Here is a 115,343-nt window from a genome sequence, read left to right on the forward strand (position 1 = left end):
GCATTGGCCTGGGTGATGCTTTCCCCCACCAGCTTGGGCGAGTGGGCCAGGCCGCACAGGTACAACCCTTCCGCCGCAAAGTCCACCGGCCGCAGCTTCATGTGCGCTTCCAAAAAGAACCCGTCGCTGTTCAAAGGCACCTTGAACAGCTGGCTCAGCCTGCCATTGTCCTCCCCGGGCACCACACCCGTGCTCAACACCAGCACGTCCGGGCTGATGGCCAGCTCCGCCCCCAGAATGTGGTCGGTTACCTTCACCACTAAACCTTCGCCCGCCGCTTCTACTTCCGGCTTTTTCCTCAGGTCATAGCGGATGAAGACGACCCCTTTTTGCCGCGCCTGCGTATAATATTGCTCGTTTAACCCGTATACCCGGATGTCCCGGTAGAGAATGTAGATGTTTGCTTTTGGGTTCAGCTCTTTCAGCTTCAGGGCGTTCTTGAGGGCATGGCTGCAGCAGATCCGGCTGCAGTAGGGGTGATCGTCGTCCCGGGAGCCCACGCACTGGACCATGACCACCGTGTTGAGGCCCTGCACTTCCCCCCGGTGGATGCGTTCTTCCAGGTCCCGCTGGGTCATCACCCGGGGATGCTGCCCTAAAAGGTATTCCTGCGGCCGGACTTCCCTGGCCCCCGTTGCCAGAACCACCGCCCCGTGGCTTATTTCCAGTTCCTTTTCCGGCGTTTTGATGCGGCTGTGGTAGTTCCCCGGGTAGCCCCCGGCTTCCACCACCTGGCTCCCGGTAAACACCTGGATCAACGGGTGGTTGAGTACTTTATCAATGAGTTCGTTCAAGTATTGCCGGGGATCCGAGCCCTGCAGGGTGTAGTAGAGGTGCCTGGCGTTCCCGCCCAGCTCAGCTTCCTTTTCCACCAGGCTCGGGGATCCGAGCCCTGCAGGGTGTAGTAGAGGTGCCTGGCGTTCCCGCCCAGCTCAGCTTCCTTTTCCACCAGGCTTACTTGAAAGCCCTGTTCTGCCAGGGAGAGGGCCGCCGTCATGCCCGCCACTCCCCCGCCCACCACCAGGGCACCCTTGTTGATCTCGGTGCAGGTCTGGGTGATGGGGGTGAGCAGGCGCACCTTTGCTACGGCCATGCGCACCAGGTCCCTGGCCTTTTCCGTGGCCTCCTGCGGCCGGTCCCGGTGCACCCAGGAGGAGTGCTCCCGGATGTTCACGTGTTCATACAGGTAGGGGTTCAGCCCCGCTTCCCTCAAAACGTTCTGGAACAGCGGCGCGTGGGTCCGCGGCGTGCACGACGCCACCACCACCCGGTTCAAACGGTGCTCATGAATGCACTTTTTAATTTCCTCTACGCTATCCTGGGAGCAGGTGAAGAGGAATTCCCTCGCGTAGACTACACCGGGCAGGCGTTTGGCGTACTCCACCACCTCGGGCACCCGTACCACGCTGCCGATGTTGATGCCGCAGTGGCAGACAAACACTCCCACCCGGGGCGGCTGTTTATGCACCGGCCTTTCCGGGGGGTACTCCTTGACCCGGGTCTCACTGCCCCGGGCGGCGCTCAACAACCGGGAAACGTAGCCCGCCGCAGCACTGGCCTCGGTCACCGTCTCCGGAATGTCCTTGGGGCCGGCAAAGACGCCGCCGGCAAAGATCCCCGGCACCGATGTTACCCCCGGGCTGAATTCATTAAAGCGGCAGAATCCCGCTGGATCAGTTTCCACACCCAGCCGGGAGGCCAGCTCCCTGGCCTTTTCCCCGGCCGTAAAGCCCACGGAAAGGACCACCAGGTCGAATTCTTCCTCCTGCACCTGGCCGCCGGGCAAAACGTAGCGGATGCGCAGATTTCCATTGTCCGCCTCTTCCACGTTATAGATGCGGCTGCGCACAAAACGCACGCCGTGTTCTTCTTCCGCCCGGCGGTAGTAGCGTTCAAAGTCCTTGCCGTAGGTACGCATATCCATGAAGAAGATGGTGGTCTCCAGGGGCCCGTGGCTGTGCTCCCTGGCAATTACCGCCTCCTTGATGGCGTACATGCAGCAGACCGAGGAACAGTAGTCGTGCCCCAGGCGCAGGTTCCGGGACCCCACGCACTGGATCCAGGCAATACGCCGGGGCTCTTTTCCGTCGGAGGGGCGCACTAGATGGCCCTGGTAGGGTCCGGAAGCGCTTAAAATGCGCTCGAACTGGATGCTGGTGACCACGTTGGGGTAGCGTCCATAGCCGTAGTAGGCCAGCCCTGCGGGGTTAAAAACCTCCCCGCCGGGGCTCAAGATCACCGCCCCTACATTTACTTCCAGCTCCTCATCCTGCATTTCGTGATCGATGGCTTTGGCCAGGCAAACCCGCACACACTCCTGGCACTCGGAACAGACGGCGCAGTTCAGGCAGCGCTCTGCCTCTTTTTTCGCTTCTTCGGCGGTATAGGTCTTTGCTTCCTCCACAAATCCCTTAACTCGCTCCCGCGGGTCCAGGTGAATCACGGGGCAGGGCTCACAACGGGGTATTTCATGGGGTGCCTGGCGCAAAGGGGCAATTTTTTCTTCCGCCACCCGGAACTGGCGCCCCTCTTTCAAATCCTGCCCGGAAAGATAGCGGTGGATGGATTCGGCGGCTACCTTGCCGGCGGCAATGGCATCGATCACCGTCTTCGGCCCGGTGACACAGTCTCCCCCGGCAAACACTCCGGGGATACCAGTGGCCAGGGTATCGGGATCGGCAGGAATGGTGTTGCCTGCCGGGATGCTACCATTTAAGCAGGAGAGATCCGGCTGTTGCCCTGTGGCCAGGATGACCATATCCACGTCCAGGGTAAACTCGCTGCCCTCCACGGGCACGGGGCGGGGGCGGCCGCCATGTGGGGACTCCAGCAGCCGGTTTTTCACGCATTCTATCTTGACCAACCTGCCCTCTTCGCCGATGAAACGCACGGGGCTGGTCAATATCATAAACTGGATGCCTTCTTCCTTAGCCGCGGCTATTTCCTCGGGGAGGGCGGTAATTTCCGCCTCGGAACGGCGGTAAACTATATAGACCTCCCCCGCACCAAGCCGCACGGCTGTACGGGCACAGTCCATGGCCGTGTTGCCCCCGCCGATTACGGCCACCCGCCGCCCCACAGTCACCGGCTCGCCCAGGGCCACCCGGCGCAGGAAAGATATCCCCTGTTCCACTCCCGGCAGTTCCTCCCCGGGCACTCCTGGTGTACTGCTCCTGTGGGCTCCCACGGCGATAAAAACGGCTTCATAATCCTGCCGCAGGCTTTCCAGGGTGATGTCCCTCCCCAGCCGGGTATTGAATTTAAATTCCACCCCCAGCCGGGAAAGCAGATCCACCTCCAGGTCGACCCACTTCTTCGGCAGGCGGTACTCGGGAATACCCACCCGCATCATACCCCCGGCCACGGGCAGCGCCTCAAAAACAGTCACCCCGTAACCTTTCTTGACCAGTTGATAGGCGGCTGAAAGACCGGCCGGACCGGCACCCACCACAGCCACCTTCTGACCGCGGTTTTTTTCGACTTCGGGCAGGGGGAGGTAATTGAGGTCCTGATAGGCCTGGTCGGCAGCAAAGCGCTTCAAGGCCCTGATATTTACCGCCCCGTCCACGCCTGCCCGGTGGCAGGCGGACTGGCAGGGATGGGTGCAAACCCGACCGCAAATGGCCGGGAAAGGATTGTCGCGGTAAATGGTCTGCCACGCCTCGGTATACTTCCCGGCTTTAATCAACTGCACGTACCCCTGCACGTTAACCCCGGCGGGGCAGGCCGCGCGGCAGGGAGAAATACCCCGTTTGTCGATGGTGTAGGCGCTGGGCGTAGCCTGGGGAAAAAGTTTATAAATGGCCTTGCGGCTGCCCAGGCCGGCGTCAAATTCATTGTCCACCTCCACCGGGCACACCCGGGCACATTCACCGCAGCCGGTGCATTTCGAAAGGTCCACGTAGCGGGCCTTTTGTTTTAATGTGGCACGAAAATTGCCTGCCTCTCCTTCGAGGGCCATCAAACTGGTATTGGTGAGGATTTCAATGTTCAGGTGCCTTCCCGTATCCACCAGCTTGGGGGAAACGATGCACATGGCGCAATCGTTGGTGGGAAAGGTTTTATCCAGCCTGACCATGGTACCGCCGATGGCCGACTTTTCATCCGCCAGATAAACCTTAAAGCCGCTTTCGGCCAGATCCAGGGCCGACTGCATGCCGCTGATCCCGGCACCAACCACCAGTACCGAACCGGAAACTCCGTTATTTTGCTTCACCGGACCACACCCGCCTTGACCTGGATTAGCTCTTTTAAGTGTTAGTGAAAAATTGATAATAAGATTTACTTATGCCTTCAAAAATCTTTGACAATGTTTTCGCCAGTACTAATTGGCAATCCCATTATAACAGAGGGATAAGGGGTTTTCAACTATATTCCGCTATTTTTTCGCTGATATTAATTATCATATGTACATTCTAGAAACTGGAAGCCTCCAGGGTCAGGCGGCGCGTCCCGCAATTCCCTTCTCATCACGGCGCTCAAATATCACCAAAAAGTAAACATTCAGTGAACCCGGTTGGGTGCGGCGCTGTCCCCGCTCACTCCAGTGCTCCGCGTAAGATGCGCACCACGGTTCGCTTCGGGCCGGCTCTGGCTCTCTGCGGATTACCATCGAAACTATTACCTCCCGACCATATTAAACTGCCCGATGTATCACCAGCAGGTCTTCTTCCATTTGCTTTCGTTTGGCGTCCTCGAGAGCCGAGCCGGCAGCCTCGCTTCACCGGGTGCTGTTACCGGCGTGTGCTGCGTCGTTCGCTCCGGACAGCGCCGCACCCCCCTAGCGGCTTTACTGAATACTTACACCAAAAAAACCGGCGTGCTGTAACCGCACACCGGTTCATAATTAGCAAAGGCCGGCGCACCAGCCGGCCTTAATCTGTCTATTGCCTGCCGTTTGCACGCGCTCGCTCCGTTCGCTTCCGTGCAAAACGGCAGTGACGATGAAAGCGTCATAGATGTCTACTTTACCGCTCCTGCCTTTAGCGCACCAGAGCGTTGGCCAGCAACTCGCTGACGCCGGCATAACGCATGGGCAGCTTGTGGTAATTGATAATCTCCCGGAACTGCGCCTTGCAGTTGGAACAGGCGCAGGCAACAATTTTGGCCCCCGTGGCCTTAAGCTGCTCGGCTTTAAGCCTGCCGTAGGTTTCCATACGGAACTTCAGGAAACCTCCCTTTTCCATGATGGCAAAGCCGCTGCCGCCACCGCAGCACAGGCTCATTTCCCGGTTGGGCGTCATCTCGCGAAAATCGGGGCAGCAGGCCTCCAGGATCCGGCGAGGCTCTTCAAACATGCCACCCAGGCGGCCCAGCTTGCACGAATCATGGAAGGTAACCGGCTCCAGGTTTTTCTGCGGGTCAACTTTAATGCGTCCTTCCCGGATCCACTGGTCCTCCAGTTCCAGGATGCTTATCACTTCAAAGGGCCTCTCCTCGGGCGGAATCAGCCTCAGGATCAAGTACTTCAGCGCCTCGAAGGCATGCCCGCACTCGCCGACCACCAGCTTTTTAATTCCCAACTTCCTGGCCGTTTCCACATGGGCCTTGATGACGGCCGAAAATTCCACGTCGCTGTAGAACACGCCGTAGTTGACGGCGTCGTTTATCCCCGTATTCGGCGAGTTCAGGGTCCAGTCAACGCCGGCCGCATGCATAACTTCAGCGGCGCCCATTACCGTCTCGGCAAAGGCCAGGTAATCGCCGGCATTGTGCATGAGCAAGTACTCGGCACCCTCTTTATCCACCGGTATTTTAATTCGATACCCCCTGGTCTCTTCGATTTCATCCTCGAGGAACTCCACCATGTCCAGGAAGGCCGCCGCAGGCATTCCGGTGGCGTTGCCGGCCTGCAGCTGCAGCCGGGTTCCCTTTTTCTTGAGCTCGTCCGGTGCAATGCCGATGGCATCAAAGATCTTCCTGGCCTCCCGCACAATCACCCCGTTGTCAATGGCCACCGGGCAGACGTAAGAGCAGCGGCGGCAGATGGTGCACCGGTAAACGTTTTCTGCCAGGGCGTTGAGTTTTTCTTCCGTAAGGTCTTCCGCCCCTACCAGCCAGGGGAAGAGTTTCCCCGGCAGGGTAAAGTACCGTTTATAGATCTTCCGCAGCATGTCGGTGCGGTAAACCGGGTGGTAGATCTCCTTGCGCCCTGTGGACTGGTAAACCGGGCAGACCTCGGCACAGGTGCCGCATTTCATGCAGGTATCCAGGGAAAGGATATAGGGCAACCAGAAGGTCCAGTTTTCCTTTTGCTGGAGCGACTTCCGCATGGCCTGCAGGAATTTTTCCACCCGGGGCTCACCCGGCTTTAACACTTCATCGGAAAGGACACGGTATTCGTCAAATACTTTTTGCGCTACCACGGCAGACATCAGTGAAGCTCACCCCATTTAATCTTGTGGTAGGTAAAGAACTTGGCCGCAAAGTGAGCCATGCGCGTAAAAGGAATATAGATCAGGAACAGCTCAAACAACAATAACGGTGTCAGGTAAGTAGCTGCAATGGATGCATCAGGTCTAAAGGCAAGCAAACTAAGGAAATAACTCCTCACTAACTGGATATCTCCTAAAAAGCCGCTGAACAGGCCACTAGAGGCCAGGAGGAAGACAAAAATCAGGTTGATATATTCAACCGGGGCCGATATTTTGCGCACTTCGGCGTCCAGAAGCCGCAGTAAAAACAGCGAGAAGGAGCCGGCAAGAACCAAAACACCCCCGGTTGTACCCACATAAGCAGCAAATGAAAAGCCCAAAAGCAAAACAACCAGCCAACCAACGAGCAAATAAAAGCCCCAGTGCATCATCAGGGAAGGCAGCCAGTGTTTGCGATTGAAACGGTACAGGCTGTGCAGGGTGAAAACTTCGGTAATCATTTCCTTAAGCTGTTCCGATATAGTATGAGGGTAAGGAAAGAGTTCCCAGTGCAGGTGCATGGGGGCTTTAAACCAGTAGACTATCTTATACCCCAATCCCAAAACAAAGAAAGCAACAGCGACATAGGGCATAACCCCGGCAATTAAATAATGCCCGAAATCCATAATTACCCTCCTTGGCTACGAAAATGGAATAAGCACAGGTAGTCTTTTTAGTACCGCACTTTAGACTGAATATTCTGCGCCTGAGCCTGCAAGCCACCTGCCTTTGGCCAATTTGTTGTTTTAAGCACAAGAAAATTGTACCTATAATATTTTCTAATCCCTTCAAAAATTATTTTACATATTTTCGCTGTAACTTATAGAGCAATGCCATTATAGCAAAGGAATGGACGGTTTGCAACACATTTTTGAATATAATTTACGTTACCTGCCAATATGAACACCTTTTCAATACATTTGGAAAAAACACGATATAACCAGCACCTTGCGTTATTTTTAAACATTATTTCATCATAACATGGAGTAAAAGCAAGACTTCAAGTATAAACCCTCAGAGGGGAGGGATTGTATAGTTAAAACCATAACTGCAACGGCGACGGCATGGAAAAAAGCAGCGCAAAAACCAGTTGGTGACCTCTAATAATGCAATCCCAGGCCGGCCCGGCGTTCATTGATGGCTTCCAGGAGCTTTTCGGTTGCGGATTCAGGGTCCGGCTCCAAAATGAAGTAACCTCCGGTCAGCCCTTTAACCTCTTCCGTAAGAATACGATGCACCAGAGGCCCCCCCGACACCGGGAGCATAACACCCACGTGGGTGGGCAACCCCAGGGCCACGGCCCAGGCGCCTATGGAAACGGCCTTTTCGTGCATTGCTTCAGCGGCCGAGGCCACCACCGGAAGCCTGTCCAGATCCACGCCCAGGCGTCCGGCCAGCGCCACGGCCAGGGCCGCCGCCCGGGAATTGTCCACGCAGGAACCCACGTGAAGCACCGGGGGCAGGGGACCACCCAGCCCGTTGGCCTCACCAATGGCAGTCAGGACAGCTTTCAGGCCGCCGCCGCATAGCTCCTCGACGCTGGCCGGATCCATAAACCCGTGGCGCATGAGGGCGCCTGCACTGCAACCGCTGGCCAGCACCAGAACGTCTTGCTCCAGAAGCTTGCGGGCTGTGGTAATGAAGTTGTAATCCTGGGGAACTTTCACATTGTTGCACCCGGCGAAAAGGCATACGCCCCGGATATTACCGGCGGTAAGATGATCAATCAGCGGCTTCAGCGGGTCGCCGGCATCAAGCCTTCCCAGGGCACTTAAAATGGCTTCGACGGAAAAACCGGCAAACACTTTCTTTTTCATTGCCGGGATTTCCACCGGTTTACCCCGGCGACGGGTAAAACTTTCAATGGCCAGGCGGAGAATCTGCCGGGCGTTTTCAACGGCAGTTTCTTCGGAGAAATCAACATGCGTGGTGCCCGTGATCTTCGCCATGTCCATGGTGGTGATCACCGTCGTCCCCAAGCATTCAGCCACCGTGGCCACGGCGGGCTGTATACACTGGTAGTCGACCACCAGGGCATCCAGCGCCCCGGTGATGATGGCCATCTCCTGGCTCACCGAGTGGGTGCAGGGGGAGATGCCGTGGCGCATCAATACTTCATTGCCGGTGCAGCAAATACCCACCACATTAATGCCCTGGGCGCCGGCTGCCCGGGCCTCAGCCTCCATCTCTTTGGCCACCAGCACTATTATGTCGGACAGTACGGGATTGTGCCCGTGAACGGCCACATTGACGGCACCGGCCTTAAGCACACCGAGATTGCACTCGGTAACCACGGGGGAAGGAGTGCCAAAAAGGATGTCAGACAGGTCGGTGGCCATGTAGCAACCGGCCAGATCCCCCAGGGCGCAGCGCAGGCCCCCCAGGAGCAGGTTGGACGCGTCGGCGTCGCAGCCCATGGAGGTACGGTGCATGACCTCCGCTATCTCATGGTCAATACCGGCGGGAACCAGCCCATGCCTGGAAAAAACCTCGAGACGGTCGGGTGGCAGAACACTGGTTACCCATGTTACCGGAGTGTCCTTCTCATGAAAATCCGCCAGGGCGGCCCGGGCCACATCCAGGGCGATTTCGTTCTCCGGACGGCCGTCTGTGACAATGCCCAGGCGCCTGGCTACGGAGTGCAGTTTTTCTTTGTCTTTAACCAGATAATCAGGGGCTCTTCCTTCAGCCGCCTTTTTCAGGGTATGGGCCAGGTGCTTGGCGTGGCCGGAGTGTCCCGCCGCCCCGGCGGCAATGGCCCGGTCCAGCCCCCGGATCACGATCACGTCGGCAGTGGCGCCGCAGATGCCCACCCTGGGCTCACGGCCCAAGGGGTTGATGCGGCATGGCCCCTGCAGGCAGTGGCGGCAGCACAGGCCGGTCTCACCAAACCTGCACAGGGGGCGCATGGCCTGATAACGGTCCCACACGGTCTGGATCCCTTCCCGTGCAGCCTTCTCCAGCATTTGCTGTACGGCGGGGTCTGTGGATTTTTTGCTGTGGTCGGTTTCGGTACTTCCACCCTTTAGAGAATTTGTCTTAGTGTTTCCTGTTAAATCAGACATTTTAAAACCCCCTTGCCCTTGATTAGAGTAGTTATTAGTATAGCTAAGGGGGGTCGTGAATTCCGTAAAACATTTGACGTTTTTCATTTAATTTTCAAAAATCATTCTCTTTAACTCCTCGAGGTCCGGTACGAAAATGCTCCTTTTATACACCTTGATGACCTGCCGGCCCTCGAAATCTTTGATTAAGGTAGCCAGCATCTGCCGGGTGGCCCCAATTAAGCTGGCCAGTTCGTCCCTGGTCAGGCCGGTGTTCACCAGAACGCCCCCATCCCGGGGAACACCCCGGCTGCACGCCCATTGATACAACAGTTTGGCCAAACGGTCCCTGGATTCCATAAAAACCAGCTGCTCGATCACATCCAGGGAATGCTTTAGGGCGTCTCCCAGCACCCGGACCAGGCCGGACGTCAGCTCGGGGTATTTGGCCAGCATCTTTTGGAATGCGTGCAGCGGCACCAGCAGCATGACCGAATCCTCAAGGGCCTGGCCGAATGCCCGGGTGTGCCCGCTGAAGATGTCCCCCGGCTCCAGCAAGGTCAGGATAAACTCCTTACCGTCGGGATAGGTGAGAAATACCTTGATGCGTCCCTCTGTGACCAGAAAAATGTCCCTGGAATAGCGTCCCGGGGAAAAGGCCATTTCCTTTTTCTTAAGGCTAACCTCCTTAAAACTGGCAGAAAACTCCTTGAGCTGCTCTTGAGACAGGCCGCTCAGCAATTTATTGTTTTTTATTAAGCCAAAACTGCGCAAAGTAAAAATCACCTCTAGGCTATTTTACACCCAGGCTCCGCGAATACCAAAACCCATTCCAGGCAAGCCGGCGAAAAATAAAACCCCTCCCCTGGATGGGAGGGGGCTTCTGCCAGGGCGGCCACCGTACGGTGGATTCTTCCGGAAACCGGGCATTCAACTTTGCAGCTCGGGGAGGTTTTTAAGGGCTTCAGGGTTGGCCAGGGCGTCCTTGTAGAGCACCGGCTGGTTGTGGATGACATTGCGCACCGCCATTTCCACCTTTTTGCCGTTCAAGGTGTAGGGAATGTCCTTGACGGCAATGATCCTGGCCGGAACGTGGCGGGGCGTCGTGTTATCCCGAATGGCGGTCTTGATTTTATTGATTAACTGGCCGGTTAGTTCCACGCCTCCGGCGAGCTTGACAAAAAGGATCACCCGCACGTCGTTTTCCCAGTCCTGACCCACCACAATGCTGTCCAGGATTTCGGGCAGGGATTCCACCACGCGGTAAATCTCCGCCGTGCCAATGCGCACCCCGCCGGGATTTAAAGTGGCGTCGGAGCGGCCGTAGATAATCACGCCGCCGGTACCGGTAATCTCCACGTAATCCCCGTGACGCCACACGTTGGGATAGACGTCAAAGTAGGTGCTCCTGTACTTCTTCTTGTCGGGATCGTTCCAGAAGTAGACGGGCATGGAGGGGAAAGGGGCGGTGCAGACCAGCTTTTTAAGATGCCGGCCACTCTTTCCAGGGAGTCGTAGGTTTTGCCGTTGTAGGAATATCCATTGGCGCAAAACAGCACTCTGGGCTGGATCTGCCCGAACCGGTCGTACACCCCTTTAACGCCAAAATCCGGCGAGCAGGAGGACCAGATGGCCCCGATGCTGGTGGCGGCCAGCATGGCCACCACGGTCTCGATCATGTTGGGCATGAAGCCCGCCACCCGGTCTCCCACCGTAACGCCCATCTCCCGCAGGGATTTGGCCAGCCGGGCCACCTGATCGTACAGCCGGGCGTAGGTCAGGCGCACCGGCTCTTCCATGGCCTCCCCTTTAAAAATGAGGGCCGTGTGATCATCCCGGTAACGCAGCAGGTTCTCCGCAAAGGTTCAACTCCGCCCCCACAAACCAGCGGGAACCCAGCATGTCTTCGAAGTTCTCCACCACCCGGTGGGTAGGGGCAGGAGGCGATGATACCCACGAATTCCGGTGAGTGCTGGGTCTTCTGCGGATTGCCTGTAACTAAGCCGCGTGCATTTTGTTTGCCTCATGGAGATCCCGCAGGAAGTTCTCCAGCCCGCCCAGGTAATTCAGGGGATCGTCCGGGGTATTCCGGGTCCGGAGGCGGATTTCAAATTCTTCGTTACTGCTGCTGAATTTTACCCGGTTGGCGTACTGTTTGCCTATCTCCACCAGGGCCTCGCCCCGGAGGTTGTGCTCAGGCGCAAACTGCAGGCGGAAACTCCCCGGCTGGGCCGTAATGGATTTAATCCCCAGGGAGCTGGCCAGGGCCCTCAAGCGGGCCACGGTAAGCAAAGTGCATACCGGCTGCGGGGGATCCCCGAAACGGTCCACCAGTTCATCCTCCAGCTCCACGACCTGCTCTTCCCGGCGCACCACGGCCAGGCGGCGGTAGAGATCCACCTTCTGGTCAGCGTCCCGGACATAGGTATCGGGTATATAGGCTTCCACCGGCAGTTCGATGGAGGTTTCCACCACCTTTTCCGGCGCCTCTCCCCTGGCCTCCCGCACTGCCTCCTCCAGCAGACGGCAGTAGAGGTCAAAACCCACCGCGGCAATATGGCCGTGCTGCTCGGCACCCAGCAAATTGCCCGCACCCCGTATTTCCAGGTCCCGCATGGCAATCTTGTACCCGGAACCAAACTCGGTAAACTCCCGGATGGCCGCCAGCCTTTTTTCCGCCAGTTCGTTCAGCACCCGGTCACGGCGGAAGGTAAAGTAGGCGTAAGCCAGGCGGTTGGAGCGGCCCACCCTGCCCCGCAGCTGGTAAAGCTGGGCCAGGCCGAAATTATTGGCATCCTTAACAATCAATGTATTTACATTTGGAATGTCCAGGCCGCTTTCAATAATGGTGGTGCAGACCAGCACATCGTAGGCCCCGTCCATGAAATCGAGCATGATTTGTTCCAGTTCCTCTTCCTTCATCTGCCCGTGAGCCACCGCGATGCGGGCCTCCGGCACCAGGCCCTGCAACCAGGCGGCTACCTGGTCCAGATCCATGACGCGGTTATGCACGAAATAAACCTGGCCACCCCGGCCTATCTCGCGCCGGATGGCTTCCCGGATGAGCACCGGATCCTCTTCCAGGACGTAGGTCTGCACCGGGAAGCGGTTTTCCGGAGGGGTTTCCAGAAGGCTCGTGTCCCGCACACCCACCAGCGACATGTGCAGGGTACGGGGGATGGGGGTGGCGGTCAGGGTGAGCACATCCACATCCTGCTTCAGCCTCTTCAGCTTTTCCTTGTGGGCCACCCCGAAGCGCTGTTCCTCATCCACCACCAGAAGACCCAGGTCCTTGAACACCACATCGTCCTGCACCAGGCGGTGGGTGCCGATGACAATGTCCACCTGGCCCGAGGCCAGGCCCGCCAGCACCCGGCGCTGCTCCTTCGGGGTGCGGAAGCGGCTTAAGACCTCGATGGTCACCGGAAAGCCGGCAAAACGTTCCCGGAAGGTGTTATAGTGCTGCTGGGCCAGGATGGTGGTAGGCACCAGCACGGCCACCTGCTTGCCGTCCATGACGGCCTTGAAGGCGGCCCTCAGGGCCACCTCGGTTTTGCCGTAACCCACGTCCCCGCAGAGCAGGCGGTCCATGGGACGGGGACGTTCCATATCCGCCTTGACTTCCTGGATGGCCCGGAGCTGGTCCGGGGTTTCCTGGTAGGGAAAGGCCGCTTCAAATTCCTGCTGCCACGGCGTATCAGGGCTGAAGGCATGGCCGGGCAGGGCCTGGCGGGCGGCGTAGAGGGCCAGCAGCTCCTGGGCCATCTCCCGCACCGCTTCTTTTACCCGCCCTTTCACCCGGGACCATTCCCCTCCCCCCAGGCGGGACAACCGGGGAGCTTCCGCTTCGGCCCCCAGATATTTCTGGATCAAACCTACCTGGTCGGTAGGTACATACAGTTTATCTTCCCCGGCATACTTGATCAGTAAATAATCCTTCTGCACGCCCCCGATATTCAGGGAAACGATGCCCATGTAACGGCCGATGCCGTGGTTTACATGCACCACGTAATCGCCTGCTTTTAAATCCGTGAGGGGTTCCGGGCGGCCGGCAGTCCGGGCACGCACCCGCTGGGTCCTTTTCCACCGCTGGCCGTAGATGTCCGCCTCGGTGATAACCACCAGCCGGCCGGAAACCAGCTCAAATCCTCCGGAAAGGCGACCTGCGGCAAGGGCAATGTTGCCGGGCGTAACGGGCCGGTCCAGGGAACCGGTCACGTAGGCGTCCAGCCCAGCATTGCGCAGCTCTTCCGCCAGGTGCCGGGCGCGCTCCTCGGTGGAGAGCAGCATGACCACGGCATAGCCGGATTTGCGCCAGTGACGTACTTCATCGGCCAGCACATCCAGGCGCCCCAGAAAAGAATGCATACCCCGGGTGGAAAAAGTAACCACATCGTGGACCATCAAATGCTGGGGTTGACGGGTTAAAAGGGAAAAATAAACCGTTTTACGCCTGTACAATTGCTGCTCGATTTGCTGCCACTGTACATAGCCATGGATCTGTCCGGGCAAAACGCGGCCGGCAGATAACAGCTCGCTATAGGTTTCCGACCGCTCTTTAAAGATACTTTCCGCCAGCTCCCGGATGCGGACGAGGTCGTCAACCACCGTCAAGCTGGCAAAGGGCATATAATCAAGTAGCGTATAAGGGTGGCGGTAGAAATAGGGTAGAAACTGATCCAATCCCGGGTAGTAACCACCGGAAGCAATCTGCTCCTTTGCGTTTTCCCCCAGTTCCTCCAACCGGCGGCGCACTTCCAGGGTGGAACTTTCGGTAACTTTCTTTAGCTGCAGGCGATACTCCGTTTCCAGGACATCCAGGGCCCGGGCACGGCTCTCCTCCGTAACCACCAGCTCGGCGGCGGGAGGAATGGAAACAGCACCGGTACGATCAATGGAACGCTGGGAGTCAGCATCAAAAAAACGGATGGAATCCACTTCGTCGTCAAAGAATTCCAGCCGCACGGGGTGCTCAAAGGTCAGGGGGTAAATATCCAGAATACCGCCCCTTAAGGCCAGCTGGCCCGGCCCTTCCACCATTTCCACCCGCTCGTAACCCACGTCCACCAGCCGCCGGACCAGTTCCTCCAGATCCACCCTTTGACCCACGGCAAGGTCGATGATGGCGCGGCGAAAGACCTCCGGCGGGGAAAGGCGGCGCAAGACAGCCTCCAGCGGTGCCACCACCACACAGGGCTCGTCCCGGGAAAGGGCCACCAGCGCCTTCAGCCGCTGGGCAAGCACCTCTTTGCCGTGGGCCAGGACCTGGTAGGGCAGCAGCTGCCATACAGGAAAAAGGTAAACGGGAATGCCGGGCAAAAGGGAGGTAAGATCATCGGCCAGTAAGGAGGCTTCACTATCCCCCGGGGTAATGATCAAAACCGGACCGCCCAGGGCGTCAATAAGGCCCGCGGCAACCAGGCTGCGCTGGGCTCCGGAAAGGCCGAAAACCAGCTGCTGGCCGGTTTGCCGGGACACGGCGGCAAGCATGGTTTTAAATTCTGAACTTTTTTGCAATGGCTCCAGCAGTGCACGCATTTTTAAGTTAACCTCTTTCGAAAATGGGCATCACAAAAAGAGCTTTAGCGCAGCTAAAGCCCTGTACGCATCGCAAGGTACGTTTGCATCAGTGCAACCAGAGCGGGCCCTGGTAAAAAAGGGGCCCGGGAGGACCGTATAACATCTCCCGGCAGTCATCGCAAAGGCAATACTGAAAGATCACATTCATTATATCCCCGGAATCCTCCCCAGTCAAGGCGGCAGAAACCAGCCTGCCGGCACCGTCGCTATTGTTTATCCTTTCCTCCCTGACCACCTGATCGCAGCACTCACAAATATGGATTATTTTCATCTATAGTTGCATCCTTTCTGGAACAGGCAGCGCTCATGCGCTTATAGGGGCTTTGCGGTCGGTGAACCGTTGCTGGATGCGGCGTGTCCTCACTCACTCCAGTGCTCCGCGCCGACAGCGCCGCATCCTCAAAGCGGTTTTCAATGAAATATTTACAACGCTAGCATCTTTACGGTTTCCTAGAAAGATTTACCACCAGTTTGTTCCAACCCATGTGCAGTAAATAGGATCCGGTCACGGCCAGCAGGGCACTGGCTGTGAGCCGGTAAAGCCAACCGGCGGCCAGCCCGAAAGCAGCATGGGATGCCAGGCTCGCCAGTCCCGCCGCCCAACCCCGCCTGCCCCGGGCGGCCTCCCACACCCCCTCCACCAGACCAAAAATGAAATGGGCCAGGGGAATGGATGTACCCAAAAAAAGGGCAAAACTTGTTTTGGCCGCCTCTTCAACCCCGGGAGCCACATAAACCACGGCAAAGGCACCCGTACGGCTGAAAATAAGGCCGTTAACCAGCCAGGAAGTGGCAGCCGCCAGCACTCCGGCCGGGATAAAGGCTAACTGATTCATCTTTATCCTAGTATGAACAAAAAAAGCCGGCCTCTATACCCGGCCGGCATTAAAGAGATTCATGGCTGCATCCAGGCCGCGGGTAAGGGCCACCTGAATGGCTTGAGAAGCATCGGCCACTGCCTTCTCCATCAGCGGTCCTTCTTCCTCTGTAAACCGACTTAAAACCCAATCCACCACCCCATAATCCGGCCCGGAAGGACGCCCTATACCCACACGCAAACGTGCAAATTCCCGGCTGCCCACCAGCTCAATGATGGAACGCAAACCCCTGTGCCCTCCGTCCCCCCCGGACTTGCGCAGGCGCAGGCGGCCGGTGGGCAAATCCAGGTCGTCGGAAACAACCAGAAGTTGGGACGGCGTAAGCTTGTACCAGTTCAACAGGGCGGCTACCGCTTCACCGCTTCTGTTCATATAGGTTAAGGGCTTGGCCAGAACCAATTTCCGGCCGGCCACCTGTCCCTGGCCGACCAGGGCACACAAAAACACCTGGTCGATTTTAATGTCCAAATCCCGGGCCAGTCTATCCACAACCATAAAGCCCACGTTATGGCGGGTCCTGGCATACTCCGGACCGGGGTTACCCAATCCCACTACAAGCCACATGATTTTTTCTCTCCTTTCCACGACCATTGTATCCACAACGGGCCTCCCCCGCAACTGCAAGGTTTTTACCGGCCAATAAAAAAGCCCCGGTTTTTTACCGGAGCTTTGCCAGGTTCTGTTTTTACAGCCCGCCGTAGGGTGGGTAAACTCCTGGAGCAGAAGCCGGATGTTCGCCGGCAAGAACAACTCCAATTGCCACAATTGGTATGAAAGCAACGCGCATCGAGCCGCTACTGCCAGATACATGCAACTCAACGTAGTCTATGCCCACGGCATGGAGCATACCCGTAAGCTCCAGGGTTCCTACCTGGTGCCTCATGACATGCATCACATAAATCGTCACCTGCTGCCCCTTGAGCTGACGCAGGCGATCAACCAGAGGCAAGGCCATATCTATGGAACCGTAATATGATTGCAGCTGGGCTTCGGACATGTTCTACCCTCCCCGCATAAAGATGGTTCTGCTGCCATTTTATGCAGGGAGGGTTTTTGGTGTTACGGGCCCGCCAATACATTTATTGGATTGACAGGCAATTAGTCTCTTGTTATACTGTATACAAGATGCATAATACATTAATTTCGAGGTGTTTACCATGACACTAAATGAAGAAGCAGTTGAAATGCACCGGAAATTCCACGGAAAAATAGAAGTAGGCAGAAAAGTGTCCATCGATAACGAACACGATCTCTCACTGGCCTATACCCCGGGGGTGGCTGAACCGTGCCGCCAAATTCACGCCCAAAAGGATCTGGTTTACGAATATACCGCTAAAGGTAACCTGGTGGCCATCGTCTCCGACGGTACTGCCGTACTGGGGTTGGGAGACATCGGCCCGGAAGCGGCACTGCCGGTAATGGAAGGTAAAGCCCTGCTCTTCAAGCAACTGGCAGGTGTCGATGCGTTTCCCATTTGTGTGGGCAGCAAAGATATCGATAAAATTGTCGAGACGGTTAAAATGCTGGAACCGACCTTTGGCGGCATCAACCTGGAAGATATTGCGGCACCGGCCTGTTTTGAAATTGAGCGCCGGCTGAAGAAGGAAGTGAGCATTCCCGTTTTCCATGATGATCAGCACGGCACTGCGGTGGTCACGGCGGCCGGGTTGTTTAATGCCTTAAAAGTGGTGGGCAAAGAGATGAGCGAAGTGCGGGTGGTTATAAACGGGTGTGGCGCAGCGGGTATAGCCGTGGCCAACCTGTTGCACTACCTGGGCGTACGGGATATCGTGCTCTGCGACAGCAAGGGTGTGGTCTACCGCGGACGTACCGGACTCAACAAGTACAAGGAAGAAGTGGCCTGCCGCACCAACCCGCGGGGAATTAAGGGCCGGCTGGCTGATGCCTTAAGCGGCGCAGACGTCTTCATCGGCCTGTCAAGACCCGGTCTGGTGACACAGGACATGGTACGCAGCATGGCTCCCGGTGCTGTCGTCTTCGCCCTCGCCAATCCCGTACCGGAAATCATGCCCGGTACAGCTCTGGAGGCCGGAGCGGCAGTGGTAGCTACCGGGCGTTCCGATTTCCCCAACCAGATCAATAATGTACTGGCCTTTCCGGGCATCTTCCGCGGTGCCCTGGACGTGCGGGCAACCGACATTAACGAGGCCATGAAGGTGGCCGCCGCCCGGGCCATCGCCGGCCTGGTAACTCCGGGGGAACTGGGGCCCGGTTACATTATTCCCAAGCCTTTTGATCCCCGGGTGGCACCGGCGGTGGCCGCGGCCGTGGCGAAAGCGGCCATGCAAACAGGAGTAGCCCGGTTAAAAGTAGACCCTGAACAGGTAGCCCGGCATACCCGTGAACTAACTGCCCGTCATGGCCCTGGCCTTACCGAACTGAGGGCCAGTTAAGAAACCCCGGTTTCAAACCGGGGTTTCTTTTTTGCCCAATCTCCAGGCATAACAAAACGCCGGGGCGACCATGCCTGAAAGCCCCGACGATTTTTCCGTGAGGGAGACCTGCTGGAAGTCGGCGTGGATCAACTCGCCGCGCAGGGAGTCGTACTGAAATTCTTTGATCAAAACCTTGTCCTGGCTTCTCTAAAGACCCAGGTAGGCCTTCTTGACATATGGATTGTTTAATAACTCTTCAGCGGTACCCATTAAAGCAATAGTGCCATTTTCAAGTACATAACCTCTATTGCATAGCTTGAGAGCATGGTAAACGTTTTGTTCCACTAGAAGCACGGTAACCCCCTGAGCAGCTATGTTTTGGATCAGGTCCAGCACGTGGCTTACCAACTTCGGTGCCAGGCCTAAAGAGGGCTCATCAAGCATAAGCAACTTGGGGTCCGCCATTAAAGCCCTACCAATGGCGAGCATCTGCTGCTCACCACCGCTCATGGTTCTGGCGATCTGTTTCCTTCGTTCGGCGAGGCGCGGCAGTAATGTAAACACTTTTTCCATGTTTTCCTTGCGTTTCTTACGACTGATTGGAGTGTACGAACCAATGAGCAGGTTTTCCTCTACGGACATATTGGGAAACAACCTGCGACCTTCCGGGACCTGAACCACGCCCTTTTCTACCACTTGGTGAGCTTCTAACCTACTGATTTCTTCACCGTTAAACAAAATTCTCCCGGTTTTGGGCTTTAACAGACCTGAAATCGTATTGATCAACGTGCTTTTTCCTGCCCCGTTAGCACCTACAACGCATATGATCTCCCCCGCCTCCACCTGAACAGAGACATTCCTTAAAACACACATCTCGCCATAATATACGTTAATATTATCAATTTCAAGCAATGCCATATTTATCACCCAGGTATGCTTTAATTACTTCCGGATTACTGGTAACCTCCTCCGGGCTTCCCTCGGCAATCTTTTTACCATAGTCTAAAACTATGATACGCTGTGACAGTGCCATTGCCGCTTTAAGTACGTGTTCAATTAGTAATATGGTGATTCCCGATTTGTGAATCTGTTTGACCATCTCGACCGCTTCCTCTACCTCAGTAGGATTAAGGCCAGCCAGCACTTCGTCCAGTAGAAGCAGCTTCGGTTCTGTGGCAAGAGCCTTGGCCACTTCTAACCTCTTGCGGTCAACTATAGTTAAGTTTTTAGCCAGGACATCTTTCTTATCGTACAATCCCACTAATTGCAGCACTTCTAAGGCCTTTTCCCTACTCTTACGAGTATCGCTGGTCCTCAGGAAAGCGCCCACCATAACGTTATACAGAACACTTTTGCTACCAAATGGCTTCACTACCTGGAATGTCCTGCCAACACCCTTTTGACAAACCTGGAAAGGCTTAAGTCCGGTAATATTTTCACTATACAGGTAAATTTCCCCTTCAGTTGGCCTGTAGACACCGCTAATCAGATTGAAAACGGTTGTTTTACCGGCCCCGTTTGGTCCGATAATACCAACAATTTCTCCTTCGTAAAGCGTGAAGCTTAATTCGTTTACTGCCGTTAATCCGCCAAACCTAATTGTTACGTTCTTCAACTCCAATAAAACCTTTGCGGGCACCTTCTGCCCTCCTTCCCTCTAACACCTGGATCAATGTCTCATACAGGTTTTTCATAAATTCAATCAATCCTTTGGGCTTAAAAATGACAAATAACACTACTAAAATCCCGTAAAGAAATAGATGCAAGCCCATTATCTGGCCAAATAGCACGCGAGTGATTTCACCGAGAATTGTTAACAAGACGCCACCAAGAGCGGGGCCCAACACAGTACCTCTACCACCTATTATTGCTAAGAAGACAATCTGGTTAGACATCATGGCTCCTGCGATAGCATTGGGTTCGAGATAACGAATCAATTGAGCATAATAAACGCCACCAATCCCAGAAAAGAAGGCACTTAGAGCTGCTGCAACCAACTTAATCCGGGTAGTATTAATGCCCAGCGCAAGAGCCGCGTCCTCATCTTCCCGCAATGCAGTTAAGTAGTATCCCATTTTTGATCTGTTAATCCAACTACTAACAAATATTATAATTATAAACAAAACTAAGATAAGATAATAGTAGGGAACTTTTGACATAAATTGCATATGCTGTGGAGCATTGCCCAACAATGGGATCATGAAACCTTCCGCGCCACCAGTCTTCCAGGAACCAATTTGTTCAGTGTTAACCAAAATAACGCGGAAACCTTCTGCAAAACCTACCGTAGCCAGAGCGTAATAAGCACCCTTTAAGCGCAGAGTGGGATAGCCCACGATTATACCCAGTACAGCCGCAACCAATCCACCAATAATCATACCAAGCCACGGTGAGATACCTAAATTTACAAAAATCAGAGAAGATGTGTATGCACCGGCAGCTACATAAACCCCGTGACCTAAAGATAGCTGGCCAGCAAATCCACCTACAATATTCCAGGCAGTTGCTAAGTAGGCCCAGAAGAAAACCATGGTTATAATGTGAAGGTAATAGGGACTGGTAACAAAAAGCGGCAACGCTGTTAGCAGCAAAATTAAAATACATGGCAAGTAATATCGTGGCGAACTTAAATACTTCAATCTACAATCACCTACCATTCATATCTGGAACCAAAAAGTCCGGAAGGTCTAAATAAGAGAAATGCCAGAAAAGCAAAGTAAACTAAAATTGCCGTCCAGGTAGCTGTCATGTATTGGGCTGCTACCGATTCTACCAATCCAATTAGAAGCCCTCCTGCCAGGGCACCGGGAACGCTGCCCAAGCCTCCCAGAACCACAATAATAAAGGCTTTGGTAATAAAGACCTCGCCAACGGATGGGTGGGCGTAGTAAAAGGGAATCAAAAAGATACCCGTCAGGCCTGCAAGGGCGGTACCAATGCCAAAAGCAATACTATAAACTTTTGGCACATCAATCCCCATTAATAATGCTACCCCACGGTCTTGCCCGGTAGCCCGCATAGCCCTACCCAGTTCTGTTTTATTTAAAAATTGATAAAACAAAAAGGTAGCTATCAAAGTTGCCACAAAGGCATAAAGCCTGGGTACACTAATTGAAAGACCGGAGACATAAATGCTTGCTCCTGAGTACGTGGTTTTGGCCATTAAATAATCTGCACCAAAAACCATTAACATAAAATTTTCAATGGCTACTGAAAGCCCCGCAGTGAGTAATAAAGCACCTATGGGTTCCCTGACGTCCTTCTCAGCATCAAGGACAGGCTTAATTAAATAGCGCTGGGTTAAGTAACCTAATACAAATAACACAGGAATGATTATAACCACGCTTAAGTAGGGGTCAATTCCCATGATCTTCCATAGCCAGTATGAAAATATCATGGCTACCATTAAAAAAGCCCCATGAGCAAAGTTAATAATTTTCATGATTCCAAAAATTAAGGTCAATCCAAGGGCAAGTAAACCATATATCCCTCCCATCAAGATGCCGTTAATGATTGCGGAAAGTAAACCCATCTGATACTCAACCTCCAAGTTATTTTTATTTAGGGGATAGTCAAAGACTATCCCCTAAAATTTTTCACTTCACCTTCCTTCCCAACCTGGGAATGGCCATTCAGGCTTCCACCCGGGACGAGCGTCTTTTTCTGGCCATACTGTTACCCGCTCCATCTTGCCGTTAACCTTGCGGAACTGGGAAATGACAAGCGGAGCGTTGACCATCTGGCCGGTTTCATCAAACGCGATTTCAGAAGCATACATCTGGGTTACACCGCTGGTTAAGTGAGTTTCAGCTAACGCCTTCCGTATAGCTTCTGGATCAAGGGATCCGGCCCTTTCTAAGGCGTCTTTAATTACGTACATCGAAACATAAGCCTTTACCGCTTCAGCATTCATGCCATAACCGTATTTTTGCTTGAATTTTTCGTTTACTTCTTTAGAAAATGGACGGTTTACGTCAGGTTCCCAGGTGGAAATGTCAAAGAAATACTCACAATTATCTCCCGCCGTATCAAAATAAACCGGGTCAGCAAATCCACCGCTGGTGCCAATAAAGGCGACTGGCTTTACTTTATGCTCGGCAAAGGTATTAGTTAGCAGGGCTGCGTCAGATACATACGAACATAGCAGGATGATATCAGGCTTTTTTTGCTTAACTTTAAGTACTACTGGAGTTAAGTCAGATGAATTTCGCGGGTAAGGTTCTTTCAGGACTATCTGCAGACCCGCCTCACCCAGATACTTTTCCCAACCTCTTGCAGCACCCTGACCCCAAGCGGTATCTTCATAAATCAGGGCTACGGTTTTCACGGGCGTACCGTATTTATTAGCCATATCTTGAATAAACTTGACTTGATCCCTGTTACGCCAGCTCGTTTTCTCAGCCAGCCGGAAAACATATTTAAAACCGCGTTCGGTAATAACATCCTCGGAAGGAACAGGACAGAAGAATGGCACCTTATAACGCTCTGCCACTTCGGTAGCCGGCAGTGCCACGCCACTCTGATAGGTTCCAGTAATAAGAGCAACTTTTTCCTGGGTAATCAGGCGCTCCGCTTCTGCCACACCGGTGGCCGGGTCACCTTTACTGTCCGCAAATATCATTTTGATCTTTGCTCCGCCAAGGGACTTAATGCCACCGGCAGCATTGATTTCCTCCACAGCCATTTCTCTGGCCTCTTTACCAATTTTGCCAAGCGGTGCCGCTGCTCCTGAGAGGGGTAGAATGTTGCCAATCTTGACTTCTTTCACCTGACCCGTAGATGTATCTCTTCCGACGCAGCCGGCCACCAGCATCACTACCAGCAGGGTGGCAAACAGCAGGTAAAGCTTGGACTTATGTTTTGCGAACATTAAGAAACCTCCTTCGATTTTACAGTTTTTTAAAGGGCCTTACGGTAGATGTTTCTTATGTCTTGTCTGGTCATAAGCCGCGGGTTATTAGTTAAAAGGCGAGTCTGTTTTTCGGCACTTAACGTTAAAAACTCTATATCAGATTCAGATACGCCAACATCCCGCAAAGATTTTGGAATACCTACGTCTGCAACCAGTTCTCTAACCGCCTTAGCCGCCAGCATGGCAGCTTCCCGAAGGGACTTTCCGGCTACGGGTTCACCCATGGCCTCGGCCACCCGGGCAAACTTAGCAAGGTTGCTAATGCAGTTAAACTCTATCACCGGGGCAAAAAGAAGCGCATTGGATACTCCGTGGCTGACGTGGAATTTTCCTCCCAGAGGGTAGGCCAGGGCGTGCACCGCTCCCACTCCTGCGTTGGCCAGGGAAACTCCCGCAAAGAAGGAGCCCATAGCCATTTTTTCCCTGGCCTCCAGGTCGGAGCCATTTGAAACCGCCGTCCTCAGGTTGGCAGAGATCAACCGGATGGCTTCCAAAGCATAGATGTCGGTATGGGGTGTAGCCTTAAGAGCGGTGAATGATTCCACAGCATGAACCAGTGCATCCACCCCGGTGGCAGCGGTAATATGAGGCGGACAGGAAAGAGTCAGCACCGGGTCCACTATGGCTACCTTGGGCAGCAAGTACCGGCTGACTATACCTTTCTTTACCTGCTCCTCCTTAAATGCGAAGATGGCGTTCTGGGTAACCTCCGAGCCCGTACCGGACGTGGTGGGAATTAATATTGCAGGTATACCCCTTTGCGGGATCAACTCAATGCCCACGTAATCCTTTATACTGCCACCATTTGTGGCCAGTACCGAAGCTCCTTTGGTCACATCCATGGGGCTACCCCCGCCCAGCCCCACCAGTAATTGATATCCATTTTCCCGAACCAGCTGGCCTACCCTATCAACTGTATCTGTACTGGGCTCTGCCTCAACTTCTGCAAAAACCTCTACTTGCGCACCCCCCTTCTCGATGGCTTCAATAACCTGCTTATCCAGGCCGGCTTTTTGCACCCCTGGATCAGTTATTAAAAGAACTCGTGTAGCATTACATTTTTTGACTTCCTGGCTCAGGTTTTCTACCGCACCTTTACCGAGGTACACAACCTCGGGCAGCCTGAACGGAAATACCATTATCAGCTCCCCCTCTTAACTTATTTCTCTACCAACCAGTCAAGCCCCAGTTCATACAGTTTAGCCTTAGCTGGCCTGCCGGTATTAACCTCCCAGCCAGCCATTTCATAAAACAACCTGACGGCTTTGTAAAACTTGTCACGGTCCAGGCCTGGTTCCCCGTCCCGCGGACCACCGTTCATGGAGGTAAAAAATTTCTCCGGCAATCTATCGTCGTCGAAAGTCAACCCCTGTCGCGCGTTGTACTCCTTGGCCATGGCCAGGAATCTCTCACCAGACTTTAAGAGCTCCCACCAGCTGGTTTTCCAACCGGTCACCGCTTCCACAAGGTTTAATAGCTTGTCCAATGGCGTCAAGCTTCGGGCAATATATCCAAAAACACAAACCCCAAGCATGTCATACACGCCGTTTAGATAACTCGTATAAAGGATATGCCTCACTTTTCTATAGCTCAGGTCATTTGCTTCCACCGCTTCGCTAAGACCAATTGCGGCAGCGGCCTGCACACCCAAAGCGTCCTTACTGGTGAAGAAGGGGTCATGCTGGGCAAACCAGTGGTCAGCCCCGTTAACTGCCAGCGCAAATTGAAGACCAACCCCACTTTTCACCCTTGGGTCATGCATGGGAACCTCTTGCCCTTTAACTTCGATCAGGTACTCCTCACTTTTTTTACCGAACCTGGCCGCAGCGGCCCTGCTGCCGTCTGCCAGCACGTTTCCAAATCCTTCTCTATTGGCTATCTTTTCAATTAAAGGGAGTAAAACTTCTTCGTTGCCAAAACGCAGGTCCAGGCCGTCCGTATGGGTTTTGTCAATGATGCCTTCTTCATAACATTTCATGGCAAAGGAGATAGTCATACCCAGAGAAATAATGTCCAACCCATAGCGGTTACATAATTCGTTTGCCTTGATTATCAGTTTCAAATTACTGATACCGCAATTAGAACCCAATGCGGCCAGAGCTTCGTACTCGGGCCCGCCATATCTTTTGTCCACAGTGATATTTTCATCTTTAACTTCCACTACTCTCTTACACCTGATGGGACAGGCAAAACAGCCGCCGCGCTTTACGAGGTATTTTTTGATAAGCTCTTCGGAGCCAATTTCTTCTGCCCGCTCAAAAAATCCGGAATCCCAGTTGTTGGTAGGCAGGCATCCCCCGGCGTTATTGCTTGTTATACCAATTGGCGTACCATGTTCGTGTAGAGCCGCACTTAAAGGATGAATGTTAACCTGTTCCGTAACCCAGCGCAACACCTCCCCTACAGCTGACCGGTCTTTAACCTCTACCGCCTTAGTACCCCTCACAGCAATGGCCTTGAGATTTTTCGAGCCCATTACTGCACCCAGTCCATTGCGCCCATTGAAGTGGGCCAGGTTGTTGCATATATTGGCAAACCGTACCAGCTTTTCCCCGGCCGGTCCGATCTGGGCCACCTGCACTTTCTCATCGCCCAATTCCCGGCGGATGCCTTCCTGTACCTCCCCGGTTTGCAGGCCCCAAAGGTGAGAGGCATCCCTAATTTCCGCCTCGCCGTCTTTTATCCACAAATAAACCGGCCGCGGGGCACGACCCCTTACCACTACGGCATCAAAACCGGCCCGCTTAAGTTCCGGTCCCCACCAGCCGCCTGCTTCCGACTTACCCAATGCCCCCGTAAGTGGCGACTTGGCCAATACTGTATAACGTGGTACACAGGGAGCACTGGTTCCGGTTAGTAGACCAGGGGCAAATACCAGGGTGTTCTCGGATCCCAGGGGGTCAATATAACGCCTGTTGTTTTTTAACAGGTAATAAAGACCAATTCCCGGTCCTCCAAGGTACTGCCGGTAGAATTCCTCTGCCGGTTTTTCGACCAATATTTCCGACTTTGTCAAGTCTACCAGGAGAATCTTACCTGTAAAACCGTAACCCACTAATTTTGCCTCCTCTGCCATCAATAACTTAGAATAAAGAACTTATCCTCCGCCAAAGATGGGGAACAATTCGACACAATCCCCCCTCATTAGTTGGATCTCCCCTGACGCAATCTTACCGTTTATCAAAACCAGCCCCACCGCTCCATTATTCAGGTTCAACTGTTCCAATATTTTCTTTACAGTCAGCCCTTCCTTGTATTGGATCTGCAGGCTTCCATCACCATGGGGATAATATCTCTTTAAGGCAGTATGTAATTTGACAGTTATCAACGGTTACCCACCTTCCTAACCTGTCAGGTGAACCCGCTCAACAAGAATAGCAAGCAAGTATTGTTCCAGCTTTAATGTCTTTTAGTAAAATTCCCGATTATCTGTATTCGACAAAGCTTTACAAGATTTTGTGTTTATAAAGGAATCATTAAGTACTGTATAAAAATGACCCACCTCGGTCAAGTGGGTCATTTTTATACAATAAATACAGTTAGGGCAATTTATCTCCTGGCAGGTAACAATATACCAAACTTTTTTATTTTCCTGTACAGGGTCTTCCTGGTTATGCCTAATTTTTCCGCAGCCCTGGAAATGTTGCCTTCCGTTTGTTTTAAAACCTCCTCAATCACCTGTTTTTCCAGTGTTTCCAAATTACCCACATTGCCATAAATTTCTACCCTATCCGGTGGCTCTTTAGTAATCTCAAATGTCTTTTTAATGCCGGGATAACTCATTACATCCTGCTCCTCGATACAGCTGCTGGAGCGACTATAGGCCAGTACGGCGCAGCGTTCGATTACATTTTCCAATTCCCGGACATTCCCCGGCCAATGATAAATCTTGAGCAATTCCAGAGCCCTGTCAGAAATGGTAAAGTTAAAATTGAGCCGTTTGGAATGTTTCTGGCAAAAATGACGGATTAACTCTTCAATATCTTCCTTGCGCTCCCTTAACGGTGGGATTTCTACAGTAATGACGTTCAAGCGGTAAAAAAGATCTTCTCTAAAATTCCCCTGGCGTACTTCCTCCCACAAGTCCTTATTAGAAGCAGCTATGATCCGCGCTTTAAGGGGAATTTCATTAATTCCACCGATCCTCGTAAAGCTACGGTTTTGTAGCACCCGCAATAATTTGGCCTGCATGGCCATTGACATGGCGTTAACCTCGTCCAAAAAAAGAGTTCCGCCCGCCGCCAGTTCAAATTTACCCGGTTGCCCTTCACGCTTGGCACCGGTAAAGGCTCCTCCCTCGTAACCAAATAACTCACTTTCAATTAATTCCGCGGGAATGGCAGCACAATTGATACCCACAAAAGGACCGTCGCTCGCACCGCTGGCGTTATGAATGGCCTGGGCAAACATTTCTTTACCGGTACCGCTTTCCCCCAGGATTAAAATATTGGAAGGTAAGGCAGACGACTGCCGGGCCAGGTTAACAGCCTGGGTGAAACGCGGTCCACTGCCTATTAGATCCTCGAAGGTAAAATAAGCCTTAAAACCAGCCAGGTTTTTTATAAAGCCCCGGGCATGGTTCAACCCTTTAAATACTGCCAGGACACCGTTAACTCCATTATTATTGGTAATGGGTACCACATTGCCAATAACTATTTTTCGTTTATTCCTGGTGTTAAAAATTAACTCCCTGTTAATATAAGCTTCCCCGGACCTTAAAGCTTTAAAAATGATTGGTTGATAACCCAATACCGTATCCGCTAACTGGTTTAGAGCTTCATGCGGTGTTATATCCAAAAGTTGTCCGGCGGTACGATTAAAAACGGTGATTCGTCCTTCACCGTTCAGGGCAATCAAGCCATCAAAAATGGAATCGACAATGCTTTCAATGTACTTGCTGGCCAGTTCCTTTTCTTTACGCAAGCGATTCTGACACCAGCTAAATTCTATTGCTTTCCCAAGAGCAATAGTCATTCCCAGAGTATGTTGGTGCACCTTGAGATAGTGCCCGGCTACGTTAACAACACCCAACAAATCCCCATTTTCATCAAAAAGAGGTGTGGCCGAACAGGTCCAGTATTGAAGCTGGGCGTTGTAATGTTCGGGCCCCACCAATTGTATGGGACGCCCTAAAATAGCGGCTAAATTAATGGCATTGGTACCAGTAGCCTCCTCACACCTGCTTACTCCCGGATAGGACCCCTGTTTTCTCGCCGTTTCCAGCACTCCAGGTTCACCAAACTGCTTAAGAATGTACAGATCCTTATCCAGCAGGTCCACACGAAAGCCGGAGTCCTTGAGATTTGAAGCAAAGGCATCTAGAAATGGGGAGGCTATATCAATAAGTTCCTGGTTTTCTGCTAATTTTTGTTTCAAATTTTTTGGCGCAAGTGAAATAGGATACAATTTATACGGGTCGATACCTCGTTCTCTCGAACGTTTCCAGGAGCTTAATACTTCCGGTCTAATAAACCTGGCCTGATCTATTCTTCCTGTGGTAATAAATCTTTCCCAGTTTTCTTTTAAGCAAGCCAAGTAATTTAGGAAAGTTTTATATTCCTGAAGTTGGTGTTCGACTAAAATTTCATATTCTTTTGGCAAGTGCAGGGCTAAGTTATCTTGAGAATGCATTTTCAGCCGCGCCCTCCTAAAGTTACTAATTTCGTAGACCCGGGTTCGCACCCATCTGGTATTTCGTATCTACAGCTATAACAAAACGCCGGGGCGACCATGCCTGAAAGCCCCGACGATTTTCCAATTATTTTATCCTGCCCCAACGGATCACGCTGATTTTGCAAGCATGCAGTAAAGTTACTCCTCCCCGGCTCCAGGAGAGGCTTCCTTCTCCTCGCCGGCTTCTTCCTCGCCCGGCACCCTTTCTACTGCCGGGGCCACCACTGTAGCCACCACTTCTTCGGAATCGTTAAGAACCTTTACGCCGGGCGGCACGGGGAGGTCCGCCACGTGAACAGTATCCCCTATTTCCAGCCCTGAAACGTCCATAGTCACGGCCTCGGGGATGTCCGCGGGCAGGCAGGAGATTTCCAGCTCCCGCAGCTGTTGCTGTAGAATGCCTCCCTGCTTCACCCCAACCGGCTCGCCTTCAAGCTCCACCGGCACGGTGGTGGTAATCTTTTCCGTGAGGGAGACCTGCTGGAAGTCGGCGTGGATCAACTCGCCGCGCAGGGAATCGTACTGAAGTTCTTTAATCAAAACCTTGTCCTGGCGCTCCTGCCCCTCTCCGGTGATCTTCAGGTTAATTAGAGTGTTCCGGCCGCCCTCACCGGCCAGGATGTTCTTCAGTGCCCGTAACTCTACCTCCACCGGAATGTTCCCGATAGCCTTGCCGTAAACAACAGCGGGAATTTTTCCTTGTGCTGCCAACCGGTGCCGGTAACCTTTCCCCCGGCCGGTTCTGACTTGCGCTAACAGACTGGCTTCCATGGTAACCATCCCTCCTCAATCCTGCATAAAATCGCATTCTTCTCTAGTATTCCCTTTTTTTGGTCATATCAACTCGGAATGAAGCATATGGATTAGGGACAGGAAAGCTACCAAAAAGGGGGGCAGCAGATGCGCAAGAGCAAACAATTTACTGGCATGCCGGTTATCAGCCTGCAAGAGGGACAGCAAATCGGCGTGGTCCGGGGGCTGGTGGTGAACCCGGAGAAGAAAGCAGTGGCCGCCCTGATCATAGAACAAAAAGGCTGGTTCAAGGAACAAAAGTATATCCCCTTCAACCGGGTGCACAGCGTAGGGGAAAATGTCATTACCGTGGACCGGAGCAGCAATGCCGAAAGAGGCGCCAAACTGCCGGATATTGTGAAACTGGTCAAGGATCGCATTGGGATCATCGGCACCCGCATCGTCACGGAAAACGGCACCCTTTTAGGACAGGTGGACGAATACTATGTGGACCTGGAAGCCGGGGATATTGTGGGCCTGGAGTTTTCCGGCGGATTTCTTGACAGCGTTATTTCCGGCCGGGCCTTTTTGGACACCGCCTTTGTCCGCACCATCGGCAAAGAAGTAATCGTCACCAGCAACGAAGCCCTGGCCAATGTAATCAAAATTGAGGGTGGGCTGGCGGAGTCTCTGCGCCAGCTACAGAAATCAACCAGCCAGGCCTGGGATACCACCCGGCAAAAAACCCGGGAACTGGGAGAAGCAATAAACCGCTCCCTGGAGCGGGTCAGGGGGCCCCGGGATGAGGAAACCACCTGTTCCTGCAACCAGCACCACGGTCCCAACGGCGAGGCCCGCGAGCAGACAGAACAGCCGCCTCAAGGGAAGTAAACAAAAGCAATATGCCGGTGTAAAACCTTGAAACTTTGCACCGAAAAAATGCACCGGTGCCACAGGCCGGTTAAGCCGGCCTTATATTTTAATCGAAAAGCTTGCTTACCGATAGATCTTCATGAATGCGGATGATGGCCTCGCCCAGCAAGGGAGCCACCGAGAGAATTTTAATTTTATCAATCATCTTTTCCGGGGGTATGGGTATGGTATTGGTCACCAGCACCTCCTTGATCGGCGCTTCCTGCAGGCGCTGGACCGCCGGCCCGCTCAACACAGGGTGGGTGCAGCAGACGTAGATTTCCCGGGCGCCAAATTTCTTCAGTGCCACCGCACCCTGGGTAATGGTACCGGCGGTATCAATGATGTCATCAATCATGATGACCTTTTTGCCCTCAATGTCACCCACAATATTCATAATTTCCGCCACATTGGGTTCGGGCCGCCTTTTGTCAATGATGGCAATGGGCGCGCCAATGCGCTCGGCCAGATCCCTGGCCCGAGTTACCCCGCCCAGGTCGGGTGAGACAACCACCACGTCCTTTAACCTCTGCTGGATGAAATACTGGGCCAGGAGTGGTACCCCGGGGAGATGATCCACGGGGATATCAAAGAAACCCTGGATCTGCCCCGCATGCAGATCCATGGTAATTACCCGCCGGGCACCGCTGGCAGTGAGGAGGTTGGCCACGAGTTTGGCTGTAATGGGGTCCCGGGCCCGGGTCTTCCGGTCCTGCCGGGCATAGCCATAGTAGGGCAAAACTGCCGTAATACGCCGGGCAGAAGCCCTTCTTACCGCGTCCACCATTACCAGCAGTTCCATCAAGTGCTCGTTTACCGGATGACAGGTGGGCTGGATAATAAAAACGTCGGCCCCCCGCACGCTTTCATTTATCTTGACCTGGATCTCCCCGTCGGAAAAGCGGGAAACCTTGGCCGCGCCCACACTAACACCCAGGTACTGGGCAATTTCTTCGGCCAGCTGGGGGTTAGCGTTGCCGGTAAAGATTTTTAATTCTTTACGCGATGACATCCTTCTACCTCCATCACTGATTTCAGAAAACCAGGGTGCCCAACCCGGCGGCCCGGGGAGCATGACTACCCCCTCCTTTAATCACCGGCGCAAAAAAATTATTTTTCTTCACAGGATTCTTTTTTGGACTTCTTCTGGAGCCAGTTTTCTATATTCCGCTGGCACCCCCGCTCAATACCCAGAGCCCCCGGGGGCACATTTTTGGTGATGGTGGAACCAGCACCAATAAAAGCCTTCTCCCCCACTTCCACCGGTGCCACCAAATTGGTGTTGCTCCCGATAAAGGCCCCGTCCCCAATAATGGTGGGCCACTTCTTTTCCCCGTCATAATTGCAGGTAATGGTCCCGGCACCTATATTAACACCCGAACCGACGGTGGCGTCGCCCACGTAGCTCAAGTGGGGAATCTTACTTCCCCTCCCCACCACCGTCTTTTTCAATTCCACAAAGTCCCCCACCTTAACATCCGGGGCCAGAACACATCCGGGCCGGATATAAGCAAAGGGGCCAATGGTACAATTATCCCCGATTTTACTTTCCCGGATTACCGAGTGCTCGATAACCACGCCGTTGCCTGCCTGGACATTGATCAGCCGGCTTCCCGGGCCGATGATACAATGCTCACCGATTATGGTATCTCCCTCGATAATCGTAAAGGGGTAGATCACCGTATCGCGACCTATCTTTACATCCCGGTCGATAAATGTGGAGGCGGGATCCATTACCGTCACACCGGAGAGCATCAGCTCTTCCACTACCTGCCGGCGCAGGTAATTTTCAGCCCGGGCCAGCTGCCGCCGGTCGTTGATCCCCTCCACTTCGCGGGCATCCTCCACCGTCAGCGCGGCTACAGGCTCACCCTGCTGCACGTAATGGCCAATAATGTCAGTGAGGTAATATTCCCCCTGGGAGTTTTCCCTTCTGAGGGTGGACAGGGCGGCAAAGAGCCCGGGCGCGGAAAAACAATAAATGCCCGTATTTATCTCCCTCACCGCCAGCTCCCCGGGAGTGGCATCCCGTTGTTCCACAATTTTTTGTACCCGCCCCTCCCCATCCCGGATCACCCGGCCGTAACCGGTGGGATTTTCCAGGCAGGCGGTAAGGACCGTGGCTCTGGCTCCCGCGGCGGCATGGGCCGCCACCAGCCGGGCTAAAGTCCCGGCAGTTACCAGCGGAGTGTCCCCGCAGACTACCAGAATGGTACCGGGAAAGTCGGCCAGCAGGGGAGCGGCCTGGAGCAGGGCGTGGGCCGTACCCAGTTGCTGGTGCTGGAAGACCACCTTTGCCCGGTCCTGGACGGTACGGGCCACCAGGTCGCCGCCAAAGCCGGCTACCACTACGATTTCTTCTGCCCCGGCCCCCTGTACCGCTTCCAGGACGTGTTCAATCATGGGCCGGCCACAAACCTTATGCATTACCTTGGGCAGGTCGGATTTCATCCGCGTACCCTTACCTGCCGCCAGAATTACGGCCGCCAGTGACATCAGGCGTCCCCCTTCTTTAAAGGGATCGCGTGAAGGGGCTGCCACCGGCAGCCCCGCCGTTTAAAAAACCAGTTCATGATCCTGATCAACATGATTCAACAAAAAGATTCAACAAAAAACGTGAATTTCCTTTTTGCCGGACAGTTTTTATACTTTTCGCACAAAAAGAGAGCATAGCGAGCCAAAGAAAAGTGCAGGTCCTTAACTATGCTCTGCTTTACAGAAAACACAACACCTCATAGGTCGGCCCTGGAGTAAAGGGCTAAATGGCCTGTTCATAGGCCTGTAACACCGCGGTTTCAATAATAGCCCTGGCTGAAGAATTGATGGGGTGCGCTATATCCCGGAATTCACCGTCAGGGGTTTTGCGGCTGGGCATGGCCACAAATAAGCCCTTGTTCCCCTCCACTACCTTTACGTCGTGGATAACAAACATATTGTCCAGGGTGACCGACACAATGGCCTTCATTTTTCCCTCGGGGAGAATTTTGCGCACCCGCACATCCGTAACAACCACTCCCTCACCACCTTCCTGAAACCCCAACTGCCTTTTTTAGATCACCGGGCAGCGCGGACCTACCCTACCCGTACCTGTAAACCTGTTTTCTCCACGAATGTAAAAATTCCTGCAATTTTCCATTTCACTTTAAAAAATTTTTCCCTAAATCCTTTCTACCCTGTACCCTTCCCGGGTCAGAGCGGCCATGACTCTCTCCATATGCTCCACGTCACTGGTTTCCAGCAGCAATTCGACTTCTGCCTGTTTTAAGGGTACCTGGGGCTTAATGCGATCGTGATTAATGGAAATTACGTTTGCCCGCACGGCTGCCAGCACACCCAGCAGGCGCTGCAAACTGCCCGGCTGATCCGTAACCACGGTGCGCAGGCGGATGATGCGGCCGGACTTAACCAGTCCGCGTTCAATGATGATGGAGAGAATATTGACGTCAATGTTTCCCCCGCTTAAAACCAGGGCCACCTTCGCCCCGGGTAAAGACAGGTGCCCGTGCAAAAGGGCGGCAAGGACCACCGCCCCGGCCCCCTCCACTACAATCTTGGAACGCTCCAGGAGCATTAAAATGGCCCGGGCAATTTCTTCGTCGTCCACCAGCAGTACATCATCCACATAACGGCGCATAACCTCCAGGGTAAACTCGCCCGGACGTCGCACGCTGATCCCGTCGGCGATGGTGGCGGTAGTAACCAGTTGCTGCCGGTGGTCGCCTTTAAGGGAAAGATAAACCGCCGGCGCCCCCCGCGATTGGATACCAATTACGCGCACCTGGGGTTTTAAGGACTTAATGGCCACGGCGATACCGGCAATCAGCCCGCCCCCGCCAACGGGCACCAGCACGGCGTCCAGATCGGGCAACTCGTCCAGCAATTCCAGGCCTATGGTGCCCTGGCCCGCCGCCACCAGGGGATCGTCAAAGCCGTGCACAAGGGTGGCTCCAGTCTCTTTTTGCATCCGGCGGGCGTAATCAAAAGCCTCATCGTAACCGCCCCCCGCCAGAATCACCTGAGCACCGTAACCCCGGGTGGCCATAACCTTGGAAATGGGAGCACCCTCCGGCATGACCACCGTGGAAGGAATGCCGGCCCTGGTAGCCGCATAGGCCACCCCCTGGGCGTGGTTTCCGGCAGAAGCGGCAATCACACCCCGCTGCCGCTCTTCCAAAGTCAAAGACATGATCTTGTTGTAGGCGCCACGGATTTTAAAGGACCCGGTCTTCTGCAGGTTCTCCAGCTTGAAATAAACCTCTCTGCCGGTAAGCCGGGAAAAGGTGGTTGAATGGTCCAAAGGTGTGTGGTGAATGACGCCGGCAAGGCGCTTTCTGGCTTCCTGGATCATGGCCAGGTTTAAAGGAATTGACATTGTAAAAACACCCTGTTAAGTAGATTCAAGTTAACCCACCGTACCCACGGCGCCGTTCTCTCGTCTTAAGGGTTCGCGATATGTGGCTTTAACCGCTAGTAAGCCTGTTGCAGCGTTCTGGTCACCAGGGCCAGATCCACGGGTTTGTCCACATCCACACCCACTTCCGGGTAGCGACTGATTACCACTACCCCGCGGATGCCCAGCAGGCTGGAAACCCGCGCCTGGGCTTCTTCCAGCGTAACCCGGTTCAAAAGAAAACGAATCAAAAAGCCGAGGCCTACCAGGCGACACAGGCGCAGGGGGCTTTTTCGGGCGGCCACCAGCTGCTGCCCCAGGGGCAAACAACGGGAAACCACTTCCGGATTAAGCAAAAACAGGTTGCCCCCGGTGAAAACACCTTCTTTAAGATTGACGTAGGTCCGCCGCACAGGAATGGCAAAACGGCTTTCCACAGCTTCCTTCGGTACAATGGGGTAGTACAAATCCGCCTCTTGATCCTGGCAGAGTTCCAGGAAATCTTCAATGGCCCGGGGGGTGATCAGGGGGATGTCTGAACTGACCAGCAGCACCCGGCGGGTACCCGGCAACTCTTCTAATCCCCGCTGGACGTTTTCCAAAAGACCGCTGCCTGCCGGAACAACCCGCACCCGATCGTCTTTGAGGTGATTCACCAGCTCCTGCCTGGGCCCCACCACTACAATCCGGTTTACCCCCCTGGTCTGGGCCAATGCTTCCACCACATACTGTACCATCGCTTTGGAGCCAATAGGAATGAGCGCCTCGTAGGGTACCGAACTGCATTCCTTGAGCGGCCCGTTATTGGGACTGCCGGCCAGAACCACCGCATCCACCATTATTCCTTTGCCTCCCCAAGGGCGTTTAACAGGCTCTGTTCGGCATTTTCAATATGCTCCCGCGCCAGGATCTGGGCCAGCTCTACGTTGCGTTCACTGATGGCTTCCACAATTTGCTTGTGTTCTTCCAGGGCGTGCCTGGTTCGTCCCGGTTGGGACAGGGAAGTGGCCCGGAAGCGTTGAATTTGATCCGCCAGGTTGGTGATGATCTGGACCAGCCTTTCGTTCCGGCTGGCCTTGTAAATGAGTTCATGGAATCTGGTATCCGTTTCAACCAGTGCTTCCAGGTCGTGGCCGCTGACTTCGTAAGTCTTCACCAGTGCCCGTTCCAGCTCTTCCAGTTCCTCTTCGGTAATCCGCTCAGCAGCCAGACCGGCGGCCAGCGCTTCCAGTGCCGCCCGTACTTCAAAGACATCGACAATATCCTTTACCGAAATACCCGCCACATAGGCTCCCTTGCGGGGCACCATGACCACAAAACCTTCCAGTTCCAGCTTCCGGATGGCCTCCCGCACGGGAGTACGGCTTACCCCCATTTCCTCAGCCAGCTGAATTTCCATTAAGCGTTCCCCGGGTTTCAGACGGCCCTGGATAATCGCTTCCCGCAAAGATTCAAAAACCAGTTCCCTTAAAGGTTTGTAATTATCCAGTTTAATTGGAATTAATCTCGGTTCTTCCACGGCCGCCACCCCTTTTTCTGGTCATAACACTTATATTTTACCTGCAGCCGTTAATTACCGCAAGTTTTATTGCATGATTGCAAAAACGGGTGTACAAAATCCGCCCCAGCCCCGGGTTCAGCCGCCCGGCCACCCGGCGGGCCTCTTCTTCATCCCGGCTAAGGCCAAAAACGGTAGGACCACTGCCGCTCATGACCACCCCCAGGGCACCGGCCGCTTTCAGGGCTTCCTTTACTGCGGTAACCTGGGGGTAAAGGGAAGTTGTTACCGGCTCCAGTGTATTTTCCAAAAGGGCGGCTACCGCGGGTACATCCTGGCGCTCGATAGCCGCCACCATGGCAGGGGTATCGGGATGAATACCGGGCAAAAGGCGGTCGTATTCCCGGTAGATCTGGGCCGTAGATGCGGCCAGGGGTGGGGTGACCAGAACCACTCCCAGAGGGGGAAGGGGTTTTAGCGGCGTGAGCAATTCCCCTTTTCCCCGGGCCAAAACCGTACCCCCTACGAGGCAAAAGGGTACGTCCGCCCCCAGCTTTGCGGCTAAAACAAGCAACTCCTCCCGGGAGAGGCCCAGGGACCAGAGTTGATTCAAGGCTGCCAGGGTGGCCGCCGCATCGGCGGAACCGCCCCCCAGACCGGCGGCCACCGGGATATTTTTGGACAGAAAAATATGTACCCCCTGACGGCACCCGGTGACTCTTTGCAACAGTTCCGCCGCCCGGTAGACCAGGTTTTCCGGGCCGGAAGGCAAAAGGGGGCTGTCGGTCTGGAGCTCAATGCCCTGGGGGCGGGGAGAAAACACCAGCCGGTCGCAAAGGGCTATGCTTTGCATCACCGTTTCCAGTTCGTGGTAACCATCGGGCAAAAGCCCAGTAATGTCCAGGGTAAGGTTTATCTTGGCACGGGCCAGCGCTTCAAGCACGGGCAATATCTCCCTTCGGTAAATATTCAGTGAACCCTGTTGGATGCGGTGCTATCCTCGCTTACTCCAGTGCTTCACGCCGGCAACACCGCATCCTTGTCATAACGTTTTTTACTGAATATATAGTTTTACGTTTAGTTTTACGTCGCCGGGAGAATATTTCCCTGCTGCCCGCTTTTGTCTTTTTCGCCGTCTCCTGGCTGCCGGCGGGTGCGAAACAACTCTATGGCTTTGACCACCGTGTCCAGCTTTTCGTAGAAAATGGCCACCGTATCACCTGGCTTTGCCGCCAGAAGGGCCCGCAACACCGCCTCCCCTTCGGGCAAAACCACCCGGATTCCCCCCGGATGCATTCCCCCTTCCAGGGCACCTTCCCGCAGGAGGGCGGCCACTTCCCCGGGCCGGCGCCCGCGCCGGTGGGCATCCTCTTTGATCACCAGGGCCGAAAAGTTCTGGCCGGCAATGCGGCCTACCTCTCTTATTTGCTCATCCAGGCGGTCCCCGGGTACGCCGATGACGCCAATTAACCGTCCTTTAAAGTGCCGTAACACATTAACCATGCTGAGGTAGCCGGCGGCGTTATGGGCGTAGTCGATTACCACCCGGATGCCCTGCGCATCCAGGATATTTAACCGCCCGGGGTTTTGCTCCAGGTTGCAATGGAAGCCCTCCAGGCCGGCCCGGATGTGCTCCATGGATACACCCAGACCCAGACAGGCCGCAGCTGCCGCCAGGGCATTCTGGATATTGTGCCGGGCAAGACCGTCCAGAGAGGCCGGCAGCCGGCGTACTGAGAGCAACCGGCGCACCTGCTGGCCCCGGGCCACCACCAGCATCCCGTTCTTCACAAACACCGCCGTACCGCCGGCACCCAGGTGGCGGCGCACGGTGATATTATCCGGCACCAGGGAGAAATAAATGATCTTGCCCCGAACCCGGCCGGCCATGGCCAGCACATGGGGATCATCGGCATTGAGCACCGCAAAGCCGTTTTTATGGACGGTTTCCACCACCAGGGATTTTACGTCGGCCAGGTCCTCCAGCGTCTCGATGCCGTCCTGCCCCAGGTGATCCCCGCTGATGTTGGTGACTACCCCCACGTCACTGCCCTCGTAGCCCAAACCGGCCCGCAGGATCCCCCCCCGGGCCGTTTCCAGCACGGCCACACCGACCTCCGGTTCCGTCAGCACCAACCGGGCGCTGACCGGTCCCGTAGTATCGCCGGCAAGCACCCGCTGCCCGTCAATGTAAATGCCGTCGCTTGTAGCCATGCCCACCACCAGGCCGGCCCGGGCCAAAATGGCTCCGATCATCCGGGTGGTAGTGGTCTTGCCGTTGGTACCCGTTACCGCCACAATGGGAATGCGGCAGGGTACGCCGGGAGGAAAGAGGTGATCCACAATGGCCGCACCCACTTCCCGGGGCAGGCCTTCCATCGGGTGGGTATGCATACGCAGCCCCGGCGCGGCGTTCACTTCAATTACCGCCCCGCCCTGCTCCTCTAATGGGCGGCCGATATCTTTCGCCACCACGTCGATGCCGGCCACATCCAGACCGGTCAGGCGGGCCACCCGTACGGCCAGCCGGACATTGGCCGGGTGCACCTGTTCCGTAACATCCACAGCGGTCCCGCCGGTGCTGAGGTTGGCGTTGTCCCGCAGGTAAACGGCCTGCCCTTTCCCGGGCACATCCCGGGGTGTGAAGCCCTGGCGGGCGAGGCAAGCCAGGGCTACCGCATCCAGGGAGATTTTGGAAAGGGGCCTGCCGTGCCCCTCACCCCGTCGCGGGTCCCGGTTAAGCTCCTCCACCAGTTCGCGGATGGTGCGCCGCCCGTCTCCCATCACCCGGGGAGGCAGGCGCAAAGACGCGGCTACCATCCGGCCGTTCACCACTAAAAGCCGGTATTGCCGGCCGGGAATTTGTTTTTCCACCAGCACCTGCCGGTCATAGTAGCTGGCCAGTTCAAAGGCCCGGCGCACCCGGGCTTCTCCGGACACAAAAAGACTTACCCCCTGCCCGTGATGCCCGTTGACTGGTTTGATGGCCACAGGGGGTCCCAACTTTTCGGCCAGGGCAAGGGCCTCTTCCACCGTGCGGGCAGTCCCCGATTCGGGTACGGGCACCCCGTGGGCGGCCAGCAACTGGTTGCATAACTGCTTATCCTGCACCAGGTCGACGGCAGTACAGGGAGTGTGATCCGTAATGGTAGCCGCTATCCGCCTGGCATACCGCCCATAACCCAGCTGGTAGAATCCTCCCCCTAAAGGAAGGACCGGAATCCCCCTTTTGCGGGCCGCCTCAAGGATCGCCCGGGTGCTGGGGCCGCATTCTTCTTCCGCAGCCTGACGCACCCTCTCCACCAGTTCCGCCACTTCCACCGTCTTTTTCTCCAGCAGGGCCTGCACCAGTTCCACCGCCGCCCGGGCGGCGGCCAGCCCGCCGGGGGCAGAAACATATTCAAAGATTACTTCATAAACCGTTTCCCCGTCCCCCCGGCGGGTCTTGCCGTAAATCACCTCCTGGCCGGCCAGCTTGCAAAGCTCCAGGGCCACATGTTCCACCACGTGGCCCAGGTAGGTACCCTCTTTTAACCGCTCCACAAAACCCCCGGGGCGCCGGCGGGAGCAGTGGTGCTCACCCAGGCCGGGCAAAAGGGACAACAACCGCCGGTTGAAATCCCCCAGCTCGCTGGTGGGCCGGCACCCGTCGGGGGCCAGATCCAGGATTATTTTAATTACCGGCCGGTAGCTGTAAATGTTGCTGCCGTAATAGGCCCGTAAATCCAGAATCTTCACCTTTGTTGCCCTCCGCAAAACAGTTATGTTACCAGTATTGACCAACAAACCGGGAAAAATACCATGGGTAGCGGGAGGGTAAAAAGGTACGCGTCTGGGGCAAAGGGCAGTTCAACATTCCGGCTGAAATTATGAAACAGATTAAAGTATTCCTGGACAGCAACGTGATTATTGCCGGCCTGGCGTCGAGAACCGGCGGTTCGCCCGGCATTCAGATCAAACCAGATCCCTGAAGGCCTCTCTCAAGAGTCTTCTGGTGTAAACGTGTTCCGGGTTTTCGAATATTTCGAAGGATACACCCGTTTCCACTATTTCACCTCGATACATAACATAAACTTTATCGGCAATTTTACGGGCCAGATGCAAATCGTGAGTAATATACAGCATGGCAAATCCATGCCTGTTCTGGAGTCCCCTGAGCTCCCTTAAAAGATTGGCCTGGGTGGAAGGGTCCAGCATCGAGGTTACTTCGTCTGCAATCAATAATTTCGGTTTTGTTACCAGGGCGCGCGCAATTGCCAAACGTTGTCGCTGTCCTCCACTTAAGGCGTAACAGTAACGATTTAAAAATTCCCGGGAGACGGGCAGCTGTACCTTCTGCAAAGCCTTAATTGCTTCTTCTTCCCTCTCTTCTTTACTGCCCCACTTAATTATGTCCAGCGGTTCTCTAACCACTTCCAGAACCTTCATGCGGTGACTGGTGGCAGAGAATGGATCCTGGAAGATTATTTGCATACCCCCCAGCATTTTAGTGGCCCATCTTCCCTCCACCTTTTTGTTTTTAAAAAATACCTGGCCCGCATCGGCCGGCAAAACCCCTGCCAAAATGTGGGCAAGCGTAGATTTGCCGGAACCGGATTCCCCCACCAGGGCCACCACCTCACCGCTTTTAATTTCCAGGCTAACTCCTTTTACTGCCTCAATTTCTCTATCCTTCAATACGTATTTTTTTCGAATCCCTTCAGCCTGAAGAAACGTTTCGATACCCCCCTTGTGACAGGCTACCATGCGCTCAAGGGCTACATACCTGAGGGGAGGCCTGGTCTTACTGCAACTTTCTTCTCCCTGGCAACACCGGGGATAAAAAGCACAACCTTCCATAGAGCCTCCCAGGGGAGGCTCCCCGCCAATTCCCCACAGGTCTTTATATCTAAAGAAATTGGGGGAAGAATTCAGCAACCCGCGGGTATAACAGTGCATGGGATTTTTAAGCACCTCGGAGGTAATCCCCAGCTCAACCACGCGCCCGCAGTACAGGGTCATAACTCTGGAGGTAAGCTTTTTAACTGCTCCCAAATCATGGGATATTAAAATCATGGCAAAGCCCAACTTTTTCTGCAATTTCTGCAGCAACTGCAAAACTTCATTTTTACTTGCCGGGTCCAGCGAGGTGGTAGGCTCATCCACAATCAGCAGTTCCGGATCACAGGACAAAGCCATGGCCAAAAGTACCCGCTGCCTCATTCCCCCTGATAATTGGTGCGGGTAATAGTGCCGCCACTCCGGCTCAAGGCCTGCCATTTCTAATAATTTGACAACCTTTTGGTCAATCTCCAGGGGGGATAAGTTATAATGAGCCCGCAAAGGCTCTCCTACTTGTTCTCCAATGCTGAGTACGGGATTAAGCACTTCCAGGGAGTTTTGAAACACCATGGCCATATCTTTCCAGCGATAATTTCTCAGTCTCTTTTCCGGCAACCCCACCAGGTTTTGACCCTTGTAAATTATTTCCCCTTCAACGATACCCTGTTTTATCAACCCCATTATCCCCAGGGCCAGGGTACTTTTCCCACACCCGGATTCTCCAATAATCCCCAGGCTCTCTCCTTTTCGCAGTTGCAAGGACACGCCGTCAACGGCCTTTACCGGCGGGTGTACGGCGTGATACGCAATGGACAGGTTTTTTATTTCCAGCAAATATTGATCAGCGGTCACGGCGAATACCCCCAAGTATAAATGTTTACCTTCCCATGCGCGGGTCGACCATTCGTTCCAGCTCACGGCTGATAAAGGCCAGGGAAATTACCATTATAATCAAGGCCAGCCACGGGTAGAGCAACCACCATTTCCAGAAATCCGTATAGTATATCCCCTTAAAATTGGTAGCATGGTGAATGATTAAACCCCAGCTTTTGGAAGTAGGGTCCCCCAACCCCAGAAAGGAAAGCCCGGCTTCGGCAACAATTGCCCTCCCCGAAAGCCTGATCATATTTACTGCCACCAAAGGGAAAACTTCCGGGAGAAAATGCTTCCACATTAGATACCACACGCCGGCACCATATGTCTCCGCCGATTTGATATAGCTCCGTTCCTTCAACATCAGCATCTGGGAACGCACGATTCTGGCGGGGAAAACCCAGGAAAACAGGGCCAGCACTAAAATGATGTTTAGCAGACTGGGACCGAAAAAAGCTGCCAGCACAATCATCACCGGCAGGTCCGGCAACACAATCATAATATCAATTAATCTCATTAAAACCTTATCGGGCCACCCGCCCAGGTACCCCGAAACAATGCCAATCAGGCCGCCACCCAGGGCTGCCAGTAAGGCAGTACCAAAACCCACAAGCAAGCTGACCCTGGCCCCGTAGCATATCTGGGCCCAGAGGTCAATACCAAGCTCGTCGGTACCCAAAGGGTGCCCTCCTCCCGGCGGCACAAGAGGCGGTCCCGATGAGATATTGTGGGGATGGATGGAAATATAAGGAGCCAGGATAGCTACCAGCAGGACAACCAAAATCACCACAAGACCGGCTTTTCCCGGCAGGGAAAATTCTTTTACCCGCTCGACTATTTTCACCAGCAACTCCGGCATTCTCCCCAAGGTTATCCCCCATGTATCCCGCTATAGTCACCAATACGCGGGTCAAGCTTCCTGTAAACTAAATCGGCTAGAAAATTAGCCAGCAAAACACATATGGTTACCACCAGGAAAATCCCCTGAACAAGCGGATAATCATGGACCATAACTGCTTCCCTCATTAAATGCCCCAGCCCCGGGTAGGCAAAAACATTTTCCACCAGAATTGCGCCACCCACAAGGGAACCAAGGCTTAAAAACACCCGCGTTACTATGGGAAGCATGGCATTCCTCAAGGCATGGCGAAAAATGATGCGTTTTTTGGGAAGTCCTTTGGCCCATGCAGTACGCAGGTAATCCTTTTCCAGCACGGTCGTCATACTGTTTCTGGAAAGCAAATACATACCGCCCAGCCGGGCAATGGTCAAGGCCATCACGGGCAGGAAAGCATGATGCAAGATATCAAGCAATTTTTCCCACCAACTACTATAATTGGCAAAATGCGTGATGGCCCCCGACAAGGGGAATAATCCCAACCCGGCGGCAAATGTAAAAAGTAAAACGAGACCCAGGAGAAAGGCCGGAACCTCTGACAGGAGAATCAAGCAAAAAAACAAGAATTTGTCCGGCCATTTCTCCCGGTACCAGGCGGATATGCTGCCCAGAATAGTACCGAAGACAGTACTCAGCAGCACTGCCGCTATTACCAGAAAAGTCGTCCACGGTAAGCGGCGCAGGATGATCGTGCTCACCGGCTCATTATAGTACAAGCTGTACCCTAAATTTCCCCGCAACAAATCAGACAGGTAAGACAGGTACTGTTCGGCAACAGGCCGGTCCAGCCCGTAGTATTCAAGATAGTACTGTCTCTGTTCCTCCGAAAACCTTGCCACCTCCTGGCCTTCGTCTGCAGACATGTACAAAAAGGGATCACCAGGCATAGCCCGGGGAAGTAAAAAGTTGAGGGTCACTATGACCCAAATGGTAAAAAGATATTCCATTAGCCTGGTGACCCTCTTCCTTCTCAATTAAGATTAACCCCTTTCCAGGTAAGACAGCTTACTATGAGTTAAAGAATGGTGGTCAAACATGAACATCCAGCCGTCATATTTGGCCGGCCTGTACACGTTGTAACCGGTAGTGTAGTAAAGGGGTATTTCCGGGACATCTTCAGCCAGGATTTCCTGAGCTTTAAATATCAACTCTTTGCGCTTTTGGTCGTTAAACTCCAGACGCTGTTTATCCAGTAAAGCGTTCAACTCCTCATTTTGATAACCCGGCGTGCCCGGAGCAGAAGCCATCAATGCTCCTCCTTTAGAATAACTGGCAAACCTTTCGCGCAAATAATCCGCATCATTGCCCCAACCACCGTGCCCTGTGATGGCAAGCTCATATTTATTCTCTCTAACACGGGCATCCCGGGTCTTCATATCCACGCTTTGCACTTTTATCTCAATGCCTGCTCTGGCCAGTTGTTCTTTCAATACTTCCGCCAGCCTGACTTCACCGCTGGATACCAGCAGGTTGAAGGAAAGTTTTTCTCCTTTTTGATTCTGGCGGATGCCGTTTTCGTCCAGCTTGTCGTACCCCAATTTTGCCAGCAGCTCGCCTGCCTTCTGCAGGTCAGGCTTGTACTGCTTCACACCAGGATTATACATCACATGGTCAGGGGGCAGGATGCCGGCACTGCCGGGAACGGCAGCGCCCCGGGCCACCTTGTCAATCAGCTCTTGAGCATCAATGGCATAGGCAATGGCCTGCCGCAACTCTTTATGCTGCAAGATCGGATAATCCTTCATATTGAACAGCAAGCGGTAGCCCCAAAATGCAGGGCTTTTAACTATTTTGTACTGCGGGTCTTTTTGGAAACGCGGTAGTACATCGGGCGTGATGCCGGCCAGGTCAATCTCCCCTTTTTCAAAGGCCAGCACTTCCTCACTAACCGGCACAAACTCGATTACTTTGACCCTCTGTTTTGGTCCCCAGAAGCCATCAAACGCTTCGAAACGGTAAGTACCGTGTTCCTTGCTGTACTCCGTCAGGCGGTAGGGGCCGGTTCCGATGACTGCTTCCGGCGCAGTGAATTCCTTCGGGTTGTCCACTTTTTCCCAAATATGTTTGGGAATTATACGCACCATGCCCAGCTTGTATAACATGGCTGCATTTGGTTCTGTAACGGTGATCAGCACCTGGCGGTCGCCAACTATTTCTACCTTCTGAATATCTTTTTTATCCAGCGCCCCCCAAACCATCGGGTTTTTAGTTGCGTAATCAAAGGTGAATTTCACGTCCTCGGCGGTCAAAGGCTTACCGTCCTGCCACTTTACGCCATTGCGCACAGTAAAAAGGTACTGTTTGCCCCCTTCTTTGACTTCATATTTTTCCGCCAGCCAGGGGATGAGCCCTTTTTCGTCCCGCTCTAAAAGACCGTCGAAAATCAGGCACATCTTAAAGCCCCCCGGCCCCCGGGGATAAACAGCATACGGTGTCGGGTAACCCCAGTCCCCGCCGGCCAGACGGATAACATCCACCTGGCCCTGTTCCTTAGCTTTACCTGCGCCGGCCTGCCCGGCCTGTTTTGCGCCGCAACCGCACATCAAAAAGATCGAAGAAAGCACAAGCACCAGTACAGCCAGTAAATGTCTTGCTATGTTGTACCTCTTGCTAATCATCATGACCCTCCTTCGTTTAAGTCCACGTTCAAATTAGAACTTCATCAACCCGCCACAGCATCATACCGGTGCAAAAGGTGGTTTCCTGGCGAAAAACGCCGTTTTCGGCATGCTCTTTTACATAGCGCTCGATTGTCCGCCTGACATCGGGAGTGATATCCATATAGCTCCAGAAAAATCTTGCCAAATTCTCCACTGCTTTTTCCACCGGTTCTTCCTCCACCCGGTTAACGGTAAAAAATTTGAGGTTGGGCCGGTAACCCATGGCATAGAGCAAACCAAAAGGATAAATAATATCTCCTGGATTATCACCTATGTCTTCACCAAAGAACCGTTGCCAGAGCTCGCGGTGCGCCTTTTCCCAACGTTGTCCGGAAAAAGCGCTCAAGTAGCAAAACTTCCTTGACGCTGCAAGCATTTTTTGCAGTGTTTCCGGGTCCCGCACCCCAGGTGTCATCGAGGCAAACACCAGATCAAACTGGCCGGCCAGCCCGTCTTTTTCCACCTCCACTTCCTGCCAGGTTCGCTGAATAATAGTAATGTTTTCTACCTGCTCGGCCCTTGCCCTGTCTTCCAATATTTTTACCATCCCGGCGGCAGGTTCAAGGGCGGTTACCTGCTCGCACAACCGGGCCATGGGGATGGCATAGTTACCCGGCCCGGCCCCAATATCCAGCACTTTGACCTCAGGTCCTAGCGCTCCTTCCCGTTCCAGCATATCCAGCACCATTTTTCTTCTGTCCTGGCCCCTGCCATTGCTGGTACGCCGGGCAAACCAGCTGGCGCGCCTGTTCCAATTTTCCACCATCTCTTTCTCGCTACGGCAACGCCGCCGTGTTAACGGCGAGTTTTCCCGGGCATCCTGCCAGAGTTTCACCCAAAACTCGCGATCACCAACCGGAAATAAATGCAAAAAACCACCTCCTTTCCTATTCAGCTATTTCAAAAAAAAACCATGAAGACTCCTCTCCTCTCCTGAGGACGATAAACCTTCATGGTTTTCATCTTTGAAATTTGTAGTTTTAATAGAAATTAAGCCCCAAGCTGGTTCTAGCTGGATAATTGGATGACTTCGGTCATCCAGCATTCCTGATTTATAATATTTCGCTAATTAGCATGTAAAATCCTTCTTTGGCAGCCCGCACCCATATCCTACCTTTGACCAAAAATTCGCCGGCTCGTGGTAGGCCACCCTCGCAGGCCAGTTTCACATGTTATTCCCGTTGGAACCACAGTGGTTCGTTTTTCCTTCAGTTATGAAAGACAAGTTTTCCGCACACCGGATCAGGGCCGTCTTCTTACCCCGGCGCTTGCCCTCCAAAAGAAGCTGGTCAGCGAGGCTGATGAGCCGTTCCAGGTCGCGGTCGTCATCAATTAAAACACGTCCGGCAATTGCTCCACCCATGCTGACGGAGACATTCAGTTCCGGTTCCGACACGGAAGCCAGCGCAGAGCAAAGAGAGGAAAAAATGCGCCGGGCAAGGACATTAAATTCTCCCGGTTGGTGAACGAGAAAGAACAGGACAAATTCATCACCCCCGTACCGCCCCACCAGATCATCCTTCCTGACCTGATGTCTCAACAATTCCCCTACTTTTTTCAGGACCATATCGCCCACCGGATGCCCGTAACAATCATTTATGGTTTTAAAATTATCCACGTCCATCATCAAGACGGCCACGTGGGGAAATTCGCCCCCCGCTTCCCTGATTAAATACAAGCACCGCTCCATAAAAGACCTGCGGTTAAGAACGCCTGTAAGGGGGTCATAGCTGGCCAGCCATTCCAGTCGCCGCCGGGCCTGGTGGAGGAGTTCGTTTTTTTCCTCCAGTTCTTTTACTTTCTGCTCCAGTTCGGACAGAGTGTCCCGTACCCGTAAGGCCATATTGTTAAAGGAAGAAGCAATCCCGGCCAACTCACTGGTCTGAAATTTGCTGCCTGGAAAGATATCCTCCTTTTTTGATGGATCGAAACGGGACAAGCGTTCAGCCAGATTTTTTAAGGGATATACTATTTGTGCCGCAGCCAGGGGATAAAGGAGGGTTGACAGCAATATCACCAGGATAAGTGTACCGCCGAGAGGAACACACAATTGCCGCAAAGGTTCCTCCACAAGCCCTCCCACTGAAGCCCAAGCCCTTACCCTGAGGTTGGTTCCCGGCACCGGCGCGCCGACCTCCAGGTTTTCTTTCAATCCGAAGGCCTTAAGTAACAACCTGTCCCGGGAGGAGGGTTTTTCTTTTTTCCCGGCCAGATAAAGAACAGCACCATTACTATCTTCCAGGTAAATGACCGGCATTTCCCTGAGCCGCAGTTTGGGCTGGTAACCAAATCCAAAAAGAAATCTGGGGGCAAAAATTTGGGCAGGCTCCGGTTCCACCGGGAACAAAGGCCCGAGTTGGGCCGGGTCTATTCTTTTTACCAGCCCGCCTTTACTGGCTGCAATCCTCTCTCCCTGGAAAGAGAAGAAAAATCCATCTTCTCCCAGAGTGTGCTTCAGGGAAAGGGAAATAATCTGGCTTTCGTATAAAGCCATCTGGGTCAGGTATCTATTTGCCCAGGCAACGGTTTGTAAGGTGAGGTACTTGGCTGTAGCATAAACAGCCAGCAAGGTGGGAACCAGGGCGAGGGTAAAGAACCACACGGTAAATACTTGAATTATACTGCGCCTTCTCCCACTCCCTGACATCAAACCGCTTCCTCCTTAAAACAGGCCAGGAAAGCCCGCGCTCTCTGAAACAGGTGGGGATCCAGTTTTTTACCCCCCATTTCTGCCATCACTTTAAGAGCTTCCCCCGAACTCAAGGGAGAACGGTAGGGCCGGGGAGAGGTTAGAGCATCAAACACGTCGGCCAGGGCTAAAATTCTCGCCTCCAGGGGAATACCGTTACCTTTCAGGCCCTCGGGATAGCCCGTGCCATCCCAGGACTCATGATGCGCTTTGACTGCAGCCAGGATACCCCCCAGGCCCCGGATCCCGCGGCACCTGCTTTCCACCAGTTCAAAGCTCCACAGGGGGTGCCGCACTATCATTTCCCACTCGCTTTCCAGCAAAGGGCCGGACTTCTCTAAAATATAACGGGGCACCAGCAGTTTGCCTGCGTCATGCAGGGCTCCGGCCCCAAAAAGGAGTCGGGGCCTGCCGAGCCCGAGGAAGCAACTCAATCGAAAGGCATACTTTGCCGTGCGCACACTGTGCATCAGCAATTCCGGGAAAACAGCAAGTTCGGGGAAAAAGCGTTCTAAAAAAGGATAAACCGTTGACAACAAAGGGGGTTCACCGGCCGGGAGAACATTCACAAATATCCCCTCCCCAAAAATTAAGGCCACAAAGGCTCCTCTCCAAAAAGCTAGAGAACCAGCCTTCGTGGCCTAATTAATAATCCGCAGTTTTAAACCCCGGCTCAGTCAGGAAAGCTCCGGCTTTCTGCCGTCAAAAGTTCCACATGATTTTTGTTCGACGTTTTTTATAAAATTCCTTCTCAAAAACTGCTGCCGGGGGAGTAAGGTTTTTGGGATTTAAAATCATATCCGTAACCCTGTGGCAGAACGTGCAGGGTTGCCCCGGTGAGGGCCAGCATGGGCTGGGGGTGTAAATCGGAAGCGTTGGTATGCGTGATGGTCCGCCCGTCCACCACCGTCACCGTGCCGGAACCCAGCACGTTAAAACGACCGTCCGGCGTAACTATGATGGCCGTATCTTCATCAATACCGATACCCAGAACATGGGGATTATGGGCCACGGCGGCAAGAAGCCGGCCGATGCGCCCCCGCTGGGCGAAATGCTGGTCAATCACCACGCCGCCAATAACCCCCAGGCCGGGAGCCATTTTCACCGTATTCTTTCCGGGAGAACGTCCGCCCCTGCCGCCCGCGATCATGATCTCGCCCATGGCGGCCGCACCGGCACTGGTGCCGCCGATCGCCACTCCCCCAAGGCTGGCGGCCTTCAAACTGCGCTCGGAAAGGGTTCCCCCCAGGACTCTGGAAATCCTTAACTGATCCCCACCGGTAAAAAAAATGCCCGTGGCCCGTTGCAAAAAGGCGGCATGGCAGGGGTCCCCGGCCTTTTCCCGGCTGTCCAGGTGGACCGGCAAAACTTCCCCTGCCCCCAGCCGCAGGAACACCCGGCGGTAGGCCTCACCCACTTCCCCGGGCAGACGGGTGGCCGTGGTAATCACCACAATGCTTGCCCGTTCTCCCCCGGCCAGGCGGACGAACTCGCGCAGGATGCGGCATTCCCCGTCCTTGTCTTCAGCCCCGCCGATGAGCACCAGGGGACCTCCGGGGCCTTTTTGCAAGAGTCCATTTACTGCCATTTAAGACACCCCGCTTGATAACCCATTTACAATTGTTTTACGCCGCACCAAAAAAATTAATCATCCACAACAAAAAAGCCGGGTAATTTATGCCCGGAAGCTTATCCATTCCACTGAATACAACTGTATTTTCCTGTTTGAATTAGTTTTTAACGAAATAAAACACCCGGTTTGGTAAAATAGCATTGTAGATGAGCGCAGGTTAACTGAAACACTGTAAATGAACAGGTTGATTGTGATAGGATTGAGGAGAGCTGTCCCTATGCAAATATCGGGCATTTTTCTTAGACCCGGCACCGAACTGCAACCGCTAAACTCCCTGCAGCCGGGGCAAATGGTGCAGGTGGAGGTCCTGAGGGTGGAAAACGGTCTCGCCGCGGTGCGCATAGGCGGCCAGACCTTCACGGCCACGGGGGAAATACCCTCCCCACCGGCCACATTCTGGGCCCTGGTGCGTGAGGTTGCCGCCGGAACCCTGCACCTGCAGCACATCACCGGCACACCGGACCAGAACGCGGCACTGACAACCATGGCCAAAGTCCTGGGCATGCCCGCCGGGCCCGAAACCACAAAGCTGCTGCAGGAAATGGTCAAGTGGCAGCTGCCCCTGGACCGCTCCCTGGTGGAGATGCTTTTCTCTGCAGCCAGGGATCTACCTCCCCGGGAGCGGGCGGCCTTCTGGGCCGCCCGGGTGTGGCTGGAAACCCTGGATTTACGCTTTGACCCGGGCAAGGTGAAGCAGGCCCTGGACTACCTCCTGGGAAGCAAAGAAGCCACTCCCCGGGGGCAGGAGGTGTTGAACCAGGCGGTACCAATTTTTCCGAACCAGGAAATGGTGAGCTTTTTCACCTTTCGCGGGAAGGGAATACACGGCGAGCTGTATATGGTAGACAGCCGGGCCGGTAAGAAAGGTAAACAGGACTTACCCCTGGCCCTGGTGGTGCGGGTGGAAACCCCGGTTCTTGGGGAAACCTGGGTTTACCTGACCCCGGGCAAGGAGGGACTTACGGCCAGGGTGGCCGTGGCAGAAGAAAACTTCATCTCCCTTTTTAAAAAGGCTGCCGGGGAGTTAAGGGACAGGCTGGCCGCCCTGGGGTATTCCATTGATGATATTCAGGTCACTGCACGAAAGATCTCCTGTATCTGCGAACTGCTGCGCCCCCACGAACCGCCGCCCTACCGGCCCGTAAACGCGCTGGTTTAAAAGCGAAAGGAGCTGCCGCCATGTCCCAGGATAAACCTAAGGCCGCCGCAGCCCTGGCCTATGACCCGGAAAAGGATGCCGCTCCCCGGGTGGTGGCCGCCGGTCGCGGGCAATTAGCCGAAATAATTGAAAAACTGGCCCGGGAAAACAACGTACCCGTTTACCACAATGCGGAGCTGGCCCTGACCCTCACCGGCCTGGGCGCCGGCCGGGAAATACCGCCCGGGTTATACCAGGTGGTGGCCGAGATCATTGCCTGGGTGTACAGGATGGAGCAGAAGGCAAAGTAAGGCAATTTGACCTGCCCGTACTTGACCCATGTTTACCGCCGGTCAATCCAGCGGGCAGGCTGATGGCTCCTGATCCTCGCTCAAACAACTGTGGTTAAATCAAAATCCGCCGCTCCTTCATATCATGATGTGGAGGTGCAAATTCCGGGATTACGAGGAGGGAACGACAAAAATGTCGGGCAAAGGAGTCACTGCCGGTACCCACCTGCTGGTGGAAACGGCCCTCAGGCGGCTGCATCATTTCCAGGGAGATACCCTGGTGCGCACCTACCCGGTGGCCGTGGGCAAGCCGGAAACTCCCACACCCACCGGGGACTACCACGTGGTAAACAAAATGCTCAACCCCGGCGGGGTACTGGGTACCCGCTGGATGGGGCTGGATATTCCCGGCGGTAATTACGGCATTCACGGGACAAATAACCCCGGCTCCATTGGCAAGGCCGTTTCCAACGGCTGTATCCGCATGTACAACCACCACATTGAGGAACTCTTCCCCCAGGTGCAGATCGGCACCCCTGTACGCATTGTAACGGGAACAAACGCTGCCCAGAGCAACCCCGGGGAAACATACGTGATCCAGCCGGGGGATACCCTGTGGCAGATTGCCCGCCGGTTTGCTGTACCCCTTTCCATCCTGATTGAATTGAACAGCCTGGCCAACCCCAATGAAATCTACCCCGGGCAGGTGATAGTCCTTCCAGGCTCCCAATCAGCCATTTAATACCTCTGGTATTATCCGCCTGCCAGATTTAATATAATTTAGCAGTGGAAAAACTTTGGGCGGCGCTCATCCATTCTATCCTTCCGAAATAACAGTCGCCGCCCACATTTTAAATTATATCCCACGAACTCGATCTGGCAGGTGAATATTTTGGTTACGGTACTGTTAATGGCCCTTTTTGCCGGTTTGAGCACCTGCCTGGGCGCAGCGCTGGTGCTGATCTGGGGCCGCCCGGGGCGGCGATCCTTTTCCTTTTTTCTAGGGCTGGCGGCGGGAGTAATGCTGGCGGTGGTGCTCCTGGATTTAATCCCGGCAGCATTGACATACGGAAGTTTACTCCAGGCCATTCTGGGATTTGCCGCCGGCCTTTTATTGATGACTGCTCTGGACCTTATTTTTAGCCCGGAAAACCGGGCCTGTGTCCACGATTACCGGTATTTAAAAATGGGCTACCTCATCGCCGCAGGCATTGCCATGCATGATTTGCCGGAAGGGCTGGCCATTGCCGCCGGGTTTGGCGAACCTGCCCACCTGGGCCCCCTTCTCGCCCTGGCCATAGCCCTGCACAACATCCCCGAAGGGATGGCCACAGCGGCTCCTTTAGCTGCCGGAGGGCTTTCCCCCGGACATGTGCTGGCATTAAACGGCCTGGTAAGCCTGGTTACTCCTTTCGGCTGCTGGCTGGGCCTGCTGTTGATTAAGGCCTCCCCGGCCTTTCTTTCTTCCCTCCTGGCCCTGGCCGCGGGGGCCATGGCCTACATCGTTAAAGCAAAACTGCTGCCCGAATGCCTGCGCCTGCACCCGCCCATGGCCTATCTGGGACTTTTTGGGGGAATTGTCCTGGTGTTCTTCCTGAACCTATTTTTTTAACAAAAACCACGCTCCCCCGGCCATGAGCAGGGTGCCCACCACACGGTGCCAGGTAAAGGGAAGCTTTTCCAGGCCAAACAGACCCAGGTGATCAATTAAGCTGGCGGTGAGCACCTGCCCAATAATAATCGCCGTGGTGGCCGGCGCCACTCCCACCTTGGGAATGCTGCGCACTACCGCATAGACGATCAAAACCCCCAACATGCCACCCAGGTAGTAATACCAGGGAGCCTGGGCGTAGTCGGCCAGGCGGCCGTCCCCCAGGTGAAAACCAAATAAAAGCACGGCCACCAGGATCAGTCCCACCAGGTGAACCACAAAGGTAGTTTCCAGCAATCCGATCACTTTGCCCAGGGCCGCATTTAAAGACCCCTGCACGGCCATGGTCACCCCGGAGAGGGCGGCAATAGCCAGAGCCAGTAATCTAACGCTCAACCAGTCATACCCCCCACTTTTGTCTACGCTGTTAATGTTCTTCCCCGGGGCAAAAATTATGTGCGGCCGGCCCCTGAGGAGCCGGCCGCCCTTATCTAGCATCGGTCCGCTTTTCTTTTTCCAGCTGCGACCCCCATTTCATTACCTGCCCTTTCACCTCACTACCTCCGGCGGGGGTCGAAACCGTTTTTCTTTCACCCATGGATGCCGGAACCGCCGGCGGCGGACGCCGGGGTGCCCCCTGGCCGCCCATCATGCTGCCCAAAAGGCTGAGCAACATGGCCGGGTCAGGCCCCTGTCCAGGCTGCTGGTTCATCAGCGCCATCAACAAGGCCGGGTTTAACGGTAAAGGAGGGGCATTCTGCTCCGGGGGAGGCGGTTGACCCGGCGGCGGGCCGCCCGGCATACCGCCCATCATCTGTAAAAGGGTATTGAGCATGGGATTAGGACCCGCCATTACCGCCTGGGAAGCTACGCCGCCCATTTGCTTATTCATCAAGCTCACGATCCCCAGCAGGTTCAAAAGCCCGAGCATCAGCATGGTGTCGTCATGGCTTGCTCCCTGTTTTGATTGATAATCCAGCAAAGAAAAAAGCACTTGTTCCAGATGGTGTCCCTTTGCCTTTTCTTCGGCCATTCATTAATCCCCCTTCCTCTATCAGGTATATTCACCTCCCGCGCAAAAGTTGCTGTCACCGGATAGGCTTTTACGACGTAGTATAACTTAGAAAAAGCATTGCGAAAGGAGGAATTAAAAGGTGGCAAACCAGGCGCTCCAGCCCAATAACCCCTTCACCCTGTTTCTAATTCTTATCCTTTTGATACTCTCCACCAGGCCAAACGTGGAACAACAATTAGCCCAGCTGACTTCGCTGCTCCATGCCACCCAACAATCTGTACAGATATTCCGGAGTGGGATGGAAACCTTCCACGCAAGTCTGGTACGGCCTTCAAGCCAGGTGAACCGGGAATAATTTTCGGGCTATCAGAGCTTGAGGTTCCAAACATAAAAATGGTAGAAACAGGGGAAGGAGGTTTTGCAATGTCGGAATCTTACAGTGGACAGTTTCACCCGCTTTCGATCCCTTTGTTGCTCATGTTATTCACCAGATCGGATATGGAAGACCGTTTAAGCCAGCTGGCCTCTTTTCTTGAAGCCACCCGGAATGCCCTTAAAACCATGCGCGCGGGATTGGAAGCGTTGCATGTGAGCATGATGCAACTGGCCGAAGGGGCGAGCTCAAGCCAGCCTGCCACACTTCTGCCCGCCGGCATCCCGGTAGGCCCGGAACCGGCACCCCCCGCCGGGGTGAAGTTCCCGGATACTCAACTGCCGGAAAACCAAAACCCCTAAAAATACTTGGGGGTTCCCCACCAGGAACCCCTATATTTATTAGTTTAGTCTTTAGCCATCTTTCCCCCGGAAGAGGCGGCAGGTCCCTCATTTGACGCCGGGGCACTTCCTTCCGTGGAAGGTGTTGCCGGGGAACGGGGAGGGTTTAATGGACCCAGCAGGCTGCCAAGGAAATTGGCCAGCTGAGGAGGCGTTTCCCGGTTACCAGCCCGGGAAGGTCCGGTAACACCCTTTCCGCCGGCCTCCACTTTTGCTTCCTGCCCCTGGATCCCGAAGCGGTATCCCATGAGATTGATCAGCCCCATCAGGTTCACCAGGCTAAGTAAAATGAGGGGATCTGTTGACTGCCCTTTTAGTTCCAGCAACTGAAAAAGGGTTGCCTCCAGACCCTGATGTTGCCCCTTTTCCCCCATTTGACCTCCCCCCTAAAACAGTCCCGGCAGGTGGGGTAAATTTATCCCCGTCATTTTGACCACTTCGTCCTTCAGCTGCCTGCGCGCCTCGGCCAGGGCCTCGTTAAAGGTATCCCGGACCACCACCGCCAGTTCCCCCCGGTCCATTAAAGCCGGAGCAGTGGGGCCAAAACTTACCTCCAGCACCTGTTGCAGCCCGTTCACTGTCAGGCGCAATGCCCCCTGGGGTGCCTCTTTCGTGACCACAATACGCCGGGCTTCTTCCTGTAACTCCTGCAATTGCTGGGTCAGTTTGGGCGTGTTGAAGAACACCATTTTCCCCTCCTGTGGACCTGAAGTATCCCCAGTTTTTTAAAGCCCCTGTTTTGGCTCGGTAGCGAGCGACTTGAGCTGAGCGGCCAGCCAAACTTAGCGAGGCGAAAAGCGAAGGCAGGCCCGAGGGCATGGATGCCCGAGGCCGGCAACTGAGGCAGGATGCCGAATTTGCCGGGAAGCCTGCCGGAGCTTTGAGCCGAGCAATAGTTTGGCCCGCGAGGCTCACCGGAGCGAGCGGGAGCCAAAACAGGGTAGTTGGAAAGTGGGGATAACTCAGCCTGTGGACAAAAAGAAAAGCTGTGGTGAACAGCTCTATTTGTCGAAAATGCAAAATAGCGCTTATCCTTTAACTTGCTTTATATCGTTGTAGAGCCGTTATTGATTTACTTCTATCTCAGGCCGGGAAACCTCCGATACACTCAAAGCTGGCATCATCGATCTTAACCGTGTTGGTGTTTCCGGTAGCAGGATTAAAGGTGAAACGAACCAGAGCAGTACGGGCACCGGCTGGGGAAACAGGTATGTTCAGGGTAAACTGCTGGTAGTTGTTATCAGGAATGTTCACGCTGCCAATGCTCTGGACGGCGCCGTCAATCTGCACCCCGTTGCGGTCAAAGAAGCGTACCTCCGCCACCAGGTTGAAGGCACTGACGGGAGCAGCGGAAGCCACATTTTCCCGGGCCCAGAAGGTCAGCTTGTAAGCCCTGCCGGGAGCTATGGCCCGGCGCACGGTCTGGAAAACGACGGCAGTTTTTGCAGGAGCGGCAGCACCTAATTCGGCGGCCAGGGTGCCGCTGTGAACTATGGTAGTGGGAGTGACGTTGGCCGTAGCGCCCCAGAAGATGGGCACATTGCCCGCCCATTGTTCAAAGCTGGGGTCTTCCAGCAGGTTGCCGGGAGGACAGAGTTCGGGTGTCGGGCAAAGTTGCACGAAGATCTGCCGCTCTTCCACCACCTTGACCCGCACGATAATCACGCCGACCTGGTGCAGGCGGCTGGCCCGGACCAGCTCCCAGGTAATATCAAACTTGGGCTTGGGAAACTGCACCATGACATCATCTTCCCGGAGTATAGCCTGGGGCTCTTTGAGATCAATCATCTTGGTAAAGGGTACGTTCTCAGCAAAATGTTTTACTTCATCCCGGTTATTGACATAAAAGATCTGCTTGTGCAGCACCCCGCTAACAATAATCTTCTTGACCACAGCTACATGTCCGACAACGTGTTTGAAATGGTTTTTCCACTCGTGATTGATTTTGGGGAACCAGTGGCCGATGCTCTCGTGGATGAATACCGGTTCGGCCTCCAGGTCTTCCACCCGGGCGTCAATATGATCCACCTTCTTGGCCAGCTCGGGCAGGGTGACGGTACTATCCACCAGCACCTGCACCTCTTCCTCGGCCAGTACCACCGGTACCTTGATCTTAAGGCACATTACCTCTTCCGGCTCGGTATAGACATACTCGATGGGCATCAGACTTACCTCCTTATTTTTAAATAAAGATGGCTGGTTAAATTAACCCTTGGCAGGAGGACAGGGAACCTTAATTACATCCCCGGGCTGGAGGTTATGCGGATCTTTAGTGGGGTTGGCTGTTTTGATTGCCTCCACAGTGGTGCCAAACTGCTGCGCAATTTTCCAGAAGGTATCCCCAGGCTGTACGACATAATCGATGGTTTGCCCCGGCGGGCAGATCACGGGAGGAGCGGGAGCAATGGAGACAACCACATCCCGCTGCAGCGACTCGGTCACCTTGACCGTTACCTTGAGCACCACTTCCAGGGTGACGTTCGGCCCCTCGGCGTCGGCTGAAACAAACTCCACCACCGGGCGCACATCCACGTCCATGCCTTCCCGGGCACCCTTAATCTCCACAAAGGTGCGGAAATTCAACCGCCGTTCCAGGGCGTGGACGGCCTGGTCCGGCTTTTTAGCCACATAAACCAGGTGTACGTCCACAAAACCGCGGACGATTACTTTATCATTAATAATCTTTGTTTCGGTCACTTTAACTTCCTGGACGGAAACGTCAATAATTTTCTCTACATCGGGCTTGGGGTCCGGAGTCTCAAACGTATCCCGGAGCACCACCTGGGTGCTGTCCTCTCCCACCACATGATCAATCTTGAGCCTGGTCATGGTGGCCTGGACGCCGGTGATCTTCGTAATGACGTTGATCTGCCTGGGCTCGGTAACAAAGGCCGTCAGCATCAAGACCACGTCGGCCCGCAACCGGTCGCCATCCAGAATGTCCACGTCAGCACTTTCCACTTTGACATCCACCCGTACATCCATATCGGGTTTCGCCCCGGGTATTTCCACGAAATCGCTGAAGCGGAAGGTCCGGTGGAGCTGGTGAACGGGCTGGTCGGGCTCGGCAGCCACGTACAGCACCTGGACGGTCACCGTACCGTCAATGATGACCTTATCTTTAATGATCTTTTTGCCGGTGATCCCGGCAGTGGCATCCACTTCCAGGATTTTTTCCACCGGCGGCTTTTCATCCGGTACATGAAACTCCTCGCTGACGATAACCTGTCTGGTCCCGCTGCCCACCACATGGGCTACCTTGATGGTTTCCACCTCGCAGGTGGCCCCGGAGGGACACACGGTAACCACATCCACATCCTGCATCTGGGTCACTTTAACAAAAACACTGAGAACGGCGGTTACATCAAACTGCCGGGGGTCGCTGGAGCTGCGGGTGATGCTGACATCTTCCACCGTAACCCTGGCCGTGACATCCATGCCCGGCCTGGCCCCCGGAAGTTCCACAAAAGTGGTGAAGGAGAGCTGCTGGTGCATGTGGTGTACCGACTGGGAAGGTTCAAAGGCCACGTAAACAATTTGCAGGGTCAGGGTCCCCTCCACAATTGCCTTGTCCGGAACCAGTTCAATTTTCTTGATCCTTGCTGATTTATCTGTGGAAAGGATTTTTTGCACGTCAGGTTTTGGGTCGGGTACGGTGATTTTGCCGCGAACCACGACCTGTTGCGTGTCTTCGCTAACCACCTGGTTAACCCGCAACCGTTCCGTGACCGTTGCGGCGGTTCCAACCATGGGGCATACTCCTCCTTTCAAAGTGGTCTATAATATATATATGAGCCGTGCCAATTAATGTGCGGAATTTTGGCAATCCCCCAGAAAAAGAAAAAATCTCCCGGTTAATTGCAAACCGGGAGATTTGCTGGATAAATCCAGTCAACCAGTGAACATCTGCACGAAAATCTTCCCGTAGCGGGGACTGGGAACCACTCCGATGCCGATCTCCTTAAAATCGGCGTTTAAGATGTTGGCCCGGTGGCCGGGTGAATTCATTAAGCTTTTATGGGCAATCTCCACCGTGGGAGCACCCGCCAGGTTCTCGCCGGCATAACGATAGGTGATACCAAACTGGCCCATCATTTCAAAGGGACTGCCGTAGGTGGGAGAAGTATGGCTGAAATAGTCCTTCTCCACCATATCCTTCGCTTTGAGCCGTGCCACCTTCACCAGCTCCATGTTCACCTTCAGCGGGGCCAGTCCGTAGCGTACCCGCTCCTGGTTCACCAGCTGGACCATCTGCTGCTCGTCCACCGTAAGACCGTCCACCGGCCCGGACTGCGGTACCGGCTGTGGATCAGGCTCAGGCGCAGGTTGGGACACAGGCTGAGGTGCAGGTTGAGGCGAAGGCTGTGGCTGGGACAACCCGCCCTGTCCACCTGCTAAAAGCTGCACTATATACAGTCTGGAACCCTTCCGGGCTACACCCACCCCTATCCGGTCATATCTGGTGCTTAATACATCCTGCCGGTAGTCCGGAGACTTAATTAAGGCCCGGTAAGCGCTGTCCACCGATTGGGCCAGAACCAGGGTTTGGGCGGCATAAGTGTAACTGATCCCTTTCGCTTTTAACAGCTGGGGCAGTGAGCCGGACAATCCGCCAAAACCCCTGTCCACCATCTCGCCGGCCCTCTGCCGGGCCAGTTCCACCAGCCGGGAATCGGTCCGGAAGGCCGGCAGGCCTTCTTTGCTCCTCTCCTGGTTAACCAGTGCCAGCATACGGCTCTCTTCCAGAGTTGGGGCTGCCTCCCGGACGCCCAGGGTGGCTTCTGGAGCGGGAACTTTTTGCCCCTCCCGGCTGTCTAAAAAGTTAGAACTGCAGGGAACCGCAGCCTGGGCAAGGGCCGGAGAAAGAAAAAGCCCCCATAACAACAGCGCACCTAAAATCACACCAACCAGCGACTTCACGCTTCTGTTCATGACCACACTCCTTTTCTTTTTTTCGCCCTGGTTGTCCCGGGCGTTTTTATCTAATCTATCAAATAAAGCCACTTTCCGGCAAAAGCGCTATTTCGACGTAATCTGCCATAAAATTAGCAGAGGATCCAGATACCCTCCTTTATTGGCTGATTATACATCTTCTGCGTCCACTGGGGTATTCTGTAATTTTCCATCAGCCGGGGGTATAAATAACCGCTCCCAGTCCCTCGGTAACTGCCAGGCATTCCACTCCCGTATCCCCTTTAAAAAAAACCGTTAAGATGAACAGGCCCCGTCGAAAGGCCTTGCGAAAACGCCATAGCAGCAATTCATCTATATTATGTAATACTTTCGTGACCACTCCTTCACCCTGCAAAATCAGGGCATAGCGACCATCAGATTGGCGTGCGGTCACTATCTGAAAGGACCGGGAGCGCTCAGTCAGGGCATCGATTTTGTCCATAAAGCAGCGGGCTATTCTTACGGCTTCCTGGCGGGTATCAATCAGCGGTCCAATGGCCGGGATTTTTCCCCCCAGCATTACCAGGGCAACCTCCGCACCACCTGGAAGAAAATGATCAATCACCACCGCTTCACCTCTAGCTACGACCTTTGCTCAAGGCAACAAGCTGTTTAAAACTCTACCTCCAGCTGGGAGAGCACCTGTTCAATGCGGTTAAAAACCGTATACTTATCCGAACCGGCAAATAAAAGCCCCACGGCCCGCTTCTCGCGATCCAGCACTAAAGAACCGCTATCCCCGGGCCGGGAAGTCATATCGGTGACCACCTGGTCAGTAAACCAGCCCTTTTCGTCATTACCTATCTCCACCTCCAGGGTTACCCCAATGGCGGTAACTGCACCCTCAGAAACCCCGCTGGTGCGACCGCTTTTCATCACTCCTTGACCCGGAGCCACATGGGCCACACCTTCTACCTTCCCAATTTCCAGAATCTCATCGTCAATTAAGCCAGGGCTGTCCGGACGGGCTACAGCAGCATCGATAATATTGGCACCCCGGTAATGTTTTAACATTTTTAACTGATAGTGAGGTCTGACAAGGTGAACCAGTAGATTGCCCGCCCTTACCATGGCTTCTGCCACCGGACATTCAGTTTCCTGGACGCTGCGCAACAGGGGCGAAAAGCGCAACAACGTGCCAATGCGGTCCCTGGCCTGACCGCCGTCATGGGGACCCGGTTGCAGGATGGGATCCCCTATGGCAGCCCGCCCGTCCTTCCCGTCGGTAGCATTGGCCAGAATGTGGTTGTTGCTTAAAATCAGCGGCTCTTTGGTAACCCGGTCCTTCACCACCGCACCAAAGGTACCGGCGCTGATCTTGTAGTGGCCGATGCTCATTCCCGGCCGCGCCGGCCGTTCTTTAGCCGTGCGCAGGGAAAGCAGCCTGACTTCGCCGATCTCTATAACATCGGTAGGGAATCCGCCAATGTAGGCCGGCACCCGTTGTGCGCGTATCAGGCCCTCGGACGGCACCTTTTTCTTTACAAAGATAATGAGGGCGGGGCGATTGGTGGTTTCGCCGGACACCTGTTTGAAGCCAACCCCTATCCCGGTTACATTGGGCAACTGCAAAAGCTTTTCCCGGGATTTTTTCAGGACGCGAAAATACTTCTCCATAAAAAAACCCCTCCTCAAGGTCCTTGTGCCATCATATGCACAAGGAATGGAAGGGGTGACGTAACCTGTTAATAAGGGGATTTAGGCAACCCAAGGCGGTATTTTCCCCTGGTCTCCACTCCACCGATACCGGGAAACCCGGTAATGGTCCCGGCTATAATGTCCTGTAAAGCGATCTGAGCATATATTGATGTATAGGCGATTTTTTCCACCACAAACACCGGGTCAAAAGTATGAATGAGAACCCGGTGGGGTGAACTGGCAAAGTTTGCGCCTGCATCCAGTATGGCTTCATAGTGAGACTGGCAGGCCCCCGCAAAAATGACCAGATCATCCCGGCTTTTTTCATACAAACGCGCTTTTTTTACTGCTTCCACAAAATAACGGGAGTTATGGTAGCTGTTCAGGTCGGAAAAATTTTGAGTGTCCTTTTCAATGCCGTCGTGACCGGTAAGCACCAGTATATCGGGGCGGTGTTTCTGCAACAGTTCGATAACCACCTCGGGCTGTTTCTCCTCATCGATGTGGTAGCCAGAAGCCGGTATGCCCAGCTGACGGTAGGTAGTCAAGCATAGATCCAGGTAGTCATCGTCACCATCTATATGCAGCACCGAACCCGGAACATCAAAACTGCCTAAATTGGAAACCACGTCGTTGCTCCGGACTAAACGCTGCCGGTCCTGTTCCCGGCGCTTAAAAATGCGTTTCATATGTTCGTGATTTTTGGTCATAAACGAATGCCAGAAGGCAGCAACCTCGGCCGGTTCAAACTTGCGCAGGTCCTCCACCGGGGCAGTGGCACAAAGGCGCTTATCCAGCCCCTTTAAACGGGCACTTTTTTTACCATCTTCTTTTACAGTTAACTCCACTACTTTAAAAAAGATATCGCACCCGTATGAAATCCGCCCCACTATGTCCCCGACCTTGATTCCTTCCACGGCGGCTTCCTCCTCACTTTTTCCCCATTTTATGCTGGAACCTCTGGAAAAGGTGAGGACATTTGGTAACGAGCACCAGTATGGTTACATAAATTAAATATCAGTCGGCTTGAGAAAGGAGATTTAAATGCTGGTAGCTGTGGTTCCGGTGAAAAACGAAGCCCCATCTTTGGAAAAGGTTTTAAAGAGCCTGCTGGCCGTACCGGTGGACCTGGTGATCCCGGTACTCAACGGATGTAATGACTGCTCGGAACAAATTGTCCGGGATTATCCCTCCCGGCTGGTAAAACCGCTGGTTTTTGCCGATGCCCTGGGCATTGACATACCCCGGGCGGTGGGAGCAATCCAGGCCCAAAAGCTGGGCGCCCAGGCCGTCCTCTTTGTAGACGGGGATATGGACGGGGACATCGTGAACGTGTTACGGGAACTGGTCATGGCGGTAACCACAAAAGGAGTAGACCTGGCCTTAACCAACTGTTACCCCGCCGGAGAACTGGGCCGGCTTTCCGACCTGGCCAGCTACCTGCTGGAAATACGCCTGGCCTTAAACCGGGAACTGGGCCTGGCCCAATTAATAGGGCCGGCCTCCCCCTCCCATGGCCCCCATGCCGTCTCCCGCAAGTTCCTTAGCCAGATACCCTTACGGGAGCTGGCCGTACCTCCGGTAGCTCTGGCTCTGGCCGCCCCAAAAGGCCTGAAAATCGGGGTGGAGGCCACCATTGCCCACCGGCACCTGGGTTCCCCTTTCCGCAGCCCCGTGCATGCCCGGCGCATTGCCGAAACCATCATCGGCGATTGCCTGGAGGCTATAAATTTGGCCCGCGGCCTGCCCCGGGAACGCAGCCTCAACGGTGTCACCTACCTGGGCTATCATACTGAGAGAAGGTTTGATTTACTGGAGGCTTTCAGTTTGCCGGAAGGTTGACACAACGTGAGTGCCGGGCGCGGAGCAGGTGAGCGTGGACCCAGCACTCACTGACATACTAGCTCTACATAAAAGCAGAAGTGTCAATTAAACCTGAAATATCAGGAGCAGAGTCATATTTGGGTGAGTGCTGGGCGGCACCATAGCGGGTTCAATGAACATTTACTAAAAATGAGGCCTTCCGGGCGACAACCGCCCCGGAAGGCCACCATTTTTAGTATTTACGCCTCTTTTTCAAACATATCCTTGCCGACGCCGCACAGGGGGCAAGCCCAGTCATCGGGCAGTTGCTCAAAGGGTGTGCCCGGGGGGATGCCTTCAGCTCCTTCCGCGGGGTCGTATACATAACCACATGCCGTGCAAACCCACCTGTCCATGTTCTCACCTCGTAAGATTTTTAACTGCCGACCCGCAACCTCCTCCGGGGCAGGCAGGGGTTCAAGCAAGATCCTTTTTTTGCCCGGCCAGCCGCCGGATGTGTTTTTGCTCTTCATGGATTAACTTATCCACGGCGGAACGTTCCTGCTCCGGCACCAGCTGGCGTAACTCGTAGAAGAAAAGTAGCGAATCTTTTTCAAAGCCAAATCCCTCTTTTTTTCAATTTAATAATTCTCACAAAGCAGCTCGAAAAAGGCCTGGGGATGATTACATACCGGGCATACTTTCGGCGCCTCGGCACCCTCATGGATGTGCCCGCAGTTGCGGCACTTCCAGCGTACCGACCCTTCTTTCTTGAACACTTTTCCTTCCCTCAAATTCTGCAACAGGGCCCGGAAACGCCTTTCATGCTCCTCTTCCACCCGGGCCACGCCTTCAAAAAAGGCCGCAATCTCGGTAAAGCCCTCTTCTCTGGCCACGGCGGCAAATTCTTTGTACATGGTGGTCCATTCATAGTTCTCCCCTTGAGCGGCAGCCTCCAGGTTGGCCGCCGTATCGCCAATGCCTCCCAGGAATTTCAGGATGCGCTTGGCGTGTTCCTTTTCATTATCGGCCGTTTCCTGAAAAATGGCAGCGATCTGCTCGTAGCCGGCCTTTTTGGCCTCGGAAGCAAAATATGTATACTTGTTACGGGCCTGGGATTCCCCCGCAAAAGCAGTCCATAAATTTTTTTCCGTACGGGTACCGGCAAGCGGTTTCATGCAATCATCATCCTCCCCTGTTTATTTTTTAAATTAATTAAACTAATTAATAACTCAATGAGATTTAAATTTTAACCCCATTTGCCCTTGGAAATGTGGGTCTGGATTTCGGCCCTGGCCATCTGGGCCAAAATTTGGGCCTGCTTCTTGGCCGCCTGGAACATGGTGAGGCAGCCGGGATCCAGATTATCCTTGATGCCTTCATCAGCCAGGGCTTCCACCTTTTGCATGAGGGCAATCAGTTTGGCGTGGAGATTGTTGCTGTAGCGGGAACGATCGATGAGCCTGGCTTCTTCATCAGTCAATTGGGTGAACTTTTCCCGCGGGGCACCACATTTCGGACATTTTTCCGGGGGTTGATCCCCGTCATGGATGTAACCACAAACACCACAACGCCATTTCATTGTTTTTTCGGCCTCCTTCGACAATTATTTTGAAAAACCCTGCTGATAATGCCTTGTCTATATTATAGTAATAATTATCCTTACCATCAAGGGTTAATTTTCCATTTTTGCTTAAAAATTTTTAATAAATTTGTCGAAAAAATGGACTAGTCCAACCGGAAGAGCAACCTATTTCGTATGCTTGTCGGCCACGCTGGAAGCACCATAGGCTTCGGGCTTAATCCTGGCCTGGAAGCCGCTGCCCGTGACCATACCCACCACTTCCCGGATCAGATCTCTGGTTTCGCCATGGGTACCCACATCGATGTGGATTTCTACCTGCAAATCGTCCAGGCCGCACTCGGCAAAATGCCTGGCAATTAAGCCGCCCAATTCCAGGCTCAGGGCGGTTTCATAAAAGATTTTCTGCCTTAAGCTTTTAATTTTGCGCTGGATCTTTTTGCGGTAGTAATAGCGGGCGCCCTTGCCCAACCGGTGGACAATAACAGCCGTGATGAAACAGGTTTCCTGTTTCACCTGGGAATCGGAACCAATAATAATCTTGTAAGCCGAACTGGGCAGGCCGGTAATATAACCCATGATATCGGCCATCATTTGTTCAAAGGTTAACCTTCCTTTAGTAGGACTGGTAAAGTACATGGCTACCTCCCCATAGCCTCTTAATTCAGCATTCCATCAGGCGTTGCCGGCAGGCCCGGGCCAGGGCGGCAAATTCTGCCAGCCCCAGGGTCTCGCCCCGGCAACGGGGATCAATGCCGGCCCGCTTTAAGACTTCCTCCCAGATCGCCCGGGTCCAGCCGGGAAAAATTTTGGCCCCCGCCAGGGCGTTGGCCAGCGTTTTGCGTCGCTGGCCAAAGGCCCCGCGCACCAGGGTGAAAAAAAGATCCTCATCATCAACCGCCACTTCCGGTTCCTGCCGTTTGGCCAGCCGGACCACCGCCGAATCCACTTCGGGCTGGGGAAAAAAAACCGTCCGGGGAACACGAAAGAGAATCTCCGGGCGGCAGTAATATTGCACCGTAACAGTAAACGCCCCATAGTCCTTGCTTCCGGGCCTGGCCACAAGCCTGTCGGCAACCTCCAGCTGGATCATGAGCACCATTTCGGTAACACCGGATTGCCCCCGTAAAAGGTGCATGATCAGGGGGGTGGTGATGTAATAGGGGAGATTGGCCACCACTTTGTAGGTTGTTGCTCCCGTGGCCCTGGCCACCAGCTGGTCGAAATCCACTTCCAGGGCGTCTTTGGACACCACGGTGACATTTTGCAGACCGCCCAAAACCTCTTCCAGCACGGGTAACAGCCTTTTGTCCAGTTCCACGGCTACCACATGGGCGCAGGTGCCGGCCAGGGCCGCCGTAAGGGTACCGGCCCCCGGGCCTATTTCTACTACCACATCCCCGGGCGCAACACGGCTGGCCGTCACGATTTTACGCACGATATTACCATCCATTAAAAAGTTTTGTCCCAGCGACTTGCGCAAACGAATGTTGTGCTTTTCTAAAATGGCCCTTATCCGGCCGAAAGAAACCTGCTCGGACACTCCCGAACCCTCACTCGCCAGTTATTAACATACTCATATTATACCCTATTTGTTTTCCCTAATAAATTTAAAAAAGGGGCGTTTACCCCTTTTTTAACCAGGTTTTAATACTGTTAACAAATTTGAACCGTGCAGTTTACCTGCTTGCAACAATATCTTAATCCAAAACATAAACGTTCACCCGGCGGACACCCCAGCGCCTGGCCTCGGCTGCACTTTCCATGAACAGATCAACCCGGTTCCCTCGAATGCTGGAACCCACATCCAGAGCCGTGGCATAACCATAACCCTCTACATAAAGGCGGGTACCCAGGGGAATCACCCGGGGATCCACTGCCGCTACGCCAACACGCGGGGGTACTCCGGAGGCAGTATTGTTACCCGTATAAGTATAGGCATTAGCCACCATATCAATTACCCGGCTGAACCGGATGTCCCGGCCGCCCCGGGAAACCTGCTGCAGCGTACCCACCCGGACAACCCGGTCCACGGGCGGGGTAACCACCTGGCTGGCTTCCATGACCCGTTTAACTTCCTGCCCGTCATGATAGACCAGCACCCAGCGCTGCTTTTCCTTTCCCTGCCGGCCGGCCTGGACCACCTTTACCTGCCCGCGCATCAGGTTGGGGTCTGGTTCCCGACGGGTCGAATAGGGCAAAGGCACCATTATCTCCCTGGCCACCTGGCGCACCCTGATCACGCGAATGGCCATTCCGGGACGAATTTCTTCTTCGGGACCGGGCGTAACTATGTCTTCCTTACCCGGCACAATATCTGCTTCTTGAAGTGCTTCCCGGACAGTGGATGCTGCAGTGAGCAGCTTTAACGTTTTCCCGCCAGCAGTTACCGTAACCGGCACTGCCCGTTTAACTACCACCCGCATTCCTTCGGCAACCGGCGTCGCAAGATCGGGTTCCACCCGGTCCCGGGGACCTAACTGGATATCCTGTGTTTCCAAAAGATCCCCCACTGTGTTGACCCGGGTTTCTAAAGTAATTTCCCGTCCATCCACCACCAGGGTAATATTTTTTTTCGCCCAGGCATACCCGGCAAAGACCAGGCTACCCACTACGACTACGAGAAACAGACACAGGGACAGCAAAGTTAGGCGGAAATTACGGGGATGGATACCACCACGAAAGGGATTTCGCGGGCGACCGAGGGTAGACCATTCCACATTATCCCTCCTTTTACATTTGCTGTTTCCCACCTGGCTGAATTACTGGGTATTATTCGCGGTGCAAGAATCAATTTCCTGCCGCTAAAAAGAAAATGTTATGTCGACAAACAGCATCAAGTTGTTGGCATATCTTAAACTTTTAAGAGGTTGCCGGCAGAACCTTTTGCTTTATCCTATGCAGGAAGGTTGCAAAATGAACCGGAGCTTCCCTTGTTCCCTTTATTGTTCTAAATGAAAAAAGTCCCGTTTTTACGGGACGACGTGGTAACCGGGCACTACGTCTTCAGTTTCTTCACCCTAACCATGGGCGTCAATTTTAATGATCACGTCCCTGGGAACGGCTCCGCCCAGTTCCACCTGAATGGTTTTGATGATGGCGCAGGGCACCGGGCAGTCGGGATGCTTTAGCCTTTTGCTGGCCTTCTGGTATATTACCGAATCGATCATTTTGCCGAAGACATTGCGGCTGCAGTCTACCTCAGCCAGGTCCTCGTTTAAACTGCGCAGGTCCTGGCAGGCGCTGATAATCTGCACCCTCACCTTCATCTTGCCTATTTTCGTGACTTTTATCACACTGGTAAACCCACAGGCGCCAGCCATAACTTTGGCTTTGGCCATGTCGCCTACCCCTCTTCCCGGAAAAAACCTAACTTTAGCTAATTAATTATAAAATAAATACCCTGGTATGGCAACGGGTGAGAGTCTGTTACTGGAGCAGACCGGCGCCTGGGCAGCGCTAACCGCTTACCTTGATCAGGCAGTCTCCGGGCAGGGCCAGCCCGGCGGCCACCTCGACGGCCTTCATAATGCCCGCAGGCACCGGGCAGGCCGGGTGGGGAATAAACGGCGAAGAAAGGCGGTAGATCTCCCCCTCATGCAGCTTGCCGAACAATTCCTTATACGCGTCGACCTTTTTCAATTGCTCCTGCACCTTTTGCCAGTTGGGACATTCGCTTTCCACCTTCAGCTCCACCATACGCCTTTGTTCCGCTGTGGCCGAAACAATGGTATTAAAACCGCAGATACCGCCAAAGATTTCTACCTTCGCCACCGGCCATCCCTCAATTCTTTCAACTGCGTTTTACCCCGTGGGCAGGCCAGAATACAGAGGCCGCAAATATCCTCCCCCACCTGCTGCCGGTTTTTCTCCAGCTGACGTCGGCAGGCCTCCACATCGATATGGGGCACCAGCCCTTCATCCCGCACCCACTCCCGGTCAGTAATGGCTCCCGCAGGGCAGGCTTCAACACAGCGGCGGCATTTGCCGCAGCGGCCGGAAACATAGGGGGTAGCGCAGACCTCCAGAGGAGCGTTGGTCAGCACCGTAGCCCAGCTCAAGCGGGGGCCGTAGGTTTCGTTCACCAGAAGGCCGTTCTTACCGATCCAGCCCAGGCCGGCGCAGGTGGCCGCCGTCTTGTGGGGAAAGAGGGGGTACAGGCGGGCTACAAACCTGGTATCATGCCGGTGGGAATCGGGAGGTATGGCCAGGCATTTAAATCCATGGCTTTTTAACAGGTTAACCACCCGTTTTTGGAGTTGTTCCAGCATTAAATCTACCTGTTCATAACGGTTGGAATAAACAGGCCCCCGGGTCGTATGGATCAAGTTTCTCTCGGGAGAAGGATGCCGGATGGCCAGGGAAATGGCTACCGGCAGGTGCCGTAGTTCCCCGGCCAGGCCCCGGCTCACATCGCCAAAACCCACCAGGGTTGCCCCCAGTTCCAGCAAGTATCTTTTTATTTCAAAGGAAGTCAGGGAATGTTTTAGTGCCCTTTCCATGGCCATCCTGAAAGCCTCCATTCATTCCAGGTGGGGCAAGGGAAACGCTGTGGTTTTCCCTCGCCCCGGTTTAAGGGTGTTTGTTACCTGTTCTTGCGTGCCCACTTTTCCGAACCGTATTTTTTGACGGTGTCCACCATGGTGCGCAGGTTCTCCAGGGGGGCGGTGGGCCAGATGTCGCAGGAAGGCCAGACGGCGTCCACTCCCCCTTCGATACTGGCCAGGACGGCTTTCTCCACGTCTTCCGGAGTACCGTTGCAGAGCACATTGTAGCCGTCCACATGGCCGAAGAGCAGCGGTTCAGGACCAATGGTGGCCCGGGTCTTGGCCAGGTCGTTTTTCGTCTCCACGCTGATGGCGTCGGCACCGCACTCGTTCATCAATCCGATAATCAGGTTGGTATCCCCGCAGATGTGCAGGATTTTCGGCGACGGAATGTTTTTAAAGATCTTCTCCAGATGCGGTTTAATGACCTGGCGGAAGCTCCGCGGGCTGAGCACGTCAGTGGGAGCGCCCATTTCCCGGATGGTGATATAGTCCGCCCCGGCCTCCCGGTATCTGGCGGCCATGGTGATGATCAGGTCGGCCAGCCTGTCCAGTAAAATATTCACTTCATTGGGTTTTTTAAAGACCAGCTTGAACAGGTCGTTCAAGTCCATCAACTGGCCGGCCAGGGTAAAGGGACCTAACAGCCAGGAACCGATGGCCACTTCATCGCCAATGTCTTTTTTGAGCAGGGAAATGGCCTCCATCACCAGAGGGAAACGACCCCGCTCGGCTATATTGTCCGGAATGGTCACCCCGGTTATTTCATCCGGGGAGTGGATCAGCTTCTCCTTAATGGTCGGATATAAAAGGTGCGCCACGTCCTCATAGGCGTTCATGACGCAGCCCAGGGCCTCCGCTTCCACGCACAGATCATAGGGAACGACGGCACACTCATAACCAAACAGCTTGTAGGAAGTGGCCGCCGAATTGGCCATTTTTACCGGATCCGTGTGCACTTCGGCAAACTTGTAGCCCAGCTGTTCCAGGCCTGCCGTGGTCACATTGCCCATACCACTGTAACAGGCCATGCGGTCCACTTCTCTTCCTTCAAACAAGCCCAACACTCTTTCCCGCGGAGTCATGGACATAGAAAAATCACTCCTTAACTGATTTTTTCACCCGGGTTGCGCACTGACAAATCGTAAATTTCTTCCACGATAATTTTGACCGCTGCCTTCGGCCTGGGCAGGCCCATTTGAGCAAACTTTTCGGCAAAACGGTCATAAAGTGTCCCTTCGGAGAGCAGCTCAGCCCGGCCCATGAACCGGTAGCCTTTCAACGCCTGGCGGTCGGTAACCACTACCGCCACCTTCGGATTTTCCAGCAAGTTGCGGTAGGTCTGTTTGCCTACCAGTTCCCCGTAGGCCATCGTTTGCTCATCAAGCACCAGCATGGAGCCCTTGGGGGCAGCAGAAGGCTGCCCCGTTTTATCGGCGGTAACAATAAAACACTGCTCCTTTTCAACCATATTCCTCATTTCTTCAGTAATTTTAGGCATAACCGATTTCCTCCTTTTTTGACATTCGGCACCCGGTACAACCTGATCACTGCAGCTGTTTCACAAAGTCTGCAAAGAATTTGTACAGGGGGTGCTCCTGGTTGGACGGCAATTTACCCGTCTCGTCGTAAACCAGGGTTGCCAGCATCAGACTGGCGGTGGTGATGGCAGGGATAATTTTCGGAATGTTGACGATGGGGCCGGTGAACAGCAGATCGCTCCAGAGCAGTGCGGCAATGGCCTGGCCGGCGGCATTCATGGCGTTAAAGCCGTCGCTACCCCACATTTCCCGGGCCGCCTTCCACATGTAGGTGCCGTTGGAGGAAGCCACCCCGGCGGGCCAGCCGAACTCTTCCTTGACCATCCGGGCGGCAATGCAGGAGAAGGAGGTGGAGGGCAGGTTCATCACCGCAGTATCCACCAGGATGGTTTCAAAGGTATCCTCGCCAATTATGTCCAGCATCTTTCTCAACCCGCTTACCCGTCCTTTGGGGGTCTGGTCCTCCTGGTTGAAGGCCTGCACCACCACGTGCTTGATGCCCAGCTCCTTCAAGCGGGCCACCTGGCCGGGGATGTCCTTATCCCAGGGGGTGATGCTGTTGTACAGCACCCGGTCCTGGATGCCCAGCTGAGCAATGTATTCAGCCACTTCCAGCCGGGTTTTTTCCACCCACATGTCGATCCCGAAGGGCTGATCGCTGATGCTCAGGAAAAAGTCAATGTAGGTCTTCATCTCGTCCAGAGAAGTGGCCACCATGGCCACCAGGGCCGGCACCCCCGTTTGGGCCGAAAGTTCTTCCTGCCGTTTAACATATTCTTTTGCCTTTTCCCGGTCGAATTTCCTTTCCTTGCGGGACTCCAGAATTCTATCACCATTGTGAAACATGGAGGAAATCAAAAGGGGCGGGTTTTCCCCGGGCTGCCCCCCGATATTCCACCGGCCGATACGGCACACCCGCTGGGGACGGCTCAGTTTAAACATGAAACAATCCTCCTTTAGCGTTTGGGAATGGCATCCAGAATGTGCTGGATGTGCGGGAATTTATCCGTTGAGTGCGGTAACGCCATGGCGGCGGCAAAGCGGGTCTGAAAGTCCGGCTCAATGGCCGTCTCCACAAATTCCACACGCCGGGCAATCCAGGCCGCCTCTTCCCGCTTGCCCACGTCCAGAAGGGCCAGCTTGGCACCGTCCCCGGCAGCGTTGCCCACGGCCTGCACGTTTTCCAGATCACAGTCCGGGAACATGCCGATGACCATGGCGCTTTCCCGGTCGATGTAACTGCCAAAGGCACCGGCCAGGGTTACGCTGTCCACCTTATCCACGCCCAGCTTCTCCATCAGGTATTTGGCACCCACATAAAGGGCCGCCTTGGCCAGCTGCACTGCGCGCACGTCCCCCTGGGTAAAGGTGATATCCTTGCCGATGGCCGTTTCCTCGGCCCAGGCCACCACAAACTCCGGTTTACCGTCGGCACCGCGGCGGACCCGGGGGTGATTGATCTTCATGTTAAACCGGCCGGAGCGATCAATGACGCCGGAACGGAACAGCTGAGCCACCATATCGATAATCCCGGAACCACAAATGCCTTTGGCCTCAGTTTTTTGAATTTCCGGGTACCACTGCTCCTGTCCGATGACCTTGTAAGAAACCTCCAGGGTTTCGGGGTTGATGCGTATCTTTTCAATGGCTCCCGGTGCGGCACGCATGCCGAACTTGATCTGGGCCCCTTCCAGGGCCGGGCCGGTGGCGCAGGAAGTGCAGAGCAGGCGCCTTTCGTTGCCCAGATCGATCTCACCGTTGGTACCGATGTCAATGATGAGGCGGATTTTCTCCGGTTCCCGGTAAGGTTCCTCGGCAATGAGCACGGCCACGTTGTCCGGACCGACAAAGCCCGATTCCACGGGAAGGGTATGGATAATGGCAGCGCGGCAGATGTTAACACCCAGGTCCCGGGCCTTGATGTTCCTTGATTGCTTGGTTCCCGGTGCAAAGGGGGAACGGCCGAGGAATTTGGGATCAATACAGAGGGCGATATGCTGCATGGCGGTGTTAAAGACCAGGGTCATATCTACGATATCGGTGGGCAAAAGGCCGACCTTTTCGGTCATGCGCTGGGCCAGGGTGTTCAGCCCTTCGATAATGGCCTGGTGCATTTTCTCCAGGCCGTCTTCATTCATCATGGAATAGGTAATCCGGGAGAGCACATCTTCGCCGTAGCGCACCTGGGGGTTCATCATGGAGTCAACCACCAGCACCTGGCCGGTGCGCAAATCGCAGAGGTAGGCGGCCACCGTGGTGGTACCGATGTCCACCGCCAGGCCGACCAGGGTATCCTTCATTCCGGGCTCCACCCGGATAATTTCACTGTTGTTCCAAACGGTCGCCGTCACCTTCCACTGGCCTTCCCGGACCACATTGGGCAGGTCCCGCAGCACAAAGTAGTCGATTTCCAGGTCCGCCGGCAGGCCGTGCTGCTCGTGGAGGGCTTCCCGCAGGCGCTCGAAATCACCCCGGTGGTCCTCCAGGGTGGCTTCCGGCATTTCCACATAATATTTGCGCACGGCGGGGTTCAGGTTAAATTTCCGTTCCTTGCCGGTTTCCAGCACCACCTGCTTGGCTCCCCGGCTTTCTTCAGGCACGAAGACCAGCACATCGCCCAGCACTTCGCAGCAGCAGGCCAGGCGGTAGTTGTCCGCCAGTTCCGCTTCGGTAAGGCAATCCCTTTCTTCCTCCTGGAGTGGGGAAAGATGAGCCATGCTGGAGTCGATGCCGAATTTTTCAAAAAAACCCTCTTCGATTTTTACCTTGCATTTGCCGCAGACCTTGGCGCCGCCACAGAGGTTTTCAATGTCCACACCCAGTTCCCTGGCCGCTTCCAGCAGGGTGATGCCGCGCTCCACCATTCCCCGGCGGCCGGAAGGCTGAAAGATTACCTGGTGCTGCACTTTTGCTTCATCCTCCCTCTACAACTCTCTCAAAGAAGCGATCATGTTTATGGCTTCCTTCAGGGCGTTGCTGGCATCTTTGGCATAACCGTCCGCGCCAAAACGGTCGGCAATCTCATCGGTTACCGGAGCGCCGCCAATCATAATCCTGGCCTTGGGGTTCTTCTCCTTAATAGCTTTAATAATATCTTTCATGCCCACCATGGTGGTGGTCATCATGGCCGAGAGGGCAACAATCTCCGAATCAGTTCTCAGTTGTTCCTCCACAAACTTTTCTAAAGGCACGTCTTTACCCAGGTCGTGCACCTCAAAACCGGCTGCCTCAAACATGATCTTCACCAGGTTTTTGCCGATATCGTGTACGTCTCCCTGCACTACTCCCATGACCACCTGGCCTTTAACTTTACTATCATCCTTCTTTGCCTGCATATGGGGGCGGAGTATTTCCAGACCGGCGTACATAGCATCGGCGCACATGAGAAGCTCGGGGACAAAGTATTCCTGTTGTTCATACAGGTCACCGGCCTTCTTCATTCCTTCTACCATACCGTCAAAAACGGCTTTATTTGCGTCCATGCCTTCATCTAATGCCTCCTGAGCAAGCTGGCGCACAGCGTCCTCATCATAATTCAGCACGGCCTCGGCCAGCCTCTCCAGAATTTCTTTTTCCCTCTCCGGTGTCATTTCACATACTCCTTTCATTAATTTTGATTAAGGCGTTGATGATATTTGCTCTCCTACTAAACCTAAAACAAAAAACAACCGCTTCTCCCTGATAAAATTCTAAATTACACCCCCCTTCCAGCGGAAGTTTTCTTTCCCTAATGGGGGAAAAAGCTTAGCGAATTGCTTATTTCAGCCGATGAATGGAGAAGATGGCCATAAAGTATGTCATGCAGGGTAGCACAAAACCCTACGAAATCCTGTTAAGCAGGCAATTTGGTGATCAGTTGCTGTTGAATGGAAAACATGTTTGCGCTGGTTTGCGTCGTTATATTGTAACATTGATCTAATCCCGATAGTTAACTGGGTCTTGACATGCTTGGTGTGGGATAAGTAAATTCTGTGCCAGATGATGGTGTTTATTAACTGTTACCCTGACGAAGTTTCGCTCTAAACCATAATTTATCCCCATTGTTTTTGGTCGCTTTGATCATGGCGATCAGGTTTTCTTCTGGAGCCTCAAGGGAGATTTCACAACTGGGCCAGAGACCGTCAGAACCTTCCACGAGGCACCGAACCACCTCTGCTTCCACGTCCTGCGGAGTTCCATTAACCAAAACCCCGTAACCATCAAGGTTACCGAAGATAAGTGGTTCTGGCCCGGCCCGCGCCCTTGTTTCCGCCAGGCCGTTTTTATTTTCGACGCTGATGGCATTTGCTCCGCAATCCAGCATTTCGTGAATAACCGGCAGCGAATTGCCGCAGATGTGGAGAATCTTTGGCACCCGTATATTGGCCATGATGTTTTTTAAGTGAGGTTTAATCATTTTGGTAAAAATCTGGGGGGGTAAAATGTCTGTGGTAGCGCTCATTTCCCGCACGGTAAGGTAATCCACGCCTGCTTCTTCGTAGCAGGCACATAGCTTGAGAATTAATTCCGTCAGCCTGGAAAGTAAATCCATGATTTTTTCCGGTTTGCGGATGGTTAGCCGCAGGAGCATGTTTATGTCCATAACCTGCCCGGCCAGGGTATAGGGTCCCATCACATATGATCCGACAGGTACCTTATCGCCGGCCAGTTCTTTTACCCGCTGGATGGCCTCGGTAACAATGGGAACACGGGCCCTGTCGCCTACCCGATCGGGAACCGGCAAAGAGAGATCGTTTTCTGTGGAAATAACCTGGCGAACGATTTTCGGATAAAGAACCTTCTTGTGCCCGGGATAAAAATTGACTTCACACCCCAGGGTTTCTGCCTCTATGCATATGTCAAAGGGGATCACCGCACATTCATACTCATACGCCTGTGCGGGAAATACAGCCACCTGAGCCAATTTGTCGGGTGCGTGGTGAACCTCGGCGAAATGGTAGCCATATTCCTTAAGGGCCTGCCCCCAAACTGTGCCCATCCCGCTGAAGCAGGCCACGCGATCGGCCTGCCTGCCTTCTAATAGCCCCAGGATGCGCTCTTTTGCCTTCATGGTCACCCGTCCTCCTTCAGCGGCCCAGGAATTTCTTTAGAGAAAAAACTTTTTCTGGACAAACTCGTTCACAGCGCAGGCAGGCGGTTCCATTGCAGCGGTCGGCTCTCAGGCAAAACAAGCCGCCCCTGTCTTCGTTGGTTTCCGATGTGTCCAGGGCCTTTTCCGGGCACTCTTCCACGCAAAACCCGCACAACTGGCAACCGGGGAAAAATGAGTGGTATACATTGCCGACTTGCTCGATCACGTGAAGCCCCCGTTGACCGAGCACTTCAATATCTCGGGACATTATCCGGTGGATTTCAGGAGCTCCTTCCGGCAACGGAAGCTCGGGTAATTTAAAGGACTTCGCCAGTTTCCAGTATTGCTCCCAGGGCATTCCTTCTCCCCAGAAAGATAGCTCTAACAGGTAGGCGTTGGCAAAGTCTTTCGACATCCCGAACATGCAGTGCCGGGCCCTTAACTTCCCCGCCAGGTCTTGTAGTTCGGACAGCAACGCAGGTTGCCGGACCAGCTGTCTGGCTAAGGCAAGAGAAGTATTGCCGATCTGGTAAATCTTTTTTACGGCCGGGGGAACCATGCCAATCTGGTGGGCCTTAAAGGCATCTACGTAAGTTCCTGAGGCCCCGGCCATGTACGCACATTGGATATCTTTCACCGCAATCCCCGCTTCTTTGGCCAGCGTCAGGTAGCCGGCCCGCAGAGCGCCGATTGCTTTTCCGGCCTCCTCCAGATCGCGCTTGCTGAAGGTAACTCCGTTAGCCAGGTGAAGGAAGCCGTTGCTGACTTTGATTTCGGGAAGGCGGATGAGGCTGGCCCGCAGTCCTTCGTAAATTAGCGCCACAACACCTGTGCCCGTAATCCCGGTTGCGTTCAGGGATCCCTTTTCCAGGACGGTACCCCGGGCAAGATCGTTCAGGTCGCCCGCTTGCGGTATAAGGTTTTCATCCAAAACGTATGAGCGGTGGCCCGGGCCTTCGGCGCAGACGTCGGAAATTGCTCCCGGCGCCGCCAGCATTCCGTAGTTGATGTGCTGTCCTTCCAGAGCTGGTCCGGCGGCACAAGATCCCGTGAAGATTTCATCGCCCACTTTGAGGGCCATTTCCGCATTGGTCCCGTAGTCGGTCACCAGGGTGATCTCTGACCTGTCCAGAAGGCCTGAAAAAATCATCATGGCCAGGGCGTCCGCACCGATCTCGTGTCTGACCGCCGGCGGAATATATACCTCTGCCTCCGGGAGCAAAGCCAACCCGCGGATCTGGTTTGCCGGGAGGAGCTTGGCGTCCCGGCTGGGGGGAATCACACCCAGTGCCCTTTTCTTGCGTTCGCCGGCGTAGGCCAGGTCGCGAATTTCGATTTCTTCAAACAGGGATAATTGAATGGGATTTCCGCAAACTGCCAGTCTGGTAACTTTCTCTAAAGGAACCCCCAGGCATTCGATAATCTGGTTGACAGCCGAGACAACCAGGTTGTGGGCGATCTCCAGCCCAAAATCAACGGCAAAGTTCAGGTGATCCATGACGTTTGCACCCGGTACGGGATGGCGAGAAGTGATTACGGTAGCCAGCACGTCGCCGCTGTCAAGTTCGATGGCCTGCCCCCGAAAGCCGCTGGTTCCCAGGTCAAGAGCAATTCCGTAAGACATTTTTATACCCCCGTTCTCCCGGCAGGATTCACCCGGCACTTTTCCAGATTTCCGGCAAGCGGCAAATGATTCAAATCCAGGCCGATGATTAATACCTTGCTGTTGTCAAAATTATACGTCACGGGAATTGTCTTCGTACCGGTCGCCGGGACAAAATCGATCCGGTACCACCCTTCCGGGCACCGGAAGATACCCTTTGCACGTACGACTTTACCCTGGGGCAAGCTGTTCAAACTTTGAAAATAGTTTTGGAGGCTCTTTAAATCAAAAACTCCTTCGTATTCCCGGGAAAAGCTCTGGTAGGTCGGGAGCCGTTTTTCATGGTGGTGATGGTGGTGGTGGCGGAGACATTCGTCTCCGCCACCACCAGGCAGGTCCCCCGGAGTAGGTGGGGCACCCATTTGCTCCAGGGCGACCTGTCCAAAAGTAGTTTCCACAACGGTTGCCCGCCGGTTGACTGTTGATATCGTTTTCCGGATCTCCCGGGCTTCAGCGGCGGAAACCAGATCGCATTTATTGATGATAACGATGTCGGCCAGGGAAATTTGGGATTCCACAAAAGTACGGTAGCCAGCGTGGAAATCCTTAAATTCGGCCGCATCAATGAGAAGGATCACTTTTACCGCCTCAATATACTTTTCCAGACGCAGGCTGCCGATGACGGAGAGCAATCCCTGGATTGTGGCCACACCTGTCGGCTCAACAATCACCCGGTCGGGCCTGACTTTGGTTGCGATATCGAGCAATTGCCTGCCCAAATCGGCTGCCAGGCTGCAGCAGATACAACCGCTGGCCAGTTCCACCACGTCCAGATCATCTTGAGCAAGCAATGCCCCGTCAATACCTACTTCACCGAAGTCGTTCACCAGGATGACGATCCGTTCGAGTGGAACCAGCTTTTTGACCAGGTTCTGAATAAAGGTGGTTTTGCCGCTGCCCAGGAAACCGTTAACGATATCAACCAGCAAGACCGATCACCCTATCCATTCCATTTTTCGCGCAGTTGCCGCCAGTCCTTACCGGATACAGCATCGGCAGCCATCAGCGGTGCCTGGGAAGCATCTTTGCCCCAGATTCCCAGGTCAAAGCTGGTCACGTATTCCTCCGAAACGGCCCCGCCGCCGCAGACAAAGGGCAGGCTGATTCCTTCGCGGGTCAGGCGCTTGGATATTCTTTCAAAAGCGGTCATGGTGGTGGTCATCAGCGCAGTGCCGGTCAGCATGGCGGGCTTGTATTGTTTTACCGCTGCTACAACTTCGTCAACAGGCACATCCTTGCCCAGGTCGATCACCTCGTACCCGTTGGCGCGCAACAGGGCATTGACAATTTTCTGACCCAGGTCGTGAATATCTCCTTCGGCTGTGTGCGTAATGATGACGCCTTTCTTCACCATGGCTTTACCCATTTTTTCTTCACATATTTCTATGCCTTCAAGCATGGCATCGGAGGAAAGAATCGCCTGCGGTAAATAATACACTCCCTCGTCCCACAGCCGGCTGACTTCGTTCATACCTTTTACCAGGGCATTAATGACCTCCATGGGATCCTTGGTTTCCAGCGCCTTCCTGACTACCTCACCGATGTTATCCGTATCACCGTCAACAACGCACTGGATAACCTGTTGCAAAGCTTCATCCTCAACGGCTACGGCCTTGGCCTCGCCCCGTTCACGCTTCAGGTCGTAGCGCACAAAAATTCCGGAATAATCATCGAGGAAGTACATTTCATTTCCTCCTTACATTTTTAAATTGGGAGATTAGTGGTAGCTCAAAACATTACAGGCCGTAATTGGATGGTTTGAAGCCCTTAACCTGCTTCTGGTAAACCGGAATGCATTCGGCAATAAAGTCTTCTTCCTTATCAGGCAGGGAGAGAAGCGCTTTGTAGGTAGACTCAAGAACTTCCTTTTCAAAGTCCGACAAAAGCAGCTTACTGTCTCCGCGCATCAGTTCGGCGGCCTTAATGGCTGCCGCCCGGGCGCGGCTGTAATAGGATTCGGAATTGCTGACAATGGCCTTTCCAATCTCGTAAGCATTGTCCGGCGAAAGGATAAACCCGTGCGTATCCCGGTACTTGTCCGAATTAATCATCATGTCCCTTAAATCCTTTGCCTTACCCATTTTGACCGCCGTATTCATCAGGGCAACGTCGTAGCCCAGAATTTCCGTGAAGACCGCCGCCGTGGTTCCACCGAACATATCGTGGTACTCCACGGCCTCGTTGCTCCAGAGGTCGCAAACGGCTGCCACCAGGTTGCCCAGCAGGTCGGAGTGGGCGCAGGCGCAGGTTTTCCCTTCCATGGAGATCGGGATTCCCGCAATTGCCTTGATGATGGGATCCTCATAACCGCAGTCCTTGGTCGGCCCCTTTGCCCCCTGCTCGTAGGCCACCAGCGTGCGGGCCGCGGCTATGGCCCGGCAAATGGCCGCAAAAGTATGCGGTACGGATTTATCCAGGTACCCGCCGGCCATAAACATGGCTACGTTGGCCTGGGAACAGTCTGTATCTCCGCCGGGGGTAACTCCATGTTTATTGGCAATTTCGACAATTTTCTTCCAGAGAAATTCTACGTCGCGGCTGCCCAGCACGCCGATTCCGAAAAGGACACCCTTGATGTCCTGGCGAACAATTGCGTAGTCAGTGATTTCTTTCCCTCCCATCGACTCAATGGAAAGGTTGTCGGCTCCGGCAGCTGCGCTAGCCTCGAAGGTAGCCAGGATGTTTTTCAGGGCATCGCTGTCCCGCATATTCTCCTCGTCAGGCTTGCGGTAGTCGGCAATCGTGGCCCTGATCGCACTCTTCAAGCCGTACTTTTGGTAATAGTCATCCATCAGGCGCTTGGTTGCGGCAGCGATTTCCCCGCCCCAGTCTGGATTCCTGGTCATCTGGTAAACATGTTCCAGTTCAATCTGGATCCCGGGGAAACCCAGTTGAACACAGCGCTCTAAAACATCGTTAACCATCTTTTCGTATTCCCGCACCAGGGTCTTTTTTGTTTCTTCGGAACCAGGCCGGGGATGGGGAACAAGTTCCGGATAAACCAAACCGCCTCCGACTTCAAAGTCGCGCCCGTATTTAACCGGGTACTTTGCCGTTCCGAAAACCATTTCGTCCGCGCTCTGATAAGCCATGGAAGTATACTTAGCCATGGTCAAACCTCCTCTTTTTGTTAACCAAATAATTTGGGTGGATTTTAATGCGCATTCACAGGTTAGATACTTTCAGAAGAAACCAGTTTTCTAAACCTTTAAACCCATTCTCCTTTTTAAGTACTTTAAAAGTGCCGCCCACAGCTTTCAGATTTTTTAAGGCCCCTGCTTTGCCCCAGCAACGACCTCCTTATTTTGTAATATTTAAAATATTTAATATTTAAAAAACCGCGTTGTTCTTCAACAAACAAGTTTTTACTTTCATTATTGGCTATAACCAATAACTTCATCTACCATTGCCCGCAGGCAAGCAGTGGGAGTTGCTGGAGGGATGGAACAACCGGGGGCAATCATACTGTACCCGTCCGCAATAGCTTTTCTTACTTCCCCTTTAACCTTATCTACATTCCCTGAAAACAAAGTGTGGGCAGCGTCTACTCCTCCAATAAGTGAGATATGGCGGCCAAATTTCTTTAACTTTTCAACTGCTTTCGGGGCATCAACTTTAGTTTCGACGCTTATTGCTGTTACACCCAGGCCGGCGATATCTTCGATAACATCGTCCAGCTTGCCGCAGATGTGGATAATCGTGGGAATATCCTGGAGTTCGGCAAGGAGTTTCTTTTGCCAGGGCAGGACAATATCCCGGTAGATTTTAGGGCTGATCATATCCAGCGAGGCCATCATGTCTTCTATGCAGATAGCATCGGCCCCAGCTTTAATTAATTCCCGCGCCAGGAGTCGTCCCGCAAGTTCCCCGATCTCCATAAACGGCTCGACCAGATGGGGCTTCTTAAAACTACTCCGTAACAAATCGGTTGCACCGATAAGACTTCCCGCGATACTATACGGCCCGATAATTCCGCCGATGACCAGAGCCTGATCTCCTACCATTTCTTTTAAAAGTTTCAAGGCCCGGATTAATTCCGGAATTCTTCCCCTTTGGAGGTAATCTTCCGGCATTGTAGGCCGATCGCCCGGTTTATACGGGTAATCTGCAGGGCTTGGCAAATTATTCCTTCCCCCGTCCTTAATTGGACATCCCAGGGCTTCCGCTTCAACAGTCTGACAAAACGGGACTCGCACCGCGTCAAAACCCAGGATGGTATGAGCCCCGGAAGCAAGCCTGGCCATTTCCTGAGCCCGAAAATTTGCCTCCGGCCAGTAGACATTTAACTCCTCCATTTGTTCATAGGTAGCCGTTTGATTAACGGATAACACGGGCAGGCGATCTGTTTCTTCACCCGCCAGGGCTTTTAGTACTCTTTCGCGACCTGTCATATATTTATACCCCTTTCTTTTATAGTAATTGACATTCCTGTTTAAACTATTTAGATTATAAAAATGTAGTAGAAAGGTGGCATCTCCCTCCTTTTGGCCGGCTAGCCATCAAAAACGGGAGTTCATGAATGTTCAAAAGAAATGCTCTTTGGCTAAACTCCGTACAAAAGGAAACCTTTGCGCTATTTTACCAGGCCCGGCGCTGAATGTAAATTTTCCTGCCATCAATTGCAATCAATACCCGGCAAAAGGTCAATATTCAGCCCCCAACGGTTGCCAGGCATTTCTTTTTCGAACGGCCAGCCATTTATGGGGCGAAGATGCTTTTGCAGCCCCCAAGCTCATCCCGCGGTACACCCGGCAAGGTGGTTCCTCACCGCCACCATCAGGTCGATGGCTGCCTTTAAAGCCCGGGAGGCATTGGGAGCGTAACCGTGGGCTCCCCAGCGGGCAGCTACTTGTTCCGTTACGGGCGCCCCGCCCACCATAATCCGCACCTGCGGATTTTCCTCTTTCAGCCTGGCAATAATGGGCTTCATTTTGAGCATGGTGGTGGTCATCATGGCCGAAAGACAAACCAGGTCGGGTTTTAGCCGTCTGTACTCCCGGATAAAAGTCTCCACGGGCACGTCCCGTCCCAGATCATAAACCTCGAAACAGGAAGCCTCAAACATCATCTTCACGATGTTCTTACCGATGTCATGGATATCCCCTTCCACCACCCCGATGAGCACCCTTCCCCTGACGCCCACGTCTTTTTTTACCACGTGCTCCCGCAGCAACGCCAGGCCCCGGTAGAGGGCGTCGGCACATAAAAGCATTTCGGGGATAAAATATATCTCTTCTTCATAAAGACGGCCCACCTCTTCAATTCCCGGCACCAGCCCTTCAAAAATGGCCCTGGTGGCATCCATCCCCACTTCTATGCATTCCTTAGCCGTCTCCACCACAGCCTCCTCATCGAAACCAATTACCGCTTCCCGCAAGCGGTTGAGAAGTTCTCTCTCCTTTTGCGAACAAAGCACGCGCTATCTACCCCCCTCCTGAAGATTTTCAACACCAGGGCTATAAGGAACCGGCGTAACCAGAATATTTTGAAATCATTGGCGATCCATCAGGGTAATTCCCCGGCGTCGCTATGACTCATGACAGCTGTTCTTCACCGAAAGCATAATTTCCACTGCCTTTTTTAAAGCCTGGTGGGCGTTGGGGGCATAGCCGCTGGCTCCCCAGCGCCTGGCTATACAATCGCTTAAAGGGGCGCCCCCGACCATGATTTTTACCCGCGGGTTGCGTTCCCGCAGTTCATTGATCACTCTTTTCATTCGGCCAGGGTGGTGGTCATCATGGTGGAAAGACAAATAAATGCAATTCCAGTTCGTGCAATTCCCGTTCCGGCTCCAGCACCCACCCCCACCTCCGGACCTTTTAATTCTTATCCTAAAGGGGAAACCTGGAACTGACAACAGCTAATCCATGAACCGTCCTATTTTACCCTTGAAAGGTTTCCCGGCGAACAGCATCAGAGCAGGTGACGGTTTTGTTTAAAAAACTGGATGAAATTAAGAATATATTTTATTTCACTGGCGTCAAAATCCCGCACTGCCCGCAAAACTGCCTGAACGTTAGGATCTCCCAGGGTTTCTAAAATATCGGAATTCAATGTAGCCAGGAGGTCCTCTACGTCCTCCTGTTTCATCAGAAAGTAACTGACTGAGGTATTGAGCACCCTGGCAATCTTTTCAAGGGTATCCAGCAGAGGGGTGGTTTGTCCGTTTTCAATCTGGCTTAACAAACCCGGGGAAACTCCCGCTTTCTCGGCCAGGGCGGCCACTGTCAATCCTTGCTTTTGCCGCAACTTGCGCAAGCGGTAGCCCAGGCTATCGGGGCGATCCGTCTGATCAAGAAAATAGCGAAGGGTTACATTCAAGGCCTCGGAAAGTTTCTTCAAATCCTCTAAATCCGGGGTAGCCTGCCCGTTTTCAAACTTTTCCAGCACGGATGCAGGCAGTTCACTGATTTCGGCCAGGTCCTGGATGGAAAGGCCGCGGCTTTCCCGCATAAAGCGCAGTTTTTCCCCGGTGACCGTATCGTCGGTATTACCTACCAGGTAACTAACTGAAACATTGAGAGCTTCGCTGATCCTCTTTAACATGGGGATGGACGGCTTGCGGATTTCCCTTTCCACCGCACTGAGGTAAGAAGGGGATATTTTTAACTGGTTGGCCAGTTCGGTCAGCGTAATGCCCCTTTCCTTGCGAAAGTCCCTGATTTTTTGCCCTAAACTCATACCGTCCACCCTTTCATCCCGCTAAAATCTACGACTTCCCACCGGCGACTTTGATCGAAATCATAGCACAGGCCGCCTGGAGATTCAAGCAGGCCTTCATAACTGGAGAAAAAAACCCCCCGCGGGGGATTTTTTACGAGCTCAATTCCTTTTTATCATGGCCCAACCGGAAGGGGGAGCCGGCATAATCGCCCGATGCAGTGCAAGCCGGGGAACGCCGGCGGTTTAAGCCGGCCGGACGGGAAACCCTGCGCCGCCGGTCACCACCATCTTCATAGAAACCTTGCGGCTCCTTGTGCAGGCAATCCAGAAGGGCGGCGGTAAGCTTACCGGCGGCCAGGGTAGAACCAATTACCAGCACCTTGCTCTCATGAAAGCGGCCCGTTACAGGCTCAAGGGAAACGCCTGAAGGGAGAAAATCCAGGCGCACCCATCCTTCTTCGCAGCAAAAGATGCCCTTGGCCCGTACCACCTCGCCAATACTTGACCGGGATAGGTTTTCAAACAACCTGGCGAGCTGTATCCTGGAAAAAGTGCCCTGAAATTTGCGCGAGAAACTATAGTAGCTGGGAATATCCACGGCACTCTGGGGCCTCTGGCAAACCTTCCTCTCCCTGGGGGAGGAAAAGCCGGTTTGAGAGGCCACTTGTAAATCCGCCGGGCTTACCTGCCCTTGGTGCGTTGAAACAAACCGGGCCCGGGGATTAAGCTCCTTGATTTTTTTCGTCAACGATTGCACTTTTTCCTCCGGGACCAGGTCACACTTGTTCAACACCAGCACACTGGCCCGGCAAATTTGGGATTCGGCAAAAAGCGGGGACCGGGCGTAGAGTTCGTCAAAGGAACAGGCGTCAATAACGTGAATGATGCTGAAGCAGTGGTCCATTAAATGCAGGCCCATTACCTTTGCCGCCGCCAGCAACCCCTGAACGGCGGCAACACCGGGGTATTCTATGATCAACCTGTCCGGCGAGAGGAAACCTGCCACATAGGGAATTTGTCTGGCCAGATCGGCGCTTAAGGTGCAGTAAATGCATTCACAGCCCAATTCCAGCACATCAGGTGCATCCTGGGCCAAAAGGGCACCGTCAATACCTACCTCTCCAAACTCCCCTACTAAAACAGCCACCCGTTCCCGGAGGGCCAGTTGTCTCACCAGATGCTGGATGAGGGTGGTTTTCCCACTGCCAAGGTAGCCTGTAACTATATTCACGATCATGGTCAACGCACCTTGTTTTCACGGTAACAAAGTTTGCTTTTTATTTTACTTTAAAATCTTCCTACCTGTAAAGCATTTTCCGCAAACCGTCAATTTTTTCACCAGCGATCAAAAGAAAACCCACCGCCTTAATGGGGTGGGTGCAAGAGAAACTAAAACTCGATCCCCCGCTGGGCTCTAATCCCCTTTTGATAATGGTGCTTGATTTCCTTCATTTCCGTGACCAGGTCCGCCCGGTCAATAATTTCCGGGGGAGCGTCCCGGCCAGTAAGCACTATGTGCAGCCGGGGTGGCTTTTTGTCCAGCAGGGCGAGTACTTCATCGAGGCTAATGAGCCCGAACTTCAGGGCGTACAGGATTTCATCCAGGATAATCAGGTCAAAGTTCCCCGCCGCTACTTCCTTTTCTGCCTCATTAAGGGCAGCCCGGGCTGCCGCCCGGTGTTCCTCCAGGCTTTTACCGTTGCCCACCCGGGTAAATCCTTCCCCCAGCTGGCGGATTTCAAAGCCGGGACCCAGCCGGGCGGGAGCATTCAATTCACCGTATTTCCACCCACCCTTAATAAACTGCAGCACCAGCACCTTCATCCCCTGGCCCCAGGCCCGCAGGCCCATGCCCAGGGCGGCGGTGGTTTTACCCTTGCCGTTGCCGGTGAAAACCAGGATCAGCCCCTTTGTTTCACTCATTTTTCCCTCTCCCCCCAGGTAAAGTCTACAACCGCAATGTATCCCCTCTTTACGTTTGATTTTGGGACAAACTGTTAACATCCTCTATTTTCGCTTTAACCAACGGCGTTGTTTTCGTACACTCCCCGGGATCCCCGAAAGATATCCACACTTACTCCCATCGGACCGGAGCTTCCCGGAGCTGTGAAGGCGGAATGTCACGGGCAGGCGGCTTTCAGGCGCCGCCGGCTTAAGCGCCGGCTCCGGGCAGCCCGAACAGGCACCGGGCATTCGCCGTGGTCGCCCGGGCCAGCTCCTCCAGGGTCACGCCCTTTAAGGCGGCTATTTCCTCCGCCACATAGCGCACATAGGCCGGCTCGTTGCGATTTCCCCGCCGGGCCTGGGGGGTGAGGTAAGGAGCGTCGGTTTCCACCAGCAGGCGCTCCAGGGGTACCCGTGCGGCCACCTCTTTGGGCCGGCGGGCATTGGGATAGGTCACCGGCCCGGCAAAGGAGATGTAAAAGCCCATGGCCATACATTCCCTGGCCATTTCCCAGCTGCCGGCAAAACAATGCATTACTCCCCCGGCCGGCCCCACACCGTCCCTGCGCAGGATGTCCAAAATGTCCCCGTGGGCGTCCCGGTCGTGGATGATCACCGGCAGGCCCAGTTCCCGGGCCAGGGCCAGCTGCTCCCGGAAAACCCTTTGCTGCACGTCCCGCGGGCTCAAGTCCCGGTAATAGTCCAGGCCGATTTCCCCGATGGCCACCACACCCCGCCGGCGGCTCATTTCCCGCAGCCGGACCAGGTAATCCTCCGGAACCCCCCCGGCATCGTGAGGATGGATGCCCACGGCGGCAAATACAAAGGGATATTTTGCGGCCAGAGATATGGACCGGGCGGAGGAAGGCAGGTCGTAACCGGCATTGATTATCTGCACCACGCCGGCCTTTTGGGCCCGGTCCAGCATTTCTTCCCGGTCGGCCTCAAATTTGCGGTCGTCCAGGTGGGCGTGGCTGTCAATCAGGTGAATCATGCTAACCCCCTGTCCTTTTCCAGGGTCTTCAGATCAATGCGCGGGAAGAGGGCTTCGCCCCGCCGCACCTTTATTCCCGCCGGCAGGCGCCCCCAGCTCAAGGACTCCCAGGTATGGAGCCCGGGTTGGTCGGCAATGCCCAGCTGGGACCAGATCCGGCCGGGAGTGTTGGGCATAAAGGCGGTGATCAACACGCCGATAAAGCGCACGCTTTCCGCCAGGTTGTAGAGCACGGTGTTCAGGCGTTCCCGGCGGGCGGGATCCCGGTTCAAAACCCAGGGCTCCGTTTCGTCGACGTACTTATTGGCCCGGTTGACCAGTTTCCAGATGGCGCCCAGGGCGCTGGACAGCTCCCGGCGGTCTATCAGCTCCTCCACCGCTGCAGGGGTTTGTTCGGCCAGTTCAATTAGTTCCCGGTCCACGCCTTCCGCCGGCCCGGGCTGTGGCAGCACGCCGCCGGAATACTTTTCAATCATACCCAGGGTGCGGCTGACCAGGTTGCCCAGGTCGTTGGCCAGGTCGATGTTAATGCGCTGCACCAGGGATTCCTCGGAGTAATAGGCGTCGGCACCAAAGGGCATCTCCCGGAGCAGGTAGTAGCGGATGGCATCCACCCCGTACCTGTCAATCAGGACCAGGGGATCCACCACGTTGCCCTTGGATTTGCTCATCTTCCCGCTCTCCAGCAGGAGCCACCCGTGTCCCACTACCTGCCGGGGCAGCTCAATGCCGGCGGCCATAAGGATAATGGGCCAGATGATGCTGTGGAAGCGTACGATGTCCTTTCCCACCAGGTGGACGTCGGCCGGCCAGAACTTGCGGAAAAGGCTGTCGTCCTCGCTGCCGTAGCCCAGGGCCGAGATGTAGTTGGTCAGGGCGTCCACCCAGACGTAGATCACGTGCCTGGGATCGAAGGGCACCGGGATGCCCCAGTCGAAGGTGGTGCGGGAAACGCACAAATCTTCCAGACCGCTTTTGATAAAGCTGATCATTTCGTTGCGCCGGGAGACGGGCTGGATGAAATGGGGATTTTCCTCGATGTACTGCAGCAGCCGGTCGGCATACCTGGACAGGCGGAAGAAGTAACTCTCCTCCCGCACCAGCTCCACCGGCCGGCCGCAGTCCGGGCAGTTGCCCTCCTCCAGCCGGCTTTCCGTCCAGAAGGTTTCGCAGGGAGTGCAGTACCAGCCCTCGTAGCTGGCCTTGTAAATGTCCCCCTGGTCGTAAAGCTTCTGGAAAATGGCCTGGACCACCCGCTTGTGCCTTTCCTCGGTGGTGCGGATGAAGTCGTCATAGCTGATGTCCAATTTTTTCCACAGGTGCTTGAACCCGGCCACAATCCTGTCCACATATTCCTGGGGAGTCATACCTTTTGCCCGGGCGGTGCGCTCAATTTTCTGGCCGTGCTCGTCGGAGCCGGTTAAAAACCAGACGTCGTAACCGGTGAGGCGTTTGAACCGGGCCATGGCATCGGCGGCCACGGTGGTGTAGGCATGGCCGATATGCAGGTTGTCGCTGGGATAATAAATTGGCGTAGTGATGTAAAACGTTTTGCGCAAAAACAGATCCCTCCTTTGCCGCCATAAAAAAACTCCGCCCAGTTTACCGGGACGGAGATCTTTCCGTGGTACCACCCAGATTCACCCCGGCCTCACGGTCCGGGGCCTCGGCCAGTACGGCCACAAGGGCAAAACCTTTGCGGCGATACTGCAAGCATGGATAACGGGTGCTCAACCCGGCCCCACCTACTGACCCTTCACTGAGTTATTCGACAAGCGTGATTTAGCTGCCGCTTGGCTCAAGTCGCTCGCTTTCGAGCTAAATCACGCTCTTAAAACCCTTCACTGAAAAAGTGTGCCCCTTTGGGCCTTAAGGGCGTTCAGCGGGCAGCTCCGGGGCCATGTTCAAACTGTCTTCCCCGGCGGGCTTTCACCTGACCCCCGCTCTCTGTACGGGTACTGGCAGCTCTACTCTTCCCCTTCATCACTTGTTCCCAATACCTAGATTGTATTTAAAAAAGCCTTGACTTGTCAAGTTTTCCCTTGCAGCGAGAATTTTATACAAAAAAACCAAAACCTATTGACTTTTACTGGGACACTTGGTACCATTTACTTGCATGATAAAATAGTTTATTGTCGATCTATGTAAATTTTAAGGGGAGGGAAAGACTTTGAAGTCGACGGGTGTTGTTAGAAAGGTGGACGAGCTGGGCAGGGTGGTTATTCCCATCGAACTGCGGCGGACTCTGGGGATTGATGAGAAGGACGCCCTGGAGATCTACGTAGACAACGAAAAGATCATCCTCAAGAAATACGAGCCCGGCTGCGTCTTCTGCGGCAACGCGGCAGAAGTACAGCTTTACCGCGGCAAGCTGGTGTGCCGGAACTGTGCCGTGGAAATGTTTGAAAACGCCAAGGCCATGTAGAGGAATCATACATAACCTTAAGATCATGGTGAAGGGCCGGGTGGGAAGGGGTTCTGATTACCAACCGGCCCTTAAGAATTTGCACCACTGTCCCGAACCACCTGGTTATAAACTTCCCGCCGGGGTATTCCCCGTTGCCGGGCCACCTCCCGGATGGCTTCCTTTTTATCCATGCCCCGGGCCTGGAGCAGGGCAACGTGCTCCTTCAGTGAAAGCCCTAACCAGGATTCATCCCGTGTATCCGATACCTCCCCTTCCCGGGCGCCGGCCACCACCAGGGTAAACTCACCCCGGGGAGATTGGAGGCGAAAGTGTTCCACCGCCTGGGGTAACGTACCCCGCCAGATTTCTTCATATTTTTTGGTCAGCTCCCGGGCAACGGCAATCTGCCGCTCTCCCCAAATATCCACCATATCAGAAAGGCTTTCCAAAAGACGGTGGGGGGCTTCGTAAAAAATAATGGTCCGCCTCTCTCCTTTTAACTCCTCCAGCTTGCGGCGCCGGGCGCCGGCCGCTGTCGGAAGGAAACCCTCAAAACAAAAAGAAGAGGTGGGCAGACCAGAGGCCACCAGGGCCGTCAGGGCCGCGTTGGGCCCGGGCAGGGGCACCACCGGAATGCCCCGACCTATGGCCAGGGAAACCAGTTCCTCCCCGGGGTCGGATATACCCGGCATGCCGGCATCGGAAACCAGGGCTACCTTCAGGCCGGCTGCAAGCAGGTTTAAAAGATGCCGGCCCATTTGTCGGCGGTTGTGTTCGCGGTAGCTGACCATCGGTGTGTGAATATCGTAATGGGCCAGGAGCTTTCTGGTGTGCCGGGTATCTTCGGCCGCAATCAGGTCCACTTCCCGCAATATCCGCAAGACCCGCAGGGTAATATCCTCCAGGTTGCCAATGGGTGTGGCACAGAGAAAGAGGATTCCCTGTTGATTCACCTTCCGCCCTCCCGCTCCCTATCCCAAAATGCCTCACAAAACAGGCATTCCGTCGTACGGATGCGGCCAAAGTGTACGTTACAAATATGAAAACCCTGCTGGTAGAGATCCCACAGGTTTTTCAGCCCTCCCCTGGCAGGGGTGCTATCACCGGTCTGCCCGTAGGCCCTGGCCAACTCCTCCCGCAACTTGTCATTCTCCTCCATTAAAAGGCGGATCTGTTTTTTGATTTTCTGCATGTCGCTCCCGAGTGCCTGGATCCTGGCTTCCATTTCCTTGATCATTGCGGTCAGAGCTTGCACACTGGTCACCTCTCGTCTTGGTGATTACCTCGTTAAAAGAATACTCCTTGTTGAGCCTGGTTTCCTTTAATTCCACCATCACGGTTTTACGAAAAATATTTACGGCCGTAACCCTGCCCTCTCCATGGGGCGTCAGCACCCGGGCGCCAATTTCGGGATGTTCCTCCTTAACCTGTTCGTAAATCTCATTTTCATACTTAAGACAGCACATCAACCTCCCGCAAATACCGGAAATCTTGGTGGGATTCAGGGAAAGATTCTGGTCCTTGGCCATGCGGATGGAAACGGAGGCAAAGTCGCACAACCAGGTGCTGCAGCATAATTCCCGTCCGCAGCAACCCAGGCCGCCCATCATCTTGGCTTCATCCCGCACCCCAATTTGCCGCAGCTCTATGCGAGTGCGGAAAACCGCTGCCAAATCCCTGACCAGTTCCCGAAAATCAACCCGCCCCTCGGCGGTAAAATAAAAGATGATCTTGTTGCCGTCAAAGGTCTGTTCCACGTCCACCAGCTTCATGGGTAAACCGTGGGCGGCAATCTTCTCAAGGCAGATCTGAAAAGCCCGTTTTTCCTTTTTCTTGTTTGCTGCGATCTTTTCCAGGTCTTCTCCGGTCACCGGGCGAATGACCTTTTTTAAAGGCGCCACCACCTCTTCGTCCGGTACTTCAGTGGGCCCGATCACCACCTGCCCGTTTTCTATACCGCGGGCCGTTTCCACAATAACCAGATCGCCGGGATTAAGCTGGTATTCCCCGGGGTCAAAGTAATAGATTTTACCCGCCCGCCTGAACCTGACCCCTACAACCCGGTAGGGCATGTCTTTCCCTCCATTCAGCCTCCCTGGTCTTAGCGCCCCCGTTCAGGCGGCGCCGGCCAGGCGCATAAAAAGCATTTCCAGTGCCAGTCTGGTATTAACGTTTGCCAATAGGGAATCCCTGGTTCCTTCAATTTCTTTGATGATGGCAAGCAGCCGGGTACGGCTGTAAAAACGGGCTTCCCGGTCCACCAGGGGAAGATAATCCTGGTTGAAAAGCAACCCGGGAGCCCCTGTTTCCGTCCATACCAGTAAATCCCGGTACCACAGCAAGAAAAGCTCCAGGTAAACTAAAGCCTGCTCTTTATCTTCAGCCAGCAGCGCTGCCTGCCGGCAGGCTTCCGTAACAGAAGCGCGACCCAACCCGGCGGCCATATCCACAACCCTTTGCCGGACGGCAAAATAACCGCCCTTCATGCCGGCCAGCCGCACGGCCCGCCCGGGACATCCCCCGGTGAGCCGGGCCAGCAGCTCCAGTTCGTCCCGGGAAACGGCCGTTTCCCTTTCCAGGATACCGGCCACCTGTTCCGCGGGCAGCGGGTGAAAGGTGAAGATCTGGCAGCGGGAAAGGATTGTGGGCAGCAACGCCTGGGGACGATCCGAAATTAAAACAAGCACCGTACCGGCCGGTGGTTCTTCCAGGGTCTTTAAAAGACAGTTGGCCGCCTCGTGGGTCATCAGGTCCGCCTGTTCCACGAGAAAAATTTGCCGCTGTCCCTGATAGGGAGAGAGGGTAATCCGGCGCAACATCTCCCGCATCTGCCCGATCTTGATGGACGCCCCTTCGGGAGCAATCCGGTGCAGGTCGGGATGGTTTTGTCCGGCTACCTGCCGGCAATCCCGGCATTGACCGCAGGCATCCCCACAGTCAGGCTGCCGGCACAGCAGGGCGGCCCCAAAGGCCAGGGCCGTGGTGGTCTTACCCACGCCGTCCGGCCCGGCAAATAAATAGGCATGACTGACCCTGTTTTGTTCCACGGCCCGGCACAGGGCGCGGATGATTTCCCCATGTCCAATAATGTTCGCCAACTTCACCTAAAACCTCTCCTCCACGGCCTTTAAGATCTGCCGGTGGAGCTCCCGGCAGCCCAGGCGTCCGTCCAGCACCAGGTAACGTTGGGGCGCCCTTTTTACCAGCTGGCGGTATCCCCAGCGTACCCGGTCAAAAAAATCCAGCCTTTCCTGTTCGATGCGGTCTGCCCTGCCGGTCAGCCGGGCCAGAGCCTCGGCGGCCGGCATGTCCAGCAACACCGTTAAGTCGGGCACAAGCCCTCCCGTGGCCAGGGCGTTAAGCTGTTCCAATTCCTTCAGGTCGAGGCATCGTCCGTAGCCCTGATAGGCCAGGCTGGAATCCACAAAGCGATCGCTGATCACCACCCGGCCGCCGGCCAGGGCGGGGCGGATGGTGCTGGCCACCAGCTCGGCCCGGGCGCCGGCGTAAAGAAGGGCCTCGGCCAGGGGGGTTAAACCGGCCAGTACCGGATCGAGTAAAAGGCTGCGGATCTTTTCCCCCACCGGGGTCCCCCCGGGTTCCCGGGTGAGTACCACCGGGTGCCCCCGCTGGACCAGGGCTTGAGCTAAAAGCCGGGCCTGAGTAGTTTTCCCGGCCCCGTCAATACCTTCAAAAACTACGAAAAAACCTTTCACCGGACCACCACCCGCAGGCTCGCCAGCCCGGGATCTTCAGGACCCTGTACGGGAAGTGACAGGTTCCTGACCCATTGTAGATATTCGACCATCTCCGGACCAATCTCCTCCCCGGGATAGAGCAGGGGAATGCCTGGCGGGGAAACGTTCACCCATTCGGCACAGATGTGGCCGGCGCATTCCTCCAAAGGCAGGGGGCGGCTGGGAGCCAGCCAGGCCTGGCGGGGCGTAAGGCGCCCCACCGGAAGCGGCGGCCGTTCGGGGCAGGCCACGAGAGATTGTCCTGCTCCCACCCGGCGAACCACTCCCTGCAAACCGCGGATGAGGAGCTCGCAATCCTGGCGGGTGGTGCCGATGCCAATGACCACCACCAGGTTATAATAATCGGCCATTTCCACCTGCACCCGGTAATCCCGGGCCAGGATCCGGGCCGCCTGGTACCCCGTCAACCCCACGCAACGCAGGGAAATCACCAGCCGGGTGGGATCCAGGCCGTTTGCTCCCGGCCGGCCCAGGTGTTCTTCCCCCAGCAGGGTAATGCCGGGCAAACGGGAAAGGGCCTGCCTTACCTCCCGGGCCAGGCCCACCGCCCGCTCCAGCATTTCCCTGCCTTTTGTGGCCAGCTGCCTGCGAGCACCGTCCAGGGAAGCCAGCAAAAGATAAGAGGGACTGCTGCTCTGCAAAAGGCGCAATGCCCGGGCCGTTTTCAGGACATCCACCCGGTTTCCTTTGAGATGCAGTAACGAGGATTGGGTGAGGGAACCTCCCATCTTGTGCATGCTCTGTACCGCGGCGTCCACGCCGCACTGCAATGCCGGCGGCGGCAGCACGGCATGAAAGGCAAAGTGCACGCCGTGGGCCTCATCGGCCAGCACAGGCTTGTTCACCCCGTGGGCCAGCCCCACCAGTCGCGGCAGATCGCCCGTAACTCCATAATAGGTGGGATGGAGCACCAGCAGCCCCTTCGCCTGCGGGTGCTTTTCCAGTGCCCCGGCAACTACCTGAGGAGTCAATCCGGCAGCAATACCAAACTCCTCAATAACCACAGGTTCAAGAAAAACAGGCTTAGCCCCGGAAAAAATCAACCCCCCCAGCACGGCCCGGTGGGCGTTGCGGGGAAGCAAGATTTCATCCCCCGGGCGGCACAGGGCCAGGAACAGGGCCGTTATACCCACCGTGCTCCCGTTAACCAGAAAAAAGGTTTGCCCGGCGCCAAAAAGCTCTGCCGCCAGGGCTTGTGCCCGGGCGATCACCCCTTCGGGACGGTGCAGATCATCCAAACCGGGCAACTCGGTAAGATCCAGCTGCAGGATTTCTTTACCCCCCTGCCACTCGGGGAAAATGGCTTCTCCCTGACGGTGTGCGGGCACGTGCAGGTGGGCGTAACTCCTGGCACAATGGGCATAGAGTGCGGCCACCAGGGGCGCTTCTTGCTGGTTCATAAACTGTTTTCACCTAATGGTAAGTCAAAATTTTGGTTCAACAGCTTTATTTTAACATGAGTGCCCTTCGTCATAAAGCATTGCCATTACTTTAATCTTATATCCGGTCAGGGCGGCGGTCAAAATAAGTTTAAAGAAAAAGAGAAAGTGAAAGGAGAGGCAGGGCATGAGAGGTGACAAAATTGACGAAAAAAGCCTTTCCCGCAAGTATAAAACCAATGTTTCCCGGCTAATCCGGGCCTGGAAAAAGGGCCTTTCGGATATGGAAATTGCCGCCAGCACCGGCATCGACCCCGCCACCCTGAACAGGATCCGGGGCGATATCGAAATGGCTCACCGGCGCCTGCGCCTGGCCCGAAAAAAGGAATTGGACCGGCTGGTTTACCTTTAAACCCTATCCAGAACTATTGCCTGCATCCCTTCATAGTGTATAGCAACCGGCAGTTGTTAACATGTCCCTGGGGTCCAAAAACCTCCTTTGAACCGGCTCCGCCACATGGCGGTGCTGTTAAGATAAAGGCCCTTTCCCCATCGGGAAAGGGCCCTTGACTATTAACCCGCCTTCTTTTCCTCTTTTTTCTTGCTAACATTGATGGCACAGTCAGGGCAAACCATCTGGCAGATACCGCAGGCGATGCACTCATCGTTTGGTTCCACCGAAGGAGTACCATAAACCCCCAGCACATCAGACCAGGAAAGGCACTTCTTGGGGCACTTTTGCATGCACAACCCACAGCCTTTGCACAGGCCGGGGAAGATAGTCCAGAAGCTTTTTTGGGTTTCTATGGTCCGGGCCTTAAAGGACTGTGTCATTGCTTACCCCCCTTAGATGGCTTGAGCCACAAGCTCCATGCCCCGCTCCAGGGCACGGAAATTCAGTTCCCGTAGCTTGGGGTTCTTTTCAAACTTGTAGCCAAGTTTTTTCTCAATGGCCTTCTTAGCCTCTTCTACGGAAATTACCCCGGTGGCCTTAATTACCGCACCCATGATGACAATGTTGAACACCCGGGGATGCAGTTCGTTTTTGGAAACCTCAATGGCCGGAATGGGCAAAATCTTTTTCGCCTGGGTGGGCAGGGCGTCCTCGACGCCTTCAATGCTGGAATCGTAAACAAACAGGGTTTGGGGGCCCACATACTGCCGGGTCCGGTGCACCGCCCGGTCGCTCAAGGCAATGACGATGTCCCCGGTCTGGAACTTGGGTGCGCCGATGGGTTCATCCCCGATTTGCAAATAGGCGATGGAAACACCACCGCGCTGCTCCACGCCGAAGTTGGGGATGTACAGGGCCTCGCGGCCTTCCTCGTTGGCCGCCTCGGCAATGATTTCCGCTACCGATTGGACCCCCTGACCGCCTTCCCCGGCCAGAAGGATCTTTACCGCCTTAGCCATTTGCCTCGCCCTCCTTCTGACCGGGCACTTTAATTTCGCCTACCTTAAAGTACCTGGGCAGTTCCTGTTCCACCATTTTCCAGGTCTCCTCGGCGTTGGTCCGCCAGTTTGTCGGGCAGGTAGAGAGAACCTCCACAAAGGAAAAACCGTTGCCGGCCATCTGGTTTTCCAGGGCCTTTTTGAGGTAATTCTTTAACTGCCGCAGGTTGGCCACGGTGCCCCGGGCCACGTAGGCTCCCTCCCGGGTAATGGCGGCCACCATTTCCGGACCCTGGGTGGGATAACCGGTTTTTTCCGGATCCCGGCCGTAGGGTGTGGTTTCGGTCTTCTGGCCGGGCAGGGTGGTAGGCGCCATCTGACCGCCGGTCATGCCGTACTGGGTATTGTTCACCAGGATCACGGTGATCCTTTCGTTTCTTGACGCGGCATTTACCAGGTGCTGCGAGCCAATGGCATAGCCGCCGCCGTCACCCATGTAGGCAATGCCGATAAGATTGGGATTGGCCCGCTTTAAACCCGTGATCACGGGCGTGGTGCGGCCGTGGTGGGTTTGAATGGTATCCACGTTGAAGAAGTCCCAGGCGAGCAGGGAACAGCCAATATCACAGCCAAAAACGGCCCGGTCCTGGATCCCCAGTTCGTCAATGGCCTGCCCCAGCGCCTTTAGCACCAGGCCGTGGCCGCAACCGGGACAAAACTTGTGGGGCTTGGTATCTACACGCCAGCTCTTGGGCATGGCAGGTTGCACAGACATCAAAAATGGCCTCCTTTCCTTATTTTACATTAACCAGCGATCTCTTTCACGCGGCTGACCACATCTTCGGCAGTGATGCCCACCCCGGGCTTGAACAGGGACAGCATTTCCACCGGACACCCGAAGGCTGCTTCCTTTAAGAGCCTGGCCATCTGCCCGTTGGCCGATTCCACCACCAGGAATTGCCTGGCCTTGCTGGCCGTTTCCCGGATGGCGTCTACCGGCAGGGGACGAAGGGTGATAGGACGGAAGTAGCCGACCTTGATACCCTCCTCCCGCAGTTCCTTTACGGCCGCCTTACATGCCCGGGATACCACGCCGTGGGATACCACCACCAGGTCGGCATCCTCCACATCAAAAGCTTCGTATTCGGCTACTTCCGGGGCGATTTTTTCGTAGTCCTTGAAGTATCCTTCCAGCACCTCGTAGAGTTCCTCTTCTACGTTATAGGTATTGCGCAGCTGCGTGGGTGGCCTGTCCACCCCGGGAACGCCGGGCTTGCCCAGGAAGGGTTCGGCTTCTACCAGCTCAATGCCCCGGCTGGCTGGATCGTAGATGGTCAAGGATTCCCTCATTTTCGCCTGGTAGCCGTCACCCAGGACAAAGGTGGGGAAACGATATTTCCAGGCCGTGTTGAAGGCCTTGATGGTATAATCAAAAAGCTCCTGGTGAGTGGCGGTAGAGTAGACAATACGCAGACCCTCGCCGTTGCCGCCCAGGGTGGTCATGGTTACTTCCTGCTGGGAGTAAATTACGGTTGCCGTAGAGGGGCCGCCCCGCTGCTGGATTACCACCACAGTAGGCAGGCGCATGGCTTCGGCCATGGACATGGGTTCCTGCATCAGGGTGTTGCCCGGTCCTGCCGTGGCGGTGAAGGCTTTGCGTCCGGCCAGCACGCCGCCGACAGTGGTAAAACCGGCGGACAGCTCATCCTCTGTTTGCAGGAATTCGCGACCATATTTGGGTGCCAGACGGGTCCAGTAGTGCATGATTTCATTCTGAGGGGTAATGGGGTAACCGTACATGATCTCTGCGCCGGCCACCAGCGCAGCCCAGGCTACCACCTCATTACCGGTCATAAAGACCCGCTTTTCACCCTCAATTGGTTTGTCAGGCATAATGACCTACACCTCCTGAAATCTTATCCCGTTAATGTTCAGTGAACCCACTTGGGTGCGGCGCTGTCCTTGCTCACTCCAGTGCTTCGCGCCGACAGCACCACGGTTCGCTTCGGGCCGGCTCTGGCTCTCTGCGGATTACCATCGACACTGTTACCTCCCGACCATAATTAAACTGCCCGATGTGTCACCAATAGGTGTTCTTCCATTTGTTTTCATTTGGCGTCCTCGAGAGCTGAGCCGGCGGCCTCGCTTCACCGGGTGCTGTTACCGGCGCTTCGCAAGTCGTTCGCTCCGGACAGTGCCGCACCCTCGTCAGTACGGTTTTGCTGAACATTCACTCTTGCCCTTAAGAGAAGCGCAAAAAGAGCTTTTCTTTTTCACCACAGGGTTTGGGGCATATAACGCTTAATGGGCCATACCGGGTGGCCTGCCGCATCATGGGAACCGATGACCCGGGCCAGTTCCTCCAGGACGGTAGTGGCCACCACGGGAATGCCCAGCTGCCGGGCAGCCTCGTCCACAATCCCTGCCCCTTCCTGGACAAATTCCACGGTGGTTTCGTCCCCCAGGTGGCTGTTGTTAATTAAACCATCCACCCTCCCCAGAGACCGGACATACTCCACAATTTCTTCCACGGTACCGGTCATGGGCCGGCCTACGTTTACCACCACGAAAATCTTTAAATCAGGATCGGTGACCGCGCCCTCCACCAGGTTTAAGGTTTTGGCTCCTTCCACACCGTAGCCAATATCCAGGATTACGTCCCCGGGAAGCCTTAAGGCCCAGCGGTTGGCGGGGTGAAGGATGCTCCCCGTTTCCCCCAAACCCATCATCTCCCTGGTTTCCCAGGCTACCACATTTATTCCCATGGCAGTCAATTTTTTCTTGATCGGGCGCAGGGTATAGCAGGGTTCCACGATGTCCAGATCAACCAGGTTTACCTGCCGGCCACTGGAGGCCAGAAAAATGGCCCGGTTGACCGCCACTTCGCTTTTGCCACTGGCATACTCTCCAATATAGGCTTCCACTATCCGGCCGGAAATACATCTTCACCTCCGCCAGGATGACGCGAAAGATAAAAAAATTTAAAATCCCTATATTTATTTTCTAAAAAGTTAGTACAACAACATAAGAACGAAAACCGGGACAGTTGGGTCTACTGTCCCTAATTTTATTAATTTTTATTAATTTTATTTATTTATCAGACCACCCAACCCATGTTTAGTATATTGCAAAAAGGACTCCACGTCAACACAAGCCAAAATTTGAAAAATTGGCTAAACAAAAAAGTAGTGCAACAGGATTAAGAGTATCACCCCGGGTACCTGAAGCAATCCGGCGGTGAGGAGAGTAACCGGGTTAACAGCAATCCTTAACCCCAACTGGCCGAGGAAAATATTGAACAAAAATAATAATACTCCCCCCATCAAAAGTTGCAGGATCAACCGCAAGGTGAATTTAAAAACCTTGAGCAAAACACTGCCCATGAGAAATAATCCCAAAAGACCGAGGGCTATCAACAAAAGCAGCTTTAACTCCATCAGTCCCACCCCTTTTACCGGCAATCTTGTCCCACGGCATGTATATGGAGTGGGAAGGGAAAATATGCTTACTTCTTATAACTCCCGGCGGCCTTCCAGGGCCCTGGCCAGGGTCATCTCATCGGCATATTCCAGGTGGGCGCCCACGGGCAAACCGTGGGCAATGCGGGTAACCTTCAAACCCAGGGGTTTGATTAGCTGGGCCAGGTAAAGGGCGGTGGCATCACCTTCAACGTCCGGATTGGTGGCCAGAATTACTTCTTTTATCTTTCCTTCACCCAACCTGGCCAGAAGCTGCTTGATGGTCAGGTCATTGGGGCCCACCCCGGCCAGGGGTGAAATGGCCCCCTGCAGGACGTGGTAGAGCCCCCGGTAGCCCCGGGTTTTTTCCATGGCCAATACGTCCCTCGGCTCCTGGACCACACATACCAGGGTGTTATCCCGGCCCGGGTCGGAACAAATCTGGCAGACCTCCCGGTCGGTGAGGTTGGCACAGACGGAACAATAGCGGACGTTGTCGCGGGCGAAAACCAGGGCCCGGGCCAGGTTGTGGGCTACTTCCGGCGGTGCGTTCAAAAGATAAAAAGCCAGGCGCTGGGCTGTTTTGGGACCGATACCGGGCAGCTTGGACAGCTCCTCAATCAGGCGGTTCGCCGGGCCGGAGAGATACCTCACCGGTTCTCACCCCTAAAAAAGGCCGGGCAGGTTCAGTCCACCGGTCAGTTTGCCCATTTCCTTTGACACCATTTCCCGCGATTGATTGAGGGCGCTGTTCACGGCTGTCAGGATAAGCTCCGTCAACATTTCTACGTCCTCCGGGTCCACCGCTTCGGGCTTGATTTCCAGGGCCACCAGTTCCTGTTTTCCGTTCACCACTGCCTTTACGGCCCCTCCCCCGGCGGTGGCTTCCACTGTCCGGTTGCCCAGTTCCTCCTGCAGGCGCATCATTTCCGCCTGCATTTTCTGGACCTGCTTCAGCATTTTGTTCATATTGGGACCCATCATGATTGATCTCTCCTTTTAATTAATTTTTTCTTCTATCTCTTCTCCCCCAAAGAGCTGGATGGCCGTTGCGGCGTCAAGCTGCTCATCCGGCTCGTCCGGTTTCCTTTCTTCCGGGGGAGCGTTCCCGTACACTATGTTTACCCGCCAGGTTCCCGGAAATAAAACGGCCAGCGCCTCTTCCACCACCCGGCGGTTTGCCGCCGTGTCCAGCAGCTCCTTGAACATGTCATCGGGGCCGAAGGCTATGGTTAACACCCCTTCCCCAACCTGCTCGGGCCAGCTGTGGATAAGATAATTGTATACCGGGAGGTTTTTGCTTTGAACCAGGTCCAGCACCTGTGGCCAGCGCTGCCTGATTTTGTCCAGCGTAACACCGCCGTTGGCGCAAACCTCCCCGTTTCCGGGGGGAGCTTTTACGGCCTGAGTTGGCTGAACTTCTTTTGTGGCGGCTCGTTTTTTCCCCCGCCCTCCCGCAGCGGTGTTTTTACCTGCCTGGGGCCGTTCTGTGCTTGTGTCGCCCGTGTTGCCAGCCTTTAGTTCTTCCTCTGGAGGTTGGACATCTTTTTCGACAACATCTTTTTCCCCAACGGAACCATTCACGCGGCCGGCCATCAACTGTTCCAGGCGCAACTCCAGCTGTTCCACCCGCCGGGCAAGGGCGGCCGGGGAACTGCCGCTTTCGGGACGGGTGGCTTCTACCAGGGCCACCTCCAGCAAAACGCGGGGCTGGCTGGCCCATTTCATATCCTGTTCCACCCGGGTCAACACATGTAAAATGTGCAGCAATTGTTCCCGGGTGAACTCACCGGCCCGTTCCAGCAAACGCTCCCTTTCTCCGGAAGCCAGGGTCAGCTCTTCGTGGGGTGAAACCCGGATTAGCATGAGGTTGCGTAAGTAGGCCGTCAGCCCCTGGACAAAGAGGCGCAGGTCCTTTCCTTCTTCCACCAGGGTAGCAACCAGGTGCAGCAAGCGGTCCGCCCGGCCGGCAGCCAGGTTTTGAGCCGCCCCATCCAGCAGGTCGTCCCGCACGGTACCCATAATCCGGTGCACATGGTCTACGGTAACAACCATGTTGCCGTAAGCCGCCGCCTGATCCAGGATGCCCAGGGCGTCCCGCAGGCCACCATCGGCAGCCCGCGCAATCAGATATAAAGCCTCCTCTTCCACTTGAAAACCTGCTCCGGCGGCCACCTCCCGCAAACGGGCCAGCATATCCGCAAGGCCAATGGGATGAAAATCAAAACGCTGGCACCGGGACAGGATGGTCAGGGGGACTTTATGAGGCTCGGTAGTGGCCAGAACAAAAACCACATGGGCGGGCGGTTCCTCTAATGTTTTCAGCAGGGCATTAAAAGCCTCACTGGTCAGCATATGCACTTCGTCTATAATATAAACCCGGTAGCCGGCCAGCGCCGGTGAAAATCTTACTTTTTCCCGCAGTTCCCTGATCTCGTCAATGCCCCGGTGGGAGGCGGCATCTATTTCCACCACGTCCATGGATGTACCCGCGTTAATCTCCCGGCACACGGCACATTCATTGCAGGGTTCAGCCCCCTGGCGCGCAAGGCAATTCAGTGCCCTGGCCAGGACCTTGGCCGTAGTTGTTTTTCCCGTGCCCCGGGGACCACAAAAAAGATAGGCGTGGGCAATTCTCCCGGCCAGCAAGGCATTCTTCAGGGTAAGGGTAACGTGTTCCTGGCCGACGATTTCTTGAAAACGCCAGGGGCGCCACTTGCGGTATAGGGCCTGGTAAGACATGGTGATTCACTCCACGAAAGTATTCATTAAACCGGCCATACGGCACGGCATTGCCGTGCCCGCTCCGGCGCTCCGTACCCAAAGCACCCCTTGCCTGGACAGCCTGCCTTTGCAAGGAGTCTTTTCCAGCTGTTCACGCTTTAGTATATAGTCTTACAACAAATTCGCCGTCATTTAATAGTTTCCTCTTTTAGAAAAAATAAAGAACTGCTTTTACGCAGTTCGTGAAATCTTATTGGCCGTGCACCTGTCGTTGAATGGTGACTTCCGGGCGTTACCCCTGCAGGTAGCTCGGGTCAGGCACCCTTGCGGCACCCGGAGGTGCTTCCTTAGTGCTGCTTCCGCCAGGACCTGACACGGTTCAGAAGTCTCCGTCGCGCAAGACCCAACCGTCGTCACCCCTTACAGGAGCCGGACCCCACAAGCCACACCCGCGGACAGGAATTCGACCCCGCTACAGCGGTTTGCGGGTACAGGGCACCGCTACCTCCCCGTCTAGCACGGCCAATGCTTCCACCGGCCGTAGGCCGACCATGCCAAACCTGCGGCCAAAAACTTTTTACTGGCGGAGAGAGTGGGATTCGAACCCACGAGACAGGCTTTGTACCCGTCTACTCGCTCTCCAGGCGAGCGCCTTCAACCACTCAGCCATCTCTCCACGATCTGGCCCTGGCCTACTGCCGCTGGTACGATATTCTTTTATATAATTTATTATATCCATGCCGCACAAAAAACTCAAGAGGGGGGTACCTGGCAGAGCTGCGGCATGCCGGGTCTCCGTTTTTATATTTTACAACCAACGACGGGTTTTTGCAAGCGGTTCTTCCGTGCGGAATGTCGTCTCCTGTGGCCATGTCTCCCGTGGCCACTGCGGGTCGTATGTTATACACGGGTACACCCTTGTTTTTCCCCGGCAAATACCCATGAGGGGCACACCACTTTTCACGTTTCTCCCGTTAAGGTACTATATAATTGATGTATAATCTTCTAAATGAACCTGGAAAGATGACTAGCTTTTTTGAAAGGGGACGGGATTTTGCAAGCGGAGCAGCTTCAGGCTTTAAAGAACTGGTTTAACCAATACGTTAAGAACTTTTACCATGATGACCCCGACGTTCAGGCAGGAATCAAGCTCAAGGAGGAACACACCAAAAGGGTCTGCGAGAAAATATTGCGTATCGGAAGCTCTTTAAACCTGGGGGCTGAAGACCTTTACCTGGCCGAAACCATCGCCCTGTTTCACGATATTGGGCGCTTTAAACAGTTTGCCCTCTACCATACTTTTAACGACCGGCGTTCGGAAAATCATGCGCTCCTGGGCATACGCGAACTGGAACGGACCGGAGTGCTCGTCGCCCTAACAGAAGAAGAAAGGAACCTGATCACGAAGGCCATCGAGTATCATAACCTTTGTACGCTGCCCCCGGATTTACCGGACCGACTCTCCTTATTTGCCCGGCTGATCCGGGATGCAGATAAACTGGACATCCTGGAGATGTTCACCGCTTCCCTGGACCGTAAGAACGATCAACCAAACGCCCAGCAGATTTCCGGCCTCCCCGATACACCGGGATATTCGCCGGTTCTGGTTCGAAACCTGCTTCAAGAACAACTCTGTTACTACGATGACATGAAAAATTTTAACGACCGCAAACTGCTCATGCTTTCCTGGATTTACGACATCAATTTCCCCTGCTCGCTCTCGGATATTGCCGGGAACGGCTATGTAGAAAAAATTATCGCCCGACTGCCAAAGACCGGAGAGATCCAGAAAGTTTACGACCATTTGCAGGCTTACATAGCGCGCCGGCAGGCCCGCTGAAGCGACGAAGTTTCCTGCAGGCAGACATGCCGGGCGAACACGTAGACCCGGGCATTATGCCCGGGCCCACCCCAACCACCAACGACATAGCGGCGGCCAAAGGAATAATCTTTTGCTGATCCAGCGGTCCCTATTTCTCCCTGTCCGCCAGCAAAACTCCCCCGACACCCACATTTTCACGTTCCATCTCTTCAATGAGAATTGTAAAAGCCTGGGCGGGGATATTCATTATTTTGCTGGCGATTTCGGTAAAGGACTTCACCAGTTCCGCCTTTTGTTCCTTGCTCATTTTCGGGCCGTGAACCGTAATTACGGGCATCCTGTCACCCCCTCTTGATGCTGCAGGATTCTCAAAAAGCGCCCTCTTTTTTTCCGAGAGGACGCTTAGTTTGCTCTTAGACCGCTTTCAAGCTTTCGGCCCGGATGAGGTCCAGCAAGCGCTTTTTCAGGCGCAAGAATTCGGGCTCGTCTTTCACTTCGTAAGTGCGCGGCCGGGGCAAGTTGATCTGAACCGTCTCTTTAATTTGCCCGGGGCGGGCGGTCATTACGTGCACCGTATCGCTTAAAAAAACTGCTTCCTCCACGTCATGGGTTACAAAGAGAATGGTCTTGCGGGATTCCTCCCACACCTTGAGCAGAATCTCCTGCATGATCAATCTGGTTTGGGCGTCCAGGGCGCCAAACGGCTCGTCCATGAGCAGTATTTCCGGGTCGTTGGCCAGGGCACGGGCAATGGCGACCCGCTGTTTCATCCCTCCGGAAAGACTTACCGGGTACGCATCCTCAAAACCCTTCAAACCGACCAGTTCAATGTAATGCTGGGAGATGGCGTGGCGCTCTGCCGCCGGTACGCCACGCAATTCCAGGCCAAATTCGATGTTGCGCCGCACCGTCAACCAGGGAAAAAGGGTATAGGATTGGAAAACCATCCCCCGGTCCGGTCCAGGCCCCTTGATTTCCCGGCCGTCCAGCAGTACCCGCCCGGCGGTGGGCCCGGTCAATCCGGCCACAATCCGCAGGATGGTGGACTTGCCGCACCCCGACGGGCCGAGAATGGTCACGAATTCCCCTTCCCGCACTTCAAAACTGGTGGCCTGGAGCGCCTCCACATCGTTGCGCCGCCCGTTAAAGGTTTTACATACCCCTTGAATCCTCAACTTAATACCCTTGCCACCTAACATTTTAAGTCCCCCGCCGCTGGTATGCAAACAACACATTATAGATAAACTTAAAAATTAAATCGGTAATCATACCTAAGAGGCCAATGGTCAGGATGCAAACAAATATTTTTTCCGTGTGCCCAAACCTGGCCGCGTGCATGATGGCATAACCCAGGCCGGAACTGGCCCCCACAATTTCGGCCACCACCAGGTAGGTCCAGGCCCAGCCGAAAGTAATGCGCAAAGTATCCACTATCCCCGGCAATGAGGCAGGGATAATCACCCGGCTGAAAACGGAAAAGCCCCTGGCCCCCAGGGTGTAGCTTACTTCGATTAGCTCGATGGGCACGTTCTTGGTCACGTCCATGACCATGAGCACCTGCTGGAAAAAAGTCCCCCAAAAGATGACCATGATCTTTTCCGGTTCACCCAGGCCCAGCCAAAGGATGAACAGGGGAATAAAGGCCGAAGCCGGCATATAGCGGATAAAGCCAAACATGGGCTCAAAAAAACCCATGGCCCACTTCCAGGTACCCATGAGGATCCCCAGGGGTACCGCGATTACAGCCGAGATTAAAAAACCGGAAGTAACGCGAAAAGTGCTGACCAGGGCATGTTCAGCAAGTGAACCGTCCCGGATCATCTCAATTGCCGTCCGGGCCACCTCACCGGGGGTCGGCAACAAAGAGGCCGGCACCAGATGCCCGTAGGCCAGCAAGGACCAGATGACAAACAAGAGGGCAAAGTGTGCGGCTCCCAGGCCGCTGTATAATGACTTGCTTATATCCTGCCGCAACAACATTTTGTAACCTCGATGTTACTGGCGCCGCGGTCCGGGCGCCGGAATATATAATTGAGAATTAAAACTGCCGGGTGGCGGCCTCCCGACGGCTGGATGAACGCCACCCAGCGCCGCTTTGGGGTTGGTGTCTTCTAAATAGGTTACTTCGGAGCTTTTTCCAGGTAGCTGCCATCAATCATCTGGTTGATGTCGGGCCTGGTGTTGATCACTTTTTTATCATAGTAGAAGTCTACCGCTTTCTGCAAGGTTTTTTGAATTTCACCGTTGAAAAACTTCAGGTTGTCTTCCAGGCTGTACAACCGGATGCCGTCCAGGAAACCTTCCGGCTTCATGTCCAGCCCCCTGGCCATGATTTTCACCGCCTCTTCCTGGTTTTCGGCATAAAACTTCATGGCCTTGGCCAGGCCGTTCACGATGGCCTGCATTTCCCTGGGATGGCTTTCGGCAAAATCTTTACGGAAAGCCACCGCATCAACAATCAGCCCCGGTGTTTCCCTGGAGGTAATGATCAGGTTGCCGTTGCCTTCCTTAACTCCCCTGGACAGCCAGGGTTCCCAGGTTACCGCCGCATCCACTTTCCCGGCAACAAAGGCCTGACCGGCATCTCCGGCACTGCCAGACTGAACCATCTTGATGTCGTTTTCACTCAAACCGGCTTTTTCCAGGCAGTTCAACAGGAAGAAGTGGCTGGTGGTACCCACGTCGAGGGCCACGGTTCTGCCTTTCAGGTCAGCTACCGATTTAATGTCCTTTTTGGCCACGATACCGTCGCCGCCGTAGGAATCATCCAGCGCCCAAATAATTTTCAGCGGTACCCCTTCGGCTTCCAGGGTGGATTCAATGTCCAGGGTGGTGGCCATGCCGTCCACCTTGTTGCCCTTTAAAGCAGCCTTCCGCTCAGCCAAACCCTGAATGACGGAAATTTCCACATCCAGCCCTTCCTCTTTGAAAAAGCCCTTATCCCGGGCTAAAAACAACGGGCCATATCCCGGCCAGGTAGGCAGGGTAATGCGCACCTTTTCCAGTTTTTGCTCCTGCCCGGTCCCTGCCTGTTGCTGCTTCCCGGAATCAGACGTTTTTTGCCCCCCGCAACCGGCCGCGACCAAAACCAGGACAAGGACCAGGGTTAAAACCGCCAGTTTACTAAGTCTACTTAACACTACATCTCCCTCCTGTAGTTTTAAAGTTTTAGCGCAATAAACCGTTCGACAAAAAAAACATCTTTCCTGTCGGCAGGAAATTAACTTTTACTGGTATTTTTAGACATCAGGGCTTCAACAAGGGCCATGTTTTCCTCCGGCCGGCCCACGGTAATGCGCAGGCAGTTGGGCAAATTAAAACCGTGGCCGGGGCGGACGATAATCCCCTGTTCAACCAGGTAGTGGTATACTTCCCTGCTGTCCTCACCCGTATCTACCAATAGAAAATTGGTCTGGCTGGGAATGACCCTCCAGCCACAGGCAGTTAGCTGTTCAGTCAACCACTGCCGCTGCTCGCGGTTGTATTTTTGCATGGTTTCTACATATGTACGGTCGCGAAAGGCAGCCAGGGCGGCTGCCTGCCCCAAAACACCTGCATTAAAGGGAGGACGGACCCGGTGCACCCGGGCAACGAGGCCGGCAGCTGCGATTAGATAACCCACCCGGGCCGCCGCCAGACCGTATATCTTGGAAAAGGTGCGCATCACCAGCAGGCGGGGCTCGGCATTAATGAGAGGTACGGCCGTATATTTCGCCGGATCATCGGTGTACTCGTTGTAGGCTTCATCCACCGCCACCAGCACCCGTTCCGGCAGCCGCCGCAAAAAAGGCAAAAGCTCAGGTGCGGGAAAGGCCGTACCGGTAGGGTTGTTGGGGTTGCAGATAAAAATGAGTTTTGTTTTTTCTGTAACGGCGGCAGCCACCTTTTCCAGGTCAATGCGATAGTCGGTTAAAGGGACGCGCACCGGTACGGCCCCGGCCAGGTGAGCAGCCGCAGCGTAGGAACCAAAGGTAGGGGAAGGGATTAGCACCTCGTCTCCCGGATCAAGAAAGGCCATGGCCACCAGGTTTATTACTTCGTCGGCCCCATTGGCCAGGAGAAATTGTTCCGGTGACAAGCGGTAGAAAGCAGCCAGTTCCCGGCACAGGGCACGGCCGTAAGAGTCGGGATAACGGTGTAGGGCGGCCGCCGCCTCCTGTATGGCCTTTACTGCCGCGGGCGAAGGGCCGTAGGGGTTTTCATTGAAGGAAAGCTTGTACACCCGCTCCCGACCCAGGCGTGCCCGGAGCTCGTCAAGCGGAAGGTCGGGAAGTTCCACCGGGAAGGCCTGCACGGCGGCAGTCCGCCGGGCGGCCAGCAGCTCAAGTTCCATGGGGTTACTCCGCCACTCCTTTCAACATCGAATTGAACACAAGGGACATGAAAAATAAAGGCCGGATGCCTGCTTAAAACCTGTTCACCTATTTAAAGCCGGCGGCCCAACTCATCGGCTGCCATCAGGGCCTGCACCAGCATCTCTTCATCAACAGAAAAGGGCATGTTCTGGATGTCTTCCGCGGCCAGGGCCCCGGCTGCTACTACGGCAAGTTTTTCAGGCGTCACGGCAGCAAGGCCAAGTTCGACAAAGGTTGTGGGTAAGCCCAGCTTCCGGTAATAATTGATAAGTTCCCTTGCTTCAGACGCATTATTTTCCAGCATTAATTGAACCAGAATCCCAAAGGCCACGCTTTCCCCGTGGTAGCGACTGTGGGTTTCCGGCAGGCAGGTCAGGCCGGAATATACCGCGTGGGCGGCTGCAGTACGGCACTCGTCGCCGCCCAACCCGCTGACCAGGCCGCTGACCATGATAATGGCGTCCACCACTTCAGCCAGGTGTTTATTTACTTCCCGGAGTCTAACCGCCTCCAGGGCGGCTTCCCCGTGCAAAACAAGCACTTCCCGGGCCACTGCCGCCAGCTGCAAGGCACTGCGAATCACGGCTGAATCAGAACGGTTCCGGGCTGTTGCTTTCAGCTCATACCACTTGGCCAGGGTATCCCCGATGCCGGCGATTAAAAACCCGGCCGGAGCCCGGGCAATGGTTGTCAGATCCACCACTACCAGATCCGGCAGGCGCACCCGCCGGGAAATTTCCTGGAAAACACCCTGCTCGTTGTAGATGATGGAAATACCGGTAAAGGCCGCGCAGGTGGCGGCAATGGTGGGAACGGTCACCACCGGAACATCAGCCAGGTAAGCCGCTCCCTTGGCCGTATCCAGGGCTTTACCGCCGCCCACGCCAATGAGCATCTCCGCCCCGGCGTCCCGCACGGCAGCAGCCAGCTTTTCGATATTAACAGGGGAACACTCTCCCCCGTACCATACACAACCGGCTATCTCCCTGCCGGCTTCTTTTAACCCTGCCGTGAGGCGCTCCCCGGTAACCTGCAGGGCGGTTTTCCCACCGGCGATCAAAACCCGCCGCACCGCCCGGGGCAATAATTCGCCTAAACTTTCCAGCGCCAGTTCTTCCCGTACATATTTGATTGGAGCAATGCAACGCTGCATATTCACTATCACCCAAAAAACATATTTCGTGATTTCACGACAAAAACCTTCTTTGGCTGTGTGCAAATTCGGCAACCAAAAAACCACCTGCGAAAAATGTCCGGTTCATTTATCCCCCAAAAAAGTCCAGCGCCTGTTTTCTACCTCCACCCATTATGCCAAAAACAACCTGTCCAGCGGACTTTAATTTCGGGTCTTTATTTAAATTTTTAACTGTTACGGTGACTAATCGTCGACACCAGAGCAGCATCCTTGAATGAATAATGGTTCTCCCCTGCAAAAACCCCGGCATAACCCGGGGTTACTAACACTTGAATCTATATACATGCACCTGTATACCGGACACAGTTTCGCCCGGCAGCCTTTGCTGCGTACAGCGTATTGTCGGCGCGCATAATGAGGGTATCGGCCGTGTCCGGCGGGCAGTAACCGGCCACTCCGAAACTGGCAGTCACGTGGTCTACGCCCGGAATATCCATGCGGCTTAACCGTTCTCGAAGCTCTTCCGCTAAACCGGCGGCCTTGTCCACCGATGTATTTGGCAAAAGTATTATAAATTCTTCTCCGCCCCAGCGGGCCAGGCAGTCTGTTTTGCGGATCCTTTGTTTGATCATATCTACTAAACTTTTAAGGACACGGTCGCCGGTAGCGTGCCCGAAGCGGTCGTTTATGCTCTTAAAGTGGTCCAGGTCCACCATGATTATGGAAAAGGGCAGACCGGTCCGCCGCGTGCGCTCAATTTCCTGTTCCAGCACCTGCATAAAATAGCGGCGGTTGTAAGCATTTGTAAGGGGATCGATTATGGACAGCCGGTAAAGCTGTTCCTCCATTTTTTTGTATTTCGTAACGTCCATGGCGTAGTGAAGGTAGATATCCTCTCCCAATGGAACCCACCAGGTATCCCAGATGCCCCCTGCAAATTCCACTTCGCTGTTTATTGGTACATTTTTATCCAAAGCCTCGTCTCCACGGCAGAAATAACATTTCGTGCCGGGTAAAGGGGTGCCGGATTTTTCAATTGCCTCCCGGCACTCGTCTGGAAGGGATTTCGTACCATGTATGCTCCTCCAACAATAATTTCCTACTTTTGTTCCCACCACCATTTCCGCTGCTTTATTCTGCGCCAGAATAAGGCGCTCCCTTGAAACCAGCCAGGCCGGACTGGGAATGCCCTCCAGTATCTGGCGGAGCCGCTCTTCTTTGCGCCTGTTTTCCTCCTCCAGCCGCTTGCGCTCGCTGATGTCGCGCACAATGCCCACTGCATGCCAGGCGTCCCTGATCTTCAAAGCAGACAGTGAGAGCTCCACATCAAGCTCCCGCCCGTCTTTATGTTTGGCTTTCAGCTCAATTGTTTTCCCTATGGCATTCCCTTCCCCGGTCAGCTGAAAACGCCGGAAGCCCTCTCTATAGGCCTGGTACTGGTTTTCCTCCGGCACCACCAGCCGGTGCAGTTCCTTCCCCAGGATTTCTTCCCGGGAGTAGCCGAATAGCTGTTCCGCCGCCGGGTTCCAGAAAGTGACGTTCCCCTGCCCGTCAAGCATGACGATGGCGTCCCGAGCCGAGCCCATTACGGCACTTAAAGTTGCCTCCCTTTCCCGCAGTTCTTCTTCCATCCGCCTGCGCTCCGACAGGTCGATAATCAGTGCCAGACATACTTTTTCTCTATCGTGTTCAAACAGCTGCAGGTGTACTTCTACAGGGTAAAGGGAGCCGTCTTTCCGGCGGTGTACCGTGTTAAAAACGATCTTCTCCTGCTCCCCCCTTACCAGGAGGTCAAGGAGTTCCCTGAAGCTCTGCAGGTCAAGCTCAGGCTTCAGGTCAAGGGGCGTCATGCTGCTCAGTTCTTCGATTGTGTAACCCAGATTTTCCCTGGCACCGCGGTTCACCGCAATAAATTTTAAGGTCTCAGGGTGAAAAATATAGATCTCATTCAATGAACCTTCAAATATCCGCCGGTACATGTTTGCATAGGCATTTGCTTCATAAAGCCGCAGTGCCATTTCAACTGCCGACACCAGCACATGTTCGCCGGCACCTTTCAGCACATATCCGTAGCCTGTAACCGAACGGATTTTCTCCACAACTTCCTGTTGTGTATGGGCGGTAAGAAAAACGACAGGCACGTCTTTTAACTGCTGTATCGACCGGGCTGCCAGCGCCCCGTCCATTCCTTCTCCCAGCTCTAAATCCATCAGGATGAGGTCGGGGCACCGGCTGCTGCGGACTTTCTCCACAGCTTCTTCGCCTGTCAGGGCAATTTCAGTCATATACCCGTACTTGTTCAGGATATTTGCCGTTATTTGCGCAAGAAACCTGCTGTCTTCTACAATAAGAATTCTCTTGCCCTTAAATGTTTTCATCGCCAAACCAACCCCCGGGCAATTATTTCTTCCGCGGCAGCGGAATGTCCTTCGCCGGAATCACTTATTTCAGCGGTTGTGACCATAAATTGTTTCAGCAAACTAAGATCTCGTTTAATACTGATCTTCGTGAAAAATTTTATCACTTTACGCAGCTTTCAATAAAAGCACTTACTACCTCCGGGTCAAACTGCGTCCCCGCATTCCTTTTTATTTCAGCTATTGCTTCTTCCCTGCTCATTGCTTTCCGGTAGGGCCTGTCGTTGGTCATGGCGTCGTAAGCGTCAGCAACAGCCAGGATACGGGATAAAAGAGGAATTTCTTCCCCTTTTATTCCCCGGGGATAACCCCTGCCGTCCCACCGTTCATGGTGGCACAGGATGTATTCAGCAATGGAAGCCAGCTCCGGCGTACTCTGGGTAATGCGGTAGCCGATTTCCGGGTGTTTCTTCATCTCCGCCCATTCTTCCTCTGTCAAAGGACCGGGTTTTAGCAGAATACTTTCTTTGATGGCTACCTTCCCGATATCGTGAAGCACTGCCAGTAACTCCAGCTCATCCATTTGTTTAGCGGAAAGGCCCAGTTCTTTCGCTATTTTAATGCTTATTTCCTTTAACCTTTCTGCGTGTTCTTCCGTTTCCATGCTTTTTTCAAAAAGGGTGGCCTTCAGGGATGAAATAACGGCATTTCTGTAACTCTTGCCCTGCAGAAGCTTATGGCGGTACATCCATTCCTCGGCTTCCTTCAGTACCTGCCAGATGTTTTCTTCGGCTCTGATTTTTGCGGCATAGCCCAGGGCAATACTCAACTGAATGGGCCCATCACTGTCCAAAGTACACCTGTCCTTAATCCTCCTGACAATTTCTTCCGCTGCTTTCATACCGGTCCGGGGCAGCAAAATGACAAATTCGTCACCGCCCCAGCGGGCGATAATATCCTCCCGCCGGCAGCATTTTTTTATTACCTCTGCCGCTTTTTTCAGAAGAAGATCCCCTGCCTCATAACCGAAGACGTCATTGGTCAGCTTCAATCCGTTGAGATCACCAATGATAAACAATACAGGCAGCTGACGCGGCGTATCCAGCCGCTTTATTTCTTCTTCCATAAACCTGCGGTTGTAAAGACCGGTCAACTGGTCATGATAGCTCAAAAAGAGGATTTTTTCTTCAAATTTCTTGCGCAGAATATATTCGGAAATAATCCTTGCGGCAAGCTGCAGGCAATTGATGTCGGCTTCAGACCATTCCCTGTTTTTCAGACAGTCGTCAAAACCGATAAAGCCGTTGTATTCCCCTTTCACATATACAGGCAGTACCAGCAGGGACTTGATCTCCTGGGGCCTTAAGATTTCCTTTGTCTTTTCGTCGGGGATGTCTTCAATGTCCCTGTAGTTAATCACTTCCCTGTTTTTAAGCCTGTCCACCCACCAGGTTAATTCAGCCTCAGGGATTTCCTGAAGATTTTCTTTCTGGGGCGTTATACCGGGTGCCGTCCACTCAAAAGTATTGCTCATGGTCCCTTTTTCCCGGTCCGCTTCAAAGAGGTAGGCCCGGCTTGCCTTGAGGCCTTCTCCCATCATCCGCAGGGCTTTGAAAAGAAAAACCTCAGGTTCAGTCTCCTGCATGGCCAGAAAGGAAAGGCCGCTGATGAGCTTTTCGTATTCCAGCCTTTTTTGGAGCTCCGCTTCGGCCTCGGTGATTTCCTGAAACAAGGTGACAAAATACCCTTTTTGGGGAGAAAAGGCGGTTATTTTGTACCAGCGCTGCAAAGGTTCTGCATAATGGCTGAACTCATGTCTTTCACCGGTCAGGGCCACCTTGCCGTAAAAGGCCGCCCAGTCAAAGCCGCCCGCCATGATGACGGGAAGCACTTCCGTCACTCTTTTCCCGAGGATAGCTTCTCTTTTTAACCCGGTCATTTCTTCAAAGGCGGGGTTGACTTCCAGAAAGATATAGTCTTCCGGCTCCCCCTGCCTCCCGTACAGCACCTTGTGACAGGTATAGCCAAAGGGAGATTCCATAAGTATTTCTTTATAAATCTTTTCTTCCATCTTCTTAAATCCCCCTTTTCCTGACAAAAAAGCCCCCTGCGCATAAGCATAGAAGGGCCTACCCGGAATTTCAGGCAATAACCCTGTTTCTGCCTGTTTTTTTAGCCGTATATAGATTTTTGTCAGCAGACTGCAGGAAGCCTTCAAAAGACAAATCCGGATTCCCTTCAGCAGTACAAACGCCGAAACTTGCTGTTATTTTCAGATTTATTCCCGCATATTCAAATACCTTTTCTTCTGTAGCCTTTCTCATCCTCTCGGCAACCTGTTTTGCAACATCTTTACTAGTGTCTGTCAAACAAACAAGAAATTCTTCTCCGCCGTACCTTGCAACCCAATCCTTCCCGCTGCGGATGTTTTTTTCAAGGAGTAATGCAAACTCTTTAAGAATATGGTCACCTGCTGTATGTCCGAAGTTATCGTTTACTTTCTTAAAATGGTCAATATCCGCCATTATTATAGATAACGGCTCTTGTGCAACGCCGCTTTTTATCATTTCTGCCGGCAGCCTTTCATTTATATACCGTCGGTTGAATATTCCCGTTAAACTATCTTTAATAGCTAGTTCATTTAACTGCTTTATATAATTCTCCAGTTCAATATTGTTTTCATTACCCAGTTCACTCACAACTATACTTCCCGTGATATCTTTCAGCATTTCCAGAACCAGTTTTCTATTTTCGATATTTAACGGAACGGCGGTTATCATGTAAATTTTACCCTGAAGATACTCCATTTTTATGAATATGTCATTCTCATTATATGCTTTCATCGAGATACAGTTTTCACACAGCTCACCTTTCTGCCAGAAATCATAACAATGATTATCTTCGTGATCTAAAAAACCAATTTTATACTCCAGAACCTTTTTAAAAACAGGATCTACTACTCTGGCAATCTGGTACATACTTTTCAACAAATCAAGAGACTCATAAAGCTTTTCCATTTTCTTTTCTTCTGCACTGAACATATATCCTATCTCCTCTCAGGCAGGGTTGAAGCACGTCTCCTTAAACGGCACCAAAATTAATCAAAAGCCTTTCCTTTAATAACTCCATGTCTTTCCTGTTGTGAGGGATGGTGAAATACCTAAGTTCTTGACCCTTCGCCCCGGCGGCGGTCTGCTCGGCCTGGGCGGCGAGCTGGGAGGCCGAGTCGGCCACCTGCTTGGACGTTTGGACTACCTGGCCGACGATCTCGCGCAAGTTTGTGCGCA

The 115,343-nt window shown here is 54.1% G+C and carries 112 protein-coding genes, 1 tRNA gene, 1 other RNA gene, 1 pseudogene and 1 other annotated feature (1 of these 116 only partly in view); of the genes and pseudogenes, 12 read left to right on the forward strand and 103 right to left on the reverse strand.

From position 1 onward, the window contains the following. From D7024_RS13695 to D7024_RS13745, 12 genes and pseudogenes are all read right to left on the reverse strand, one after another. Positions 1-4,156: pseudogene (locus D7024_RS13695) on the reverse strand (NAD(P)-binding protein); the annotation flags it as partial. 826 nt (positions 4,157-4,982) lie between these two features. After that, on the reverse strand, positions 4,983-6,374 hold the full coding sequence (locus tag D7024_RS13700) for a (Fe-S)-binding protein (RefSeq protein ID WP_121452274.1): 1,392 nt from the start codon (positions 6,372-6,374) through the stop codon (positions 4,983-4,985). After that, positions 6,374-7,039 (reverse strand): respiratory nitrate reductase subunit gamma, encoded by a 666-nt coding sequence (locus D7024_RS13705; protein WP_121452275.1) that lies wholly within the window; start codon positions 7,037-7,039, stop codon positions 6,374-6,376. Before D7024_RS13705 ends, D7024_RS13700 begins: the two co-directional genes overlap by 1 nt. Before the next feature lie 474 nt (positions 7,040-7,513). Further along, positions 7,514-9,478 carry an anaerobic carbon-monoxide dehydrogenase catalytic subunit gene (gene cooS, locus D7024_RS13710; protein ID WP_121452276.1) on the reverse strand — a complete coding sequence of 655 codons (1,965 nt, stop codon included), beginning with the start codon at positions 9,476-9,478 and terminating at the stop codon, positions 7,514-7,516. Between the two features lie 87 nt (positions 9,479-9,565). Beyond that, positions 9,566-10,231, reverse strand: coding sequence for a Crp/Fnr family transcriptional regulator (locus tag D7024_RS13715; RefSeq protein WP_121452277.1), 666 nt, complete (start codon positions 10,229-10,231; stop codon positions 9,566-9,568). 156 nt (positions 10,232-10,387) lie between these two features. Continuing rightward, entirely contained in the window at positions 10,388-10,816 is a 429-nt protein-coding gene (locus D7024_RS15275; protein WP_243113798.1) for an acyl-CoA synthetase family protein, read from the reverse strand. After that, a complete protein-coding gene (locus D7024_RS15280; protein ID WP_243113799.1) occupies positions 10,789-11,256 on the reverse strand; it encodes an AMP-binding protein in 468 nt (155 codons plus the stop codon). The genes D7024_RS15275 and D7024_RS15280 overlap by 28 nt, the downstream gene beginning before the upstream one ends. A gap of 199 nt (positions 11,257-11,455) precedes the next feature. Then, on the reverse strand, positions 11,456-14,995 hold the full coding sequence (mfd, locus tag D7024_RS13725; RefSeq protein WP_121452278.1) for a transcription-repair coupling factor: 3,540 nt from the start codon (positions 14,993-14,995) through the stop codon (positions 11,456-11,458). Between the two features lie 88 nt (positions 14,996-15,083). Continuing rightward, positions 15,084-15,308: a hypothetical protein gene (locus D7024_RS13730; RefSeq protein WP_121452279.1), complete on the reverse strand. Its 225-nt coding sequence runs from the start codon at positions 15,306-15,308 to the stop codon at positions 15,084-15,086. A 169-nt stretch (positions 15,309-15,477) separates the two neighbouring features. Beyond that, positions 15,478-15,873, reverse strand: a complete 396-nt coding sequence (locus D7024_RS13735; RefSeq protein WP_121452280.1) for a hypothetical protein — start codon at positions 15,871-15,873, stop codon at positions 15,478-15,480. A 33-nt stretch (positions 15,874-15,906) separates the two neighbouring features. Further along, on the reverse strand, positions 15,907-16,479 hold the full coding sequence (pth, locus tag D7024_RS13740; RefSeq protein ID WP_121452606.1) for an aminoacyl-tRNA hydrolase: 573 nt from the start codon (positions 16,477-16,479) through the stop codon (positions 15,907-15,909). Positions 16,480-16,600: 121 nt separating this feature from the next. Continuing rightward, positions 16,601-16,912, reverse strand: coding sequence for a hypothetical protein (locus tag D7024_RS13745; protein WP_121452281.1), 312 nt, complete (start codon positions 16,910-16,912; stop codon positions 16,601-16,603). 160 nt (positions 16,913-17,072) lie between these two features. Here D7024_RS13745 and D7024_RS13750 point away from each other — a divergent pair, with 160 nt between their 5' ends. Next, positions 17,073-18,329 (forward strand): NAD(P)-dependent malic enzyme, encoded by a 1,257-nt coding sequence (locus D7024_RS13750; RefSeq protein ID WP_121452282.1) that lies wholly within the window; start codon positions 17,073-17,075, stop codon positions 18,327-18,329. Positions 18,330-18,341: 12 nt separating this feature from the next. Here D7024_RS13750 and D7024_RS15010 read toward each other — a convergent pair whose 3' ends face one another. The 11 genes from D7024_RS15010 to D7024_RS13805 form a co-directional block, all read right to left on the reverse strand. Next, complete coding sequence (locus D7024_RS15010; RefSeq protein ID WP_207666940.1) at positions 18,342-18,500, reverse strand: hypothetical protein; 159 nt, start codon at positions 18,498-18,500, stop codon at positions 18,342-18,344. An 18-nt stretch (positions 18,501-18,518) separates the two neighbouring features. After that, positions 18,519-19,229: an ABC transporter ATP-binding protein gene (locus D7024_RS13760; RefSeq protein WP_121452283.1), complete on the reverse strand. Its 711-nt coding sequence runs from the start codon at positions 19,227-19,229 to the stop codon at positions 18,519-18,521. Beyond that, positions 19,216-19,950, reverse strand: a complete 735-nt coding sequence (locus D7024_RS13765; protein ID WP_121452284.1) for an ABC transporter ATP-binding protein — start codon at positions 19,948-19,950, stop codon at positions 19,216-19,218. The genes D7024_RS13760 and D7024_RS13765 overlap by 14 nt, the downstream gene beginning before the upstream one ends. After that, on the reverse strand, positions 19,907-20,950 hold the full coding sequence (locus D7024_RS13770; protein ID WP_165859375.1) for a branched-chain amino acid ABC transporter permease: 1,044 nt from the start codon (positions 20,948-20,950) through the stop codon (positions 19,907-19,909). The genes D7024_RS13765 and D7024_RS13770 overlap by 44 nt, the downstream gene beginning before the upstream one ends. Positions 20,951-20,961: 11 nt before the next feature. Further along, positions 20,962-21,843 carry a branched-chain amino acid ABC transporter permease gene (locus tag D7024_RS13775; protein ID WP_121452286.1) on the reverse strand — a complete coding sequence of 294 codons (882 nt, stop codon included), beginning with the start codon at positions 21,841-21,843 and terminating at the stop codon, positions 20,962-20,964. A 69-nt stretch (positions 21,844-21,912) separates the two neighbouring features. Next, positions 21,913-23,181 (reverse strand): ABC transporter substrate-binding protein, encoded by a 1,269-nt coding sequence (locus tag D7024_RS13780; protein WP_121452287.1) that lies wholly within the window; start codon positions 23,179-23,181, stop codon positions 21,913-21,915. A 29-nt stretch (positions 23,182-23,210) separates the two neighbouring features. Continuing rightward, the gene (locus D7024_RS13785) at positions 23,211-24,362 is read right to left on the reverse strand and encodes an iron-containing alcohol dehydrogenase (RefSeq protein ID WP_121452288.1); all 1,152 of its coding nucleotides are present in this window, start codon (positions 24,360-24,362) and stop codon (positions 23,211-23,213) included. Between the two features lie 20 nt (positions 24,363-24,382). Continuing rightward, the gene (locus D7024_RS13790) at positions 24,383-26,278 is read right to left on the reverse strand and encodes an aldehyde ferredoxin oxidoreductase family protein (RefSeq protein WP_121452289.1); all 1,896 of its coding nucleotides are present in this window, start codon (positions 26,276-26,278) and stop codon (positions 24,383-24,385) included. Positions 26,279-26,320: 42 nt separating this feature from the next. Beyond that, on the reverse strand, positions 26,321-26,551 hold the full coding sequence (locus D7024_RS13795; RefSeq protein WP_121452290.1) for a MoaD/ThiS family protein: 231 nt from the start codon (positions 26,549-26,551) through the stop codon (positions 26,321-26,323). Positions 26,552-26,772: 221 nt separating this feature from the next. Then, positions 26,773-28,854, reverse strand: coding sequence for a sigma-54-dependent Fis family transcriptional regulator (locus D7024_RS13800; protein ID WP_121452291.1), 2,082 nt, complete (start codon positions 28,852-28,854; stop codon positions 26,773-26,775). A 180-nt stretch (positions 28,855-29,034) separates the two neighbouring features. Then, complete coding sequence (locus D7024_RS13805) at positions 29,035-29,667, reverse strand: 50S ribosomal protein L25/general stress protein Ctc (RefSeq protein ID WP_121452292.1); 633 nt, start codon at positions 29,665-29,667, stop codon at positions 29,035-29,037. Between the two features lie 129 nt (positions 29,668-29,796). On the opposite strand from D7024_RS13805, the gene D7024_RS13810 reads away from it, so the two are divergent. Next, positions 29,797-30,519: a PRC-barrel domain-containing protein gene (locus D7024_RS13810; RefSeq protein WP_121452293.1), complete on the forward strand. Its 723-nt coding sequence runs from the start codon at positions 29,797-29,799 to the stop codon at positions 30,517-30,519. Positions 30,520-30,607: 88 nt separating this feature from the next. Here D7024_RS13810 and D7024_RS13815 read toward each other — a convergent pair whose 3' ends face one another. From D7024_RS13815 to D7024_RS13890, 16 genes are all read right to left on the reverse strand, one after another. Further along, entirely contained in the window at positions 30,608-31,552 is a 945-nt protein-coding gene (locus D7024_RS13815; RefSeq protein WP_121452294.1) for a ribose-phosphate diphosphokinase, read from the reverse strand. Between the two features lie 98 nt (positions 31,553-31,650). Next, entirely contained in the window at positions 31,651-33,036 is a 1,386-nt protein-coding gene (gene glmU / locus D7024_RS13820) for a bifunctional UDP-N-acetylglucosamine diphosphorylase/glucosamine-1-phosphate N-acetyltransferase GlmU (RefSeq protein WP_121452295.1), read from the reverse strand. A 262-nt stretch (positions 33,037-33,298) separates the two neighbouring features. Beyond that, on the reverse strand, positions 33,299-33,553 hold the full coding sequence (spoVG, locus tag D7024_RS13825; protein WP_013821316.1) for a septation regulator SpoVG: 255 nt from the start codon (positions 33,551-33,553) through the stop codon (positions 33,299-33,301). Positions 33,554-33,697: 144 nt separating this feature from the next. Beyond that, positions 33,698-34,912 carry a threonine ammonia-lyase gene (ilvA, locus tag D7024_RS13830; RefSeq protein WP_121452296.1) on the reverse strand — a complete coding sequence of 405 codons (1,215 nt, stop codon included), beginning with the start codon at positions 34,910-34,912 and terminating at the stop codon, positions 33,698-33,700. A gap of 95 nt (positions 34,913-35,007) precedes the next feature. Then, entirely contained in the window at positions 35,008-35,769 is a 762-nt protein-coding gene (locus D7024_RS13835; RefSeq protein WP_121452297.1) for a nucleotidyltransferase family protein, read from the reverse strand. Further along, positions 35,769-36,449: a GntR family transcriptional regulator gene (locus D7024_RS13840; protein WP_121452298.1), complete on the reverse strand. Its 681-nt coding sequence runs from the start codon at positions 36,447-36,449 to the stop codon at positions 35,769-35,771. Before D7024_RS13840 ends, D7024_RS13835 begins: the two co-directional genes overlap by 1 nt. A gap of 37 nt (positions 36,450-36,486) precedes the next feature. Next, positions 36,487-37,371 (reverse strand): 4-(cytidine 5'-diphospho)-2-C-methyl-D-erythritol kinase, encoded by an 885-nt coding sequence (gene ispE / locus D7024_RS13845; protein WP_121452299.1) that lies wholly within the window; start codon positions 37,369-37,371, stop codon positions 36,487-36,489. A gap of 140 nt (positions 37,372-37,511) precedes the next feature. Continuing rightward, positions 37,512-40,166 (reverse strand): cyanophycin synthetase, encoded by a 2,655-nt coding sequence (gene cphA, locus D7024_RS13850; protein ID WP_121452300.1) that lies wholly within the window; start codon positions 40,164-40,166, stop codon positions 37,512-37,514. 216 nt (positions 40,167-40,382) lie between these two features. Next, complete coding sequence (locus tag D7024_RS13855; RefSeq protein WP_121452301.1) at positions 40,383-42,101, reverse strand: ABC transporter ATP-binding protein; 1,719 nt, start codon at positions 42,099-42,101, stop codon at positions 40,383-40,385. A gap of 25 nt (positions 42,102-42,126) precedes the next feature. Beyond that, on the reverse strand, positions 42,127-42,981 hold the full coding sequence (locus D7024_RS13860) for an ABC transporter permease (RefSeq protein ID WP_165859424.1): 855 nt from the start codon (positions 42,979-42,981) through the stop codon (positions 42,127-42,129). Positions 42,982-42,992: 11 nt separating this feature from the next. Next, positions 42,993-43,967, reverse strand: a complete 975-nt coding sequence (locus D7024_RS13865) for an ABC transporter permease (RefSeq protein WP_121452302.1) — start codon at positions 43,965-43,967, stop codon at positions 42,993-42,995. Positions 43,968-44,000: 33 nt separating this feature from the next. Then, positions 44,001-45,641, reverse strand: a complete 1,641-nt coding sequence (locus D7024_RS13870; RefSeq protein ID WP_243113801.1) for an ABC transporter substrate-binding protein — start codon at positions 45,639-45,641, stop codon at positions 44,001-44,003. A 25-nt stretch (positions 45,642-45,666) separates the two neighbouring features. Then, positions 45,667-46,551 carry a class I SAM-dependent methyltransferase gene (locus D7024_RS13875; RefSeq protein ID WP_121452304.1) on the reverse strand — a complete coding sequence of 295 codons (885 nt, stop codon included), beginning with the start codon at positions 46,549-46,551 and terminating at the stop codon, positions 45,667-45,669. Between the two features lie 294 nt (positions 46,552-46,845). Continuing rightward, on the reverse strand, positions 46,846-48,327 hold the full coding sequence (locus tag D7024_RS13880) for a GGDEF domain-containing protein (RefSeq protein ID WP_121452305.1): 1,482 nt from the start codon (positions 48,325-48,327) through the stop codon (positions 46,846-46,848). Continuing rightward, entirely contained in the window at positions 48,327-48,938 is a 612-nt protein-coding gene (locus tag D7024_RS13885) for an HD-GYP domain-containing protein (protein WP_125185660.1), read from the reverse strand. Before D7024_RS13885 ends, D7024_RS13880 begins: the two co-directional genes overlap by 1 nt. Positions 48,939-49,120: 182 nt before the next feature. Next, entirely contained in the window at positions 49,121-49,957 is an 837-nt protein-coding gene (locus D7024_RS13890) for a cyanophycinase (protein ID WP_121452307.1), read from the reverse strand. Positions 49,958-50,219: 262 nt separating this feature from the next. Here D7024_RS13890 and fliK point away from each other — a divergent pair, with 262 nt between their 5' ends. From fliK to D7024_RS13910, 4 genes are all read left to right on the forward strand, one after another. After that, the gene (gene fliK, locus D7024_RS13895; protein ID WP_121452308.1) at positions 50,220-51,161 is read left to right on the forward strand and encodes a flagellar hook-length control protein FliK; all 942 of its coding nucleotides are present in this window, start codon (positions 50,220-50,222) and stop codon (positions 51,159-51,161) included. 20 nt (positions 51,162-51,181) lie between these two features. Then, positions 51,182-51,451 carry an EscU/YscU/HrcU family type III secretion system export apparatus switch protein gene (locus tag D7024_RS13900; RefSeq protein ID WP_121452309.1) on the forward strand — a complete coding sequence of 90 codons (270 nt, stop codon included), beginning with the start codon at positions 51,182-51,184 and terminating at the stop codon, positions 51,449-51,451. A gap of 172 nt (positions 51,452-51,623) precedes the next feature. After that, complete coding sequence (locus tag D7024_RS13905; protein WP_121452310.1) at positions 51,624-52,172, forward strand: L,D-transpeptidase family protein; 549 nt, start codon at positions 51,624-51,626, stop codon at positions 52,170-52,172. Between the two features lie 141 nt (positions 52,173-52,313). Continuing rightward, positions 52,314-53,042, forward strand: a complete 729-nt coding sequence (locus D7024_RS13910) for a ZIP family metal transporter (RefSeq protein WP_243113802.1) — start codon at positions 52,314-52,316, stop codon at positions 53,040-53,042. On the opposite strand, the gene D7024_RS13915 is transcribed toward D7024_RS13910, so the two are convergent. Both D7024_RS13915 and D7024_RS13920 read right to left on the reverse strand, forming a co-directional pair. Continuing rightward, entirely contained in the window at positions 53,031-53,477 is a 447-nt protein-coding gene (locus tag D7024_RS13915) for a DMT family transporter (RefSeq protein WP_121452608.1), read from the reverse strand. The genes D7024_RS13910 and D7024_RS13915 overlap by 12 nt on opposite strands. A 91-nt stretch (positions 53,478-53,568) precedes the next feature. Continuing rightward, positions 53,569-54,114 (reverse strand): hypothetical protein, encoded by a 546-nt coding sequence (locus tag D7024_RS13920; protein ID WP_121452311.1) that lies wholly within the window; start codon positions 54,112-54,114, stop codon positions 53,569-53,571. Positions 54,115-54,235: 121 nt separating this feature from the next. Between D7024_RS13920 and D7024_RS13925 the strand changes: the two genes are divergently transcribed. Both D7024_RS13925 and D7024_RS13930 read left to right on the forward strand, forming a co-directional pair. After that, positions 54,236-54,451, forward strand: a complete 216-nt coding sequence (locus D7024_RS13925) for a hypothetical protein (protein WP_121452312.1) — start codon at positions 54,236-54,238, stop codon at positions 54,449-54,451. Positions 54,452-54,519: 68 nt separating this feature from the next. Beyond that, positions 54,520-54,831 (forward strand): hypothetical protein, encoded by a 312-nt coding sequence (locus D7024_RS13930; protein ID WP_121452313.1) that lies wholly within the window; start codon positions 54,520-54,522, stop codon positions 54,829-54,831. A 44-nt stretch (positions 54,832-54,875) separates the two neighbouring features. Here D7024_RS13930 and D7024_RS13935 read toward each other — a convergent pair whose 3' ends face one another. The 8 genes from D7024_RS13935 to yabG form a co-directional block, all read right to left on the reverse strand. Further along, positions 54,876-55,244: a hypothetical protein gene (locus tag D7024_RS13935; RefSeq protein ID WP_121452314.1), complete on the reverse strand. Its 369-nt coding sequence runs from the start codon at positions 55,242-55,244 to the stop codon at positions 54,876-54,878. A 12-nt stretch (positions 55,245-55,256) separates the two neighbouring features. Beyond that, entirely contained in the window at positions 55,257-55,559 is a 303-nt protein-coding gene (locus D7024_RS13940) for a YbaB/EbfC family nucleoid-associated protein (RefSeq protein ID WP_121452315.1), read from the reverse strand. 394 nt (positions 55,560-55,953) lie between these two features. Further along, on the reverse strand, positions 55,954-57,033 hold the full coding sequence (locus D7024_RS13945) for an SPOCS domain-containing protein (protein ID WP_121452316.1): 1,080 nt from the start codon (positions 57,031-57,033) through the stop codon (positions 55,954-55,956). A 42-nt stretch (positions 57,034-57,075) separates the two neighbouring features. Then, a complete protein-coding gene (locus D7024_RS13950) occupies positions 57,076-58,620 on the reverse strand; it encodes a DUF3794 and LysM peptidoglycan-binding domain-containing protein (RefSeq protein ID WP_121452317.1) in 1,545 nt (514 codons plus the stop codon). 141 nt (positions 58,621-58,761) lie between these two features. Then, positions 58,762-59,802 (reverse strand): CAP domain-containing protein, encoded by a 1,041-nt coding sequence (locus D7024_RS13955; RefSeq protein WP_121452610.1) that lies wholly within the window; start codon positions 59,800-59,802, stop codon positions 58,762-58,764. Between the two features lie 193 nt (positions 59,803-59,995). After that, positions 59,996-60,388, reverse strand: a complete 393-nt coding sequence (locus D7024_RS13960; RefSeq protein ID WP_125185661.1) for a hypothetical protein — start codon at positions 60,386-60,388, stop codon at positions 59,996-59,998. Positions 60,389-60,435: 47 nt separating this feature from the next. Beyond that, positions 60,436-61,440, reverse strand: a complete 1,005-nt coding sequence (locus D7024_RS13965; RefSeq protein ID WP_121452319.1) for a chymotrypsin family serine protease — start codon at positions 61,438-61,440, stop codon at positions 60,436-60,438. 68 nt (positions 61,441-61,508) lie between these two features. Next, positions 61,509-62,378, reverse strand: coding sequence for a sporulation peptidase YabG (yabG, locus tag D7024_RS13970; protein ID WP_121452320.1), 870 nt, complete (start codon positions 62,376-62,378; stop codon positions 61,509-61,511). A 127-nt stretch (positions 62,379-62,505) separates the two neighbouring features. Here yabG and D7024_RS13975 point away from each other — a divergent pair, with 127 nt between their 5' ends. Beyond that, positions 62,506-63,303, forward strand: coding sequence for a glycosyltransferase family 2 protein (locus tag D7024_RS13975; protein WP_121452321.1), 798 nt, complete (start codon positions 62,506-62,508; stop codon positions 63,301-63,303). 221 nt (positions 63,304-63,524) lie between these two features. Here D7024_RS13975 and D7024_RS13980 read toward each other — a convergent pair whose 3' ends face one another. From D7024_RS13980 to metG, 27 genes are all read right to left on the reverse strand, one after another. Beyond that, on the reverse strand, positions 63,525-63,680 hold the full coding sequence (locus D7024_RS13980; protein WP_121452611.1) for a rubredoxin: 156 nt from the start codon (positions 63,678-63,680) through the stop codon (positions 63,525-63,527). Positions 63,681-63,905: 225 nt separating this feature from the next. Continuing rightward, positions 63,906-64,442 (reverse strand): rubrerythrin, encoded by a 537-nt coding sequence (rbr, locus tag D7024_RS13985; RefSeq protein ID WP_121452322.1) that lies wholly within the window; start codon positions 64,440-64,442, stop codon positions 63,906-63,908. 71 nt (positions 64,443-64,513) lie between these two features. Next, complete coding sequence (locus tag D7024_RS13990) at positions 64,514-64,846, reverse strand: rubredoxin-like domain-containing protein (RefSeq protein ID WP_121452323.1); 333 nt, start codon at positions 64,844-64,846, stop codon at positions 64,514-64,516. 168 nt (positions 64,847-65,014) lie between these two features. After that, positions 65,015-65,485 (reverse strand): ribonuclease H-like YkuK family protein, encoded by a 471-nt coding sequence (locus tag D7024_RS13995; RefSeq protein WP_121452324.1) that lies wholly within the window; start codon positions 65,483-65,485, stop codon positions 65,015-65,017. A 25-nt stretch (positions 65,486-65,510) separates the two neighbouring features. Further along, positions 65,511-66,389: a 16S rRNA (adenine(1518)-N(6)/adenine(1519)-N(6))-dimethyltransferase RsmA gene (gene rsmA, locus D7024_RS14000; RefSeq protein WP_121452325.1), complete on the reverse strand. Its 879-nt coding sequence runs from the start codon at positions 66,387-66,389 to the stop codon at positions 65,511-65,513. Positions 66,390-66,546: 157 nt separating this feature from the next. Then, entirely contained in the window at positions 66,547-67,566 is a 1,020-nt protein-coding gene (locus tag D7024_RS14005; protein WP_165859376.1) for a resuscitation-promoting factor, read from the reverse strand. Positions 67,567-67,866: 300 nt separating this feature from the next. Further along, positions 67,867-68,187, reverse strand: coding sequence for a DUF6951 family protein (locus D7024_RS14010; RefSeq protein WP_013821228.1), 321 nt, complete (start codon positions 68,185-68,187; stop codon positions 67,867-67,869). A 118-nt stretch (positions 68,188-68,305) separates the two neighbouring features. Beyond that, positions 68,306-68,620: a DUF6951 family protein gene (locus D7024_RS14015; RefSeq protein ID WP_121452327.1), complete on the reverse strand. Its 315-nt coding sequence runs from the start codon at positions 68,618-68,620 to the stop codon at positions 68,306-68,308. After that, positions 68,608-69,354 carry a 4Fe-4S double cluster binding domain-containing protein gene (locus D7024_RS14020; protein ID WP_121452328.1) on the reverse strand — a complete coding sequence of 249 codons (747 nt, stop codon included), beginning with the start codon at positions 69,352-69,354 and terminating at the stop codon, positions 68,608-68,610. Before D7024_RS14020 ends, D7024_RS14015 begins: the two co-directional genes overlap by 13 nt. Positions 69,355-69,431: 77 nt before the next feature. After that, positions 69,432-70,484 carry an MtaA/CmuA family methyltransferase gene (locus D7024_RS14025; protein ID WP_121452329.1) on the reverse strand — a complete coding sequence of 351 codons (1,053 nt, stop codon included), beginning with the start codon at positions 70,482-70,484 and terminating at the stop codon, positions 69,432-69,434. Between the two features lie 14 nt (positions 70,485-70,498). Then, complete coding sequence (locus D7024_RS14030; RefSeq protein WP_121452330.1) at positions 70,499-70,894, reverse strand: pyridoxamine 5'-phosphate oxidase family protein; 396 nt, start codon at positions 70,892-70,894, stop codon at positions 70,499-70,501. A 46-nt stretch (positions 70,895-70,940) separates the two neighbouring features. Beyond that, on the reverse strand, positions 70,941-71,876 hold the full coding sequence (locus D7024_RS14035) for a tetrahydromethanopterin S-methyltransferase subunit H family protein (protein WP_121452331.1): 936 nt from the start codon (positions 71,874-71,876) through the stop codon (positions 70,941-70,943). Between the two features lie 14 nt (positions 71,877-71,890). Continuing rightward, positions 71,891-73,840 carry an ASKHA domain-containing protein gene (locus D7024_RS14040; RefSeq protein ID WP_121452332.1) on the reverse strand — a complete coding sequence of 650 codons (1,950 nt, stop codon included), beginning with the start codon at positions 73,838-73,840 and terminating at the stop codon, positions 71,891-71,893. A gap of 18 nt (positions 73,841-73,858) precedes the next feature. After that, the gene (locus tag D7024_RS14045) at positions 73,859-74,524 is read right to left on the reverse strand and encodes a corrinoid protein (RefSeq protein WP_121452333.1); all 666 of its coding nucleotides are present in this window, start codon (positions 74,522-74,524) and stop codon (positions 73,859-73,861) included. Positions 74,525-74,925: 401 nt separating this feature from the next. Beyond that, a complete protein-coding gene (locus D7024_RS14050) occupies positions 74,926-75,984 on the reverse strand; it encodes a uroporphyrinogen decarboxylase family protein (RefSeq protein ID WP_243113803.1) in 1,059 nt (352 codons plus the stop codon). 16 nt (positions 75,985-76,000) lie between these two features. Further along, positions 76,001-77,629: a methylamine methyltransferase corrinoid protein reductive activase gene (locus tag D7024_RS14055; RefSeq protein ID WP_121452335.1), complete on the reverse strand. Its 1,629-nt coding sequence runs from the start codon at positions 77,627-77,629 to the stop codon at positions 76,001-76,003. Between the two features lie 2 nt (positions 77,630-77,631). Then, a complete protein-coding gene (locus D7024_RS14060; protein ID WP_121452336.1) occupies positions 77,632-78,597 on the reverse strand; it encodes a CobW family GTP-binding protein in 966 nt (321 codons plus the stop codon). 11 nt (positions 78,598-78,608) lie between these two features. Then, positions 78,609-79,352 (reverse strand): cobalamin B12-binding domain-containing protein, encoded by a 744-nt coding sequence (locus tag D7024_RS14065; protein ID WP_121452337.1) that lies wholly within the window; start codon positions 79,350-79,352, stop codon positions 78,609-78,611. A 52-nt stretch (positions 79,353-79,404) separates the two neighbouring features. Beyond that, the gene (gene mtaB, locus D7024_RS14070; RefSeq protein ID WP_121452338.1) at positions 79,405-80,778 is read right to left on the reverse strand and encodes a methanol--corrinoid protein co-methyltransferase MtaB; all 1,374 of its coding nucleotides are present in this window, start codon (positions 80,776-80,778) and stop codon (positions 79,405-79,407) included. 264 nt (positions 80,779-81,042) lie between these two features. Beyond that, positions 81,043-82,059 (reverse strand): MtaA/CmuA family methyltransferase, encoded by a 1,017-nt coding sequence (locus D7024_RS14075; RefSeq protein ID WP_121452339.1) that lies wholly within the window; start codon positions 82,057-82,059, stop codon positions 81,043-81,045. Between the two features lie 341 nt (positions 82,060-82,400). Next, positions 82,401-83,084 (reverse strand): cobalamin B12-binding domain-containing protein, encoded by a 684-nt coding sequence (locus D7024_RS14080; protein ID WP_121452340.1) that lies wholly within the window; start codon positions 83,082-83,084, stop codon positions 82,401-82,403. Between the two features lie 111 nt (positions 83,085-83,195). Beyond that, positions 83,196-83,375: a hypothetical protein gene (locus D7024_RS14085; protein ID WP_125185662.1), complete on the reverse strand. Its 180-nt coding sequence runs from the start codon at positions 83,373-83,375 to the stop codon at positions 83,196-83,198. A gap of 206 nt (positions 83,376-83,581) precedes the next feature. Continuing rightward, positions 83,582-84,349 (reverse strand): helix-turn-helix domain-containing protein, encoded by a 768-nt coding sequence (locus tag D7024_RS14090; RefSeq protein ID WP_121452342.1) that lies wholly within the window; start codon positions 84,347-84,349, stop codon positions 83,582-83,584. A 133-nt stretch (positions 84,350-84,482) separates the two neighbouring features. After that, a complete protein-coding gene (locus D7024_RS14095) occupies positions 84,483-85,568 on the reverse strand; it encodes a CobW family GTP-binding protein (RefSeq protein ID WP_121452343.1) in 1,086 nt (361 codons plus the stop codon). Positions 85,569-85,720: 152 nt separating this feature from the next. After that, positions 85,721-86,254: a cob(I)yrinic acid a,c-diamide adenosyltransferase gene (cobO, locus tag D7024_RS14100; protein WP_121452344.1), complete on the reverse strand. Its 534-nt coding sequence runs from the start codon at positions 86,252-86,254 to the stop codon at positions 85,721-85,723. A gap of 229 nt (positions 86,255-86,483) precedes the next feature. Continuing rightward, positions 86,484-87,269 carry a TatD family hydrolase gene (locus D7024_RS14105; RefSeq protein ID WP_121452345.1) on the reverse strand — a complete coding sequence of 262 codons (786 nt, stop codon included), beginning with the start codon at positions 87,267-87,269 and terminating at the stop codon, positions 86,484-86,486. After that, a complete protein-coding gene (metG, locus tag D7024_RS14110) occupies positions 87,266-88,828 on the reverse strand; it encodes a methionine--tRNA ligase (protein WP_121452346.1) in 1,563 nt (520 codons plus the stop codon). Before metG ends, D7024_RS14105 begins: the two co-directional genes overlap by 4 nt. Positions 88,829-88,872: 44 nt before the next feature. Next, positions 88,873-89,262, reverse strand: a binding site (T-box leader). 177 nt (positions 89,263-89,439) lie between these two features. Between metG and D7024_RS14115 the strand changes: the two genes are divergently transcribed. Next, positions 89,440-89,694, forward strand: coding sequence for an AbrB/MazE/SpoVT family DNA-binding domain-containing protein (locus D7024_RS14115; protein WP_013821206.1), 255 nt, complete (start codon positions 89,440-89,442; stop codon positions 89,692-89,694). A gap of 71 nt (positions 89,695-89,765) precedes the next feature. Here the strand turns inward: D7024_RS14115 and rsmI are convergent, their stop codons facing one another. From rsmI to D7024_RS14145, 6 genes are read right to left on the reverse strand one after another with little or no spacing between them, the layout of a single operon-like run. Then, positions 89,766-90,629: a 16S rRNA (cytidine(1402)-2'-O)-methyltransferase gene (rsmI, locus tag D7024_RS14120; RefSeq protein ID WP_121452347.1), complete on the reverse strand. Its 864-nt coding sequence runs from the start codon at positions 90,627-90,629 to the stop codon at positions 89,766-89,768. After that, complete coding sequence (locus D7024_RS14125; RefSeq protein ID WP_121452348.1) at positions 90,626-90,913, reverse strand: initiation control protein YabA; 288 nt, start codon at positions 90,911-90,913, stop codon at positions 90,626-90,628. Before D7024_RS14125 ends, rsmI begins: the two co-directional genes overlap by 4 nt. Next, complete coding sequence (locus D7024_RS14130) at positions 90,822-91,748, reverse strand: PSP1 domain-containing protein (protein ID WP_121452349.1); 927 nt, start codon at positions 91,746-91,748, stop codon at positions 90,822-90,824. The genes D7024_RS14125 and D7024_RS14130 overlap by 92 nt, the downstream gene beginning before the upstream one ends. 42 nt (positions 91,749-91,790) lie before the next feature. Further along, a complete protein-coding gene (holB, locus tag D7024_RS14135; RefSeq protein WP_121452350.1) occupies positions 91,791-92,780 on the reverse strand; it encodes a DNA polymerase III subunit delta' in 990 nt (329 codons plus the stop codon). After that, complete coding sequence (gene tmk, locus D7024_RS14140; protein WP_121452351.1) at positions 92,781-93,392, reverse strand: dTMP kinase; 612 nt, start codon at positions 93,390-93,392, stop codon at positions 92,781-92,783. Beyond that, positions 93,389-94,834, reverse strand: a complete 1,446-nt coding sequence (locus tag D7024_RS14145) for an aminotransferase class I/II-fold pyridoxal phosphate-dependent enzyme (RefSeq protein ID WP_121452352.1) — start codon at positions 94,832-94,834, stop codon at positions 93,389-93,391. Before D7024_RS14145 ends, tmk begins: the two co-directional genes overlap by 4 nt. A gap of 166 nt (positions 94,835-95,000) precedes the next feature. Here D7024_RS14145 and D7024_RS14150 point away from each other — a divergent pair, with 166 nt between their 5' ends. After that, complete coding sequence (locus D7024_RS14150) at positions 95,001-95,225, forward strand: hypothetical protein (protein ID WP_121452353.1); 225 nt, start codon at positions 95,001-95,003, stop codon at positions 95,223-95,225. A gap of 161 nt (positions 95,226-95,386) precedes the next feature. On the opposite strand, the gene D7024_RS14155 is transcribed toward D7024_RS14150, so the two are convergent. The 11 genes from D7024_RS14155 to D7024_RS14205 all read right to left on the reverse strand — a co-directional run bounded on the left by D7024_RS14155 (position 95,387) and on the right by D7024_RS14205 (position 103,063). Continuing rightward, the gene (locus D7024_RS14155; RefSeq protein WP_121452354.1) at positions 95,387-95,647 is read right to left on the reverse strand and encodes a 4Fe-4S dicluster domain-containing protein; all 261 of its coding nucleotides are present in this window, start codon (positions 95,645-95,647) and stop codon (positions 95,387-95,389) included. Between the two features lie 12 nt (positions 95,648-95,659). Continuing rightward, positions 95,660-96,226 carry a 2-oxoacid:ferredoxin oxidoreductase subunit gamma family protein gene (locus tag D7024_RS14160; RefSeq protein ID WP_121452355.1) on the reverse strand — a complete coding sequence of 189 codons (567 nt, stop codon included), beginning with the start codon at positions 96,224-96,226 and terminating at the stop codon, positions 95,660-95,662. Beyond that, positions 96,219-96,980: a thiamine pyrophosphate-dependent enzyme gene (locus D7024_RS14165; RefSeq protein ID WP_121452356.1), complete on the reverse strand. Its 762-nt coding sequence runs from the start codon at positions 96,978-96,980 to the stop codon at positions 96,219-96,221. The genes D7024_RS14160 and D7024_RS14165 overlap by 8 nt, the downstream gene beginning before the upstream one ends. Positions 96,981-97,009: 29 nt before the next feature. After that, on the reverse strand, positions 97,010-98,098 hold the full coding sequence (locus D7024_RS14170) for a transketolase C-terminal domain-containing protein (protein ID WP_121452357.1): 1,089 nt from the start codon (positions 98,096-98,098) through the stop codon (positions 97,010-97,012). Positions 98,099-98,478: 380 nt separating this feature from the next. After that, positions 98,479-99,129, reverse strand: coding sequence for an Mrp/NBP35 family ATP-binding protein (locus D7024_RS14175; RefSeq protein WP_243113804.1), 651 nt, complete (start codon positions 99,127-99,129; stop codon positions 98,479-98,481). A gap of 249 nt (positions 99,130-99,378) precedes the next feature. Continuing rightward, entirely contained in the window at positions 99,379-99,642 is a 264-nt protein-coding gene (locus D7024_RS14180; RefSeq protein ID WP_121452359.1) for a pro-sigmaK processing inhibitor BofA family protein, read from the reverse strand. Between the two features lie 75 nt (positions 99,643-99,717). Next, complete coding sequence (recR, locus tag D7024_RS14185) at positions 99,718-100,317, reverse strand: recombination mediator RecR (RefSeq protein ID WP_121452360.1); 600 nt, start codon at positions 100,315-100,317, stop codon at positions 99,718-99,720. A gap of 12 nt (positions 100,318-100,329) precedes the next feature. Further along, positions 100,330-100,647, reverse strand: coding sequence for a YbaB/EbfC family nucleoid-associated protein (locus D7024_RS14190; protein ID WP_121452361.1), 318 nt, complete (start codon positions 100,645-100,647; stop codon positions 100,330-100,332). Positions 100,648-100,662: 15 nt separating this feature from the next. Further along, positions 100,663-102,405 (reverse strand): DNA polymerase III subunit gamma/tau, encoded by a 1,743-nt coding sequence (dnaX, locus tag D7024_RS14195; RefSeq protein ID WP_121452362.1) that lies wholly within the window; start codon positions 102,403-102,405, stop codon positions 100,663-100,665. Between the two features lie 239 nt (positions 102,406-102,644). Continuing rightward, positions 102,645-102,909: signal recognition particle sRNA large type (gene ffs / locus D7024_RS14200), an RNA gene on the reverse strand. Positions 102,910-102,968: 59 nt separating this feature from the next. Continuing rightward, positions 102,969-103,063: transfer RNA gene (locus D7024_RS14205), tRNA-Ser, on the reverse strand. A 378-nt stretch (positions 103,064-103,441) separates the two neighbouring features. Between D7024_RS14205 and D7024_RS14210 the strand changes: the two genes are divergently transcribed. Continuing rightward, positions 103,442-104,227, forward strand: coding sequence for an HD domain-containing protein (locus D7024_RS14210; protein ID WP_121452363.1), 786 nt, complete (start codon positions 103,442-103,444; stop codon positions 104,225-104,227). Between the two features lie 130 nt (positions 104,228-104,357). Here the strand turns inward: D7024_RS14210 and dmpI are convergent, their stop codons facing one another. From dmpI to D7024_RS14260, 10 genes are all read right to left on the reverse strand, one after another. After that, positions 104,358-104,546, reverse strand: coding sequence for a 4-oxalocrotonate tautomerase DmpI (dmpI, locus tag D7024_RS14215; RefSeq protein WP_121452364.1), 189 nt, complete (start codon positions 104,544-104,546; stop codon positions 104,358-104,360). A 76-nt stretch (positions 104,547-104,622) separates the two neighbouring features. Beyond that, entirely contained in the window at positions 104,623-105,408 is a 786-nt protein-coding gene (locus tag D7024_RS14220; protein ID WP_121452365.1) for an ABC transporter ATP-binding protein, read from the reverse strand. A 1-nt stretch (position 105,409) separates the two neighbouring features. Beyond that, positions 105,410-106,189, reverse strand: coding sequence for an ABC transporter permease (locus D7024_RS14225; RefSeq protein ID WP_121452366.1), 780 nt, complete (start codon positions 106,187-106,189; stop codon positions 105,410-105,412). A 140-nt stretch (positions 106,190-106,329) separates the two neighbouring features. Then, complete coding sequence (locus tag D7024_RS14230) at positions 106,330-107,349, reverse strand: ABC transporter substrate-binding protein (RefSeq protein ID WP_121452367.1); 1,020 nt, start codon at positions 107,347-107,349, stop codon at positions 106,330-106,332. An 80-nt stretch (positions 107,350-107,429) separates the two neighbouring features. Next, the gene (gene hisC, locus D7024_RS14235; RefSeq protein ID WP_121452368.1) at positions 107,430-108,542 is read right to left on the reverse strand and encodes a histidinol-phosphate transaminase; all 1,113 of its coding nucleotides are present in this window, start codon (positions 108,540-108,542) and stop codon (positions 107,430-107,432) included. A gap of 92 nt (positions 108,543-108,634) precedes the next feature. Further along, positions 108,635-109,717 (reverse strand): iron-containing alcohol dehydrogenase family protein, encoded by a 1,083-nt coding sequence (locus D7024_RS14240; RefSeq protein WP_125185664.1) that lies wholly within the window; start codon positions 109,715-109,717, stop codon positions 108,635-108,637. Positions 109,718-110,034: 317 nt separating this feature from the next. After that, the gene (locus D7024_RS14245; RefSeq protein ID WP_121452370.1) at positions 110,035-112,077 is read right to left on the reverse strand and encodes a GGDEF domain-containing response regulator; all 2,043 of its coding nucleotides are present in this window, start codon (positions 112,075-112,077) and stop codon (positions 110,035-110,037) included. Between the two features lie 142 nt (positions 112,078-112,219). Then, positions 112,220-114,127, reverse strand: a complete 1,908-nt coding sequence (locus D7024_RS14250) for an HD domain-containing phosphohydrolase (RefSeq protein WP_121452371.1) — start codon at positions 114,125-114,127, stop codon at positions 112,220-112,222. A gap of 70 nt (positions 114,128-114,197) precedes the next feature. Next, positions 114,198-115,097 carry a GGDEF domain-containing protein gene (locus D7024_RS14255; RefSeq protein ID WP_121452372.1) on the reverse strand — a complete coding sequence of 300 codons (900 nt, stop codon included), beginning with the start codon at positions 115,095-115,097 and terminating at the stop codon, positions 114,198-114,200. 40 nt (positions 115,098-115,137) lie between these two features. Beyond that, positions 115,138-115,343: the 3' portion of a hypothetical protein gene (locus D7024_RS14260; RefSeq protein ID WP_121452373.1), read on the reverse strand. The gene runs 1 nt beyond the window's last position; only the last 206 of its 207 coding nucleotides appear in the window; only part of the start codon is in view: it crosses the right edge, with 2 bases visible at positions 115,342-115,343; its stop codon occupies positions 115,138-115,140.

The organism is Desulfofundulus salinus (genome assembly GCF_003627965.1).
Lineage (GTDB): Bacteria > Bacillota > Desulfotomaculia > Desulfotomaculales > Desulfovirgulaceae > Desulfofundulus > Desulfofundulus salinus.

What these genes read in the sequence shown, in the direction of transcription:
- D7024_RS14240 (WP_125185664.1), bottom strand. Translation starts at nt 109,717, where the DNA reads ATGCAGCGTTGCATTGCTCCAATCAAATATGTACGGGAAGAACTGGCG.
- D7024_RS13805 (WP_121452292.1), bottom strand. Translation starts at nt 29,667, where the DNA reads ATGGAAGCCAGTCTGTTAGCGCAAGTCAGAACCGGCCGGGGGAAAGGT.
- D7024_RS13760 (WP_121452283.1), bottom strand. Translation starts at nt 19,229, where the DNA reads ATGGCATTGCTTGAAATTGATAATATTAACGTATATTATGGCGAGATG.
- D7024_RS13865 (WP_121452302.1), bottom strand. Translation starts at nt 43,967, where the DNA reads ATGGAATATCTTTTTACCATTTGGGTCATAGTGACCCTCAACTTTTTA.
- D7024_RS14170 (WP_121452357.1), bottom strand. Translation starts at nt 98,098, where the DNA reads ATGCCTGACAAACCAATTGAGGGTGAAAAGCGGGTCTTTATGACCGGT.
- fliK (WP_121452308.1), top strand. Translation starts at nt 50,220, where the DNA reads ATGCAAATATCGGGCATTTTTCTTAGACCCGGCACCGAACTGCAACCG.
- D7024_RS14245 (WP_121452370.1), bottom strand. Translation starts at nt 112,077, where the DNA reads ATGAAAACATTTAAGGGCAAGAGAATTCTTATTGTAGAAGACAGCAGG.
- D7024_RS13705 (WP_121452275.1), bottom strand. Translation starts at nt 7,039, where the DNA reads ATGGATTTCGGGCATTATTTAATTGCCGGGGTTATGCCCTATGTCGCT.
- D7024_RS14090 (WP_121452342.1), bottom strand. Translation starts at nt 84,349, where the DNA reads ATGAGTTTAGGGCAAAAAATCAGGGACTTTCGCAAGGAAAGGGGCATT.
- pth (WP_121452606.1), bottom strand. Translation starts at nt 16,479, where the DNA reads ATGTGGCTTGTAGTGGGATTGGGTAACCCCGGTCCGGAGTATGCCAGG.
- rbr (WP_121452322.1), bottom strand. Translation starts at nt 64,442, where the DNA reads ATGAAACCGCTTGCCGGTACCCGTACGGAAAAAAATTTATGGACTGCT.
- dmpI (WP_121452364.1), bottom strand. Translation starts at nt 104,546, where the DNA reads ATGCCCGTAATTACGGTTCACGGCCCGAAAATGAGCAAGGAACAAAAG.
- D7024_RS13955 (WP_121452610.1), bottom strand. Translation starts at nt 59,802, where the DNA reads ATGAACAGAAGCGTGAAGTCGCTGGTTGGTGTGATTTTAGGTGCGCTG.
- D7024_RS14220 (WP_121452365.1), bottom strand. Translation starts at nt 105,408, where the DNA reads ATGTTAGGTGGCAAGGGTATTAAGTTGAGGATTCAAGGGGTATGTAAA.
- D7024_RS13975 (WP_121452321.1), top strand. Translation starts at nt 62,506, where the DNA reads ATGCTGGTAGCTGTGGTTCCGGTGAAAAACGAAGCCCCATCTTTGGAA.
- ilvA (WP_121452296.1), bottom strand. Translation starts at nt 34,912, where the DNA reads ATGTCAATTCCTTTAAACCTGGCCATGATCCAGGAAGCCAGAAAGCGC.
- D7024_RS14145 (WP_121452352.1), bottom strand. Translation starts at nt 94,834, where the DNA reads ATGAACCAGCAAGAAGCGCCCCTGGTGGCCGCACTCTATGCCCATTGT.
- D7024_RS13780 (WP_121452287.1), bottom strand. Translation starts at nt 23,181, where the DNA reads ATGTTCGCAAAACATAAGTCCAAGCTTTACCTGCTGTTTGCCACCCTG.
- D7024_RS14155 (WP_121452354.1), bottom strand. Translation starts at nt 95,647, where the DNA reads ATGACACAGTCCTTTAAGGCCCGGACCATAGAAACCCAAAAAAGCTTC.
- D7024_RS13945 (WP_121452316.1), bottom strand. Translation starts at nt 57,033, where the DNA reads ATGCCCATCGAGTATGTCTATACCGAGCCGGAAGAGGTAATGTGCCTT.
- D7024_RS13800 (WP_121452291.1), bottom strand. Translation starts at nt 28,854, where the DNA reads ATGCATTCTCAAGATAACTTAGCCCTGCACTTGCCAAAAGAATATGAA.
- D7024_RS13835 (WP_121452297.1), bottom strand. Translation starts at nt 35,769, where the DNA reads ATGGTGGATGCGGTGGTTCTGGCCGGCAGTCCCAATAACGGGCCGCTC.
- D7024_RS13995 (WP_121452324.1), bottom strand. Translation starts at nt 65,485, where the DNA reads ATGTACTTTACCAGTCCTACTAAAGGAAGGTTAACCTTTGAACAAATG.
- D7024_RS14035 (WP_121452331.1), bottom strand. Translation starts at nt 71,876, where the DNA reads ATGTTTAAACTGAGCCGTCCCCAGCGGGTGTGCCGTATCGGCCGGTGG.
- D7024_RS14160 (WP_121452355.1), bottom strand. Translation starts at nt 96,226, where the DNA reads ATGGCTAAGGCGGTAAAGATCCTTCTGGCCGGGGAAGGCGGTCAGGGG.
- D7024_RS13870 (WP_243113801.1), bottom strand. Translation starts at nt 45,641, where the DNA reads ATGATGATTAGCAAGAGGTACAACATAGCAAGACATTTACTGGCTGTA.
- D7024_RS13940 (WP_121452315.1), bottom strand. Translation starts at nt 55,559, where the DNA reads ATGGTGTTCTTCAACACGCCCAAACTGACCCAGCAATTGCAGGAGTTA.
- D7024_RS14130 (WP_121452349.1), bottom strand. Translation starts at nt 91,748, where the DNA reads ATGCCCTACCGGGTTGTAGGGGTCAGGTTCAGGCGGGCGGGTAAAATC.
- mtaB (WP_121452338.1), bottom strand. Translation starts at nt 80,778, where the DNA reads ATGGCTAAGTATACTTCCATGGCTTATCAGAGCGCGGACGAAATGGTT.
- D7024_RS13980 (WP_121452611.1), bottom strand. Translation starts at nt 63,680, where the DNA reads ATGGACAGGTGGGTTTGCACGGCATGTGGTTATGTATACGACCCCGCG.
- D7024_RS14020 (WP_121452328.1), bottom strand. Translation starts at nt 69,354, where the DNA reads ATGGCCATGGAAAGGGCACTAAAACATTCCCTGACTTCCTTTGAAATA.
- cobO (WP_121452344.1), bottom strand. Translation starts at nt 86,254, where the DNA reads ATGAGTGAAACAAAGGGGCTGATCCTGGTTTTCACCGGCAACGGCAAG.
- D7024_RS13965 (WP_121452319.1), bottom strand. Translation starts at nt 61,440, where the DNA reads ATGGAGAAGTATTTTCGCGTCCTGAAAAAATCCCGGGAAAAGCTTTTG.
- cooS (WP_121452276.1), bottom strand. Translation starts at nt 9,478, where the DNA reads ATGTCTGATTTAACAGGAAACACTAAGACAAATTCTCTAAAGGGTGGA.
- D7024_RS13900 (WP_121452309.1), top strand. Translation starts at nt 51,182, where the DNA reads ATGTCCCAGGATAAACCTAAGGCCGCCGCAGCCCTGGCCTATGACCCG.
- D7024_RS13930 (WP_121452313.1), top strand. Translation starts at nt 54,520, where the DNA reads ATGTCGGAATCTTACAGTGGACAGTTTCACCCGCTTTCGATCCCTTTG.
- D7024_RS14190 (WP_121452361.1), bottom strand. Translation starts at nt 100,647, where the DNA reads ATGATGGGTCCCAATATGAACAAAATGCTGAAGCAGGTCCAGAAAATG.
- D7024_RS13905 (WP_121452310.1), top strand. Translation starts at nt 51,624, where the DNA reads ATGTCGGGCAAAGGAGTCACTGCCGGTACCCACCTGCTGGTGGAAACG.
- D7024_RS13880 (WP_121452305.1), bottom strand. Translation starts at nt 48,327, where the DNA reads ATGTCAGGGAGTGGGAGAAGGCGCAGTATAATTCAAGTATTTACCGTG.
- D7024_RS13815 (WP_121452294.1), bottom strand. Translation starts at nt 31,552, where the DNA reads ATGTCATCGCGTAAAGAATTAAAAATCTTTACCGGCAACGCTAACCCC.
- D7024_RS14010 (WP_013821228.1), bottom strand. Translation starts at nt 68,187, where the DNA reads ATGGCCAAAGCCAAAGTTATGGCTGGCGCCTGTGGGTTTACCAGTGTG.
- D7024_RS13860 (WP_165859424.1), bottom strand. Translation starts at nt 42,981, where the DNA reads ATGCCGGAGTTGCTGGTGAAAATAGTCGAGCGGGTAAAAGAATTTTCC.
- D7024_RS15280 (WP_243113799.1), bottom strand. Translation starts at nt 11,256, where the DNA reads ATGGAAGAGCCGGTGCGCCTGACCTACGCCCGGCTGTACGATCAGGTG.
- D7024_RS14125 (WP_121452348.1), bottom strand. Translation starts at nt 90,913, where the DNA reads ATGATCAAGGAAATGGAAGCCAGGATCCAGGCACTCGGGAGCGACATG.
- D7024_RS14180 (WP_121452359.1), bottom strand. Translation starts at nt 99,642, where the DNA reads ATGGAGTTAAAGCTGCTTTTGTTGATAGCCCTCGGTCTTTTGGGATTA.
- D7024_RS14045 (WP_121452333.1), bottom strand. Translation starts at nt 74,524, where the DNA reads ATGACACCGGAGAGGGAAAAAGAAATTCTGGAGAGGCTGGCCGAGGCC.
- D7024_RS13935 (WP_121452314.1), bottom strand. Translation starts at nt 55,244, where the DNA reads ATGGGGGAAAAGGGGCAACATCAGGGTCTGGAGGCAACCCTTTTTCAG.
- D7024_RS13920 (WP_121452311.1), bottom strand. Translation starts at nt 54,114, where the DNA reads ATGGCCGAAGAAAAGGCAAAGGGACACCATCTGGAACAAGTGCTTTTT.
- D7024_RS14095 (WP_121452343.1), bottom strand. Translation starts at nt 85,568, where the DNA reads ATGATCGTGAATATAGTTACAGGCTACCTTGGCAGTGGGAAAACCACC.
- D7024_RS13810 (WP_121452293.1), top strand. Translation starts at nt 29,797, where the DNA reads ATGCGCAAGAGCAAACAATTTACTGGCATGCCGGTTATCAGCCTGCAA.
- D7024_RS14025 (WP_121452329.1), bottom strand. Translation starts at nt 70,484, where the DNA reads ATGTCCATGACTCCGCGGGAAAGAGTGTTGGGCTTGTTTGAAGGAAGA.
- D7024_RS14075 (WP_121452339.1), bottom strand. Translation starts at nt 82,059, where the DNA reads ATGACAGGTCGCGAAAGAGTACTAAAAGCCCTGGCGGGTGAAGAAACA.
- D7024_RS14055 (WP_121452335.1), bottom strand. Translation starts at nt 77,629, where the DNA reads ATGTCTTACGGAATTGCTCTTGACCTGGGAACCAGCGGCTTTCGGGGG.
- hisC (WP_121452368.1), bottom strand. Translation starts at nt 108,542, where the DNA reads ATGGAACTTGAGCTGCTGGCCGCCCGGCGGACTGCCGCCGTGCAGGCC.
- D7024_RS13735 (WP_121452280.1), bottom strand. Translation starts at nt 15,873, where the DNA reads ATGAATCAGTTAGCCTTTATCCCGGCCGGAGTGCTGGCGGCTGCCACT.
- D7024_RS13950 (WP_121452317.1), bottom strand. Translation starts at nt 58,620, where the DNA reads ATGGTTGGAACCGCCGCAACGGTCACGGAACGGTTGCGGGTTAACCAG.
- D7024_RS13745 (WP_121452281.1), bottom strand. Translation starts at nt 16,912, where the DNA reads ATGTCCGAAGCCCAGCTGCAATCATATTACGGTTCCATAGATATGGCC.
- D7024_RS14030 (WP_121452330.1), bottom strand. Translation starts at nt 70,894, where the DNA reads ATGCCTAAAATTACTGAAGAAATGAGGAATATGGTTGAAAAGGAGCAG.
- dnaX (WP_121452362.1), bottom strand. Translation starts at nt 102,405, where the DNA reads ATGTCTTACCAGGCCCTATACCGCAAGTGGCGCCCCTGGCGTTTTCAA.
- D7024_RS14150 (WP_121452353.1), top strand. Translation starts at nt 95,001, where the DNA reads ATGAGAGGTGACAAAATTGACGAAAAAAGCCTTTCCCGCAAGTATAAA.
- D7024_RS14065 (WP_121452337.1), bottom strand. Translation starts at nt 79,352, where the DNA reads ATGTACTTCCTCGATGATTATTCCGGAATTTTTGTGCGCTACGACCTG.
- D7024_RS13785 (WP_121452288.1), bottom strand. Translation starts at nt 24,362, where the DNA reads ATGGTATTTCCGTTCAGGCTGCCCGAGGTTGTGTACCTCGGTAAAGGT.
- D7024_RS13730 (WP_121452279.1), bottom strand. Translation starts at nt 15,308, where the DNA reads ATGAAAATAATCCATATTTGTGAGTGCTGCGATCAGGTGGTCAGGGAG.
- mfd (WP_121452278.1), bottom strand. Translation starts at nt 14,995, where the DNA reads ATGCGTGCACTGCTGGAGCCATTGCAAAAAAGTTCAGAATTTAAAACC.
- D7024_RS14255 (WP_121452372.1), bottom strand. Translation starts at nt 115,097, where the DNA reads ATGTTCAGTGCAGAAGAAAAGAAAATGGAAAAGCTTTATGAGTCTCTT.
- D7024_RS14050 (WP_243113803.1), bottom strand. Translation starts at nt 75,984, where the DNA reads ATGAAGGCAAAAGAGCGCATCCTGGGGCTATTAGAAGGCAGGCAGGCC.
- D7024_RS14165 (WP_121452356.1), bottom strand. Translation starts at nt 96,980, where the DNA reads ATGTCTGTGCAACCTGCCATGCCCAAGAGCTGGCGTGTAGATACCAAG.
- glmU (WP_121452295.1), bottom strand. Translation starts at nt 33,036, where the DNA reads ATGTCACTGGCGGCCGTAATTCTGGCGGCAGGTAAGGGTACGCGGATG.
- D7024_RS14105 (WP_121452345.1), bottom strand. Translation starts at nt 87,269, where the DNA reads ATGATTCACCTGATTGACAGCCACGCCCACCTGGACGACCGCAAATTT.
- D7024_RS14225 (WP_121452366.1), bottom strand. Translation starts at nt 106,189, where the DNA reads ATGTTGTTGCGGCAGGATATAAGCAAGTCATTATACAGCGGCCTGGGA.
- D7024_RS13700 (WP_121452274.1), bottom strand. Translation starts at nt 6,374, where the DNA reads ATGTCTGCCGTGGTAGCGCAAAAAGTATTTGACGAATACCGTGTCCTT.
- D7024_RS13750 (WP_121452282.1), top strand. Translation starts at nt 17,073, where the DNA reads ATGACACTAAATGAAGAAGCAGTTGAAATGCACCGGAAATTCCACGGA.
- D7024_RS13775 (WP_121452286.1), bottom strand. Translation starts at nt 21,843, where the DNA reads ATGGGTTTACTTTCCGCAATCATTAACGGCATCTTGATGGGAGGGATA.
- D7024_RS13990 (WP_121452323.1), bottom strand. Translation starts at nt 64,846, where the DNA reads ATGAAATGGCGTTGTGGTGTTTGTGGTTACATCCATGACGGGGATCAA.
- D7024_RS13890 (WP_121452307.1), bottom strand. Translation starts at nt 49,957, where the DNA reads ATGGCAGTAAATGGACTCTTGCAAAAAGGCCCCGGAGGTCCCCTGGTG.
- D7024_RS14250 (WP_121452371.1), bottom strand. Translation starts at nt 114,127, where the DNA reads ATGGAAGAAAAGATTTATAAAGAAATACTTATGGAATCTCCCTTTGGC.